At 69.2% G+C, this 97,104-nt stretch carries 93 protein-coding genes and 1 tRNA gene (1 of these 94 cut by a window edge); 50 read left to right on the top strand and 44 right to left on the bottom strand.

Annotation, left to right across the window (positions count from 1 at the left end; translation table 11 throughout):
- From CBQ26_RS09725 to rplL, 8 genes are all read left to right on the top strand, one after another.
- The coding region (locus CBQ26_RS09725; protein WP_244898012.1) for an EF-Tu C-terminal domain-related protein at window positions 1-630 on the top strand (630 nt) is incomplete at its 5' end.
- Window positions 631-1,033: 403 nt separating this feature from the next.
- Window positions 1,034-1,201 carry a 50S ribosomal protein L33 gene (gene rpmG / locus CBQ26_RS09720; protein ID WP_022800165.1) on the top strand — a complete coding sequence of 56 codons (168 nt, stop codon included), beginning with the start codon at window positions 1,034-1,036 and terminating at the stop codon, window positions 1,199-1,201.
- A 66-nt stretch (window positions 1,202-1,267) separates the two neighbouring features.
- Window positions 1,268-1,444 (top strand): preprotein translocase subunit SecE, encoded by a 177-nt coding sequence (gene secE, locus CBQ26_RS09715; RefSeq protein WP_088248417.1) that lies wholly within the window; start codon window positions 1,268-1,270, stop codon window positions 1,442-1,444.
- Window positions 1,444-2,016, top strand: a complete 573-nt coding sequence (gene nusG, locus CBQ26_RS09710) for a transcription termination/antitermination protein NusG (protein ID WP_088248416.1) — start codon at window positions 1,444-1,446, stop codon at window positions 2,014-2,016. Before secE ends, nusG begins: the two co-directional genes overlap by 1 nt.
- Before the next feature lie 160 nt (window positions 2,017-2,176).
- Window positions 2,177-2,611 (top strand): 50S ribosomal protein L11, encoded by a 435-nt coding sequence (gene rplK, locus CBQ26_RS09705; protein ID WP_088248415.1) that lies wholly within the window; start codon window positions 2,177-2,179, stop codon window positions 2,609-2,611.
- Window positions 2,604-3,305: a 50S ribosomal protein L1 gene (gene rplA, locus CBQ26_RS09700; protein ID WP_088248414.1), complete on the top strand. Its 702-nt coding sequence runs from the start codon at window positions 2,604-2,606 to the stop codon at window positions 3,303-3,305. Before rplK ends, rplA begins: the two co-directional genes overlap by 8 nt.
- A gap of 227 nt (window positions 3,306-3,532) precedes the next feature.
- Window positions 3,533-4,027: a 50S ribosomal protein L10 gene (gene rplJ / locus CBQ26_RS09695; protein WP_088248413.1), complete on the top strand. Its 495-nt coding sequence runs from the start codon at window positions 3,533-3,535 to the stop codon at window positions 4,025-4,027.
- Window positions 4,028-4,105: 78 nt separating this feature from the next.
- Window positions 4,106-4,468, top strand: a complete 363-nt coding sequence (gene rplL, locus CBQ26_RS09690) for a 50S ribosomal protein L7/L12 (RefSeq protein WP_088248412.1) — start codon at window positions 4,106-4,108, stop codon at window positions 4,466-4,468.
- Between the two features lie 46 nt (window positions 4,469-4,514).
- Here the strand turns inward: rplL and CBQ26_RS09685 are convergent, their stop codons facing one another.
- From CBQ26_RS09685 to CBQ26_RS09670, 4 genes are read right to left on the bottom strand one after another with little or no spacing between them, the layout of a single operon-like run.
- Window positions 4,515-5,081, bottom strand: coding sequence for a DUF2239 family protein (locus CBQ26_RS09685; protein WP_088248411.1), 567 nt, complete (start codon window positions 5,079-5,081; stop codon window positions 4,515-4,517).
- A gap of 60 nt (window positions 5,082-5,141) precedes the next feature.
- Entirely contained in the window at window positions 5,142-5,564 is a 423-nt protein-coding gene (locus CBQ26_RS09680; protein WP_088248410.1) for a hypothetical protein, read from the bottom strand.
- A gap of 17 nt (window positions 5,565-5,581) precedes the next feature.
- Window positions 5,582-6,091 (bottom strand): hypothetical protein, encoded by a 510-nt coding sequence (locus tag CBQ26_RS09675; protein ID WP_088248409.1) that lies wholly within the window; start codon window positions 6,089-6,091, stop codon window positions 5,582-5,584.
- Entirely contained in the window at window positions 6,088-6,879 is a 792-nt protein-coding gene (locus CBQ26_RS09670; RefSeq protein ID WP_088248408.1) for a hypothetical protein, read from the bottom strand. Before CBQ26_RS09670 ends, CBQ26_RS09675 begins: the two co-directional genes overlap by 4 nt.
- A 412-nt stretch (window positions 6,880-7,291) precedes the next feature.
- Here CBQ26_RS09670 and rpoB point away from each other — a divergent pair, with 412 nt between their 5' ends.
- The gene (gene rpoB / locus CBQ26_RS09665) at window positions 7,292-10,747 is read left to right on the top strand and encodes a DNA-directed RNA polymerase subunit beta (RefSeq protein WP_088248452.1); all 3,456 of its coding nucleotides are present in this window, start codon (window positions 7,292-7,294) and stop codon (window positions 10,745-10,747) included.
- A 105-nt stretch (window positions 10,748-10,852) separates the two neighbouring features.
- Window positions 10,853-15,487, top strand: a complete 4,635-nt coding sequence (locus CBQ26_RS09660; protein ID WP_088248407.1) for a DNA-directed RNA polymerase subunit beta' — start codon at window positions 10,853-10,855, stop codon at window positions 15,485-15,487.
- A gap of 70 nt (window positions 15,488-15,557) precedes the next feature.
- Here CBQ26_RS09660 and CBQ26_RS09655 read toward each other — a convergent pair whose 3' ends face one another.
- Window positions 15,558-15,842 (bottom strand): DUF1905 domain-containing protein, encoded by a 285-nt coding sequence (locus CBQ26_RS09655; protein ID WP_088248406.1) that lies wholly within the window; start codon window positions 15,840-15,842, stop codon window positions 15,558-15,560.
- A gap of 21 nt (window positions 15,843-15,863) precedes the next feature.
- Window positions 15,864-16,400, bottom strand: coding sequence for a DUF2721 domain-containing protein (locus tag CBQ26_RS09650; RefSeq protein ID WP_088248405.1), 537 nt, complete (start codon window positions 16,398-16,400; stop codon window positions 15,864-15,866).
- 154 nt (window positions 16,401-16,554) lie between these two features.
- On the opposite strand from CBQ26_RS09650, the gene CBQ26_RS09645 reads away from it, so the two are divergent.
- Window positions 16,555-16,956, top strand: coding sequence for a hypothetical protein (locus CBQ26_RS09645; protein WP_088248404.1), 402 nt, complete (start codon window positions 16,555-16,557; stop codon window positions 16,954-16,956).
- A 143-nt stretch (window positions 16,957-17,099) separates the two neighbouring features.
- Window positions 17,100-18,251 carry an aminotransferase class I/II-fold pyridoxal phosphate-dependent enzyme gene (locus tag CBQ26_RS09640; RefSeq protein ID WP_088248403.1) on the top strand — a complete coding sequence of 384 codons (1,152 nt, stop codon included), beginning with the start codon at window positions 17,100-17,102 and terminating at the stop codon, window positions 18,249-18,251.
- Between the two features lie 271 nt (window positions 18,252-18,522).
- Here the strand turns inward: CBQ26_RS09640 and CBQ26_RS09635 are convergent, their stop codons facing one another.
- Window positions 18,523-18,831: a hypothetical protein gene (locus CBQ26_RS09635; protein ID WP_088248402.1), complete on the bottom strand. Its 309-nt coding sequence runs from the start codon at window positions 18,829-18,831 to the stop codon at window positions 18,523-18,525.
- Between the two features lie 100 nt (window positions 18,832-18,931).
- On the opposite strand from CBQ26_RS09635, the gene CBQ26_RS09630 reads away from it, so the two are divergent.
- The 5 genes from CBQ26_RS09630 to CBQ26_RS09605 all read left to right on the top strand — a co-directional run bounded on the left by CBQ26_RS09630 (window position 18,932) and on the right by CBQ26_RS09605 (window position 30,040).
- Complete coding sequence (locus CBQ26_RS09630; RefSeq protein ID WP_088248401.1) at window positions 18,932-19,765, top strand: exodeoxyribonuclease III; 834 nt, start codon at window positions 18,932-18,934, stop codon at window positions 19,763-19,765.
- A 240-nt stretch (window positions 19,766-20,005) separates the two neighbouring features.
- Window positions 20,006-24,343, top strand: a complete 4,338-nt coding sequence (gene rnr / locus CBQ26_RS09620; protein WP_244898011.1) for a ribonuclease R — start codon at window positions 20,006-20,008, stop codon at window positions 24,341-24,343.
- Window positions 24,344-24,542: 199 nt separating this feature from the next.
- The gene (treZ, locus tag CBQ26_RS09615; protein WP_088248399.1) at window positions 24,543-26,363 is read left to right on the top strand and encodes a malto-oligosyltrehalose trehalohydrolase; all 1,821 of its coding nucleotides are present in this window, start codon (window positions 24,543-24,545) and stop codon (window positions 26,361-26,363) included.
- Window positions 26,364-26,404: 41 nt separating this feature from the next.
- On the top strand, window positions 26,405-29,248 hold the full coding sequence (gene treY, locus CBQ26_RS09610; protein ID WP_088248450.1) for a malto-oligosyltrehalose synthase: 2,844 nt from the start codon (window positions 26,405-26,407) through the stop codon (window positions 29,246-29,248).
- Window positions 29,249-29,344: 96 nt separating this feature from the next.
- Entirely contained in the window at window positions 29,345-30,040 is a 696-nt protein-coding gene (locus tag CBQ26_RS09605; protein WP_088248398.1) for a Bax inhibitor-1/YccA family protein, read from the top strand.
- Between the two features lie 60 nt (window positions 30,041-30,100).
- Here the strand turns inward: CBQ26_RS09605 and CBQ26_RS09600 are convergent, their stop codons facing one another.
- Both CBQ26_RS09600 and CBQ26_RS09595 read right to left on the bottom strand, forming a co-directional pair.
- The gene (locus CBQ26_RS09600) at window positions 30,101-31,177 is read right to left on the bottom strand and encodes a hypothetical protein (RefSeq protein WP_229844330.1); all 1,077 of its coding nucleotides are present in this window, start codon (window positions 31,175-31,177) and stop codon (window positions 30,101-30,103) included.
- Between the two features lie 17 nt (window positions 31,178-31,194).
- On the bottom strand, window positions 31,195-31,950 hold the full coding sequence (locus CBQ26_RS09595; protein WP_088248397.1) for a metallophosphoesterase family protein: 756 nt from the start codon (window positions 31,948-31,950) through the stop codon (window positions 31,195-31,197).
- A gap of 96 nt (window positions 31,951-32,046) precedes the next feature.
- Between CBQ26_RS09595 and CBQ26_RS09590 the strand changes: the two genes are divergently transcribed.
- The 4 genes from CBQ26_RS09590 (at window position 32,047) to CBQ26_RS09575 (ending at window position 34,871) form a co-directional block, all read left to right on the top strand.
- Window positions 32,047-32,268: a hypothetical protein gene (locus CBQ26_RS09590; RefSeq protein WP_088248396.1), complete on the top strand. Its 222-nt coding sequence runs from the start codon at window positions 32,047-32,049 to the stop codon at window positions 32,266-32,268.
- Between the two features lie 70 nt (window positions 32,269-32,338).
- A complete protein-coding gene (locus tag CBQ26_RS09585; protein WP_229844331.1) occupies window positions 32,339-32,782 on the top strand; it encodes a DoxX family protein in 444 nt (147 codons plus the stop codon).
- Window positions 32,783-32,910: 128 nt separating this feature from the next.
- On the top strand, window positions 32,911-33,549 hold the full coding sequence (locus tag CBQ26_RS09580) for a TRAP transporter small permease subunit (RefSeq protein WP_088248395.1): 639 nt from the start codon (window positions 32,911-32,913) through the stop codon (window positions 33,547-33,549).
- A complete protein-coding gene (locus CBQ26_RS09575) occupies window positions 33,549-34,871 on the top strand; it encodes a TRAP transporter large permease (protein WP_088248394.1) in 1,323 nt (440 codons plus the stop codon). Before CBQ26_RS09580 ends, CBQ26_RS09575 begins: the two co-directional genes overlap by 1 nt.
- A gap of 134 nt (window positions 34,872-35,005) precedes the next feature.
- Here the strand turns inward: CBQ26_RS09575 and CBQ26_RS09570 are convergent, their stop codons facing one another.
- The 5 genes from CBQ26_RS09570 to CBQ26_RS09550 form a co-directional block, all read right to left on the bottom strand.
- The gene (locus CBQ26_RS09570) at window positions 35,006-36,082 is read right to left on the bottom strand and encodes a TRAP transporter substrate-binding protein (protein WP_088248393.1); all 1,077 of its coding nucleotides are present in this window, start codon (window positions 36,080-36,082) and stop codon (window positions 35,006-35,008) included.
- Between the two features lie 179 nt (window positions 36,083-36,261).
- Window positions 36,262-36,489, bottom strand: a complete 228-nt coding sequence (locus tag CBQ26_RS09565) for a helix-turn-helix domain-containing protein (RefSeq protein ID WP_088248392.1) — start codon at window positions 36,487-36,489, stop codon at window positions 36,262-36,264.
- Between the two features lies 1 nt (window position 36,490).
- The gene (locus CBQ26_RS09560) at window positions 36,491-36,922 is read right to left on the bottom strand and encodes a hypothetical protein (protein WP_088248391.1); all 432 of its coding nucleotides are present in this window, start codon (window positions 36,920-36,922) and stop codon (window positions 36,491-36,493) included.
- A complete protein-coding gene (locus tag CBQ26_RS09555; protein ID WP_088248390.1) occupies window positions 36,919-37,416 on the bottom strand; it encodes a hypothetical protein in 498 nt (165 codons plus the stop codon). The genes CBQ26_RS09560 and CBQ26_RS09555 overlap by 4 nt, the downstream gene beginning before the upstream one ends.
- Window positions 37,413-38,051 (bottom strand): DUF2975 domain-containing protein, encoded by a 639-nt coding sequence (locus CBQ26_RS09550; protein ID WP_088248389.1) that lies wholly within the window; start codon window positions 38,049-38,051, stop codon window positions 37,413-37,415. The genes CBQ26_RS09555 and CBQ26_RS09550 overlap by 4 nt, the downstream gene beginning before the upstream one ends.
- 142 nt (window positions 38,052-38,193) lie before the next feature.
- Between CBQ26_RS09550 and CBQ26_RS09545 the strand changes: the two genes are divergently transcribed.
- The 5 genes from CBQ26_RS09545 (at window position 38,194) to CBQ26_RS09525 (ending at window position 42,665) form a co-directional block, all read left to right on the top strand.
- The gene (locus CBQ26_RS09545; RefSeq protein ID WP_088248388.1) at window positions 38,194-39,366 is read left to right on the top strand and encodes an acetyl-CoA C-acetyltransferase; all 1,173 of its coding nucleotides are present in this window, start codon (window positions 38,194-38,196) and stop codon (window positions 39,364-39,366) included.
- A 99-nt stretch (window positions 39,367-39,465) separates the two neighbouring features.
- Window positions 39,466-39,912, top strand: coding sequence for a hypothetical protein (locus CBQ26_RS09540; protein WP_088248387.1), 447 nt, complete (start codon window positions 39,466-39,468; stop codon window positions 39,910-39,912).
- 51 nt (window positions 39,913-39,963) lie between these two features.
- Window positions 39,964-41,391, top strand: a complete 1,428-nt coding sequence (locus CBQ26_RS09535; RefSeq protein ID WP_143342042.1) for a serine hydrolase domain-containing protein — start codon at window positions 39,964-39,966, stop codon at window positions 41,389-41,391.
- Window positions 41,388-42,074, top strand: coding sequence for an ankyrin repeat domain-containing protein (locus CBQ26_RS09530; protein ID WP_172418009.1), 687 nt, complete (start codon window positions 41,388-41,390; stop codon window positions 42,072-42,074). The genes CBQ26_RS09535 and CBQ26_RS09530 overlap by 4 nt, the downstream gene beginning before the upstream one ends.
- Window positions 42,075-42,152: 78 nt before the next feature.
- On the top strand, window positions 42,153-42,665 hold the full coding sequence (locus tag CBQ26_RS09525; protein WP_088248385.1) for a hypothetical protein: 513 nt from the start codon (window positions 42,153-42,155) through the stop codon (window positions 42,663-42,665).
- Between the two features lie 214 nt (window positions 42,666-42,879).
- Here CBQ26_RS09525 and CBQ26_RS09520 read toward each other — a convergent pair whose 3' ends face one another.
- The 4 genes from CBQ26_RS09520 to CBQ26_RS09505 are packed head-to-tail and all read right to left on the bottom strand — an operon-like array spanning window position 42,880 to window position 45,906.
- A complete protein-coding gene (locus CBQ26_RS09520) occupies window positions 42,880-43,191 on the bottom strand; it encodes a non-heme iron oxygenase ferredoxin subunit (protein WP_088248446.1) in 312 nt (103 codons plus the stop codon).
- A 42-nt stretch (window positions 43,192-43,233) separates the two neighbouring features.
- On the bottom strand, window positions 43,234-44,088 hold the full coding sequence (locus CBQ26_RS09515) for a hypothetical protein (RefSeq protein WP_088248384.1): 855 nt from the start codon (window positions 44,086-44,088) through the stop codon (window positions 43,234-43,236).
- A 16-nt stretch (window positions 44,089-44,104) separates the two neighbouring features.
- Complete coding sequence (locus CBQ26_RS09510) at window positions 44,105-44,962, bottom strand: VOC family protein (protein WP_088248383.1); 858 nt, start codon at window positions 44,960-44,962, stop codon at window positions 44,105-44,107.
- Between the two features lie 53 nt (window positions 44,963-45,015).
- The gene (locus CBQ26_RS09505; RefSeq protein WP_088248382.1) at window positions 45,016-45,906 is read right to left on the bottom strand and encodes a fructosamine kinase family protein; all 891 of its coding nucleotides are present in this window, start codon (window positions 45,904-45,906) and stop codon (window positions 45,016-45,018) included.
- A gap of 120 nt (window positions 45,907-46,026) precedes the next feature.
- Between CBQ26_RS09505 and CBQ26_RS09500 the strand changes: the two genes are divergently transcribed.
- The gene (locus CBQ26_RS09500; RefSeq protein ID WP_088248381.1) at window positions 46,027-47,517 is read left to right on the top strand and encodes a hypothetical protein; all 1,491 of its coding nucleotides are present in this window, start codon (window positions 46,027-46,029) and stop codon (window positions 47,515-47,517) included.
- Between the two features lie 61 nt (window positions 47,518-47,578).
- Here the strand turns inward: CBQ26_RS09500 and CBQ26_RS09495 are convergent, their stop codons facing one another.
- On the bottom strand, window positions 47,579-48,574 hold the full coding sequence (locus tag CBQ26_RS09495) for a ribose-phosphate diphosphokinase (RefSeq protein WP_088248380.1): 996 nt from the start codon (window positions 48,572-48,574) through the stop codon (window positions 47,579-47,581).
- Window positions 48,575-48,808: 234 nt separating this feature from the next.
- Between CBQ26_RS09495 and CBQ26_RS09490 the strand changes: the two genes are divergently transcribed.
- Window positions 48,809-50,269, top strand: a complete 1,461-nt coding sequence (locus CBQ26_RS09490) for a phytoene desaturase family protein (RefSeq protein ID WP_088248379.1) — start codon at window positions 48,809-48,811, stop codon at window positions 50,267-50,269.
- A gap of 52 nt (window positions 50,270-50,321) precedes the next feature.
- Here CBQ26_RS09490 and dnaJ read toward each other — a convergent pair whose 3' ends face one another.
- On the bottom strand, window positions 50,322-51,446 hold the full coding sequence (dnaJ, locus tag CBQ26_RS09485; protein ID WP_088248378.1) for a molecular chaperone DnaJ: 1,125 nt from the start codon (window positions 51,444-51,446) through the stop codon (window positions 50,322-50,324).
- Between the two features lie 173 nt (window positions 51,447-51,619).
- On the bottom strand, window positions 51,620-52,651 hold the full coding sequence (gene trpS, locus CBQ26_RS09480; RefSeq protein ID WP_088248377.1) for a tryptophan--tRNA ligase: 1,032 nt from the start codon (window positions 52,649-52,651) through the stop codon (window positions 51,620-51,622).
- A gap of 250 nt (window positions 52,652-52,901) precedes the next feature.
- Here trpS and CBQ26_RS09475 point away from each other — a divergent pair, with 250 nt between their 5' ends.
- On the top strand, window positions 52,902-53,240 hold the full coding sequence (locus CBQ26_RS09475) for a hypothetical protein (RefSeq protein WP_088248376.1): 339 nt from the start codon (window positions 52,902-52,904) through the stop codon (window positions 53,238-53,240).
- A 24-nt stretch (window positions 53,241-53,264) separates the two neighbouring features.
- On the opposite strand, the gene tdh is transcribed toward CBQ26_RS09475, so the two are convergent.
- Window positions 53,265-54,290, bottom strand: a complete 1,026-nt coding sequence (gene tdh / locus CBQ26_RS09470; protein WP_088248445.1) for an L-threonine 3-dehydrogenase — start codon at window positions 54,288-54,290, stop codon at window positions 53,265-53,267.
- Between the two features lie 173 nt (window positions 54,291-54,463).
- On the opposite strand from tdh, the gene CBQ26_RS21855 reads away from it, so the two are divergent.
- Both CBQ26_RS21855 and CBQ26_RS09465 read left to right on the top strand, forming a co-directional pair.
- Complete coding sequence (locus CBQ26_RS21855; RefSeq protein WP_168174551.1) at window positions 54,464-54,601, top strand: hypothetical protein; 138 nt, start codon at window positions 54,464-54,466, stop codon at window positions 54,599-54,601.
- A 64-nt stretch (window positions 54,602-54,665) separates the two neighbouring features.
- On the top strand, window positions 54,666-55,091 hold the full coding sequence (locus tag CBQ26_RS09465) for a uracil-DNA glycosylase (protein WP_088248375.1): 426 nt from the start codon (window positions 54,666-54,668) through the stop codon (window positions 55,089-55,091).
- Window positions 55,092-55,148: 57 nt separating this feature from the next.
- Here the strand turns inward: CBQ26_RS09465 and mqnB are convergent, their stop codons facing one another.
- A complete protein-coding gene (mqnB, locus tag CBQ26_RS09460; RefSeq protein WP_088248374.1) occupies window positions 55,149-55,898 on the bottom strand; it encodes a futalosine hydrolase in 750 nt (249 codons plus the stop codon).
- A gap of 59 nt (window positions 55,899-55,957) precedes the next feature.
- On the opposite strand from mqnB, the gene CBQ26_RS09455 reads away from it, so the two are divergent.
- From CBQ26_RS09455 to glmU, 5 genes are all read left to right on the top strand, one after another.
- Window positions 55,958-56,686: an SDR family oxidoreductase gene (locus CBQ26_RS09455; RefSeq protein WP_088248373.1), complete on the top strand. Its 729-nt coding sequence runs from the start codon at window positions 55,958-55,960 to the stop codon at window positions 56,684-56,686.
- A 219-nt stretch (window positions 56,687-56,905) separates the two neighbouring features.
- Window positions 56,906-57,136 carry a twin-arginine translocase TatA/TatE family subunit gene (locus CBQ26_RS09450; protein WP_088248372.1) on the top strand — a complete coding sequence of 77 codons (231 nt, stop codon included), beginning with the start codon at window positions 56,906-56,908 and terminating at the stop codon, window positions 57,134-57,136.
- Between the two features lie 10 nt (window positions 57,137-57,146).
- Window positions 57,147-57,935, top strand: a complete 789-nt coding sequence (tatC, locus tag CBQ26_RS09445; protein WP_088248371.1) for a twin-arginine translocase subunit TatC — start codon at window positions 57,147-57,149, stop codon at window positions 57,933-57,935.
- Between the two features lie 139 nt (window positions 57,936-58,074).
- Entirely contained in the window at window positions 58,075-59,001 is a 927-nt protein-coding gene (locus CBQ26_RS09440) for a prolipoprotein diacylglyceryl transferase (RefSeq protein WP_088248370.1), read from the top strand.
- Window positions 59,002-59,127: 126 nt separating this feature from the next.
- Complete coding sequence (glmU, locus tag CBQ26_RS09435; protein ID WP_088248369.1) at window positions 59,128-60,576, top strand: bifunctional UDP-N-acetylglucosamine diphosphorylase/glucosamine-1-phosphate N-acetyltransferase GlmU; 1,449 nt, start codon at window positions 59,128-59,130, stop codon at window positions 60,574-60,576.
- A gap of 192 nt (window positions 60,577-60,768) precedes the next feature.
- On the opposite strand, the gene CBQ26_RS09430 is transcribed toward glmU, so the two are convergent.
- Entirely contained in the window at window positions 60,769-62,151 is a 1,383-nt protein-coding gene (locus tag CBQ26_RS09430) for an MFS transporter (protein WP_088248368.1), read from the bottom strand.
- An 86-nt stretch (window positions 62,152-62,237) separates the two neighbouring features.
- On the opposite strand from CBQ26_RS09430, the gene CBQ26_RS09425 reads away from it, so the two are divergent.
- The gene (locus CBQ26_RS09425; RefSeq protein WP_088248367.1) at window positions 62,238-62,642 is read left to right on the top strand and encodes a GNAT family N-acetyltransferase; all 405 of its coding nucleotides are present in this window, start codon (window positions 62,238-62,240) and stop codon (window positions 62,640-62,642) included.
- A gap of 1 nt (window position 62,643) precedes the next feature.
- On the opposite strand, the gene rnhA is transcribed toward CBQ26_RS09425, so the two are convergent.
- The gene (gene rnhA, locus CBQ26_RS09420; protein ID WP_088248366.1) at window positions 62,644-63,192 is read right to left on the bottom strand and encodes a ribonuclease HI; all 549 of its coding nucleotides are present in this window, start codon (window positions 63,190-63,192) and stop codon (window positions 62,644-62,646) included.
- A gap of 39 nt (window positions 63,193-63,231) precedes the next feature.
- On the opposite strand from rnhA, the gene CBQ26_RS09415 reads away from it, so the two are divergent.
- From CBQ26_RS09415 to CBQ26_RS09405, 3 genes are all read left to right on the top strand, one after another.
- The gene (locus CBQ26_RS09415; protein WP_088248365.1) at window positions 63,232-63,693 is read left to right on the top strand and encodes a DUF4870 domain-containing protein; all 462 of its coding nucleotides are present in this window, start codon (window positions 63,232-63,234) and stop codon (window positions 63,691-63,693) included.
- Window positions 63,694-63,812: 119 nt separating this feature from the next.
- Window positions 63,813-64,568 carry a PIG-L deacetylase family protein gene (locus tag CBQ26_RS09410; protein WP_088248364.1) on the top strand — a complete coding sequence of 252 codons (756 nt, stop codon included), beginning with the start codon at window positions 63,813-63,815 and terminating at the stop codon, window positions 64,566-64,568.
- A 95-nt stretch (window positions 64,569-64,663) separates the two neighbouring features.
- Window positions 64,664-65,215 carry an SRPBCC family protein gene (locus CBQ26_RS09405; protein ID WP_088248363.1) on the top strand — a complete coding sequence of 184 codons (552 nt, stop codon included), beginning with the start codon at window positions 64,664-64,666 and terminating at the stop codon, window positions 65,213-65,215.
- A gap of 61 nt (window positions 65,216-65,276) precedes the next feature.
- Here CBQ26_RS09405 and CBQ26_RS09400 read toward each other — a convergent pair whose 3' ends face one another.
- The 3 genes from CBQ26_RS09400 to topA are packed head-to-tail and all read right to left on the bottom strand — an operon-like array spanning window position 65,277 to window position 68,987.
- Window positions 65,277-65,714, bottom strand: a complete 438-nt coding sequence (locus tag CBQ26_RS09400; RefSeq protein WP_088248362.1) for an acyl-CoA thioesterase — start codon at window positions 65,712-65,714, stop codon at window positions 65,277-65,279.
- A complete protein-coding gene (locus CBQ26_RS09395) occupies window positions 65,711-66,025 on the bottom strand; it encodes a hypothetical protein (protein WP_088248361.1) in 315 nt (104 codons plus the stop codon). Before CBQ26_RS09395 ends, CBQ26_RS09400 begins: the two co-directional genes overlap by 4 nt.
- A 1-nt stretch (window position 66,026) precedes the next feature.
- A complete protein-coding gene (gene topA, locus CBQ26_RS09390; RefSeq protein WP_088248360.1) occupies window positions 66,027-68,987 on the bottom strand; it encodes a type I DNA topoisomerase in 2,961 nt (986 codons plus the stop codon).
- A gap of 217 nt (window positions 68,988-69,204) precedes the next feature.
- Here topA and CBQ26_RS09385 point away from each other — a divergent pair, with 217 nt between their 5' ends.
- A complete protein-coding gene (locus tag CBQ26_RS09385) occupies window positions 69,205-69,777 on the top strand; it encodes a YdcF family protein (RefSeq protein ID WP_088248359.1) in 573 nt (190 codons plus the stop codon).
- A gap of 72 nt (window positions 69,778-69,849) precedes the next feature.
- Here the strand turns inward: CBQ26_RS09385 and murJ are convergent, their stop codons facing one another.
- The 3 genes from murJ to pgm form a co-directional block, all read right to left on the bottom strand.
- Window positions 69,850-71,418, bottom strand: a complete 1,569-nt coding sequence (gene murJ / locus CBQ26_RS09380; protein WP_088248444.1) for a murein biosynthesis integral membrane protein MurJ — start codon at window positions 71,416-71,418, stop codon at window positions 69,850-69,852.
- Between the two features lie 92 nt (window positions 71,419-71,510).
- Window positions 71,511-72,035 (bottom strand): hypothetical protein, encoded by a 525-nt coding sequence (locus CBQ26_RS09375; RefSeq protein ID WP_229844335.1) that lies wholly within the window; start codon window positions 72,033-72,035, stop codon window positions 71,511-71,513.
- Window positions 72,036-72,037: 2 nt separating this feature from the next.
- Window positions 72,038-73,672, bottom strand: a complete 1,635-nt coding sequence (gene pgm / locus CBQ26_RS09370) for a phosphoglucomutase (alpha-D-glucose-1,6-bisphosphate-dependent) (protein WP_088248358.1) — start codon at window positions 73,670-73,672, stop codon at window positions 72,038-72,040.
- Between the two features lie 416 nt (window positions 73,673-74,088).
- On the opposite strand from pgm, the gene glpX reads away from it, so the two are divergent.
- Window positions 74,089-75,126, top strand: coding sequence for a class II fructose-bisphosphatase (gene glpX / locus CBQ26_RS09365; RefSeq protein ID WP_244898010.1), 1,038 nt, complete (start codon window positions 74,089-74,091; stop codon window positions 75,124-75,126).
- 279 nt (window positions 75,127-75,405) lie between these two features.
- Entirely contained in the window at window positions 75,406-76,014 is a 609-nt protein-coding gene (gene wrbA, locus CBQ26_RS09360; RefSeq protein WP_088248357.1) for an NAD(P)H:quinone oxidoreductase, read from the top strand.
- A gap of 63 nt (window positions 76,015-76,077) precedes the next feature.
- Here the strand turns inward: wrbA and treS are convergent, their stop codons facing one another.
- Window positions 76,078-77,733 (bottom strand): maltose alpha-D-glucosyltransferase, encoded by a 1,656-nt coding sequence (gene treS, locus CBQ26_RS09355; RefSeq protein WP_088248356.1) that lies wholly within the window; start codon window positions 77,731-77,733, stop codon window positions 76,078-76,080.
- Window positions 77,734-77,888: 155 nt separating this feature from the next.
- A tRNA-Gln gene (locus tag CBQ26_RS09350) sits at window positions 77,889-77,962 on the bottom strand.
- A gap of 314 nt (window positions 77,963-78,276) precedes the next feature.
- On the opposite strand from CBQ26_RS09350, the gene CBQ26_RS09345 reads away from it, so the two are divergent.
- Window positions 78,277-79,995 (top strand): 30S ribosomal protein S1, encoded by a 1,719-nt coding sequence (locus tag CBQ26_RS09345; protein WP_088248355.1) that lies wholly within the window; start codon window positions 78,277-78,279, stop codon window positions 79,993-79,995.
- Window positions 79,996-80,162: 167 nt separating this feature from the next.
- Here the strand turns inward: CBQ26_RS09345 and ppk1 are convergent, their stop codons facing one another.
- The 11 genes from ppk1 to CBQ26_RS09290 all read right to left on the bottom strand — a co-directional run bounded on the left by ppk1 (window position 80,163) and on the right by CBQ26_RS09290 (window position 92,898).
- Window positions 80,163-82,283, bottom strand: a complete 2,121-nt coding sequence (gene ppk1, locus CBQ26_RS09340; protein ID WP_088248354.1) for a polyphosphate kinase 1 — start codon at window positions 82,281-82,283, stop codon at window positions 80,163-80,165.
- Between the two features lie 93 nt (window positions 82,284-82,376).
- Entirely contained in the window at window positions 82,377-82,895 is a 519-nt protein-coding gene (locus CBQ26_RS09335; protein ID WP_088248353.1) for a hypothetical protein, read from the bottom strand.
- 47 nt (window positions 82,896-82,942) lie between these two features.
- Window positions 82,943-83,980, bottom strand: coding sequence for a hypothetical protein (locus CBQ26_RS09330; protein WP_088248352.1), 1,038 nt, complete (start codon window positions 83,978-83,980; stop codon window positions 82,943-82,945).
- Window positions 83,980-86,412, bottom strand: a complete 2,433-nt coding sequence (locus tag CBQ26_RS09325) for a hypothetical protein (protein ID WP_143342041.1) — start codon at window positions 86,410-86,412, stop codon at window positions 83,980-83,982. The genes CBQ26_RS09330 and CBQ26_RS09325 overlap by 1 nt, the downstream gene beginning before the upstream one ends.
- Window positions 86,413-86,849: 437 nt before the next feature.
- Entirely contained in the window at window positions 86,850-88,079 is a 1,230-nt protein-coding gene (gene fabF / locus CBQ26_RS09320; protein WP_373297124.1) for a beta-ketoacyl-ACP synthase II, read from the bottom strand.
- Between the two features lie 202 nt (window positions 88,080-88,281).
- Complete coding sequence (gene acpP / locus CBQ26_RS09315; protein WP_088248349.1) at window positions 88,282-88,512, bottom strand: acyl carrier protein; 231 nt, start codon at window positions 88,510-88,512, stop codon at window positions 88,282-88,284.
- Window positions 88,513-88,623: 111 nt separating this feature from the next.
- Window positions 88,624-89,373: a 3-oxoacyl-[acyl-carrier-protein] reductase gene (gene fabG, locus CBQ26_RS09310; RefSeq protein ID WP_088248348.1), complete on the bottom strand. Its 750-nt coding sequence runs from the start codon at window positions 89,371-89,373 to the stop codon at window positions 88,624-88,626.
- Complete coding sequence (locus CBQ26_RS09305; protein WP_172418008.1) at window positions 89,370-89,906, bottom strand: DinB family protein; 537 nt, start codon at window positions 89,904-89,906, stop codon at window positions 89,370-89,372. The genes fabG and CBQ26_RS09305 overlap by 4 nt, the downstream gene beginning before the upstream one ends.
- Window positions 89,903-90,808 carry an ACP S-malonyltransferase gene (fabD, locus tag CBQ26_RS09300; RefSeq protein ID WP_088248441.1) on the bottom strand — a complete coding sequence of 302 codons (906 nt, stop codon included), beginning with the start codon at window positions 90,806-90,808 and terminating at the stop codon, window positions 89,903-89,905. The genes CBQ26_RS09305 and fabD overlap by 4 nt, the downstream gene beginning before the upstream one ends.
- Complete coding sequence (locus CBQ26_RS09295; RefSeq protein ID WP_088248346.1) at window positions 90,805-91,842, bottom strand: beta-ketoacyl-ACP synthase III; 1,038 nt, start codon at window positions 91,840-91,842, stop codon at window positions 90,805-90,807. The genes fabD and CBQ26_RS09295 overlap by 4 nt, the downstream gene beginning before the upstream one ends.
- Before the next feature lie 348 nt (window positions 91,843-92,190).
- Window positions 92,191-92,898, bottom strand: coding sequence for a LexA family transcriptional regulator (locus CBQ26_RS09290; RefSeq protein ID WP_172418007.1), 708 nt, complete (start codon window positions 92,896-92,898; stop codon window positions 92,191-92,193).
- Between the two features lie 70 nt (window positions 92,899-92,968).
- Between CBQ26_RS09290 and CBQ26_RS23140 the strand changes: the two genes are divergently transcribed.
- The 6 genes from CBQ26_RS23140 to CBQ26_RS09260 form a co-directional block, all read left to right on the top strand.
- On the top strand, window positions 92,969-93,241 hold the full coding sequence (locus CBQ26_RS23140; protein WP_088248345.1) for a helix-turn-helix domain-containing protein: 273 nt from the start codon (window positions 92,969-92,971) through the stop codon (window positions 93,239-93,241).
- A 383-nt stretch (window positions 93,242-93,624) separates the two neighbouring features.
- Window positions 93,625-95,388, top strand: a complete 1,764-nt coding sequence (locus tag CBQ26_RS09280; RefSeq protein ID WP_172418006.1) for a DDE-type integrase/transposase/recombinase — start codon at window positions 93,625-93,627, stop codon at window positions 95,386-95,388.
- Window positions 95,385-96,173, top strand: a complete 789-nt coding sequence (locus CBQ26_RS09275; protein ID WP_088248343.1) for an AAA family ATPase — start codon at window positions 95,385-95,387, stop codon at window positions 96,171-96,173. Before CBQ26_RS09280 ends, CBQ26_RS09275 begins: the two co-directional genes overlap by 4 nt.
- On the top strand, window positions 96,170-96,601 hold the full coding sequence (locus tag CBQ26_RS09270; protein WP_172418005.1) for a hypothetical protein: 432 nt from the start codon (window positions 96,170-96,172) through the stop codon (window positions 96,599-96,601). The genes CBQ26_RS09275 and CBQ26_RS09270 overlap by 4 nt, the downstream gene beginning before the upstream one ends.
- A gap of 25 nt (window positions 96,602-96,626) precedes the next feature.
- The gene (locus tag CBQ26_RS09265) at window positions 96,627-96,974 is read left to right on the top strand and encodes a hypothetical protein (protein WP_088248342.1); all 348 of its coding nucleotides are present in this window, start codon (window positions 96,627-96,629) and stop codon (window positions 96,972-96,974) included.
- Window positions 96,958-97,104, top strand: partial view of a hypothetical protein gene (locus CBQ26_RS09260; RefSeq protein ID WP_172418004.1) — the 5' portion only. It continues 270 nt past the right edge of the window; 147 of the gene's 417 nt are visible here — the first part of the coding sequence; its start codon is at window positions 96,958-96,960; its stop codon lies beyond the right edge, outside the window. Before CBQ26_RS09265 ends, CBQ26_RS09260 begins: the two co-directional genes overlap by 17 nt.

Raw genomic sequence — 97,104 nt, 5'->3', positions numbered from 1 at the left:
GTTGACCGCATCTGGGAACTGCTGGACGCCGTCGACAGCTACATCCCCACCCCCGAGCGCGCCACCGACAAGACCTTCCTGATGCCCGTCGAAGACGTGTTCACGATCACCGGTCGTGGCACCGTGGCGACCGGCCGCGTGGAGCGTGGCGTCGTGAAGGTCCAGGACGAAGTGGAAATCATCGGTCTGCGCGACACGAAGAAAACCACCGTGACCGGCATCGAAATGCACCGCAAGCTGCTGGACAGCGGCATGGCGGGCGACAACGTAGGCGTGCTGCTGCGCGGCGTGGCGCGTGACGACGTGGAACGTGGCCAGGTGCTGGCGAAGCCCGGCAGCATCAAGCCGCACACGAAGTTCGAAGCCAGCGTGTACGTGCTGAGCAAGGACGAAGGCGGCCGTCACAGCGCGTTCTTCGGCGGGTACCGCCCCCAGTTCTACTTCCGCACGACGGACGTGACGGGCGTGGTGGAACTGCCCGAAGGCGTGGAGATGGTCATGCCCGGCGATAACATCACGTTCGTGGTGGAACTGATCAAGCCGATCGCGATGGAAGAAGGCCTGCGCTTCGCCATCCGCGAAGGTGGCCGCACCGTCGGCGCCGGCGTCGTCGCCAAAGTCATCGAGTAATCCAGTTTCCATGAGGGGGAGGCCTGCGGGTCTCCCCTTTTTTGCCGTGCCCCTCGCCGATGCGGGGTGCGGCGTTTATCAAGGCCGGACGCGCAGCAGGTGTTCATCCTCGACCGCTTCTGGACTTCGCGGGGAACCGTGACGACCTGCACGCCTGGGCCGCCCGGCCGCCACACGAGGAGCCGAGCGCCTGCCGGCAGCGGAAAAACCCGCGCAGCATCGGCAGTTTTCCGACCTGCCTGCCCGGCGCAGTGGACACCTGACCCTGGACTCTCTATAATTGGAATGTTGCCCGCCAGAAGGCGGGCTTTTACCAGCGGGTCCGGACGCCCAGTGCGGCAGAACGGCCACCATCAGGAACGCTGGGAGCAGACCCCACCGGGGACTGCGAAGGAGCAACATCATGGCGAAAGACGGCCCCCGCATCATCGTGAAAATGGAAAGCAGCGCCGGCACCGGCTTCTACTACACGACCACCAAGAACCGCCGCAACACGCAGGCCAAGATGGAACTGCGCAAGTACGACCCCGTCGCCAAGAAGCACGTGGTCTTCAAAGAGAAGAAGGTCTGATCTTTCCCAGCCGGGCATGACGCCCGCCGCTCCGGGCAGACCTTTTCTCTCTTTGCAGGTGAACGCATGAACTTGATTCAGTACTTCCGTGACTCGCGCGCGGAACTGTCGCGCGTCTCGTGGCCAACCCGCCAGCAGGTGCTGGAAGGCACCCAGGCCGTGTTGATCTTCGTGACCGCCCTGACCCTCATCGTGTACGCGCTTGACCTGCTGTTCAGCAGCCTGATCCGGGCGGTGCTGTGATGGGCATCGAGTGGTACGCCGTTCACACGTACGTCGGTCAGGAAGACCGCGTGGAATCGCAGCTGATGGACCGCGCCAGCAAACTCGGCATGCGCGGCACCAAGATCTTCCAGGTGCTGCAACCCACCGAGGAAGCCGTGGAACTCCGCGACGGCGGCAAGAAGGAAACCGTGAAACGCAAGCTGTTCCCCGGTTACGTCTTCGTGCAGATGGACGTCGAGGACGACGACGCGCCGGGTGAACTGGGCGAGTCGTGGGAAGTCGTGCGCGGCACGAACGGCGTGACCGGCTTCGTCGGAACCGCCACGCGTCCCGTGCCCCTCTCCCCCGAGGAAGTGCAGCGTCTGCTGGCCTCGGTCGGCGTGGCAGCGCAGCCCGTCATCGAGGAAGCGCCGCGCGTCAAGGTGGACTTCAAGGCGGGCGACATGGTGCGCGTCACTGGCGGTCCCTTCGCGGACTTCAGCGGCGTCATCAGCGAGGTCAACGTGCCGCAGGCCAAGGTCAAGGTGCTGGTCAGCATCTTCGGCCGTGAAACCCCGGTCGAACTCGACTTCGGTCAGGTCGCCAAGTAACAGCGCGCCGCCCCCGACGGCCCACCTTGGCAAACAGGGGCGGCGTGAAGTAAAATCGAAAAGTTGCTGTCAATCCACCCCAGGGTGGACGCGCAGAACTTAGCGTCAGCACCCCGGCCCGCGCCCCAGCGGCCGGCCTGGGGGAGCTAAGGAGGAATGCATGAAAAAAGTCGCAGGTTTAGTCAAACTGCAACTCCCGGCGGGTAAGGCCACTCCGGCCCCCCCCGTGGGTCCCGCGCTCGGTCAGTACGGCGCGAACATCATGGAGTTCACGAAGGCGTTCAACGCGCAGACGGCCGACAAGGGTGACGCGATCATCCCCGTCGAGATCACCATCTACGCCGACCGCTCCTTCACCTTCATCACCAAGACCCCCCCCATGAGCTACCTGATCCGCAAGGCCGCCGGCCTGCAGAAAGGCAGCGCGACCCCCAACAAGGCCAAGGTCGGCAAGCTCAACTGGGACCAGGTCCTGGAAATCGCCAAGACCAAGATGCCCGACCTGAACGCCGGCAGCGTCGAAGCCGCCGCGAACACCGTCGCCGGCACCGCCCGCTCCATGGGCGTGACCATCGAGGGGGCCCCCAATGCCTAAGCACGGTAAGCGTTACGAGGCCCTGGTCGCCAAGGTGGACCGCAACAAGCAGTACACCATCGACGAGGCCGCCGCACTGGTCAAGGACATCGCCACCGCGAAGTTCGACGAAACCGTCGAAGTGCACTTCCGTCTGGGCATCGACCCCCGCAAGAGCGACCAGAACGTGCGTGGCACGGTCGCCCTGCCGCACGGCACCGGCCGCAGCGTGCGCGTCGCCGTGATCACCAAGGGTGACAACGTGCAGGCCGCCGAAGCCGCCGGCGCCGACGTGGTCGGCAGCGACGAGCTGATCGAGCGCATCGCCGGTGGGTTCATGGAGTTCGACGCTGTCGTCGCCACCCCCGACATGATGGCCCAGGTCGGTCAGAAGCTCGCGCGTCTGCTCGGGCCGCGCGGCCTGCTCCCCAACCCCAAGAGCGGCACCGTCGGCCCCGACGTCGCCGGCATGGTCAAGAGCCTGAAGGCCGGTCGCATCGAGTTCCGTAACGACAAGACCGGCGTCGTGCACGCGCCCATCGGCAAGGCCAGCTTCGAGCCCGGCAGCCTCAGCGAGAACTACGCCTCGCTGATCAGCGCCCTGGAAGCCGCCAAGCCCGGCAGCGCCAAAGGCGTCTTCCTGCGCAGCGCCTTCCTGACCACCACCATGGGCCCCAGCATCCAGCTGACTCTGAGCGGCGGCAGCAACGCCTGAGCAGGACCGTTGATGGGGAAAGGTTGATGGTTGACAGAACCATCCATCGACCATCAACCCTCGCCCATCGACTTACTTCGGCACCCCGGTGCAATCCTCGCACCTTTCCAATCCGTTTCTTTTCAGGCATCCATGACAGCGGGGACCCTTGCCAGGTTTAAACATCCCGCCGAGTTGTCAGGTGACGAGCACTGCACCTGGACTTGTTCCCACCTAGGAGGTACTGCGTGGCGAACGACAAGAACCAGCAGACCCTCAGCAGCCTCAAGGGCAGCCTTACGGGCGTCGACACGTTCTACGTGGTCGACTACCAGGGCCTGACCGCCGGCCAGCTGGGCAAACTGCGTAAAGACATCCGCGAGAAGGGCGGGCAGCTGATTGTTGCCAAGAACACCCTGATCAACCTCGCCCTTCAGGACGGCGGCCGTGACTTTGCGGACGCTCTGAAAGGCCCCAGCGCCATCGTTGTCGCCCAGGAAGACCCCGCCGGGGTCGCCAAGGCCCTCAGCGACGCCGCCAAAGGCAACGACAAGGGCATCCCCGCCGTCAAGGCAGGCTTTGTCGAAGGCAACCGCGTCGACGTGAAAGTCGTCGAGCGTCTGGCCAGCCTGGGCAGCAAGCAGAGCCTTCAGGGCGAGCTGGTGGGCGTGCTCAGCGCGCACCTCAGCAACTTCGTGGGCATCCTCGAAGCGTACAAGACCAAACTCGAAGAACAGGCCTGAACGCCTGAGCGTTCCCCACCGGAACGCCCTTCTTTCCCACTCTCAGCACCACCCACTTCAATTTCGGAGGAACACATCATGGCTTACGACAAACAGGCTCTTATCGACCAGCTCGGCCAGCTCACCATCATGGAACTCGCAGACCTCATCGACGGTCTGAAGGAAACCTGGGGCGTCACCGCCGCCGTCGCTGCCGGCCCCGCCGCTGGCCCCGCCGCCGCCGTTGAAGAGAAGACCGAATTCGACGTCATCCTCGTCGACGCCGGCGCCAGCAAGATCAACGTCATTAAGGAAATCCGCGCCATCACCGGCCTGGGCCTGAAAGAAGCCAAGGACATGAGCGAGAAGGGCGGCGCGCTGAAGGAAGGCGTCAGCAAGGACGAAGCCGAGAAGATCAAGGCCCAGCTGGAAGCTGCTGGCGCCCGCGTCGAACTCAAGTAAGTCCCCCCTACCGGGAGTGCAGCCCCCAGCTTCGGCTGGGGGTTTTTCATTCCGTGGCTAGGTGCTTCACGTCCAGCGCAGGCGCGGCGAGGTGCAGCGCGTGCGTGCGGATGTCCGGCGGCCACGTGGCCAGCGCGTCCTCGAAAGCGGCGCGCTGGCCGGCATACAGGGCGCGTGTGGCGGCCTCGAAGCCCGGCAGGTCGCCGCCCACGGCGCCCAGGAAGCGGTCGGCGGCCGCCTGGGCCTGCGCGCGGCGTTCGCCGTCCGGGTCGGCCTTGCGGGCCTCGTCGATCAGGCGGCGCAGCGCGGCGGACGCCCCGCCCCGCTGGCGTTCCAGCCACTCCCAGTGCCGGGGCAGCAGCGAGACTTCCCGAGACACGACGCCCAGTTTCGGGCGGCCGGGGCCGGTGCGGGGCGTTTCGGGTGCGTGGCGGGCCAGGACCTCGTCCAGGGTGCCGCTCAGGTCGAAGTCCACGCTGCGCCCGGTGAGGTCGTCGAAGGTCAGCAGACCCGCACGCGGCGCGGCGTGCAGCAGGCTGAGGGTGTCCGCGAGGGGCGCGGTCAGGCGGCGGATAGGTCCCTCGAAGGTGGTGAAGGTGGGTTCGGCATCCATGACTGGATATTACCCGGATGAATTACAGCAAGGCAATATCATCCGGGTAATAAAGATGGCCTATTCACGTGCCTGCTGTCGGGCCGCCCATACCAGTCGCCGGGCGGTATGACGAATCTGCTGCGTCCCACCTGTGTGCACGAGGGCCTCCAGCTCAGGTAGAAACGCCTCAGCACGCCCCTCCCGCTCCAGCCAGTCCAGCGCCGCCTGTTGCCAGAACTCTGTAGGCCAGGTCAGGCCCAGCCGGATACTCGAATCAACCGGGAAGGTGTCCGCCAGGGACGGGGTGAGGCCCACCGCGACCAGACGCTCCTGCAGATCGGAGTGAAATGCGGCCCCATGCTGCAACGCCGTGACCAGAAAAACCGGGGACGAGTGTGTCAACGACGACCACCCGCCTTCCCGCGCGAGGTACACCCACTCCCCCGCACCGGTCACGCCGACGGGTATACGGGACGCGCTCAGCTCGGTCACCACGACCACGGCCTGCTCTGGTCCCGTCAGGGTGTCTCTCCGAACCGCTTGGTCCAGAGGCCGCAGCCGTCGCGGGCACTCAGGCGCAGGGTCTCTCTCATCCAGCGCAGGCCCAGCACGTCGAAGCCGCCGCAGTCCGGGCGGGCGCTGAGCTGGCCGGTCACGGCGTGCGGCCCGGTGGCCCGCACGACAGTCGCCTGGAAGGTGAACACGTCCAGGGCATCGAAGGAGCGGGAGCGGTCGGTGACGAGCACCACCGCGTCGGTCTGCGCGGTCCAGAGTTCGCCCGGCCAGCTGTTCAGTCGCTCGCCGGTCTCCGGGTTCAGCTGCCACGTCTCGCACGCGGACGCCGCGATGACGCCTCCCGTGGGACACAGGCTGATCCACAGGCCCCCCAGGCCCAGCTGCGCGGACTGCCGGGATAGTTCGGCGGGAATGGGTATCGTCCAGATCGTCTGGCTGCCTTCTACCCGCCGGATCTGGGTAGGCCGCGGCGGGCTGGGCGGGTCGTACAGGTAGACCGGCGCGGTGATCACTTCAGCTCTTTGCGCAGTCCGGCGGCCATCTGGAACCATTCGCGTTCCTGGCGGCGGTAGAGGCCGCTGGCCTTCTGCTCGGTTTTGGCCAGGGCGTCCAGCAGGGCGCGGGCGTCGGCGGCGCGGCCCTGACGGATCAGGTACGCGGCGTGACGGGCGCGGGGTTCCTCGGTGGTGGCGCCGGTGGTGGCGTCGCGGTAGGTCTGGTCGGCTTCGGGTTTGCCCTGGGCGTCCTGCGCCTGGGCGAGCAGCGTCAGGGTGCGGGTGCGGGTGGCGGCGCTGGTGCGCAGGTCCACGCGGTTGAGTTTCGTTTCGGCGTCGGCCGGGTTGTGGCGGGCGAGGTCCAGTTCGGCGCTGGTGAGCAGCACGACCGGGTCGTCGGCGTAGATGCCGCTCAGGAGGGGGGCCAGGGTGGCCTGCGCGTCGTCGGGGCGGCCGGCGCGGGCCTGCAGGGCGGCCAGGTCGGCGCGGTTCTGGAGGGTGTCGCTTTCCTGCAACTGCTCCTGGGCCTCGCGGATGCGGGTGTCGAGGGGTTTGAGGGCCTCGACGCCGCGTGCCACGGCCTGCCCGGCGGCGCGGCTGCTTCCGCGTGCGGCGGGGATCAGGACCATGAAGGTGTACACGGCGGCGAAGGCCAGTCCGAACAGGCCGCCGAACAGCGCGCCGAACAGCAGCATGACGATCCAGTACACCTGCTGCCGCGTGACGACCGCGTGGATCAGGCCGATGATGGCCAGCAGGCGCAGGAGGTTCAGCAGGAAGGGCAGGTAGGGTTGCAGGGCGTCCACGTGCTCATGGTACGGAAGGCGGGGTGGGTCTGACCGTCAGCGCGGCTGGAATGGTCGGGTGCGGCCGGTTGTCATCAGGTCAGGTGAAGGGGCGGGTGGGGTGGTGGGGCGCGCAGACCGGATTGATTCGGGAGGGAAGCTGGGGCATACTGCCCGGCATCTGATCCGCCGCGCGGCGCCCCGGTGTCCTACGGGCCGGGCGTTCTGCGCGCCCATTGACCTGTCTACCCGGCCGGGCCTATACTGTCCTGTGCTGACCATGATGGGTCGGGCAGGAGCTAGTTGCGGCGAACGGGTCTGCAAAACTAAGCCTTAATTCAGGGACCGCGACCGGAGGGGTTGCGTGTTCCGCCTGCGCCTTTTCCAGCCCCGGAAGGCCCAGCGTGAGACCCAGGGTGCGTGCGAGGTGGACATGAGTTTGACCGGTAAAGGACCCCGCATCGAGCGTTTCGGTGACATCGCGGAAGTGATTCCGCTTCCCAACCTGACAGAAATCCAGGTGAACTCCTTCAGGGCGTTCCTGCAGTCCGACAAGGCTCCGGAGGACCGCGAGAACGTCGGCCTTCAGAGCGCCTTCAAGGAAGTCTTCCCCATTGACGAGACCGAGAAGGGCCGCTCGACCGGCCTGGTCCTCGACTACCTCGAGTACCGTCTGGGCGAGCCGCCCTACACGCCCGAGGAATGCCGCGAGAAGGACGTCACGTACCAGGCGCCCATGTACGCCAAGCTGCAGCTGATCCACAAGGACAGCGGCCTGATCAAGGAAGACCAGGTGTTCCTGGGCGACCTGCCCCTGATGACCGAGGACGGGTCTTTCGTCATCAACGGCGCGGACCGCGTGATCATCTCGCAGATCCACCGCAGCCCCGGCGTGTACTTCACCAGCTCCTACAAGGGCATCAAGAAGATGTACACCGGCGCGATCATCCCCATGCCCAAGCGCGGCCCCTGGATCGAACTGGAGTTCGCGGGCGGCATCCTGGAAATGAAGGTGAACAAGCGCAAGTTCCCCGTGGCGATGCTGCTGCGCGTCCTCGGCTACGACGACGCCAGCCTCAAGGCGCTGTTCACGGAGTTCGAGCCGGACATGGAACTCCCCGAGGACAAGAGCGCGGGCATGGGCGCCGACGAGGCCCTGCTGCGCCTGTTCACGGTGCTGCGCCCCGGCGACCCGCCCAAGCGTGACAAGGCGGTGCAGTACCTGTACGGGCTGCTGGCCGACCCGCGCCGCTACGACCTGGGCGAACCCGGCCGGTTCAAGATGAACACCAAGCTGGGCGTGCAGCGTGAAGAGCGCACCCTGCTGAACTTCCAGGACGGCAAGTTTACGGACGCCGGTCTGGTGGACACCATCCGTTACCTGATGGCGCTCCAGTACGGCCGCGAGACGGTCGGCATGGCCGACGCGGACGGCGTGCTGCACGACGTGCCGGTCAGCGAGGACGACATCGACCACCTCGGCAACCGCCGCGTGCGCACCGTGGGCGAACTGCTCGCCGACCAGCTGCGCGTGGGCATGGGCCGCATGGCGCGTGGCGTGCGCGAGCGCATGCTGCTCGGCAACCCCGACGCCGCGACCCCCACGAAACTCGTGAACAACCGCCCCATCGTGGCGGCCATGCGCGAATTCTTCGGCCGCAGCCAGCTCAGCCAGTTCAAGGACCAGACCAACCCCCTGTCGGACCTGCGCCACAAGCGCCGTATCTCCGCGCTGGGGCCGGGCGGTCTGACCCGCGAACGCGCCGGCTTCGACGTGCGTGACGTGCACCGTACCCACTACGGCCGCATCTGCCCGATCGAGACGCCGGAAGGCGCGAACATCGGCCTGATCTCCTCGCTGGCCTCCTACGCGAAGGTGAACGACCTGGGCTTCATCGAGGCTCCGTACCGCCGCGTCGAGAACGGACTGGTCACCAACGACGTCGTCTACATGACGGCCGACATCGAGGACCGTTACACCGTCGCGCAGGCGAACAGCCCGCTGAACGAGGACGGCACCTTCAGCGACGAGCGCGTCCTGGCCCGCCGCAAGGGCGATCCGCTGTGGTACACGCCCGAAGAAGTGGACTTCATGGACGTGTCCCCGAAACAGATCGTTTCGATCAACACCAGCCTGATTCCCTTCCTGGAGCACGACGACGCCAACCGCGCCTTGATGGGTTCCAACATGCAGTCGCAGGCCGTGCCGCTCGTGCGCGCCGACAGCCCCGCCGTGGGCACCGGCGTCGAGCGCCGCGTGGTGACCGACAGCGGCACCAGCGTCGTCAGTGACGTGACCGGCCGCGTGAGCTACGTGGACGCCCGCGTCATTCAGATCACCCTGACCGAGGACGCCCCCGCGCTGGGCCTGAACGTCGGGAACGTCCGGACCTTCGAGACCGTGCGCTTCACGCGCAGCAACCAGGGCACCAACCTCGACCAGCATCCCATCGTGGATACCGGCGACATGGTCACGGCCGGGCAGGTCATCGCCGACGGTCCCGCCAGCGACCTGGGCCGCCTCGCGCTCGGTCAGAACATCACGATCGCGATCATGCCCTTCGACGGCTTCAACTTCGAAGACGCCATCTGCATCAGCGAGGGTCTGGTCCGCAAGGACTTCTACACCAGCGTCCACATCGAAAAAGACGAGATCGAGGCGCGCGACACCAAGCTCGGGCCCGAGAAGATCACCCGCGACATCCCCGGCCTGTCTGAGGCTGCGCTGCGCGACCTCGACGAGGACGGCATCGTGCGCGTGGGCGCGGAAGTCAAACCCGGCGACATCCTCGTCGGCAAGACCTCCTTCAAGGGCGAGTCCGAACCCACCCCGGAAGAGCGCCTGCTGCGTTCGATCTTCGGTGAGAAGGCCCGCGAAGTGAAGGACACCAGTCTGCGCGTGCAGTCCGGCCAGGGCGGCATCGTCGTCAAGACCGTCCGCTTCCGCCGTGGCGACGAGGGCGTGGACCTCAAGCCCGGCGTGCGCGAAATGGTCCGCGTGTACGTGGCCCAGAAACGTCAGCTGCAGGTGGGCGACAAGGTCGCCAACCGCCACGGGAACAAGGGCGTCGTCTCCAAGATCATGGCCCCCGAGGACATGCCCTACCTGGAAGACGGCACCCCCGTCGACCTCGTGTTCAACCCGCTGGGCGTGCCCAGCCGCATGAACCTCGGGCAGATCCTCGAAACCCACCTGGGTGAAGTGGCCCGCCTGACCGGCCAGAAGTTCGAGACGCCCGTGTTCGACTCGGTGACCGAGGCGACCATCAAGGAAATGCTGGAAGTCGCCGCCGCCGAACGCCTCCAGAAACGCAAGGACGACGGCTTCGAACTCGACAAGCGCGAGCAGGAAGTCCTCGACCGCGCCGGCAAGGTCGGCGTCGTGGACGCCCCCAACGGCGACTACGAACGCGCCCAGATGCAGCTGGCCCGCACCGGCAAGAGCGTCCTGTACGACGGCCGCAGCGGCGAACCCATCAGCGGCCCCGTCGTGGTCGGCACCATGTACGTCATGAAGCTGTACCACATGGTGGAAGACAAGCTGCACGCCCGCTCCACCGGCCCGTACAGCCTCATCACCCAGCAGCCGCTCGGTGGTAAGGCCCAGTTCGGCGGCCAGCGCTTCGGGGAAATGGAAGTGTGGGCACTCGAAGCGTACGGCGCCGCGCACGTCCTGCAGGAAATGCTGACCATCAAGTCCGACGACATCGACGGCCGCGACGCCGCGTACCAGAGCATCGTCAAGGGCGAGGAAGTCTCGGGCAGCACCATCCCCGAATCGTTCAAGGTGCTCGTCAAGGAACTCCACTCGCTGGGCCTGGACGTCGAAGTGCTCGACAACGGCGACAAGTCCGTCGACATCTTCGAAGGCATGATGCCCAAGCGCTAAAGGCGCTGCGCGCCTGTTGATAGTTGATGGTTGACAGAACAACCACAGACGCGTCAATCCATCAACTATCTTCCATCCTCCGTCAACAACTCCGAAGGAGTTCGAATGAAAGATTTCAACAAAGTTCGTATCGCCATCGCCAGCCCGGAGAAGATCCGCGAGTGGTCGTTCGGTGAGGTCGAGAAACCCGAAACCATCAACTACCGCACCCTGAAACCCGAGCGTGAGGGTCTGTTCGACGAGCGCATCTTCGGGCCGCAGAAGGACTACGAGTGCGCCTGCGGGAAGTACAAGCGTCAGCGTTACGAGGGTAAGGTCTGCGAGCGCTGCGGCGTCGAGGTGACCAGCAGCAAGGTGCGCCGCTACCGCATGGGTCACATCGACCTCGCGACGCCCGCCGCGCACATCTGGTACGTCAAGGACACGCCCAGCAAGATCGGCACGCTGCTGGACCTGTCGGCCGGTCAGCTGGAGAAGGTGCTGTACTTCAGCTCCTTCCTGGTCACCACGCCCCGCAACGCCCAGAAGGACGGCCGCCCGCTCAAGCGCGGCGAGCTGCTCAGCGACGACGAGTACCGCGAACTGCGCTTCGGTCGCCAGGAGACGTACGCCCTGACCGGCGGCGTGGAAGCCGAGGTCCGTGACGGCGAGTACGTCACGCGCGGCCAGATCCTGGGCGGCAACGTGGTCAGCAAGATGGACGGCCTGGCGCAGTACCGCTTCCCGCGCCGCGCGGTCATCGCGTACGCCGAGGAAGTCCAGGCGAGCCTGCCGCTGCCCGCCGAGGCGCTCGTCGAGCAGGACACCTTCCGCGCCGGCGAGATCCTGGCCGAACTGGAAAGCGACGTGCAGATCACCGCTCCGGTGGACGGCACGGTGTTCCTGCACGAGATGGGCGAGGACAGCGTGATGGTCGAGATCCGCGAGACGGTCGCCGCCGCTGACGACGAGGAGACGGCCGCGCCCATGGGCGAGGTCCTGAGCCGCGTGTACGTCCCGCACGGCATGAACGTGCAGGTCGTGGACGGCGAGATCATCGAGGCGGGCGCCGTCCTGGCTGACGCCGCGAGCGGCACGCGCCTGCGCGTCAGCCGTGACAGCCGCCTGTCGGCCGTCACCTTCCCCAAGAAGAAGGGCGACGTGCAGGTCACGGCCCACTGGACGCGCCGCGCCGAGTACGGCATCCAGCCGCAGATGCACGTCCTGGTCGGGGACGGCAGCGATGTCCGCCGTGGTCAGAAGATCATCGGGGCCATCGACAAGGAAGAGGAAGTCATCGCGGAAGCCGACGGCGTCATCACCCTGCACAACCCCGCCAGCATCATCGTCAGCAAGGCCAAGGTCTACACCTACGAGGACGAGCCCCTCGTCGTGAACGGTGACCGCGTCGAGCCCGGCGACGAACTCGCCGACGGCGGCAACCTCCAGAGCGACATCAGCGGCCGCATTGAGATCGACCTGGTGCGCAAGCAGGTCCGCGTGATCGAGTCGTACGACTTCGAGGCGAAGATGGGTGCCGAGGCCGTCAAGGAACTCCTGGACGACCTGAACCTCGACGAGCTGGAAGTCGAACTGAACGAGATGATGAAGGACTCCAGCCGCCACAAGCGCGCCAAGGCCCGCAAGCGCCTGGAAGTGACCCGTGCGTTCAAGCGCAGCGGCAACCACCCCAGCTGGATGATCCTGAACACCGTGCCCGTCATGCCCCCGGACCTGCGTCCGATGGTGCAGGTGGACGGCGGCCGTTTCGCGACCAGCGACCTGAACGACCTGTACCGCCGCCTGATCAACCGTAACAACCGCCTGAAGAAGCTGATGAGTCAGGGCGCGCCGGACATGATCATCCGCAACGAGAAGCGCATGCTTCAGGAAGCGGTGGACGCCCTGATCGACAACGGGCGCCGCGGCAGCCCCGTCACGAACCCCGGTTCCGACCGCAGCCTGCGTTCCCTGACCGACCTGCTCGGCGGGAAACAGGGCCGTTTCCGTCAGAACCTGCTGGGTAAGCGCGTGGACTACTCCGGCCGAAGCGTGATCGTGGTCGGCCCGCAGCTGAAGCTGCACCAGTGCGGTGTTCCCAAGCGCATGGCGCTCGAACTCTTCAAGCCGTTCCTGTTCAAGGTCCTGGAAGAGAAGGGCGAGGTCACGAACATCAAGCAGGCCCGCAAGATGCTCGAACGCTACCGCGACACCCGCGACAGCGTCTGGGACGCCCTGGAAGAGGTCATCGAGGACAAGGTCGTGCTGCTCAACCGCGCGCCCACCCTGCACCGACTGGGCATCCAGGCCTTCGAGCCGGTGCTGGTCGAAGGTCAGTCCATCCAGCTGCACCCGCTGGTCTGTGAAGCCTTCAACGCCGACTTCGACGGCGACCAGATGGCCATCCACGTCCCGCTGAGCGCCCAGGCGCAGGCCGAGGCGCGCATCCAGATGCTCAGCGCCCACAACCTGCTGTCCCCCGCGAACGGCGAGCCGAACGTCAAGCCCAGCCGCGACATCATCCTGGGGATCTTCACGCTGACCCAGCTGCGCACCGACAACCTCGGCGCTGGCAGCGAGTTCAGCAGCGAGCAGGAAGCCCTGGACGCCCTGGACGCCGGCAAGATCGCGCTGAACAGCGCCGTCAGGGTCGCCGGTCAGGACACCAGTGCCGGGCGCCTGAAGTACGTCTTCGCCAACCCGGACGAGGCGATCATGGCCGTGAACCGCGGCACCATCGACTACCAAGATCACGTCCGCATCCGCCTGAACGGCGTCACGTACGACACCAGCGCGGGCCGCGTGATGTTCCGCCGGATCGTGCAGGAGGCGCTGGGCAACCAGGCCGCCCTGGTCGACACCCTCGTGAACCTGGAAACGGCGTACGAGAAAGACCACCTGAAAGACATGATCATGGCGTGCTTCAAGCACCTGGGCCTCGAGGCGACCGCCGGACTGCTCGACGGCCTGAAGGACGCGGGCTTCAAGCTCTCCACGACCTCCGGCATCACCATCGGCATCGACGACATCGTCATCCCGCCCGCCAAGACCGAGATCCTGGCCGAGGCGGACGCCAAGGTCGCCGAGATCGAGCAGAACTTCGAGTTCGGCTTCATGACCGAAGAAGAGCGTTACAAGCAGGTCGTGCAGCTCTGGAACGACACGAAGGACGAAGTCAAGAACGCCATGTTCGACAACTTCGGCAAGAACTACCCCTTCAACCCCCTGTGGATCATGAGCCTGTCGGGCGCCCGTGGTAACGCGCAGCAGATCACGCAGCTCGCCGGGATGCGCGGCCTGATGGCCCGCCCCGACGGCAGCACCATCGAAGTGCCGATCCGCGCCTCCTTCCGCGAGGGTCTGTCGGTGCTGGAATACTTCATCTCGACCCACGGCGCCCGTAAGGGTGGTGCGGACACCGCGCTGCGTACCGCCGACTCCGGCTACCTGACCCGTAAGCTGGTCGACGTGGCCCACGAAGTCGTCGTGCGTGACGTGGACTGCGGCACCACCGACTACACCGCCATCCCGCTCGGCGCCATTGACGAGCGCACCGGCGAGTGGCGCAGCCGCAAGGCCAGCGAGATCGAGACCAGCATCTACGGCCGCACCCTGACCGACAGCGTCGAACTCGACGGCCGCACCATCGAAGCCGGCGAGATGCTGTCCCTGGAAGACGTCAAGGCGATCACGAAGAGCGCCAAGACCCTCCAGAGCGTGTTCGTCCGCACGCCCCTGAACTGCCGCGTCAAGAGCGGCGTGTGCCAGAAGTGCTACGGCTACGACCTGTCGCAGGCCAAGCCCGTCTCCATGGGCGAGGCGGTCGGCGTGGTCGCCGCCGAGTCCATCGGCGAGCCCGGCACGCAGCTCACCATGCGCACCTTCCACACCGGTGGGGTCGCCGGGAGCGGCGGCGGGGACATCACCATGGGTCTGCCCCGCGTGATCGAACTGTTCGAGGCCCGCAAGCCCAAGACCAGCGCGGCCGTGGCCGACCGTGACGGCACCGTGCGCATCGAGGAAGAGGAAGAGCGTTACCTCGTGCGCATCGAGGCCGATGACGACCAGTACTCCAGCAAGACCGCCACCAAGATCGGCAAGAGCCTGCGCATGATCGTCAAGGACGGCGACCGCGTCGAGGCCGGCCAGCCCCTGACGCGCGGCGCCATCAACCCGCATGACCTGCTGCTGTACAAGGACACCGACGCCGCCCAGCGCTACCTGGTGGAAGAAGTGCAGCGCGTGTACCGCAGCCAGGGCGTGAAGGTCCACGACAAGCACATCGAAGTGATCGTCCGCCAGATGCTCCGCTGGGTCGAGATCACCGACGGTGGCGACACTGAACTGCTCGAAGGGCAGACCGTGGAACGCTGGGAAGTCGATCAGGCCAACGACCTGCTCGAGGAAGGCCAGACGCCCAGCTCCTGGAAGCCCGTCCTGCTGGGCATCACCAAGAGCAGCCTGACCACCAAGAGCTGGCTGTCCGCCGCGAGCTTCCAGCACACCACCCACGTGCTGACCGAGGCCAGCATGAAGGGTCAGGTCGACGACCTGATCGGCCTGAAGGAGAACGTCATCCTCGGGAAGCTGATTCCCGCCGGAACCGGCCTCCAGACCGTGCGCGACATGCAGGTCGCCGACGACCGCACCCTCGAGAAGTACGGCGAGAACAACACCAGCAGCGACTCCGTCACCGGGGACCGCTCCTACGACGACACCCGTCCGGGCGTCGTGAACGACAACGTCACGTACACCAACTGACATTGACGAACGTCCAGCAACGGACCCCCACCTGGAAACGGGTGGGGGTCCTTGCGTGACGCACTGGGCTTCAGCCGGGCGTGACGGTCACCGTCACCTCCCGGCCTTCCTCCAGCGACTCGGCGCGGCGCACGGCCACCCTGACCGGCAGCAGGTACCCGCCGTCCTTCGGGAAGATCGCCGTGCGGAAGGTCGTCTCCCCCACCCGCGCGAGGCAGGGAATCATGCCCCAGCCGTACGTGACCAGCCGCGCCGCGTCCCGCAGGTCCGGGACCAGTTCATCCGGCACACGCAGAAAGTAATGCGGGGCCGGGCCGCGCCACTCGAACAGGGTCGCCGTGAACGTCAGGGACATGCCAGTAGCGTACCCGGACGGTCAGGCGCGCAGGTTCTCCTCGACCTCACGCAGCAGCTGTTCGTCGTACAGCCCGGCGTAGTGTTCGCCGAGGGACACGAGGAACTTCATCTCCTCGCGGGTGGTGCTGGCGCTCAGGCGCGTCTCGAAACTCAGGAGCAGCGCGCCGTACGCCAGACTGCCGGCTCCGGCGATGGCAATGACGACCGGCAGCAGGCCCGCGTCCTGGCCCAGCAGGGCGCTGCCGCCGATCAGGATGCTGGTCAGGACCAGCAGCGCCACGGCGAGGTACAGGGCCGTCATGGCGCGCACGATGATGCAGCTGCGCCGCGCCAGGCGAGGGAGCTGCTGGACGATCAGGCGTTTCTCCTCGCGGGCCAGTCCTTCCTGACGGCCGTCCTCGGTCACCAGGACCTTGAAGCGGGCCGTGAGTTGCCGCACGCGGTCGGTCACGCGGCCCAGGCGGCTGCTGGTGCTCATGAGCAGGGTGCCGGCGCCGCTGATCAGCACGGCGGGCGTGATCATGGCCGTGAGCACCTGAAGACTGGGGTCCGCCATGCCTTCAGGGTACTGCCGGACGCCGCGCGGCGCGCGGAGGCGTCTTCGATAAATCTGCACATGGTCTGCACGGCCCCTGCACGGGGCGGGCGCATTCTCTGTCTCAAGACGGGAGGCAGCCACGAGGCGCACCCGCCACCCAAGGAGACCCACCATGAAAAAGACCCTGATGACCGTGACCGCTGCCCTCGCCCTGACCTTCGCCACCGGGAACGCCCTGGCCGCCTCGAGCATCGCCTACGCCACCGACGGCAACGGCCTGCAGTACAACGCCCTGTACACCGAGTCGAGCTGGCTGGCCATCGAGATTCCCCTGGCTGACCTGGGTGGCACGCTGCCCGACGATCTGACCCTCGAGACGGCGGGTCTGAGCGCGGGCACGAGCATCACCCTGGACAGCACGACCCGTCAGGGCGGCTACGCGCTGCTGTACGTGACGGTCGAACGGACCGATACGAGCGTCAACGTGAACGACATGGCGCAGATTACCGTCAAGTCGGGGGACAAGGCACTCACGACCGTCAGCATTCCCGTATACGGCGGCGTCGATCAGTAATCCAGGCAGGGAACGCAGGGTTGGGGGGTCCGCTTCTTCGGAGGTGGGCCCCCTGACCCTATGGTTTCTGTTGTGGTCGCACCGTGTCGCGTGTCCTGGGCCGCGTGTCATGGCCCGGTGGGCGGCTGGGCTACCCTGGGGGCATGTGGCTGTCAGGACGGGCGGGGGCGGTGCCGGGAAGCGTGTTCGCGTTGATGGACGCGGCGAAGGGTGAGGCGCGGGCGGCGGGTCTGACCGTGACGGACCTGAGTATCGGGAGCAGTGACCTGCCGCCGCCGGACGCGGTGCTGGACGTGCTGCGCGACGCGACGCGGGACGCGGCGACGTACCGTTACCCGCTGTTCAGCGACACGGCGCCGCTGCGTGAGGCGGCGGCCGGGTACCTGGGCCGCCGGTTCGGGGTGCGGGTGGACGCGCAGAGCGAGGTGCTGCCGCTGATCGGCGCGCAGGAGGGACTGGCGCACCTGCTGCTGGCCGTGACGGACCCCGGCGATACGCTGCTATTGCCGGACCCGTGCTACCCGCCTTACCTGGGCGCGGCGGCCGTGGCGGGCCTGAACGTCCTGACGCTGCCGCTGCGGCCCGAGCGGGGGTTCCTGCCGGACCTGGGCAGCGTGCCGGACGGCGTGCGCCCGCGGGCGCTGCTGCTGAACTACCCCAACAATCCCACGTCGGCGGTGGCGGACGCGGCGTTCTTCCGGGAGGTGGCCGCGTGGTGCCGGGCGCAGGGCACGCTGCTGATTCACGATCACCCGTACGCGGAGCTGACGTTCGGGGAGTACCGAGCGCCGAGTGCGCTGGAGGCCGGCCTGGACGGCGTGATCGAGCTGCATTCGCTGAGCAAGACGCACCACATGGGCGGGTTCCGGGTGGGGTTCGCGGCCGGGGACGCCGGGGCGGTCGCGGCGCTGGCGCGCGTGAAGGGCGCCGTGGATTTCCACCCGTACCTGGGCATCCAGCGGGCGGCGGCGCATGCGCTGGGCCTGCCGGAAGCGGTGGGCCGCGCCGGGGCAGCCGTGTTCGAGGCGCGGCGGGACGCGCTGGTCCCGGCGCTGCGGGCGCTGGGCTGGGAGGTGGCGACGCCGCAGGCGAGCATGTACGCCTGGGCGCGAGTGCCGGGGCTGGGCAGCAGCGTGGCGTTCGCGGTGCGGGCCGCGCGGCAGACGGGGGTGGCCGTCAGTCCCGGCGCGGCGTTCGGAGCGGGCGGCGAGGGCTTCGTGCGCTTCGCACTGGTGCAGCCGCCCGAGGTGCTGCGCGAGGCGGCGCGGGCGCTGGGGTCCGTGCCGGTCGCGTGAACGCAGGCGGGGCGCGGGACGCCCTGATCGCGTCCTGCGCCCCGCCGCCTGCTTCCCCCGTGCGGGTTCCGTCTCGTTTCGCTCGGATTGAACGGTCTCTGGCCAGCAGTCTTACACGGACTGCCGTTTGTTTCGCCAACAATCCGGAACTTCACCGCCCCTGCCGGCTCCACGTCCGGCAGCCCGCCCCTCTCCCACTCTGCGGAGGGACTCTCCAAGTCGCTTCGCCCGGACCCAGCGGGCTTTGCAGCCCATTCAACCGGAGTCCGTACTACTTGTCGAACTTGCCGTACCCGGCGGCGCTGCGGCGCTGCGCTCCACGGGCGTAGTCCATCTGCATCTCGACGGTTTCGTGTTTGCCTTCGGTAAAGGTGGTGTCGTGAATCCAGTAGTTCAGGCGGTCGTCGCCGAGCTGCACCCAGAACTTGTGTTCGTCCTCGGGGTCGCGCCAGAAGGCGACGTGTTCGAAGGCGTTCTTCTCGGCCCAGGCGCGGATGTCCGTGAGGACGCGGGCGGCCCTGGGGTGGGTCATCTCGAATTCCTTGCCGTCTGCCTCGTTGCGGAACTTGATCTCGACCATGGTGGGTGTAGCGTAACAGACTGACCGCGCGCCGGGGACTCGGGCGGCGCTGAGCGTCCCTTGAGGCGGGTGCGGGTGGGGAGCGGTATGCTCCGGCGCGATGACGGATGGCGTGATGACGGACGTGGCGGTGGGCCGGGAAGGCGGGTTGAAGGTCACGACCCTGAACGTGAACGGGCTGCGCAGCGCGCTTCGCAAGGGACTGGTGGACTGGGCCGTGCGGGAGCGGCCGGACGTGCTGCTGCTTCAGGAGGTGCGGGCCGATCCGATGCCGGACGCGCTGGCGCACCTGGGGTACCAGGGGGCGTGGTTCCCGGCGCAGAAGGCCGGGTACAGCGGCGTGGCGGTCCTGGCCCGGCACCCGCTGGAGGACGTGCGGACCGGCATGGCGCACGCCGAGATGGACGCCGAGGGCCGCGTGGTGAGCGCAGTGGTGCGGGGCGTGCGGTTCGTGAGCGTGTACCTGCCGAGCGGCAGCAGCGGCCCGGAACGGCAGGGCTTCAAGGACCGGGTGCTGGGTGATTTTCAGGCCTGGACGGACGCGCTGCTGGCCGAGGGCCGCCCGGTAGTGATCGGCGGGGACTACAACGTCGCACACCGCGAGGTGGACCTGAAGAACTGGCGCGGCAACCAGAAGAACAGCGGGTTCCTGCCGCACGAGCGGGAGTGGATGACCCGTCACCTCGCCTCGGGCCTGACCGACACGCACCGCGCGTGGCTGGGCGATCAGCCCGAGTACACGTGGTGGAGTAACCGCGCGAACGCCTACGCGAACAACGTGGGGTGGCGCATCGATTACCTGCTGGCGTCGGGCGTGGAGACGCGGGACGTGCGGGTGGACCGTGAGGCGCGCCTGAGCGATCACGCGCCGCTCAGCGCGTCCGTCCTGAGCGGCGCGTGGGCAGGGGCGGCGGGTGAAGGTCCGGTCAGGTGAGAGCGGCGCGGCGCGTGTTATGCTGACCGTGCTGCCGGGTTCAGGACAGCGCCCCCACCACGCCCGCTTTTCGGGCAACAGCCAGTCCGGGCGGTGGGTTCACGGCGCAACCCGAGGAAGCGAAAACCAGTTCCCGTGGGCGGGTTGCGCGCGTGTTCCGCGTGCCAGATGCAGGCAGACTGACCGCGTCCCAAACGAGTTCACCCCCACGGGCGCGTCCTGAGTGACCAGGTACGTTCCATGCCGAAACCGAAGAAAACGGACACGCCGCCGGCGCCCCAGGGTGCCGACGCCGGAGCCAACAAGACAGCGCAGCGCAAGCAGAAGCAGCGGCCGGACGTGACCGCGACCCACCCCGAGGCGGACGCCACGATCCCCACGACCACCCAGCCGGACGCGCCCGCCGCGACCGGCCAGTCCAGAGCGGCCCGGAAGCCTGCGGGCGCACGTCGCCGCGACTCCAGCGGCGCTCCATCCCGCCCGGAGGCGAGTGAATTGGCAGACACCCCCAGAAAGACGGCCCGCAAGGCCACCCCCACCCGCAAGGCCGCCGAACCTGCGGCCCCCACCTCGCCGGTCACCACGACGGCCGGAAAGGCCGCGCCGACCGAACGGAAATCCGCGCCCCGCAAGGCCACCGCTCAGCAGACGGCTGATCCGGTCGCTGTCGACCTGCCCGCCGAGGCCGCTCCGGCCGAAACTCCGGTCAAACGGGGTCGTGGCAGGCGCGCTGCCCCCCAGGAGCCGACCCCCGAGGCACCAGCCCCCGAGGCCGTGAGCGCCGACGTTCCGGCCGCGCAGGAACCGGCAGAGCTGGAAGCCAGCACTCCCGCGAAAACGGAGGGTCGCCGGACCCCAGCCCGCAGGGGCGCGACCCTCCCGGTTGAACCTGCCCCGGTTGAACCTGCCCCGGCCGAATCTGCCCCGACCGAATCTGCCCTGGCCGACCAGTCCACGCCGGACGCGCCCGCGAAACCGCGCCGGGGCCGCAAGCCGCGCGCCGGGACGGCTGCACCGGAAGTGGCCCTGCCAGAGTCGGCCGCACCGGACGCGACCGTGCCGGAAGTGCCCGTGCCGGATGCGCAGCCGGTTGTGGAGGCACCCGCCCCCCGCCGGGGCCGTGGCCGCCGCGCCGCGACCGCCGACGTGCCAGCCGCCGCGCCCGAGGCCGTCACCGCGGAAGAGAGGGCCGAAGTGCCCGCAGCTGCCGAAATGCCTGTCCCTACTGAAGTGCCTGCGCCTGCCGAAGTGACCGCGCCTGCCGAGGCACCCGCCCCGGCCCGGCGTGGCCGCAAACCCCGCGCGAAGGCTGACGCGGCGGCGGATACGGACGCGGCGGTCCTCTCGCCCACCCCGGACCCTGTGCCACTGGACCCTGCGGCCGATCCCGTGATCCTGGAGGTTCCGAAGAAGCGGGGCGGCCGTGGTCGCCGCGCGCCGCTGGCGGCAGATCAGGCGCTGCCGGACGTGCTGTCGGGCGTGGAAGCCATTCCCGCTCAGGCAGACTCCGGAGCCGCACAGCCGACCGGGGCGGAATCCGTGAGTACACCAGAGAAGCCCACGCGGCGTGGCCGCAAGCCGCGCGCCCAGGCCACGGCCGACGCGGTGGAAGCCCAGCCGCCCGTGGCGGATGAACCCGGCGACCGCGAGCAGGACGAACTGGACGCCGGAGAGCAGGATGCCGGCAGCCAGGACAGCGACGACAGCTCGCCGCTGGACGCGAACCCGGCGCGGGACATCGTGGTGGCGCAGCTGCGCAAGCTGGGTCGCCCGGTGCATGTCAAGGATCTGGAGCGGACCTTCACGCGGCAGACCATCCGCCGCCTGGGGAACTGGCGGGACCTGACGGACCTGCTCGAATCGCTGGTCGAGCAGGGGCAGGTCATCCGGACGCGCAAGAAGACGTACGGGCTGCCCGAGGCGATGAGCCTGATCCGCGGGCGGTTCCAGGCGTCGGCGGCGGGCTTCGGTTTCGTGATTCCGGACAGCGGCGGCGACGACTACTACGTTCCGGCCGAGCAGACGCTGGAAGCCTGGAACGGCGACATCGTGCTGGTCCGCATGGAGGGCCGCGGCGACACGGGCCGGGGCGGCGGGCCGCGCCGTGGGCAGAAGGGTGACGGGAACCCGCGTGCCAGCGTGGTGCGGATCGTGCAGCGCGCGTACAGGCAGCTGGTGGGCACGCTGGAATTCCATCACGGGCACCCGATCCTGAAGCCTGACGATCACCGGGCGCGGCACCGCATTCTGGTGCTGCCCGACGGTCTGGACGAACTGGAGGCGGGCGCGCGGGTCGTGACCGAGCTGTTCTGGCCGGAGAACACCGGCGAGGACGAGGTGTTCGGTCAGGTGACGCGGGTGCTGGGCGCCGAGGACGATCCCGTGACCGAGACGGAAGCGGTGATCGTGAAGTTCGGGCTGCGCGGCGAGTTCCCGCCCGAGGTCGAGGAGCAGGCGAACGCCATTCCGTCGCAGATTCCCGAGGAGGCCCTGAAGGGCCGCCTGGACCTGCGGGAGTTCAACATCTTCACGGTGGACGGCCGGGACGCGAAGGATTTCGACGACGCGATCCACATCCAGCCCACGCCGGAGGGGACGTTCGTGGTCGGCATTCATATCGCGGATGTCAGCCATTATGTGCAGGAGGGCACGCCGCTGGACGACGAGGCGTATGCCCGCGCGACCAGCGTGTACCTGCCGGGGCGCGTGCTGCCGATGCTGCCCGAGCATCTGAGTAACGGCGTGTGCTCCCTGGTGCCGTACGAGGACCGCCTGACCATGACGGCGCTGGTGGAACTGAGTGCCGAGGGAGAGATCCTGAAGGTGCAGATCGCGCCCAGCGTGATCAACTCCAAGGCGCGCCTGACGTACGACGAGGTGCAGGCGTACAGCGAGGCGACCGCCACGCTGCCCGAGCAGGCCCGTCAGCTGGAAGGGGACCTGCACCTGCTGCTGAAGATCACGACCAAGCTGCGCCAGAAGCGTCTGCGCGAGGGGTCGCTGGACTTCAAGCTGCGCGAGGTGAAGGTGGACGTGGGCGCCGACGGCCGCATGGAACTCATCCCGATCCGTGAGGAGACGGCGCGCGGCATGATCGAGGACCTGATGCTGCTGGCGAACAAGGTCGTGGCGCACGAGCTGCTGCAACGCGAGATTCCGGCGCTGTTCCGCATTCACGAGGAACCGACCCTGCAACGCTTCCAGGAGGTGACGAACGCCATCGGACGGCTGGGCTTCTCGTTCCCTGGCGGGGAGCCGACGCCGCAGGCGTACCAGGCGGTCCTGAAGCAGGTGCGGGGCACGCCGCGCGAGAGCGTGGTGAACACGCTGCTGCTGCGGTCCATGCAGCAGGCGAAGTACGCCGGGGAGAACCTGGGGCACTTCGGGCTGGCGTTCGACGAGTACCTGCACTTCACCTCTCCGATCCGCCGGTACCCGGACCTGCTGGTTCACCGCGTGCTCAAGGGCATGCTGAGCGGCGACCTGAAGGCCGGGAACCGCGAGGTCGCCAAGCTTCAGGGCCGCCTGCCGGGCATGGGGGACCACACCAGCGACCGCGAGCGCGCCGCCACCGAGGCCGAGCGTGACCTGACGAAGTACTACCAGGCGAAGTGGGCGCAGGAGCACCTGGGCGAGAGCTTCAACGGGAACGTGTCGGGCGTGGTGGCCAGCGGCCTGTTCGTGGCGCTGGAGAACGGCGTGGAAGGTAAACTGCACATCAGCAACCTGGACGACGACTACTACGCGTTCATCGAGGACGCGCAGATGCTGCGTGGCCGCAGCCGGGGCCGCTCGTACCGCCTGGGCGACCCGGTGCACGTGACCATCAATACCGTGAACCCGCTGGCCCGCCAGACGGATTTCACGCTGGCCGATCCGACCAGCCCGGAGTACCGTCCGGGCGACATTCATCAGGAGAACGACATGGATTCACCCGTTAAACCGCGCGCCCGCCGCCGCGAAGACCGCGAGCAGGAAAAGCGTGAGAAGTTGCAGAGCGTGCCCGTGAGCGCCCCCCGGAAGTTCACGCTGGAGGACCCCTCGCAGCAGCCGGCGCTGTCGGCCGCGCCGGACCGTGGCGGTCGCCGTGGCCGGGAGGGCGGCCGTGACGGTGGCCGTGAGGGCCGCGGGCCGGGCCGCACCTTCGGGGGGGTCAGCATGGGCGGCCGTTCCCGCCGGGTGATCACGCTGGAGCGTCCCCGCAACGAGCACCTGCGTCCGGTGAACATCACGGTGCAGCGCATGTACTTCGGGGACTGGACGCTGGAGAACATGCCGCCCGAGGACGGGCAGGGGGGCCGCAGCGGGGGCCGCCCGCCGGGCCGTGGTGAGCGTGCAGGCGAGCGTGGCGCCGGCGGTGGCCGCAGCTTCACGCGCGGCGGCAGCGACCGGGGCGCGGTGCAGCGCGTGAACGGCCGCCAGGGACCGCATGGCGGGCGCGGCGCGCAGGGTGCCCAGCGCGAGTCCGTGACGGCGCAGGTGCCGGAGACGGCCGCGACCGGCAGCGCGGACGACGCCAAGCGCCGCCGCCGTCGCCGGGGCCGGCGCGGGAACGGCAGCGGTACCGCGCAGGGCTGAAGATCAACCGGGCGGCGCGGCCGGGAGGGGACTGTCCTCTCCCGGCCGCGCCCTGTTGTAGGCCGGACGGTGACGCGCCAGAGGGTTGTGTGCCGGGTATGGAGGTGAGGTTGAGGGTGTTCTCATGGCGGCGGTGGAGGGGGCCACTAGCCTGAGTCCATTGCCACGCCGGTCAGGGTGGCGTGGGGGGAGGGCAATCATGAGTGACGACTACGCGGCCCGGCAGGACAGTCCGCAGGATCAGGTGAGGTCGAGGCTGGGAGCGCACCTGCTGCCCGGCGGTCAGGAGACCCGGTTCCGGGTGTGGAGCACCCGCGCACAGCAGGTGGCGGTGCGGGTGAATGGCGAGCGGCACCTGATGGAAGCGCTTCCCGGTGCGTACTTCGAGCTGGTCCTGCCGGTCGGGGCGGGCAGCCGGTACCTGTTCGAACTCGACGGCCAGCCCACGCCGGACCCCTACGCGCGGTTCCTGCCGGACGGCGTGCACGCCGAGGCCGAGGTGGTGGACCTGGGTGCGTACCGCTGGCAGCACACCGACTGGACTGGCCGGCCGCTACCGGAGTGCGTGTTCTACGAGTTGCACGTGGGCACCTTCACGCCGGAAGGCACGCTGCGGGCCGCGCAGGAGCGGCTGCCGTACCTGCGGGATCTGGGCGTGACGGCCGTGCAGCTGATGCCGCTGGCCGCCTTCCCCGGTGGGCGCGGCTGGGGGTACGACGGCGTGGCGATGTACGCGCCGTTCGCGCCGTACGGCCGTCCCGAGGACCTGATGGCGTTCGTGGACGCCGCGCACGGGCTGGGGCTGGCGGTGTTCCTGGACGTCGTGTACAACCATTTCGGGCCGGACGGCAACTACCTGCTGTCGTACAGCCCGTCGTACTTCACGGACCGCTTCCATACCGCGTGGGGACAGGGCCTGGACTACGCCGAGGAGCACATGCGGCGGTACATCACGGGGAACGCCCGGATGTGGTTGCAGGACTACCGGCTCGACGGGCTGCGGCTGGACGCGACGGCCGCCATGCAGGACGACAGCGAGGTGCACATCCTGCGGGAGCTGGCGCGCGAGGTCCATGCGCTGGGCGGGCATCACGTCCTGCTGGCCGAGGATCACCGCAACGAGCCGTCCCTGGTGACCGGGGACGGCCTGGACGGCATCTGGGTGGATGACTTTCATCATGAGGTCCGCGTGACCCTGACGGACGAGCAGGAAGGGTACTACGGCGGGTTCCGGGGCGGCGCGGCCGAACTGGCGCAGGTCATCAACCGCGGCTGGAAGTACGAGGGGCAGTTCTGGAACGTGACGGGTGAGGAGCATCACCGGGGACAGCCGGCCGACGCGCTGGAAGCGCCGAGTTTCGTGTACTGCATCCAGAACCACGACCAGATCGGGAACCGCGCGCTGGGTGACCGGCTGCATCAGGCGGACGGCGTGACGCTCGCCGAGTACCGGGGGGCCGGCACGCTGCTGCTGACGCTGCCCATGACGCCGCTGCTCTTCCAGGGGCAGGAGTGGGCGGCCGGGACGCCCTTCCCGTTCTTCAGCGACCATCACGGCGAGCTGGGGCAACTGGTCAGCGAGGGCCGCCGCCGCGAGTTCGCGTACTTCTCCAGTTTCAGCGGTGAGAACATCCCGGACCCGCAGGCGGAGGAAACGTTCCGGAGCGCGAAACTCGACTGGTCCGAACTGGAACGCGGTGAGCACGCGCGCACGCTGGCGCTGTACCGCCGGCTGCTTCACCTGCGGCGGCACGACCCGGTGCTGTGCGAGCGGTCCCGGCGGTTCCTGTCGGCCGGCAGCCGCGAGGACGGGCAGGTGCTGTGGGTGCAGTGGCGGACGCCGCAGGGCCAGCGGACGCTGCTGTGGAACCTGGGTTCGCAGCCGCTGGACAGCCTGAGCGGACTGCCGGTCACGCCCGGCGCGCCGGTCCTGCTCCGCTCGGAGGACCCCGACGGGGCTCCCCTGAGTGCGCGGCCGCTGGTGCCGGGCGAGGCGCTGCTGCTGGGAGACCCGGCGTGAGCGGCGCGACGGTGAAGGACGGGGCGGTGAAGGACGGGGGCGTGAGGAACGGGGCCGCCCCGGACGGATTCACGCCGCACCTGCCGGCCGCCACGTACCGCCTGCAACTGCACCGCGACTTCGATTTCGCGGCGGCGCGGCGCACCCTGCCGTACCTGAAACGGCTGGGCGTGACCGACGTGTACCTGTCGCCCATCTGGACCAGCACGCCCGGCAGTACCCACGGGTACGACGTGACCGACCACGCGCAGATCAACCCGGAACTGGGCGGCCTGCCGGGGCTGCGCCGCCTGTCCGCGCGGGCGCGGGAGCTGGGCCTGGGCCTGATCGTGGATTTCGTGCCGAACCACATGGGCATCCAGGGCGGGCACAATCCCTACTGGGAGGACGTGCTGCGCCACGGGCAGGCCAGCCGCTACGCGCACTTCTTCGACATCTCGTGGCAGCCGCTGAAACGCGCGCTGGAGGGCCGGGTGCTGCTGCCGGTGCTGGGCGACCAGTACGGCCGGGTGCTGGAGCGCGGCGAACTGCAACTGGAACGGGTGGGCGGCGTGTTCACCCTGCGGTACTGGGAGCGGGCGCTGCCGATGTCGCCGCGCTCCGTGGCGCACGTGCTGGCGTGGGTGCAGGAGGCGCTGCCGTCCGGGACGGACACGGCGACCCGCGCGGAACTGGCGAGTATCCGCCGCAGCGTGGATAACCTGCCGCGCAGCACGTCCGGCGACCTGACCGACACGGACCGCGTGATCCGCGCGCAGGAGGTCGAGGTCATGACCCGGCGCGTGCAGGCGCTGGCCGAGGCGTCGGGTGCGGTGCGCGCCGCGCTGGACGCGACCGTCAGGGCCGTGAATGCCGACCACGCCCGCCTGGACGCGCTGGTGAGCGAGCAGAACTACCGGCTGGCGTTCTGGAAGGTCGCGGCCGAGGAGATCAACTACCGCCGGTTCTTCGACATCAACGACCTCGCGGCGCTGCGCATGGAGGACCCGCGCGTGTTCGCCTGGGCGCACGCCACGCTGTTCGAACTGCTGCGCGAGGGACTGGTGCAGGGCGTGCGGCTCGACCATACTGACGGCCTGTTCGACCCGGCCGGGTACTTCCAGTCGTTGCAGGCCGGCGCCGCGAACGCGCTGGGCCTGGACCCGGTCGCGGCGCTGCGGGACGGACCGCTGCCGCTGTACGTGGTCGCCGAGAAGATCCTGGAACCCGGTGAGGTCCTGCCGGACGCCTGGGCGATTCACGGCACGACCGGGTACGACTTCCTGGCGCAGCTGAACGGCGTGTTCGTGGACGGCGCGAACGAGGAGGAGATCAGCGCCGTGTACCGCCGCTTCACCGGGGACCGCTCCTCGTACGGGGAGCACCTGTACCGGGGCAAGCACCTGATCCAGCGGGTCAGCCTGCCGGGCGAGGTGAACGTGCTGGCCGAGCACCTGGAGCGGCTGGCCGAGGCGGACCTGCACGCGCGGGACTTCACGCTGAGCACGCTGCGCGCCGCGATCCGCGAGGTGATCGCGTCGTTCCCGGTGTACCGCACGTACATCCGCGCGGACGGGGCGCGGGAACCCGGTGACGACGCGAAGATCGCGCACGCCATCCGCGACGCCAAAACCCAGAACCGCCGCGCCGGGGCGCCGCTGGACCCCAGCGTGTTCGACTACCTGCACGCGGTCCTGACCCTGAAGGCCCCGGATGCGGGCACGCAGGAGGCGTACGCGGACTTCACCCTGAAATTCCAGCAGCTGACCGGCCCCGTGACCGCCAAGGGCGCCGAGGACACGGCCTTCTACCGCTACGCCCGGCTGCTGTCCCTGAACGAGGTGGGGGGCGACCCGGCGCTGTTCGGCACGCCGCTGCGGACCTTCCACGCGGCCGCTGCGGCGCGGGCAGCGCACTGGCCGCAGGCGATGCTGGCCGGCAGCACGCACGACACCAAACGCGGCGAGGACACCCGCGCGCGCATCAGTGTCCTGTCCGAGATCCCGCAGACCTGGGCGGCATACCTGAGCCGCTGGTCGCCGCTGATCCGGTCCCTGGAAACCGAACTGGACCTGGGCCGCGCGCCCACCACCGCCGACGCCTTCGTGCTGCTGCAGAACGCCCTGGGCGCGTACCCGCTCGACGGCCGCACGGAGGACTTCGCCGACCGACTGAGCGCGTACATGCTCAAGGCGGCGCGCGAGGCGAAACTGCGGACCAGCTGGGCCGCGCCGGACAGCGACTACGAGGAGGCGCTGGACGCCCTGGTGCGCGGCCTGATCGGCAACGACACCTTCATGGACTCGCTGCGGGAACTGCACGGCCGGATCAGTCCGTACGGCGCGCAGAACGGCCTGAGCGCCGCGCTGGTGCGCCTGAGCGCGCCGGGCGTGCCGGACACATACCAGGGCAGCGAGGGCTGGAACCAGAGTCTGGTGGACCCCGACAACCGCCGCCCCGTGGACTACGGCGCGCTGAACCGCACGCTGGGCCGCCTGGAACGCGGCGCAGGCCCCGCGCTGGCCGGGCGGCTACTGGACACTTTCGGGGACGGCAGCGTGAAAGTCCTGGTCACCTGGGCGGCGCTGAAGGCCCGCGCCGACCACCCGGAGCTGTTCCGGCACGGCTCGTACCACGCCCTGGAGGCCGGGCGGCACGTCGTGGCGTTCCGCCGCGAGCACGCCGGGCAGCTGGCCGTGACGGTCGCGCCGCGCCTGACCCTGACCCTCACGCGCGAGCAGCGCCCCTGGGCGACCGCCGAGGCGTGGGGGAACCGCCAGATTACCCTGCCGGCCGGGACGTACACGAACGCCCTGACCGGCGAGACGCTGCGCGTCCGGGCGGCCCGCACGCCACTGGCGAAGGTGCTGGAGAACTTCCCGCTGGCGCTGCTGATCCGCCAGTAGGCCAGGAGGGTGGCGGCGGGGCTGGATCAACGCATCCTCAAGAACGCGGCCGGCGCGGCGGGAACTCCCGTCAGGCCGGGCGCGTATTCTTGGTGTATGCAGACCTACCCCTCCACCCAGTCGAGAACCACGGACATCGTCCGGACGTTCATGGCCCGCACGTACTCGTGGATGGCTGCCGGTCTGGCCCTCACGGCCGGTATCGCGTGGCTGACCGCCAGCAACGAAGTCCTCGCCCTGCAGGTCCTGAACCTGCGCATGCCGCTGATCATCGCGCAGCTGGCCCTGGTGTTCGTCCTGAGCCTGGGCGCCCAGCGACTCCCGAGCGCGCTGGCCGGCGTGCTGTTCATCGTGTACGCCGCCCTGACCGGCCTGACCTTCTCCTCGATCCTGCTGGCCTACGACATGAGCGCCGTGACGGCCGCGTTCGCCACAACCGCCGGCACCTTCGGCCTGATGAGCGTGGCGGGCTTCGTGATCAAGAAGGACCTGAGCGCCATGGGCCGCTTCTTCATGTTCGCGGTGCTGGGCCTGTTCGTCGCGATGATCGTGAACCTGTTCGTGGCGAGCGGCCCCCTGACCCTGATCATCAGCGTGGTCGGCGTGCTGCTGTTCGCGGGCCTGACCGCCTACGACACCCAGATGCTGCGCAACCTCGCCCTGAGCGGCATTCAGGGTGAGCAGGCCGAGCGGGCCGCCATCAACGGCGCGCTGGCGCTGTACCTGGACTTCATCAACATGTTCCTGTTCATCCTGCGTCTGTTCGGGATCGGTGGCGGCAGCCGCGACTGACAGCTCAACCCGGAAAGCGCCCCCGCCAGTGGCTCGGCGGGGGCGCTTTTCCTGTTCAGGTCAGTTCGGGTACAGCGTCTTCACGAGCGGGCTGTTCAGGTTCGCGTCGCCGCGCAGGGTGGCGTACGGCAGCGTGACGGTCTCGGCGCACACGCCCACGACGTGCGGCAGGTCGCTGGGGGTCAGGTTCACACCCGTGGCGCTCAGGTGGGCGGTGAAGTCTCCGGCACTGTCCCGCAGGACGTTCAGGCAGTCGGTGTCCACCTGCGCTTTCACGCCCGACAGGTACAGCGTCTTCTGGCGCGCGGCACTCAGTTTGGGGAACAGGGTGGTCAGCGGGACGGCGCGGCCCGTGACGCGGTCCAAGATGACGCCCTCGGTCCAGTACGAGGGGTGTGCGCCGCCGCAGTAGTAGTCCACGTCTTCGCGCAGGCTGAGCAGACGGGCGTTCGACAGCGTGATCCCGGCACTCAGGTTGTAGCCCTCCTGCGGGTCCTTCTGGGCCGATTCGGGCAGCGTGGCCCGGCAGTCCAGGGCGTCCGCCGCGTGGCGCAGCTGCCGGTCCTGCAGCGCGGCGTTCAGCGCGCCGCTCGCGCCGGGCACGCGCGGGTACGTCACGCCGGACAGCGGTTCACGCACCGCGCGCCCACCGGGCAGGGTGACCCAGGGGCGGTTCAGTTTCAGGAACGCCAGGGGGTCGTCACGGCGCAGCGCACTCAGGCCCGGCGACAGGGGGAGACGCATCGGCAGGCTGGCCGTGTCCAGCGGCGTCAGGTTCACCTCCAGCGCCCTGGCCGCGCCGGGGGCCTGCCACGTTCCCTTCAGGCCGCCAGGAGCGGGCATCAGGGTGAAACAGCCGGTCAGCACGCGCTCACCGAAGTCCCGGCGGACGCTTTCCTCCAGCACCAGCGCGTTCCCGCTGCGGCGGGCCTCCAGGAACAGGTCGAGGCTGCGGCCCTCGTAGAAGTACCGCGACTCGCCCCTGGGGTCGAAGCTCAGTGCGACCGGCAGCGCGCCGAGGGTTCCCCGGAACGCCCCGGCGCGCGCCCAGTCGGGCTGCCCCTCGGTGCCGCCACACCCGGCAGCCTGGGCGCCCGTACCGAGGACGAGCGCAGCGGTGAACATCCATCGCAACATGCGTGCAGCGTACACCGTCAGGGCTGCGGCCCTTCCCACACGCCGTCGCCGCGCACGTCCATCGTGCCGGTGCGCAGCAGGCTGGTCTCGCCGTTCCCGAAGGGCGTGTGGGTGGCGGCCCAGGCGACGGCCGCCTCGATGTCGTACTCCGTGACGTGGAAGGTGACGGCCCAGCGGCCATTCACGCGGTCCAGTTGCGTCCAGCGGGCGCGGGGGTCGCCGTCCACCTGATCGCTGACCGCCCCGGCGTTCACGACCAGCGTGTCGCCCACGCGGGTCGCGCCGGGCCGGTGGGTGTGACCGCACACGACCACGCCGGCGTTCAGGGAGTCCACCCGGGCGCGCAGGCTCCGGGGGTCGCGGGCGCGGTAGAACCCGGCCGGGTCCCAGGCCCACAGCAGGCTGTCCCAGGCGCTGTCCGGGGTGCCGTGAAAGGCCAGCAGGTCCCCGGCCCGTGCGGTCAGCGGCAGGGCGGCCACGCGCGCCAGCAGCGCCGGGTCGGTGTGCGCCTCCAGCCACGCCCCGTACGCCCGCGAGAGCGCCGAGCGGCGGCCGCCCGGCCAGAGTTTCTCCTCGTTGTTGCCGCGTACCTCCAGCGCGCCCGCCCGCGCCAGCTGCGCCTGGGCGATCAGGGCGCGGGCGGGGTCGGCGCTGCCCTCGACCTGATCGCCCAGGTTCACGGTCAGGTCCGGCGCGGCGGCCCGGACCTCGCGCAGCACGGCTTCCAGCGCGAAGGCGTTCCCGTGGACGTCACTGATCACCGCGACCCTCATGCGACGCAGGATAGCGACTTGAGGCTCACTTCATCTCTGAAGTGCCGTTCACGCGCGCCACAAGGACGCCCGGCAGCGACCTGTCAGGGTAGGGGTATGCCTGACAAAGACGACAAGAACAAGGGCCACACCAGCCAGCCCCAGGATTACGACCGCAACAAGAAGGAAGTGCATGAGATCGAGCACGACAACCAGCCGTCGGTCAAGAGCGCCAACGACCGCGAGGCCCAGGCGCCCCGCAACAACAACGACGGCCTGAGCGACAAGGAACTGAAGGACCGCGAGGAAGCCCGCAGCGTGCCCGCCAGCAACGGCTGAACCCCGCTGCCCTGACCACCGGAGCCTGCGGGCTCCTTTTCTTTTGCCCTGAAATGCGCGAGGCTGCGCCATGTCCCGCCGCCCCGCCCATGACCACCACACCCGTGAAGCGCCCCGGCCCACGCCCGGCGTGCTGCTCCTGAGCGCCCTGTTCGTCGGGGCGGGCGCGCTGCATTTCATCACGCCGCGCCCCTTCGACAGCATCGTGCCCAGCTGGGTGCCGTTCCCGGCGCGGACCGCCACGCTCCTGAGCGGCGCGGCCGAGGTGCTGGGCGGCCTGGGCCTGCTGCACCCCGCCACGCGCCCCGCCGCCCGCTGGGGCCTGCTGGCGCTGCTGCTGGCGGTGTTCCCGGCGAACGTGGCCATGGCGCAGTCCCCGGAACGCTTCGGGCTGCCCGGCTGGGCCTTGTGGGCGCGGCTGCCGCTGCAACCGCTGCTGATGTGGGCCGTGTGGCGCGCCGGTCGGCGCGGACCGTCCCCGGCGCCGCGCCGGGCCGCCGCGCGGGCAGACTGAGCCGCAAATGTGACACCCACCCCGTATACTCGTGCGCAAGTACAAATTTATGGCCGGGGGCGTCACCGTTCGCCTGGACGGGTGAGACGTGACGCGGTCCGGGAAGGGTGGCGAATGTGTCGGCATTGATGGGCCTCGCACGGGGCATTGACCGTTTCTCGCATGGGCTGGGGGTCCTGACGGGCCTGCTCACGCTCCTGATGATCGGGGTGGGGCTGTTCAACGTCCTGGGCCGGTTCGTGGACCGGTACGCCGGGACGGCGCTGTCCAGCAACTCGCTGCTGGAAGCGCAGTGGTACCTGTTCAGCGCGGTGTTCCTGATCGGCGGCGCGTACGTGCTGAGCCGCGACGAGCACGTCCGCGTGGACCTGCTGTACTCCCGCCTGACGCAGCGCGCCCGCGCGTGGATCAACCTGCTGGGCACGCTGCTGTTCCTGCTGCCGTTCTGCGTGCTGATGCTGAACGTGTCCTGGCCGTGGTTCCTGCTGAGCTACCGGGGCAACGAGGGCAGCCCGGACCCCGGCGGACTGCTGCGCTGGCCGGTGAAACTGCTGGTGCCGCTGGGCTTCGTGCTGCTGCTGATCGCGGGCGTCGGCATGGGCCTGCGGGCGCTGGGCGTCCTGAGCGGTCACCACCGCTACGAGGACCATGACGAGGTGCAGGCCGCGCTGGCCGACGTGGAACTCAGCGACGAGGAACGCCGCGCGCTGGACGAACTGGAACTCGCGCGGGCCGAGGCGCAGCGCCGCGACGCCGGAGGCAACTGATGGACGCCCTCGGACTGTGGATGTTCCTGGGCGCCTTCGCGCTGATCTTCACCGGGTACCCGGTTGCGTTCGCGCTGGCCGGAACCGCCATCATCTTCGGCCTGATCGGACTGGCGACCGGGCAGTTCGACGCGCTGCTGCTGCGCGCCCTGCCGGACCGCATCTTCGGGAACATGAGCAACTTCACGCTGCTCGCCATTCCGTACTTCGTGTTCATGGGCGGCATCCTGGGCAAGAGCGGACTGGCCGAGGACCTGCTGCGCACGGCGGGCCTGCTGTTCGGACGGCTGCGCGGCGGGATCGCGGTGGCCGTGGTGCTGGTGGGCATGCTGCTGGCCGCCACGACCGGCGTGGTCGCCGCGACCGTCGTGACCATGGGCCTGATCAGCCTGCCGATCATGCTGAAGTACGGGTACGACAAGGGCCTCGCCAGCGGCGTGATCGTCGCGTCCGGCACGCTGGGGCAGATCATTCCGCCCAGCGTGGTGCTGGTGGTGCTGGGCAGCGAACTGGGCGTGTCGGTCGGGGACCTGTTCCTGGGGTCGCTGGTGCCGGGGCTGATGCTGGGCGGCCTGTACATCGCGTACGTGCTGATCCGCGCCCGCCTGAACCCGGCCCTGGCGCCCGCCATGCCCGCCGAGGAACTGAACATCAGCCGGGGCGCGCTGCTGAAGCAGGTGGTGCGCGCCATGGTGCCGCCCCTGATCCTGATCTTCGTGGTGCTCGGCTCGATCTTCTACGGCGTGGCGACCGCCACCGAGGCCGGCGCGGTCGGCGCACTCGGCGCGGTGCTGCTGGCCCTGGCCAACCGCCGCCTGACCCGCGCGGCCCTGTGGGACGTGACGCTCTCCAGCGCCCGCCTGACGGCCTTCGTGATGTTCATCCTGATCGGCTCGACGGCGTTCTCACTGGTGTTCCGCGCGCTGGACGGCGACCTGTTCATGCAGAACCTGCTGACCACCCTGCCCGGCGGCGTGATCGGGTTCCTGATCCTGACGAACCTCGTGATCTTCATCCTGGGCTGCTTCCTGGACTTCTTCGAGATCGCGTTCATCGTGCTGCCGCTGTTCGCGCCGGTCGCGCGGGAACTGGGCATCGACATGATCTGGTTCGGCATCCTGATCGGCATCAACCTGCAGACCAGCTTCCTGACCCCCCCGTTCGGCTTCAGTCTGTTCTACCTGCGCGGCATCGCCGGGCGCGCCCTGGCGACCGCCGACATCTACCGGGGCGTGGTGCCGTTCATCGCCATCCAGCTGCTCGTGCTGGTGCTGTGCATCGTGTTCCCCGGCCTGACGGGCCTGCGCGCCGCCGGTCCCTGAACGCACCCGCTCCCGCGCCCCTGGCCACTCGCTCCCCGGCCAGGGGCGCTTTCTTTCATGCCGCTACCGCGCCGGGACGGCACAGAAGACGTGCGCTCCCACCCTGAGGCAGGAGCGCACGCCGGGACCGCCGTTCAGCTCTTGAAGTCCATCATGGCCTTCTCGTTCACCTGATGCCAGTTCCGCACGTTGTTCCGGAACCCGTTCCACTGCGTGTAGACCTTCTTGTACCCCGCGTTCTTGGCGGAGTTCTCGGCGTGCAGTTCCTGCGTGGCCTTGTTCGCGGCGGTCAGGATGTCGTTCGAGAAGCGGCGCAGCTGCGTGCCGCCCCGCTGCAGGCGCACCAGCGCCGCCTGGTTCTTCGCGTCGTACTCGGCCATCATGGTCACGTTCGCCTCGGCGCAGGCGGTCGCCAGGATCTCGCGGTACGCCTTGGGCAGCGCGTTGTACTGCTTCTGGTTCACGATGAAATCCACGTTCGGGCCGGGTTCCCACCAGCCGGGGTAGTAGTAGAACTTCGCGGCCTTCTGCAACCCGAGTTTCTCGTCGTCGTACGGCCCGACCCACTCGGCCGCGTCGATGGCGCCACGGTCCAGCGCCAGGTAGATCTCGCCGCCGGGGATGACCTGCACGTTCGCGCCCAGTTTCGCCATGACCTGCCCGCCCAGCCCCGGAATGCGGACCTTCTTCCCGCGAAGCTGCGCGGCCGTCTTGACCTCCTGCTTCCACCAGCCGCCCATCTGCGCGCCGGTGTTCCCGGCCGGGAAGTTGATCACGCCGAACTGCCCGTACACCTCACGCAGCAGCGCCATGCCGCCCCCGTGGTACATCCAGGCGTTCTGCTCGGTCACGCTCAGGCCGAACGGCACGCTGGTCGCGAAGCCCAGGGTGGGGTCCTTGCCCACGAAGTAGTACCCGCAGGTGTGACCGCACTCGACGGTGCCCTGCTGCACGGCGTCCAGCACCTGCAGGCCCGGCACGAGTTCCCCGGCCTCGTAGGCGCGGATCTGGAACTTCCCGTCGGTCATGGCCGCCACCCGCTCGGCGACCGTGCTGGCCCCGCCGAAAATGGTGTCCAGGCTCTTGGGGAAGCTCGAAGCGCAGCGCCAGCGCACGTTGCCGCTCTGCGCGAAGCTGTGCGGCGAGAAGACGGTGCTGGCCGCAGCGGTGGCGGCGGCGCCCTTCAGGAACTTACGACGGTTGATTCCCATGTGGACCTCCCGATCCGGGCGAGGCCCCGGTGGCCTCTGCACTTCCCCGGTTCGTCCTGTGATTGTGTGGTGCCTGCCAGTATAGCGGCGCGGCGACACGATGCCGTCACACCCTGTGGTCCGTACCTTCTGAACCGGCGGACCAGGCTTTCAGGCGTCCGCACCCACATCCAGAAAGATCAGAGGTCGTCGAACTCCGGGGGGCCGTCCTCCCAGCGCAGCAGGTCGCCGGGCTGACAATCCAGCGCGCGGCACAGGGCGTCCAGGGTGCTGAATCGTACCGCGCGGGCTTTCCCGGTCTTCAGGATGCTGAGGTTCGCCAGGGTGATCCCCACCCGCGAAGAGAGTTCCGAGAGGGTCATGCCCCGCTGCGCCAGCAGGTCGTCGAGATGCACGCGGATGGGCATGTCAGACCGTCAGTTCCTCGTCGCGCAGCACTTGGAACGTGACGTTCAGCACCGCCGCGAACGCCAGCAGACCCAGGCCGGGCAGGCTTGAAAACACGAGCAGTCCAGCGCTGCTGGCGAGCAGCAGCGGATCGGCGGTGACCAGCGGCAGCAGGGCAGGAACGACCTGCCCGGCCAGCAGCGCCACGCCCGCCAGCGCGACCTCTCGCGGGATGACGCTCAGGTTGCCCTGCCGGCTGGCCCGGGCGGCCCGCCACAGGAACAGCAGGGCCAGCGCGCCCGGGAGACTCCCCAGGAGCATCTGGGGCAACGCGGACCAGCCCCGCTGGGCCAGTCCGTAGATCAGCGCGGCCGTGCCGAGCAACAGGCCCAACTGGCACAGGCGTTCGAGGCGCGTCAGGGCGCGGGTGCGCAGCAGCAGAGTCAGGGTCATATGGTCGTCCTCTGGCGGTCCAGGCTGGCGCGCCCCTCGTCCAGCCAGCCGGAGAGCGCCATGAGCAGCAGCGGCAGCGCCACGGACACCAGAGTACCGAGCAGCAGCTCAGGGCTGAGCAGGACGCCCAGCAGCGCGCCAGTCGAGCGGTCCGTCAGCCCGAGGTCGGGCGCCATGCGCCACACGGCAGCCAGCGAGAGTGGGGTGCCCAGCAGGGCGCTCCAGAAGAGGCGCTGCCCGGCGCGAAACAGGTGTTCGCTGACCTCACCGTGCAGGGGGCCGTTCCGGCGGGTCAGCCCGATGGCGCGGTTCAGGTGCCAGTACCCGGCGAAACTGACCCCCGCCCACAGGCCCAGCGCCGCGCTGAGGCGCAGGTCATGCGGAATGAACGTCAGGGCCGCGAGGATCAGCAGGCCCAGCCCGACCAGACTGAGGACCGTGGGAACCGTCAGGAGCAGCAGCAGGACATTCAGGGTGTGCCGGTGTGGGGTCATACGGTCAGCTCCTGTTCGGCGCGCAGCTGGCGTTCCTGCTCGCGGATGTGTGCCGCCTGGGTGAGGGCGGCGGCGAACAGCACGCAGACCGCAGCGATCAAGAGGGGCGTAAGATCCACACCGAACAGATTGAAGAGCGGTTGCATGGCGTTGCCTTGGTGAACAATGGCGTCTTCCGGGAGCTGGCGGCGCAACGCCTCAAGCGGATGGCTGCGTGCAGTCACCCAACCGTTCAGGGTTGGTTGCACGACGGCCAGAACCTGCCAAATCAGAGCCAGTCGCGCAGACACCGTCAGATCGCGGACATTATGTGGATGGAACGGGTCACTCAGCAGGCGGCGCGTGAACTGCCGGGCGCCCCACAGCAGAGCGATCAGGCACGCGATGAATAGGGTAAAGCCAGCGAGCCAGACATTTCTGGCCCATTCCGGCAAGTCACTGAGCGGCAGATGGAAGTTCGAGAGGTCGTACCGGCCGCCCGGAAGGCTGAGCGTGATGTCGAGGGGAACAGTCAGGCTATACGTCGCTGGCGAACGCATGTTCAACAGAAAAAAGCACAGCCCCAGAGCCGTCAGTACGGCCATAAGGGTCAGTGTAAAGGTCAGGATGGTCTGGGCGCGGGCGGGGGTCAGCATGGGGCCTCCAGGGATTTATCGATCTTCGATATTATCGTTTTTCAATATGATCGCTGGGCCGTGAAGCGTCAAGCAGAATTGCACGCCCCCGTTCCCGCTCCGGTGACCGGCGCGGCCCCCTAACGCCCGTTAGACTCCGGGCATGAGCAAACTGGTGATCGTGGCGGCGAAGCGCACGCCGATCGGAAGCTTCATGGGCAGCCTCAAGGACGTCTCGGCGGCCGATCTGGGCGTCACGGCGGCGAAAGCCGTGCTGAACGGAGTGAACGGCGCGGATGTCGCGGACGTGATCGTGGGGAACGTCCTTCAGGCCGGGAGCGGCATGAACGTGGGCCGTCAGGTCGGGATCGGCGCGGGCCTCCCGCAGGACGTCCCTGGACTGACCGTGAACCGCGTGTGCGGCAGCGGCCTCCAGGCGGTCATCAGCGCCGCGCAGGGCATCCGCGCCGGGGACGGGCAGCTGTACCTCGCGGGCGGCACCGAGAGCATGAGCCGCGCCCCGTACCTCCTCCCCCGCGCCCGTGAAGGGTACCGGCTGGGGCACGCGCAGGCGCTGGACTCCATCCTCTCGGACGGCCTGACCGACGTGTTCGGGAACTACCACATGGGCATCACCGCCGAGAACATCGCAGCCCAGTGGAGCCTGACCCGCGAGGAACAGGACGCCTTCGCGCTGGAAAGCCAGACCCGCGCCGCCGCCGCGCTGGAAGGCAACCACTTCGCGGAGGAACTCGTCAGCGTCGAGGTGCCGGGCCGCAAGGGCCCCACCACCTTCAGCGCCGACGAGTACCCGCGCGCCACCACCGCCGAGGCCCTCACCAAACTGAAACCCGCGTTCAGGAAGGACGGCACCGTCACCGCCGGGAACGCCAGCGGCATCAACGACGGCGCCGCCATGCTGCTCGTCGCCAGCGAGGAATACGCCCAGGCGCACGGTCTGCCCATCCTGGCCGAGATCGCCAGTTACGCCGCCATCGGCGTGGACCCCGCCATCATGGGCATCGGCCCCGCCAGGGCCGTCCCCGTCGCCCTGACCCGCGCCGGAATGAGCGTCGCCGACGTGGACCTGTTCGAACTGAACGAGGCCTTCGCCGCGCAGTCCCTGGCCGTCGTGCGCGACCTGAACGCCGACCCCGACCGCGTGAACGTCACGGGTGGCGCCGTCGCTCTCGGGCACCCCATCGGCGCTTCCGGGGCGCGCGTGCTCGTCACGCTGATCCACCAGCTGCGCCGCCTGGGTAAGGAAACCGGCGTCGCCAGCCTCTGCATCGGCGGCGGCATGGGCATCGCCGTCGTCGTGCGCGCGCGGGCGTAACGCCGCAGCCATCAGAGGGCGGGAAGCCACAGGAAGGCTCCCGCCCCTTTTTGCGCAGATGAGCACAACCGCAGATCACGCACGTCGTAAGGTGCCGGTATGCCGCGCCCCGCACTGCTACCCCTGCTGGGCGTTCTGATCTGGAGTCTGCCGACCTCCAGCGCCGCCCCGGCACCCGACTGCTACGCCTTCGCGGACTGGCTTCAGTCCTCCCTGCACGCGCCGCTGGACGTGACGACCTTGCGGAAAACCGGCAGTCAGGGACAACCCAGAATCTACGTGTACACCCAGGAATTCAGGAACGCCTGCGTCACTGCACCGGCCAGCAACTTCGGATTCGTCAACATCCTCGTCGGCCCGGACCGTGCCGTGCAGCGCATCCTGCTCTCCGGGGATGCTGGGCCGCTGCGGGCGCTCGCCACGTCCCTCAACCCGCGTCACCTGGGGACCGTGCCGCTCGGCAGCCTGCGGTTCACGTTCGAGGCAGTGGCCGGGCAGATTACCCTGACGCCAAAGCAGCCGCTGGCTATCGTGGATCACCGGTAGGTGCGCCACCTGGCGGATGCCGCCGCAGTGGCACGCCCCACGCTACGGGACGTGCCTCTTTCTATGGTTCAGGTGTTGCCGGAGTCTCAGGGTCTGCCGTCCGGGGCGGTGCTGGCGTGGCTGGACGCCCTGGCGGCGGACGGGCTGGAGCTGCATGGATTCACGTTGCGGCGGGCGGATCGGGTGGTGGCCGGGGGTCACTGGTTCCCGTACGGGCCGGAGCGGGTGCATCACGTGTACTCGCTGAGCAAGGCGTTCGCGGCGGCGGGTGTGGGGCTGCTGGTGCAGGAGGGTCGCCTGGGTGTGGAGGACCGGGTGGTGGACCTCTTCCCGGACGCCCTGCCGCCGGTGGTGGGTGAGCACCTGCGGGCCATGCGGGTCGAGGACCTGCTGACCATGCGGACGGGGCACGCGGCGGACGTGACGGACGCGCTGGTGGCGACGGGGGACGGAGACTGGGCGGCGGCGTTCCTGGCGCAGCCGGTGGCGTTCAGGCCGGGGACGCACTTCGTGTACAACAGTGGCGCGTCGTTCCTGCTGTCGGCGCTGGTGCAGCGCGTGACCGGCGAGACGCTGCTGGACTTCCTGACGCCGCGCCTGCTGGAGCCGCTGGGGGTCCGGGGGGCGCGCTGGGTGAGCAACGCGGAGGGCGTGAATCTGGGCGGGTGGGGGCTGCACCTGCGGACGGAGGACGTGGCGAGGTTCGGGCAGCTGCTGCTAAACCGGGGAGCGTGGCAGGGTCAGGAAGTGCTGGCCCCGGCGTGGGTGGACGCGATGAGGGCCGCGCACGTCCCGCCCGGCACGAACCCCGGCGATGAGATCAGCGACTGGGCGCAGGGGTACGGGTACCAGTTGTGGCGCTGCCGTCACGGAGCGTACCGCGCCGACGGGGCGTTCGGGCAGTTCTGCGTGGTCCTGCCGGAGCAGGACATGGTGCTGGCCGTCACGGCGGGCGTGGGCGATATGCAGGGCGTGCTGGATCACACCTGGACGCACCTGCTGGGGAACGCGCAGTCCTCTCCCCTGCCACTCGGCGCCGACACGGAGGCGCTGCGGCTGCGCTGCGCGGGCCTCACGCTGGACATGCCGGAGATCCTCAATCCGCCCCCGTTGCGGGGCGCACAGGCGCATTTCACGTTCGACCCGAACGACGAGGGCTGGGAGGCCGCGACCCTGACCGTCACGGGTGAAGGCGGCACGCTGGTCCTCGACGGGCGGACGCCGAACACGGTCCGGTTCACGCTGAATGCCTGGGAGGAGCAGACCCTGGACACCTGGGGCACCACCGTCGCCCTGACCGTCCGGGCGGGCTGGCAGGCAGACGGGACGCTGGCCCTGACGCTGCTGCTGATCGAGGACGGCGCTCGCTGGGAGGTGCGCTGGCCCGCGCCGGACGCGCCCCTGACGGTGGGGTTGTGCGCTCCGCACTACGGCGAGGGCCACACGCTGAGTGCCCGAGCCTCTACCCTGGGCGCATGACTGACGGAGCAACGGTGGGGGACCGCGAGGCGGCGTTCTTCCTGGCGATCAAGACGCGGGACGAGGCGCTGCTGCGCGCCATGGTGGACGGGGACGCGGGGCTGCTGGGCCTGCCCAGTCCGATGGGCGTGAGTCCGGTGCTGTTCGCGGTGTACTACGGCCGGGCGGACATGGCGCGCGTGCTGGTGGACCTGGGCGCGCCGCTGGACGTGTTCGAGGCGGCGGCGCTGGGGGACGAGGCGGCCCTGACGCGCGAACTGGACGCCGAACCGGCGCTGGTGCATGGCGTGAGTGGGGACGGGTTCAGTCCGCTGGGCCTCGCGGCGTTCTTCGGGCACGCGGGGGTCGCGGAGGTGCTGCTGTCGCGCGGCGCGGACGTGAACGCGGTCAGCCGCAACGCGATGGGGGTGCAGCCGCTGCACTCGGCGGTGGCGGGCGGGCACGGGGGGCTGGCGCGGGCGCTGGTGATGGCGGGCGCGGACGTGAACGCCACGCAGCAGGGCGGGTTCACGCCGCTGATGGCCGCCGCGCAGAACGGCGACGCGGGACTGGTGCTGTTCCTGCGGCAGCGCGGAGCGGATGCGGACGCCGTGACCGCCGACGGTCGCCGCGCCGCCGACTTTGCGCGCGAGGAGGGGCACGCGGTGCTGGCCGACTCGCTGGAGGGGTCCCTCCCGGCGTAAGTGTTCCTGAACGGTTCCGTTCGGGCGTCTGAAGAAAGCCGGAAGGCAGCTGCGGAACGTGCGGTTCAGACTGGCAGCATGACCAATCACGATGACCGCAACCCGCCCGTGACGGGCGAGCACGGCGCGCAGACGGGCTTCGACACGCCCGACCGCAAGGACGACCATCAGGCGGCGTACACGACGACGCCCGCCGGGGACCGGGTGGGCAGCGCCGATCACGGCAGGTACGAGCCGGTCGAGGTGGACAGCGCCCGCGAGGTGACCGCGCAGTTCGATCACCTCGCCACGCGCGACGTGGTGGCCATGGAGCACACTCCCCAGGACGCCGAGTTCGCCGGGGCGCAGACGGTGGCCGGACTGGGCGGCGAGCACCTGGATACCATTGTGCCGTCGGCTGGCGTGGGCATCAATGCGTCCACGTTGACGGCGCTGGAGACGCGTCAGGCGGCGGTGGATCCCAATCCGGGCTACACGCCGCCCAGCGAACAGGGGCCGCCGCACGTCAGTCAGCGCCCCGGTGACCTGCCGCAGGGCGAGCCGAGTGAGCTGGAGCATCAGGTGCGCGGCGACACGGAACGCGGCTTCTGATACGGATTCCGTTTGTTTCGCCAACAATCCGGAACTTCACCGGATTGCCGGCTCCACGTCCGGAACCCTCTTCTCTCCCACTCGCATCCGCTCGGATTGAATAGGCTTTGCAGCCCATTCAATCGGAGTCCGTATGAATTGAAGAGCGAAAGGGGACGCCGTGACGGTCACGGTGTCCCCTGCTCTGTTGTGTAGTTACAGCTCTGTTGTGTAGTTACAGCTCGGAGACGTACAGCTGGCCTTCCTCGACCTGCGTGCGGTACAGCTTCACGGGTTTCACGGCGGGCAGCGTCCTGGCCTTGCCGGTCGCGAGTTCGAATTTCGCGCCGTGTTTCTCGCAGGTGACGCGGCCCATGCTGACGTCGCCGCCCAGCAGCGGGAAGTCCTTGTGGGTGCAGTTGTTGCGCAGGGCGTAGAACTGCCCGTCATGGTGCACGACGAGGACACTGACCCCGGCGACATCCACGGCGGTCTGCTGACCTTCCGGGAGGGAATCGGCGGGGCCGACGAGGGTGCGGGCGGGCATGTCGGTCATCAGGCGCGAGTGTAGCGCCTGCCCGCGCGAGCTTTACACGCCGCAGCCACTTTCCAGCGGCGTGGCCTTCAGTCCGGCGGGCGTCCACTGCTGCACGCTGAAGCCCGAGCCTTCGTAGTACGCGCCGTACAGGACGAGTTCCATGCGGCCGTCGCCGTTCAGGTCGGCCACGCCTGCCACCCGGTGCAGGGTCGCCATGGGCATGGGGTCGCTGCTGCCGGGGTCCCAGGGTTTCAGCGGTGCGATGTGCTCGCCCAGGACGGTGGTCACGACCTTGCCGTTCACCACGGCGCGCAGTAGCAGGAGGCTGTAGTCGCCGGGCTGCCCGACGGGCGGGGGGAAGTCGTCGCGGCCGTTCTGGAAGTGGCGGGCCTCGATGATGACTTCCTGTGTGCCGTTGCCGTCCAGGTCGGCGCGGATGACGCGGGTGAGGGTCACCTGTGGGTTCGGCAGGCCCTGCCGCTTCAGTTCGTCCCGGACAGCGGCCTCGTAGGTGGCGTTGCTGGTGGGCAGCGCGGTGACGGGGCGCGGCTGGGCGTTCAGCCGGGACGAGGCGAGGACGGCCAGTCCCTCGCGGGCGGGCGTGACCTTGACCTCGAAGGTGACCTCGCACGGTTCGCCCAGCGAGGCGGGGCGGCCTCCCTGCACGCGCGTGGGGGCCGCCCCGGGGGCGAGGCGGGTGTAGGTTGCCCCGGACGTCATGCGGGGGCGGGTCTGGGCGTCGGAGAGCCAGCGGCCGTCCTGCCAGCCGCCCAGCAGGTACGTGCCGCCACTGCCGGGCAGCGTGGCCAGGACGGGGTGCAGTCCGGCGGGCGCGGCGGCCTGCGCCGTGCCGGGGATCAGGGTCAGCAGGCCAGCCAGGAGCGGCGTTCGCAGAGAGGCGCGCATGCCCCAGCGTACAGAATCAGCGCTGGGCGACGGTCACGCGGTTGCCCCACGGGTCGCTCAGGGTCAGGTGGTCGCCCGCGTCCTGCACGTCCGCGCGGCCCGCGAGGTGCGTGCGCAGGGTGCCCAGGTCGGGGGTGTGGAAGGTCACGCCGCCCAGTCCGGCGGCGGGGGTGCTCGGCGCGGGCTGTCCGGCGCTGTGCCATTCGTTCAGGCCGACGTGGTGGTGGTACCCGCCCCACGAGAGGAACGCGGCGCTGCCCAGGTCCGCGACGACATCCAGGCCGAGGGTGTCGGCGTACCAGCGGGCGGCCTGCGCGGCGCTACCGACCTTCAGGTGCACGTGCCCGACGGTCGTGCCCTGCGGCGCGGTGAAGGCCACCGCGCCGTCCAGCGTGGCGGGGTCGATTCCGGCGGCCATTAGGACGGCGGCGGCGTCCACGGCTTTCGTATCCATCTGCACCTGTCCGTCCCGCCACGTCCAGGTGTCGCGCGGGCGGTCGGCGTAGACCTCGATGCCGTTTCCTTCGGGGTCGCTCAGGTAGAAGGCCTCGCTGACGAGGTGGTCGCCGCTGCCGATGCGCAGGCCCAGCTGCGCGGCGTGTGCCAGCCAGCGGCCCAGGTCGGCGCGGGTGGGGAGCAGGAAGGCGGTGTGGTACAGGCCGGGGCGGGAGGGGGCGGGGGCGGGCAGTTCGGGCGCGGCGTGCAGGTGCAGGAGCGGCGTGCCGTGGGCGGCCAGGGTGACGCTGTCGGTCCGGGTGGTGGCGCTGAGGCCCAGCAGGGTGGCGTAGAACGCGGCGGTGCCGTTCAGGTCGCGGACGTTCAGGTGCACGGCGCCGACGTGGGTGCTGGCAGGCAGGACGGGAGTGGTGGTCATGCCTGTAGTGTGCCTCTTGTGCTTTGATAAATCAATCGATTTGTAAAACCTACTTAACGGGGACTGAGGGCTGCGTGCAGCGCCTCCCGCGTGCGGCCCAGGTATCCCTCGCCGAACAGCAGCAGGTGCGCCAGCAGCGGGTACAGGTTCCACAGCGCCACGCGGGCCTCCCAGCCGTCCGCCAGCGGGAACGCCTCGTGGTACGCCTGGAACACCCGCCGGGGCACGCCGCCGAACAGCCGCAGGGCCGCCACGTCCACCTCGCGGTGGCTGTACCCCACCGCCGGGTCGATCAGGGCCGGGCCGCGCGGCGTGTAACGCACGTTCCCGTGCCACAGGTCCCCGTGCACCAGCGCGGGCGGTTCGGGTGGGATCAGGTCCGGCAGGCGCCCCCGCAGCGTGTCGAAGCCCGCGCGGTCGCGGGGCGTCAGGTGCAGCCGCTCACGGGTCAGCAGCGGCTCCAGCCGCGCGGTCCAGAAGAACTCGGCCGCGCTGCCAGCAGGCGGGTTGCGCTGCGGCAGGGACGCGAAATAATTGTCCGGCAGGCCCCCGAACCCCGGCACGGGACGGGCGTGCAGCGCCGCCAGCCCCCGCCCCAGGGCGTCCTGCGTGGCGAGCGTGTCGTCGCCGGGCGGCAGCCAGGACAGCAGCAGGTACGGTTGCCCGGCGGGACCGCTGCCATGCGCGATGATTTCCGGGGTGACCAGCGGCGCGGAACGCAGCAGGCTCAGGCCGTGCGCCTCGGCGGCGTAGAACCCGTCCGGCAGGCGGCCACCTGCCTTCTGCGGCGAGGTCTTCAGCACGAAGGGGCCGCGCGTGGTGTCCAGCCGGAACGTGTCGCTGATGTCCCCACCGTGAAGCCGCTGCGCCGAGCGGATACCGGCACCCAGGTGCATCTCCAGCAGGGGGGCCAGCGGCCGGACAGGCAGGTCGAGGAGCGTCATGCTCCATCGTGCCGCGCCCGGCCCGCTGCAACCAAAGAGGGACGCTTCACGAAGAGCGTGAGTGATGTACTCCAGGGAGCAACATCCACCACAACCTCTCCCCCATCCCCCGGAGGCCCCATGGTTCAGACCGCCCTGACCGCCCTGCTCGGCGCGCTGCGCGCCCTGCTTGACCTCGCCCTGCCCGCTGCGCTGGTGCTGGCCGCGCTGGCGCTGGCCCTCGCGGGCCTCGCCCTGATCGACCGGGAACGCGCCCGCCGCACGCTGCACGGGCTGGGCACCCACGCGCCGCAGCTCGGCGGGTGGGCGCTGGCCGCGCTGCTGCTGGGTGCGGCGCTGCTCGTGCTGAACGTGTCGCGCCGCGCCGTGGACGCCCGCATCGCCGCGCAGCAGAGCGCCCGCTACGCCAACGCCGCCGACCCCGACGGCGGCCAGACCGTGCAGACCGCCCCCCGCGCCAGCCTCGTCGAGAACCGCACGTACACCCGCAGCCTCCTCCTGCCCAGCGACGTCGCCACCCGCGTCAGCGTCAACAACAGCCTGGACGGTCTGCTGCCGTACCTGGGAAGCCCCGGCGACACCGTACAGGATCTCCGCGAGAACTTCACCCGCACCCCGGCAGGCCTGCGCTACACGCGCACCGTTCTCATGCAGTCCGAACGGCCGCTGGACTTCGACCGCAGCGTCGTCCGCGCCGACCTGCGCTTCGTGGACCCCGCCGGGGGGCGCGGCACGTACTACAACGCCGCCTTCCAGGCCAGCTACCGCTTCCGCAACCCGCTGAGCACGCCCGCCACGCTGCGCTTCGCGTTCCCGCTGCCCGGCGGGAGCGGCACCCTCAGCGGCTTCACCCTGACCGTGAACGGGCAGGCCCTCAGCGCCAGCGACCTCCTCGGCGGTAGTGTCTGGGAAGGGCAGGTGCCCGCCGGGGGCCGCGTGGACGTGCAGGTCGCGTACGCGCACCAGGGCTCACGCGCCTGGAGTTACCAGCTCAGCCGCCGCGAGGCCATCCGGGATCTGGACGTGACCGTCACCGCCGACCGCCCCGCCAAGTTCCAGCGGTACTCGCTGTTCCCCACCAGCCAGACCCGCCCCGCCCTGGGCAGTTCCGGGCTGGGCGGCCCCGCCACGTTGCGCTGGCAGCTGAAGAACGCCGTGACCGCGCAGGACGTCGCCGTGGTCTTCACGCAGGGCAGCGTCCGCGAGACCCTCACCAAGGTGCACCTCACGCAGGGCCTCGCGGTGGTCCTTGCCGCGCTGCTGATCCCGCTGTGGGCCGTCACGCGCCGCACGCCCCTCTCGCCCCTCACGCTCGGCGGCGCGCTGCTGGGCCTCGCGCTGGGCTTCACCCTCGGCGGCGTGCTGACCGCGTACCTCCCCCTCCTGATCGCCGAGATTCTCGGCAGCCTGCTCGGCGCGGCGCTCGCCTGGGTGATCCTCGGCGGTCCCAGACAGGCCCGCACGCCCCTCCTGCCCCTGCTCGCCTGCGCCGCGCTGCCCCTGGCGTTCCTGACTGGCGGTCACGCGGGCCTGATCCTCACCGTCCTGGCCGCCACGCTGCTGCTCCTGCTGCTGCCCCGCGCCCGCTGGCTCGCCCCGGCCAGCCCGTAAACAGCAAGGAAGGCGGGAAGGTGACCGCGTGATCGCCTTCCCGCCTTCCCCGCCGCTGTGATCAGGTGAACAGGGTGCTGACGCTCGCGCCGGTGTGGATGTTCGTGATGGCGTCCGCGAACAGCGGGGCCACGTCCAGCACGGCCAGCTTGCCGTTGGCTGCCTCGACCTTCGAGTCGGGCACCAGGACGGTGTTCGTGCTGGCGACCTGCGTGACGTCCAGGCCCGCGATGCGCTGGATGGCCGGGCCGGTGTACACGCCGTGCGTGACGGCCACGTACACGTCCTTGGCGCCCATGCTGCGGGCGATGTTCACGGTCTCCACCAGCGACCCGGCGGTGCTGATCTCGTCGTCCACGATGAACACGGTCTTGCCTTCCACGTCACCGATCAGGGCGCGGGGGCGGACCTCGGTGTCCGAGATGCGTTCCTTGTCGATCATGGCCAGTCCGCTGTCGAGGCGACGGGCGATCTGGGAGGCGCGCTTGATGCTGCCCGCGTCGGGGGCGAGGACCACGCCGTTGTGCGCGTCGGGCACGCAGCTCTTGAAGTGCTGGCTGAGGACCAGATCGGCGGACAGGTGATCGACCGGCACCTTGAAGAAGCCGTGGACCTGCGGGGCGTGCAGGGTCATGGTCAGGATGCGGTCCGCGCCAGCCTCCTGAAGCAGGTCCGCGACGAGGCGCCCGGCGATGGAGATGCGGGGGCTGTCCTTCTTGTCGCTGCGCGCGTACGAGTAGTACGGGATGACGGCCGTGACGCGCCCGGCGCTGGCGCTCTTGGCGGCGTCGATCATCAGCATCAGTTCCATGATGGCGTCGCTGACGGGCGTGCTGAAGGTCTGCACGATGAACACGTCGCCTTCTCGCAGGGACTCCTCGTAGTGCACGATGATGTTGTCGTTCGTGAACTTCTCGGTCTTGCTGCGCCCCAGCGGCACCCCCAGGTGGTCGCAGATGGACTGGGCCAGGGCGCGGTTGCTCTGGCCGGAGAACACCAGCAGGGGGGAACGACGACTGTTCAGCAGTTCGGACGGGGCGCGGTTGGAAACGGACAAGGGGTGATCCTCCGGAAGGAAAGGGGGGCGGTGGGGCGGCACGCAACGCGGTTCCCGTGAACGCCGGCAGGAAGGGGGGGGGCCTGCGGCGCGGAACCGGCCGCCAAGCAGCATACCTGTCCGCCCCCACGGGTGTCATGGAGCGCAGGCGTGCCCGCGCCGGGGACACGGGCCGCCCCGCTCATGAACGTCTGTTCAACAGGGACGGCCCGCGCCGGGCGGTAGGCTGCCCGCATGACCGCCCCCCCCGCAGGACCGCCCCCCCCGCTGGACGCCGTCGTGGTCGGGGCCGGACCGAACGGCCTGTCGGCCGCCGTGACGCTGGCCCGCGCGGGGCTGCGCGTGCAGGTGATCGAGGCGCACGGCCGGGTCGGGGGCGGCCTGAGCAGCGCGACCCTGACCCTGCCCGGCTTCGTGCATGACTTCGGGTCCGCGATTCACCCGCTGGCCGCCGCGAGCCCCGCGTTCCGGCAGTGGCCGCTGCACGCCTTCGGGCTGGACTGGATTCACCCGGACGCGCCCGTGGCGCACCCGCTGCCCGGCGGGCGCAGCGTGACGCTGGAACGCGACCTGCACGCCACCGCCGACGCGCTGGGCCGCGACGGTCCCGCCTGGGTGCGCCTGATGGCCCCGCTGCTGGACGACTGGGAGGGCCTGCTGGACGACATCCTGCGCCCGCTGCCGCGCGTGCCCTCGCACCCCGTGACCCTGGCGCGCTTCGGCGTGCGGGGCCTGCCGCCCGCCGCGCTGCTGGGCCAGACCCTGTTCCGCACGCCCGAGGCCCGCGCCCTGTGGGCCGGACTGGCCGCGCACAGCTGCCTGCCGCTGGGCACGCCCGGCACGTCCGCCATGACGCTGGTGCTGGCGCTGCTGGGCCACGCGGTCGGCTGGCCGTTCCCGCGTGGGGGCGCGCAGGCGCTGGCCGACGCGCTGCGCGCCTACCTGGAGTACCTGGGCGGCACGGTCGTGACCGGCGTGACCGTCACGGACGCCCGCGACCTGCCGCCCGCCCGCGTGACCCTGGTGGACAGCAGCCCCGCCGCGCTTCTGGGCATCCTGGGCGACCGCGCCCCCGCCCGCTACCGCGCCGCGCTGGAAGGCTACCGCTACGGCCCCGGCATCCAGAAGTTCGATTACGCCCTGTCTGCCCCCATGCCCTGGCAGGACCCGCGCGTGGCCCGCGCCGCGACCGTCCACCTGGGCGGCCTCGCGCCGGAGATCGCCACCTCGGAACGCGAGGCGGGGCGGCAGGTGCCCGCCCGCCCGTACGTGCTGGGCGCGCAGCACACCCTGTTCGACCCGGGCCGCGCCCCCGCCGGGGGGCACACCTTCTGGGCCTACGCGCACGTCCCGAACGGCAGCGACCAGGACGCCCAGGCACAGATCGAAGGGCAGATCGACCGCTTCGCGCCCGGCTGGCAGGAGCTGATCCTGGCCCGCACCTGCACGACCGCCACGCAACTCCAGGCGTTCAGCCCGGTCTTTCATGGCGGCGACGTGAACGGCGGGCGCGGCGACCTGCCCGGCCTGCTGGCCCGCCCGGTGCCCACGCCCACCCCGTACCGCACGCCCGTGAGGGGGGTGTACCTGTGCTCCAGCGCCACGCCCCCTGGCGGCGGCATTCACGGCATGGCCGGGCACCACGCGGCCCTGACCGCCCTGAAAGACGAGTTCAGGTTGCAGGTTGAAAGTTGATGGTTGATGGGGTCTGACTCCATCAACCATCAACTTTCAACCATCTACTCCCTTACTCGCCCCGGAAGATCTTCCCGACCTTGCCGAGCAGGCTCTCGTGCTTCTCGTTCACCTCGTCGCCGACGGCGCGGGCGTAGGCGTGCAGGGCCTCGCGCGCCTCGGGGGTCAGCTGGCCGGGTTTGGGCACGATGACGTCGTACTCGACGATCAGGTCGCCCGTGCCGGACCCCTGGAGGCGCGGCATGCCCTGGCCGCGCAGGCGGTGCAGTTCGCCGTGCTGCGTGCCGGCCTTCACCTCGACCACCTGCGGGCCGTCCAGGGTGGGGACCGTGACCTGCCCGCCCAGCGCGGCCTTCGCGAAGCCGATCTTCGCCGTGTGGATCAGGTGCTCCTGCTCGCGGCGCAACTCCGGGTGTTTCTCCATCTCGATGTGCACGTACAGGTCGCCGTTCCCGCCCGGACCCTCGTTGCCCATGCCGCTCACGCGGATGCGGTAACCCTCGTCGATCCCTCTGGGGAGTTTCACGCTGACCTGCTCGGTCTTCAGAGTGCGGCCCCGGCCCTTACAGACCGTGCAGGGGTCCTGAACGGTCTGACCCTCGCCCCGGCAGGTGGGGCAGGCCTGCTGCGTCTCGACCACGCCGAAGATCGTGCGCGCCTGCGCCCGCACCGCGCCCGCGCCGCCGCAGGTGGGGCAGGTTTTCGGGGGTTTCCCGCCCGGCTCGGTTTTCGTGCCGTGGCAGTGATCGCAGGCGGTCAGGCGGTCCACGCTGACCTGAATCTCCTCGCCCGCGCGGGCCTGCGCCAGCGTGACGTGCGCCTCGGTTTCCAGGTCGTCGCCGCGCGCCGGACCCCGGCGGCCACCCCGGCCGCCCACCGCGCCGCCGAACAGCTGCTCGAAGATGTCCATCGGGTCGAAGCCCGCGCCGCCCATCCCGCCGAACGGGTCGCCGCCCGGCATCCCGGCGCCCGGCGCGCTGCCGTACCGGTCGAAGTGCGCGCGTTTCTCGGCGTCACTGAGGACCGCGTAGGCCTCGTTGATCTGCGTGAACTTCTCGGCCGCGCCCTCTTCCTTGTTGCGGTCCGGGTGGTACTTCAACGCCAGTTTGCGGTAAGCGGATTTGATTTCATCGGCACTCGCCGTACGGGCCACGCCCAGCAGTTCGTAGTAGTCCATGAGTCGTTTATCGCCTCGGCACCCACCAGACTCCCACGGCGGCCGTCACGCCGCCAGGACCGGGTGCCGGGCCTCCAGCAAGCAGGTTAACACGACCACACTCAGGAAAAGTGGGCAGAGGGGCTGTGGGTTGCGGGCGCGGTGGGGAGTGGCCCCCACCCACTCCCCCCTTGCTACAGCCGGGCTGCCTCCTCCCCCAGGTGCAGCGCGGCCCGCACCTGCGCCAGCGTGTGCGCGGCGACCTCGCGGCCCCGCTGCGTGCCGCTCCGCAGGAGGTCCATGACGGCCTGCGGGTCCTGTGCGTACGTGGCGCGGCGTTCGCGGATGGGGGTCAGTTCGGCGTCCAGCACGTCCAGCAGGTGCCGTTTGACGGTCACGTCGCCCAGGCCCCCGGCGCGGTAGTGGTCCTTCAGGGCCTGCACGCGCGCCGGGTCCGGGTCGAAGGCGTCCAGGTACGCGAACACCGGGTTGCCCTCGACCTGTCCGGGGTCGCTGGCGCGCAGGTGGGCGGGGTCGGTGAACATGCCCATCACCTTGTCCCGCAGTTCGTCCGGCGGGTCGCTCAGGTACGCGGCGTTGCCGAGGCTCTTGCCCATCTTCGCCTGCCCATCCAGGCCCGGCAGGCGCGGCGACGCGGACAGGAGCGCCTGCGGCTCCACCAGCACGTCCGTGCCGTCGGCGGCTGGCCCGTACAGCCCGTTGAAGCGCCGCACCACCTCGCGCGTCAGCTCCAGCATGGGCAGCTGGTCCTCTCCGACCGGGACGACCTGCGCGCCGAACGCCGTGACGTCCGCCACCTGCGCCGCCGGGTAGATGAAGAACCCCGCCGGGACCGAATCGCCGAAACCCTTCTGCGCAATTTCCGTCTTCACGGTGGGGTTCTGCCGCAGCTTCGACACGGTCACGAGGTTCAGCAGGTACACGGTCAGCTCGGTCAGTTCCGGCACGCCCGACTGGCGCACGAACGTCACCCGCGCCGGGTCCAGGCCCGCGCCCAGGTAGTCCAGCATCACCTCCGGAATGTTCCGGCGCAGCACGTCCGGCCGCTCGAAATGATCGGTCAGGCCCTGCACATCCGCGACCAGCACGAACACCTCGTGCGAGTCCTGCAACGCCACCCGCGACCGCAACGACCCCGCCAGATGCCCCAGGTGCAACCGGCCCGTCGGGCGGTCCCCGGTCAGCACGCGCGGCCGCCCCTCCATCCTCTCCCCCATTCCATTACCTGTATTCGACATGATCCACTCCTCCGCGAGAGACACAAAAAAGCCGCGCCCGGACACTGAATCCGGGCGCGGCGCGACGATGAACGTCAGCAGGCGAGGGCACCCGGATCACCGGGCCACCACACCTGCACGAGAACGCTCATGCGACGCAGCATGCCGCAGGGAAGCGCGGCGGGGCATCCGCCAGATGGCGAGGGGGAAACGGCGCGCGGCTCCTACACTGGGTACAATGACCACGACTCCCGCCTGGAGGCAAGATCAGGACATCTGGCACTGCGACCTCGCTCACGGGGTCGTCCTGCGGCTGCGTGGACTGCGGCTCACCCTGGAACCGGTCATGGAATCGGCGCGGCTGTTCTGGTCCGACCCGACCGGACCCGAATTCGAGATCGGGTTCGATCCACAGGTGAATGATGACGGCGAGGTCGGCATCGATGCCGAGGCGTTCCTGATCGGACCGCTGGCTGCCGGGGAGGCCGTGTGGTTGAGGTTGCTTCAGGTGCCACCCGGCGTCAGCGGACGCTGGTGCGTGCCGCCCTTTCCAGCCGAATTGATGGGGGGCGCCTGAACCGCGCCCCGCCTCCCGCGCCCGTCACTCCCAGTTCAGGATGACCTTGCCGCTCTGGCCACCGAGCATGGCGTCGAAGCCCTTCTGGTACTCGCTGATGGGGTAGTGGTGGGTGATGATGGGGCTCAGGTCCAGGCCGGACTGGATCAGGGCGGCCATCTTGTACCAAGTTTCGAACATCTCGCGGCCGTAGATGCCCTTGATGGTCAGCATCTTGAAAATCACGCCGTTCCAGTCGATGTCCACGCGGCCGGCGGGGATGCCGAGGAGGGCGATCTTGCCGCCGTTGTTCATGACGTCCACCATCTGCGCGAAGGCGGGGCCGGAGCCGCTCATTTCCAGGCCGACGTCGAAGCCCTCGGTCATGCCGAGTTCCTGCATGACGGCGCGGAGGTCCTCGTGGGCGACGTTCACGGCGCGGGTGACGCCCATCTGGCGGGCGAGGTCCAGGCGGTAGTCGTTGATGTCGGTGATGACGACGTTGCGCGCGCCGACGTGTTTGGCAACGGCGGCGGCCATCACGCCGATGGGGCCGGCGCCAGTGATCAGGACGTCCTCGCCGACCAGATCGAAGCTCAGGGCGGTGTGCACGGCGTTCCCGAACGGGTCGAAGATCGCGGCGATGTCGTCGGGAATGTCGTCCGGGAGTTTGAAGGCGTTGAAGGCGGGCAGCACGAGGTACTCGGCGAAGGAGCCGGGGCGGTTCACGCCGACGCCCAGGGTGTTGCGGCACAGGTGGCGGCGCCCGGCGCGGCAGTTGCGGCAGTGGCCGCAGGTGACGTGACCCTCGCCGCTGACGCGGTCCCCGATCTGGAAGCCGCGCACCTCGCTGCCGATCGCGGCGACCGTGCCCACGTACTCGTGCCCGACGATCATGGGCACGGGGATGGTCTTCTGCGCCCAGGTGTCCCACTTGTAGATGTGGACGTCGGTGCCGCAGATACTGCCCTTGCGGACCCTGATCAGCAGGTCGTTCGGGCCGGGGGTGGGGACCGGCGCCTCGGTCATCCAGATGCCCTCCTGGGCGTGTTGTTTGCTCAGGGCGCGCATGGTGGCGGGGGCGTCGGTGGGGGTGGTCACGGGCGCAGTTCTACCCCCCGGCGCGGGGCGGGCGCAACGGGCAGGCTCACAGGGGGGTCGCCTGGGCCGGACAGCCGGGCGGGGTGCGGGAGTCGCAAGTGTGACTTAAGGCCCGGCCCGGCGGGGTGCCGTAGGCTGGGGGCATGATCAAGTACCGTCGTCAGAACCCGCTGGAGCCCGAGAAAGATGCCGAGATCAGCGTGAACCTCACTCCGCTGCTGTTCTTCGTGGTGGGGTTCCTGGCGGTGCGGGCCGTGATCCGCACGGCGCAGCGCGGCTGAGGGTCCGGCACGCCGCCCGTCGGGTGGGCGGCAGGAACGGGAGCCGCGCGCTACTCTGTCAGGCATGACTGATCCCGCTCCGCAGCAGTTCAAGAGTGCCCAGAGTGGCCGCCTGGTGGTTCCCGGCTGGATGAACCTCGTGCCGAACCGTGCGGACGCCGTCGAGATTCAGCTGGACGTGGCCAGCGCCGACCTGAACCGCGTGCAGGCGAGCCTGCTGATCGAGTACTGGGCGACGCCGGACGACCTGACGCTCCAGAGCGTCCTGCCGGTCCGGGCCTTCACGGCCGCGCCGGAAAGCTGGTGTGCGTTCGTGCCGGCGCAGGGGCGGGTGCTGGTGCGCGCCATCGACCCGCAGCCGAACCCGCCGGTCCTGGCGAGCCACTGGATCAACGTGGACCCCGCCACGCCCGCCGGGACGACCGTGAACGTGACCGTCACCTTCCCGGCGCAGGTGACGCCGGTGCAGTCGCTCCTGAACCCCAACTAACCTGACCCGCCGCAGCGCGCCGTCCCCTTCATGCGGGGCGGCGCGCTTGTAGTGCGTTCAGTCGTCCAGCAGGGTCAGCAGCGCGGCCTCCACGCCCCGGCGGGTCGCGGCGAGCGCCTGCGGGATGCGCCACGCGGCGCGGTCGCGGGGGCCGACGGGGTTGCTCACGCCACGCACCTCCAGGCTGGGCACACCTGCCAGCAGCGCGGCGTGCGCCACCCCGGCCCCCTCCATGCCCTCGGTGAGGGCGCCGGGGTGCCGGGCCTGAAGGTGCCGCGCCGCCGCGTGGTCGCCCGTGACGCTGCCCAGCGTCAGCAGCGGCCCCAGCCGCGCCCCGGCGCGCGCCGCGACCTGCGCGGCCCGGTCCCAGGCGGGAAAGTCCCCGGCGGTCACGGCCGGGTCTGCGGGCGGCACGGCTCCCTCGGGTGCGGGGGGCAGGACGGACAGGCCCAGCGCCGTGAAGTTCAGGAACTGCCCGTCGTCCCAGGCGCCCAGGTCCGCCTGGACGATGCGGCTGGACACCGCCAGTTCGCCCGGTTGCAGGCCCGAGGCGGGGTAAGCGCCGCCGATCCCGGCGCTGATCGCCAGGGCGTACGGGGCGGCCAGCAGGGCACGCTGAGTGGCGAGGGCCGCCGCGACCGGCCCCACGCCGCTGACCGTGACCTGCACGCGCAGCCGCTCCCGGAACTCGCCGGGCAGGGCGCTCAGGTGCGCGGCCTCGCCGGGCGTGGCGACCACGATCAGGACGGCCAGCCGGGCCGGGTCAGGATGGGCACGGTCAGGGTGGGCAGGGTCGGGGTGGGTCATGGCGGGCAGGGTAACGTCTGCCCGGCGGGCGCGTGGGGGGCGGGTGTACCCTGGTGGGCATGACGCTGTTTCGACTGGACGGCAGGCGCGCGCTGGTGACGGGTGGCAGTAAGGGCATCGGGCTGGCGGCGGCGCACGACCTGATCCGCATGGGGGCGCACGTGACGGTCGCGGCGCGCGGCGAGGACGCCCTGAAACGCGCCGCCGACGCCATCGGGGCGCGCTGGGTGGTGGCGGATGTCAGCACCCCGGAGGGCGTGCAGGCGGCCGTGGCGGCGGCCGGTGACGTGGACATCCTGGTCAGCAACGCGGGCGGCCCGGCGGCCGGACTGCCCAGCGGCGTCAGCGAGGACGCCTGGGCGCAGGGCTTCCAGACGACATTCATGAGCACCGTGCGGCTGGCGAACGCGACCGTGCCCGGCATGCGCGCGCGCGGCTGGGGGCGGGTGATCGCCGTCACGAGCCTGACGGTGGGCCGGCCCTCCCCCACCCTGCCAGTCAGCAACGCGCTGCGGGCCGGCGTGACGAACTACCTGCGGACGCTGGCGCTGGAGGTCGCGGCCGACGGCGTGACCTGCAACACGGTCGCGCCCGGCTACACCGCCACCGAGCGCCTGCGGCAGCTGCACGCCGACCCGCAGGACGCGCAGAAGCTCGCGGCGCGCATCCCGGCCCGGCGCTTCGGCGAGCCGAACGAGGTCGCGGCGGCCGTGGCGTTCCTGGCCTCCAGGGAAGCCGCGTATATAACGGGACAGGAACTGCTCGTGGACGGCGGCTGGAGCATCTGACGGCAGCCGTCCAGGCGCCGCCCGGCGTGCCTTTCACGCTCCGCTGACCGGCCCCCATTAAGGTTTGATAGGTGAGCTGCGTCTGATCCGATTCCGGCGCCATCGCATACCTTCATGTCAGAAGCGTTCCCGCCCGACTGGAACCCGGACCTCCCTCCCGCCCCCCGACCTCATTCACCCCGTGGCCGCGCAGCAGCCCGGCCCGCAAGGAGCCACATCATGGGACCCCTCGAAATCATCCTGATCGTTGTCGTCATCGCCCTGATCTTCGGCGCCCGCAAACTCCCGGAGCTCGGCAAGGGCCTGGGGCAGGGCATCAAGGAATTCAAGAAGGAGACGCAGGAGCCGGTCGCGCCCGTCACGGACGTCGCCTCGCGTCAACTGGACCCCGTGACCGGCACCCCGATCGTCACTGAGAAGGCCGCGCCCGTCACCGAACGGCGCAACTGAGGACCGGGCCATGACCGCCGATCCGAACGCCAACCTGAAAAGCGCGCCGCTGTTCGACCACCTGGACGAACTGCGTAAACGCATCGTGATCAGCGTGATCTTCCTGGCGGTGGGACTGGTCGTGGCCTTCCAGTACCGCGTGCAGCTGATTGACCTGACCAAGGTGCCGCTGAACGCCAGCGAGCAGTACCGTGCCGGGGATGTGGCGGTGGTCACGCAGGGCCTGACCGATCAGTTCGTACTGTCGCTGAACATCTCGTTCTGGGCGGGGTTCGCGCTGGCGTTGCCGTTCATCCTGTCGCAGGTGTGGGCATTCATCGCGCCGGGCCTGTACGACCACGAGCGGCGCTGGGCGCTTCCGTTCATCATCGGGGCGGGGTTCTCGTTCATGGGCGGCGCGGTGTTCGGGTACTACCTGGTCCTGCCGACCATGGTGGGGTTCCTGCTGGACTTCCTGGCCGGGTCGGTCACGCCGCTGCTGAACCTGCGCGACTACATCGGGACGGTCACGACGTTCCTGATCGCGTTCGGGCTGTCGTTCGAACTGCCGATCCTGTCGGTGATCCTGACCCGCATCGGGATTGTGAACCACACCATGCTGCGCAAGGGCTGGCGCGTCGCGCTGATCGTGATCATGATCTTCGCGGCTGTCATCACGCCCACCCCGGACCCCACCAGCATGCTGATGGTCGCCGTGCCGCTGTACGTGCTGTACGAACTGGGCGTGATCCTGTCGCGCGCGTTCCGCCTGCCGCCCATCGAGGACAGCGCCGACGAGACGCCCGCCCTGGGCCTGTAACCCCCCACCGCTCCCCTTCCACCTTTCCCTGGCGCGTTCAGGCTCGCAGCAGCCGGACGCGCCTCCTTTCTGCCGGAATGCGGCCGGCCGCGTCGGCCCGGACCCCGGCGGGCAGAAAGCCCTAGACTGCGAGGCACGTATGGATCCTGTATTTCTTCAGATAGGCAGTTTCACGATTGCCTGGTATGGCGTGCTCATCACGCTCGGCATCGTGGCAGGCGTGTGGGTCGGCACGAAAATGGCGCGCGAACGCGGCCTGGACGTGGACCTCTTCAACGACATGATTCTCTGGATGATCATCTGGGGACTGGTGGGCGCGCGGATCGTGTTCGTGGCGACCTCCTGGAACCAGTTCGAGAACACGCCGTTCCCGCGCGTGCTGCTGGACATCGTGAACCTCCGGCAGGGCGGCATCAGCATTCACGGCGGCCTGATCGGCGGGATTCTGGTCATGCTGTACTACGCGCGGCGCAAGGGCATGGACTTCTACCGCTACGCGGACCTGTGCGTGCCTGGCGTGGCGTTCGGGATCATCGGCGGGCGCATCGGGAACATCATGAACGGCACGGACACCGTGGGCCGCGTGACCGGCTGGCCGGTCGGCTACCGCTGGCCCGACAGCGCCCGCGCCTTCCATGACGGCATGTGCGTGCGCAACCCCAACCCGGACCTGGACCTGTCGCAGTACTGCCAGCAGATCGGCGGGCAGATGGTCATGACCGCGCCCGTCCACTTCGCGCAGCTGTACGGCGTGATCATCGGCGTGATCCTGTCGGTCGCGGCCTACTTCTGGCTGCGCAGCCGCATTCCCGGCTGGGCGTTCTGGCAGTTCTGGCTGTGGTACTCGGTGCTGCGCGCCGGCTGGGAGGAAACCTTCCGCCTGAACCCCCTGTCGCCCAGGGCGTACCTGAACCAGGGTCTGGACGCCCCCGGCATCGGCCTGTTCACGGACACGCACGTGATCAGCATTCCGCTGATCCTGGTCAGCATCTGGATGCTGGTGCGCCTGCGCCGCCGGGGCGCGCCCGCCGCTGCGCCGGCCGACACGACCCTCAAGCCTTCCTGATCCGTACGCACGCAGGGGCCGTCACGCAGGAACGTGGCGGCCCCTGCCGCTGTCACGGGCGGCGCGGGGTGGGCGGCACGGATTCGTGCGGCGGATTTCGGGTGCGCTGGTACACTGCTGGGCGGTATGACTGATACGAACCGTCCGCTGGACGTGGTGATCCTGGCCGCCGGCCAGGGCACCCGCATGAAATCCTCGCTGCCGAAGGTGCTGCACCCGGTCGCGGGCCGCCCGATGGTCGCGTGGGCCGTGAAGGCCGCGCGGGAACTGGGCGCGCGGAACGTGGTCGTCGTGACCGGACACGGGGCCGAGGCGGTCGAGGCGGCCCTGGCCGGCAGCGGCGTGGTGTTCGCACGCCAGGAGCAGCAGCTGGGCACCGGCCACGCGTTCCTGGCGGGCATGGACGCCCTGGACGACCACCGGGAGGCGGACGTGCTGGTGCTGTACGGCGACACGCCGCTGCTGCGCACCGAGACGCTGCGCGACCTGCTGGCCGACCACCGCGAGCGCAGCGGGGCGTTCACGGTCCTGACCGGCGTGCTGCCGGACGCCACCGGGTACGGCCGGATCATCCGGGACGCGCAGGGGAACGTGGAACGCATCGTGGAGCAGAAGGACGCCACGCCCGAGGAACGCGCCGTGGGTGAATTCAACTCGGGCGTATACCTGATGGACGCCCGCGCGAACGAACTGGCCCACCGCATCACGAACGAGAACGCCAGCGGCGAGTACTACCTGACGGACCTGCTGGGCCTGTACCGCGCCGAGGGGGCCGAGGCGCACGCCTTCCGCCTGAACGACCCGGACGAGGTGATGGGCGCCAACGACCGCACCGGGCTGGCCGAGGCGGAGAACATCATCCGGGCGCGCATCACGCAGGCGCACATGCGGGCCGGGGTGACCATCCACATGCCGGAGACGGTGTACATCGAGGACACGGTCGTGCTGGGCCGCGACGTGACGCTGGAACCCGGCGTGATCCTGCGCGGCGACACGCGCGTGGCGGACGGCGCCCAGATCGGCGCGTACTCGGTCGTCACGGACAGCGTGCTGGCTGAGGGCGTGGTCGTGAAGCCGCACAGCGTGCTGGAAGGCGCGCAGGTGGGCGCGCGCAGCGACGTGGGGCCGTTCGCGCGCCTGCGCCCCGGCACCGTGCTGGGCGAGGCGGTCCACATCGGGAACTTCGTGGAGACCAAGAACGCCCAGCTGGCGCAGGGCGTGAAGGCCGGGCACCTCGCGTACCTGGGCGACGTGAGCATCGGCGACGAGACGAACGTGGGGGCCGGGACCATCATCGCGAACTTCGACGGCGTGAACAAACACCCCAGCCGCATCGGCGCGGGCGTGTTCATCGGCAGTAACTCCACCATCGTCGCGCCCCGCGTGATCGGGGACGCCGCCTTCATCGCGGGCGGCAGCACCGTCCACGACGACGTGCCCGAGGGCGCCCTGGCCGTCGCGCGCGGCAAGCAGCGCAACCTCGAAGGCTGGTCCCACCGCTACTGGAGCGGCCTGCGGGACAAGGTGCAGACGAAACTGCCGTGGCTGGCCGGTTGGCTCGACCGGCAGGGCTGAAGCACGGAATATGAAGGGGGGACGCCGACCGATGGCGTCCCCCCACTGCTGCCGGATTCATACGGATTCCGTCTGTTTCGTTAACAACCCGGAACAACACCGGGTTGCCAACTCCACGCCCGGAACCCGTTTCTCTCCTGCTCGCTCCGCTCGGATTGAACGGCTTTATGAGCCATTCAATCGGAGTCCGTATCACGCCGTCAGCGGCGGCGCTTCGGGCAGGGGGTCCTCCACGCGGCGCAGGTGCGGGTTCAGGAGTTGCGCGCTCGCCAGGACGGCCATGAGTGCTCCGGACCACAGCAGGATCGACCCGGCCCCGCCGTGCGCGGCGAGCAGTCCGGCCAGCGCGGTACTGAGGGGCGCGGTGAACTGTGCGATCAGTCGGCGCACGCTGAACACCCGGCCCTGCAGTTCCGGCGCGACCTGCGCCTGCCAGATGCTCTGCGAGTGCGCGTTCATGACCGGCGTCATCACCCCGAAGGCCAGCACGCACGCGGCCGTCAGGGGCAGGCTGCCCGCCACGCCGCTCAGGGCGTGCGCGGTCCCGGCGGCGATCATGGGCAGCAGCACGCCCAGCACCCGCCGCCGCTTCAGGCCGCCCGTCACGCTGACCAGCAGGCCGCCCAGCAGCCCACCGGCACTCAGGGCCGTCCAGAGGGTCGCCAGGGCCGCGCCGGTCCCGTCGACCGGGGTGCCCAGCGTGAAGCGCACCAGCAGGGGGTGCAGGACGCCCACGCCGCTGGTCAGCAGGTTCACGCCCGCGAAGGTCAGCAGCAGGTGCAGCAGCGCAGGCCGCCGCCCGATGAACGACCACCCGAAACGCATGTCCTGCGCCAGCGAGGGCCGGCCACGCCCCCCGTCCTGACGGGGCGGTTGCGGCCAGTGCAGGCGCGACACCACCAGCGCCGCCAGCAGGAACGACGCCGCGTCAATGCCCAGCGCCAGCGCCACACCGTCCGGCAGACCCGCCAGTGCCCCCGCCAGCAGGGGCACCTCTCCCTGCCGCGCCAGGGCCGGCAGGCCGATCAGCAGCGCCGCCAGCGCCGGACTCAGCAGCCCCGACAGGCTCCAGAGGGTCTGCATCAGGCCGTTGGCGCGCGGCAGGCGGTCCCGCGTCACCAGCGACGAGTAACTCGTGTCGAATGCCGACCCGTGAAACGTACCCACCAGACCCAGCGCGGCCGTGAACAGCGTCAGCAGCCACACGGGCGGCGTGCCCAGCGTGACCATCAGCACGCCCAGCACCAGCAGCAGCGCCCCCAGCAGGTCACAGGTGATCATCATGCGCCGCCGGTTCCAGCGGTCCGCCAGCGCCCCCGCCAGCGGAGCCCCCAGAATCGCCGCCGCGCCCCACCCCAGCCCGGTCAGGGCCAGCGCCGCCGCCAGCTCCGGCTTCTGCGCCTCCAGCGGAAAACGCGACTGCGTCAGGTAGATGTTCATGGCAAACGCACTCAGGCCGCCCCCCAGCACACTCAGCGCCTGCGACCCCCACAGCCACAGGAACGTCCGCCAGCGCGCCGCGTCCGACAGGGCGGGCGGGTCGGGCAGGGAGTCAGCAGGCGGCAGCAGGGTCATACGCCCAGCCTAGGCCAGCGCCCACCGCCGCGAATCCGCACACTGGCCGATGCACCCCCGCACACCGCCCCTCTACCCTGCCGGGCATGCTGCGCCTCCACACTCCGCCCACCCCGGACACTGACGCGCTACTGAACCGCTCCATGTACCCGGACCCGGCCCGCCTTCAGACCACTCTGCGCCGCTACCGCACCGACCCGGACTGGCAACTGCACACCTGGGAGGTCAGCGGCATGCCCGTCAGCGCGGCGGGCCTGACCGTCAGCGGGCACGCAGGCACCGTGCAGCACCTCGGCACGCACCCCGATCACGCCCGGCAGGGCCACACCCGCGCCCTCCTGCACAGCCTGATGACCGCCCTGAACCTGGACACCCTGAACGCCGACACCGACGAGGACGCCGCCGACTTCTACCGCCGCAGCGGCTTCCGCATTCAGGAACTCCCCAGCCAGTGGGAGCGCCGCCGATACCGCTGCACCCTGGCGCGCTGAGTTACTTCTGCCGCAGTTTCTTGCGTTCCTGCACGGCGAGTTCGTCGACGCGTTCGTTCTCGCCGTGCCCGGCGTGGCCCTTGACCCACACGAAGGTCAGGGCGTGCGTTCTGGCCTGCGTGATCAGTTCTTCCCAGAGGTCCTGGTTTTTCACGGGGTCCTTGGCGGCGGTTTTCCAGCCGTTGCGTTGCCAGTTCAGGATCCAGCCGTCCGTGAAGGCCTTGCGGAGGTACTGGCTGTCGGTGACGACCGTGACGTGGCAGGGGCGTTTGAGGACTTTCAGGCCCTCGAGCAGGCCGCGCAGTTCCATGCGGTTGTTGGTGGTGCCTTCCTCGTTTCCGCTGAGGACGAGTTCGCGGCCCTTGCAGTTGAGGATGGTGGCCCAGCCGCCGTGTCCGGCCTGGGTGTCGCAGGCGCCGTCGCTGTACAGTTCGACGTGGTCGCCCACCACGGGTTGCGCGGGCTGGATGCCGGCCGGGAGGGGCTGGCGGTCACGCGCGGCGGCCTGCGCTTTCTGCGCAGCGGTCTGGGGGCGGTGCGGGCGCGACATTCTGGGAACTGTAGGGAGGCGCGGGGCGTACTGTCAAGCATGAGCCGTTCCCTGCCTGTCATTCCCGAACCCGACCGTACTCCGGCGATCATCACGCACCTGTCGCCGCTGGCGGGGCTGCTGTTGCCGACGCTGGGGAACGTGCTGGGGCCGCTGGTGGCGTGGCTGGCGTTCCGGGACCGCAGCGGCGCGCTGGACGAGCAGGGCAAGGAGGCCCTGAATTTCCAGCTGAGTTTCTGGCTGTACGGGCTGGTGGTGGGGGTGCTGGCGTTCATGCTGTTCAGCGCGGGCCTGATCGGCGGGGCGGTGGGGGCGGCGGCGGGCACGCCGGACCTGGGGGCGCTGGCGTTCCTGGGGACGTTCGGGGCGTTTTTCCTGTTCTTCCTGCCGGTCATGGCGGTGCTGGGGTTGGTGCCGTTCGTGTTCATGATCGTGGCGGTCGTGCGGGTCAGTGCGGGGCAGCCGTACCGGTACCCGCTGAGTATCCGCTTCCTGCGCTGATACGGACTCCGATTGAATGGCTTTGTAAGCCATTTAATCCGAGCGGATGCGACTCGTAGAGCTGCCCCGCAAAGAAGGAGCAAAACGGGTTCCGGACGTGGGCGCGTATGCTGGGGCGCATGCGAATCATGGCTGTGTTTGCGCACCCGGACGACGAGATCGGGTGCATGGGGACCCTGGCGAAGCACGCGGCGCGTGGCGACGAGGTCATGCTGGTCTGGACGACGCTGGGTGAACTGGCCAGTCAGTTCGGGGACGCGCCTCACGAGGAGGTTACGCGGGTGCGCCGTGAGCATGGCGCGTGGGTGGCGGCGCAGATCGGGGCGCAGCATCACTTCTTCGACATGGGGGACAGCCGCATGACGGGCGGGCGCGGCGAGGCGCTGCAACTGGCGCGGCTGTACGCGCGGTTCCGGCCGAACGCCGTGATCACCTGGAGTGACGATCACCCGCACCCGGATCACCGGATGACCGCGAAGATCGCTTTCGACGCGATCACGCTGGCCCGCATTCCGAAGATCGTGAACGAGGTGGGCGGCGGGGCTGCCATGCCGCCCGCCCCGGACCTGAGTGGCGACCACGCCGTGGAGAGTGGTGAGGACGTGCGCCGCCTGGACGCGTGGCGCGAGCCGGTGCGCTTCTACCAGTACCACGCGCCGGCCAGTCCGTACCCGGAGGTCAGTGTGGACATCACGGACACCATCGACGTGGCGGGCCGCGTGATGGAGTACTACCACGACTTCTACCGCTGGCAGTGGACGAAAGAGCAGTTCCTGGAGGGCCGCGCGGGCGTGGGGCGGCTGGCGGGCGTGCGGTACGCCGAGCGGTTCAACCTGCGCGTGTCGCAGCTGCCGGCGCGGGCCTACCTGGACTGATCCGGATCAAGGGGTGCTGCACCCGCCTTCAGCCCGGATGGAGAGGACTGTCCCGGTGCGGGTGCGGGCCGCTTCGCGCTACAGTGACGGTTACTATGTCCGAGTCCATCAGCATCAAGCAGACCATCGTGGTCAGGGCCCGCCCGGACGTGCTGTACCGGCTGGCGCTGGAACCCAGGCGGCGCGTCAAGTGGGACCCCAACCTCGCGAAAGCCGACTACGAGGGCGAGAACGCCCGGCTGGCGAACAACGCGCTGGTGCGGTTCAAGTTCACGCGCCGCCTGCTGGGCCTGAGTTTCACCGCGAAGTACGGGCAGTTGCAGGCGCCGCAGCGGGGCGGCTGGGAGAGCGTCCGGCACGTGGGGCCGCTGGAGAAGCTCACGCAGGGCTGGGTGTTCAAACCGATGCCCGGCGGGACCGAGGTGACGTTCAGCCTGAACGCCCGTGTTCGCTACGGCTGGGTGCGCACACCGGTCGAACGGGTGCTGAACAACATGGTCGCCACGACCCTGCTGGAGTTGCAGCGCACCGTGGACGCCCAGGGCGCGCAGCTGATGGAGGACATGGGCCGCGAGATGCAGGAGCGCCGCAAGGCCGAGCAGAAGGCGGCCAAGGAGGCGGCGAAGGCCGCGAAGAAGAAACGCTGAACCCGTAGATGGCAGGCGCCCGGCCGTTGCGTTGCCGGGCGCCTGCCTTCCGTGCGGGCCGTCAGCCGGGTTGCAGGGCGTCCAGCGCGGCGCGTAGCGCGGGCGGCAGCGGGGCGGGACGGCGGGTATCGCGGTCCACGTACACGTGGACGAAATGCCCCTGCGCGCAGGCCGCGTCGTCCCCTTCGCGGAACACGGCCAGTTCGTAGCGGACGCTGCTACTGCCCAGGCGGCCCACGCGCAGGCCCACGCTGAGCGTGTCCGGGAACGCGGCGGGCGCGAAGTACGCGCAGCCGCTCTCGACGACCAGCCCGATCACCGCGCCCGCGTGAATGTCCAGCGCGCCGCGCGCCGCGAGGTACGCGTTCACGGCCGTGTCGAAGTACGCGTAGTACGTCACGTTGTTCACGTGCCCGTACACGTCGTTGTCCGCCCAGCGGGTCGGGGTGGGGTGATGGTACGGGTACTCGGCGCGGGTGTGCGGGACGGGGCGGGTCATACAGACTCCGCGGCGCTCAGGAGCAGCGTGGTGCCGTCACGGGTCCCGAAGGCCGTCCAGGGCTGCTCCGGGGTCACGTGATAGCCCTCGCCGGGGCGCAGGCGCACGAAGTTGTTCAGGGGCAGGTCCACGACCGCCTCGCCGGTCAGGCACACCAGCCAGCCGGGCGTGGCCGGGCCGGTCAGCGTGCCGCTCAGGGTCACGACCTGCACGTTCCCGCCCGGCAGTCGCACCCACTCGCCGGGCGTGCCCTGCGCCAGCCGGGGCAGGTGCAGGGCCTGGGGGGTGTCGGGGCGGGCGCGGGTGGGCACGTTACTCTCCGCGCGCCGCCTGGTTCAGTTTCTTGCTGGCCTGCAACGCCATGCCCTTGGCCTTCTTGACGTCCAGGCCCAGTTCGGGGGCCACTTCCTCGACCTTGCGGCCCTGTTCGCGGGTGGCGGTCACGAGTTGCTGTTCCTGGGCACTCAGGACGCCCAGGTGGGCCTTGAGTTGCGCCCAGGTGAAGGTGGCCTTGGCGGGCGCGGCAGCTTTCTTGACAGCGGTCTTGGTCGCCGGTTTCTTGGGAGCCGCCTTCCCTGTACCCGTCTTGCCGGTGCTGCTCTTGGCAGTGCTGGCCTTGGCGGTGCTGGCCTTGCTGGCGGCGGGTTTCTTCGCGCCTGCCCTGGCCGGGGCTTTGGCGGCCGCTTTCTTGGGGCTGGCCTTGCCGGGTTTCTTCTTGGGTTCCTTGCCGCGTTCCTCCAGGATTTCCAGGGCGCGTTCGGCGCTCAGGGTGCCCTCGTCCTCGCCCTTGCGCAGGGTGGCGTTGCGTTCCCCGTCGGTCAGGTACGGGCCGAAGCGGCCGGATTTCAGCAGGATGGGCGCGCGGCCCTCCAGTTCGAAGGTCTGAAGGGGCGGGGCGGCCACGCGGCCCTTCCCGAAGCGGGGTTGCAGGAACAGCGCCTCGGCCTCCTGGATGCCGACCTCGAACAGCTGCTCGTGGCTGGTCAGGCTGCGGCTGTCGGTGCCGCGCTTGAGGTACGGGCCGTACTTGCCGTTCAGCGCCCAGACTTCCTCGCCGCCGCTCGTGCCGACCAGTCGGGGCAGGCTCAGGAGTTTCAGGGCGCGGTCCAGGCTCAGGGTGTTCAGGTCGTCGGTGGGGAACAGGCTGGCGCTGCGCACCGGGGGGTTGGTGTCGCCCAGCGTCACGTACGGGCCGTAGCGTCCGGCGCGGGCCACGACGGGGTGCCCGGTGTCGGGGTCCACGCCCAGCGGGCGCTCGCCGCTGGGGCGGGCCATGATCTCCTCGGCCTTCTCGGCGGTCAGTTCGTCGGGGGCCATGTCCTCGGGCAGGTTGGCTTTCTGCTCGCCGCGTTCCATGTACGGCCCGTAGCGGCCCACGCGGACCTCAATGCCGGTGCCTTCCAGGCGGGGCACGCTGATGGTGGCGATGCTGCGCGCGTCGATCTCGCCCATCTGCCGGTCGATCAGGGGCCGCAGGGCCATGCCCTCGCCGTCGTCGCCCAGGTAGAAGCGGCGCAGGTACGGCACCCGCTGGGCGCGGCCGCCCGCGATGTCGTCCAGGTCCTCCTCCATCCGGGCGGTGAAGTCGTAGTCCACCAGCGAACTGAAGTGGTGTTCCAGCAGCGCACTGGTCGCGAACGCCGTCCAGGACGGCACCAGCGCCTGCCCCTTCTTGATGGCGTAGCCACGGTCCTGGATGGTGCCCAGGATGCTGGCGTACGTGCTGGGGCGCCCGATGCCCGCGCCTTCCAGCGCCTGCACCAGCGACGCCTCGGTGTAGCGGGCGGGGGGTTGCGTGTCGTGGCCCTCGGGTTTGACGCTGTCGGCGGTGACGCGCTCGCCTTCCTTCAGGGGCGGCAGGGGCGTCTCGCGGTCTTCCAGCGCGGCGCCGGGGTCGTCGCTGCCCTCCACGTAGGCGCGCAGGAAGCCGGGGAAGTCGATGGTGCGGCCCGAGGCGCTCAGGGCGACCGCCTCGCCCGCCTTTGTCTGGCCGCCCAGGCGGACGCGCAGGCTGCGGCCACGCGCGTCGGCCATCTGGCAGGCGACGGTGCGTTTCCAGATCAGGTCGTACAGGCGCCACTCGTCGCCGCTCAGTTCGGCGCGCAGGCTCTCGGGCGTGCGGAAGGCGCTGCCGGCCGGGCGGATCGCCTCGTGGGCCTCCTGGGCGTTCTTGGCTTTCTTGGCGTACACGCGCGGCTGCGGCGACAGGTAACTGGGGCCGTACATCTGCGTGACCTGCGTGCGGGCGGCCGTGACCGCCTCGGTGCTCAGGTTGGTGCTGTCGGTGCGCATGTACGTGATGTAGCCCTGCTCGTACAGGCGCTGCGCGGCGCGCATGGTGCGCGTGGCCGCGAAGCCCAGCTTGCGGCTCCCCTCCTGCTGCAACGTGGACGTGATGAACGGCGGGTACGGGCGCTGCGTGAAGGGTTTCTCCTCGGCGCTCGTGACCGTCAGGGGCTGCCCGGTCAGGCCGTCGGCCAGGGCGCGGGCCTCGGCCTCGGTCAGCAGGCGGGCATTCACGCCGCTCTTCAGCCGCCCGGTCAGCGGGTCGAAGTCGCGGCCCAGCGCCAGCTTCTGCATCGTCTTATCCGGGCCGGCCACTTCGGTCAGGCGCGCCGGGAAGGTCTGCGCGTCCGCCGTCCTCCCGGTGACCAGCAGGTCCCACCACGACGCACTGACAAAGCGCATGCGTTCGCGTTCGCGTTCCACCAGCATGCGGGTCGCCACGCTCTGCACGCGGCCCGCCGAGAGTTTCGGCTTGACCTTCTTCCACAGGACCGGGCTGACCTCGTAGCCGTACAGGCGGTCCAGGGCGCGGCGGGCCTCCTGCGCCTCCACAAGGTTCGTGTCGATCTGGCGCGGCGCGGCAATCGCCGCCTGGATGGCCTCCCGCGTGATCTCGTGGAACACCATCCGCTTGACCGGCACCCTGGGCTTCAGTTCCTGAAACAGGTGCCACGCGATGCTCTCGCCCTCGCGGTCGTCGTCGGTCGCCAGGATGATCTCGTCGGCCTCGGAGGCCAGCTTGCGCAGTTTCGCCACGTGCGCCTTCTTCTCGGGCGACACGACGTACAGCGGCTGGAAGTCATGTTCGACGTCCAGGCCCAGGCGGGCCCAGGCCTTGCCCTTGTATTTCTCCGGGATGTCCGCCGCACTTTTCGGCAGGTCGCGGATATGCCCGATGGAAGACTCCACCGCGTACCCCTTTCCGAGGTACTTCTCGATGGTGCGGGCTTTGGCGGGCGACTCGACAATGACAAGGGTTCTGGGCATAAGTTAAGGTCTCTCCCCCGTAGGCAGGGGCCCCCGTAGGCAGGGGCCACGTCGGCAGGGGTACGGGCCGAGCGTAGCACGCGTTCCCGTTCCGACTCTGGCCGAGGTTCCATACTGTACGCCCCCACCCGCGCGGCCACCTCAGCCGGACGGCGCCGCGCGGGAGGAGTGCGCAACCCGTCAGGCTTATCATTTTCTTCATGCTAGGCTGCCGCTGATGCGTTCACGGGGCGCCACCCTCACCCTGCTGCCACTGGCCGTGGCGGCCCTGCTCGTCGCGGGATTCGTCCTGACGCCCAACCTGCGCGTCCAGAACGCCGCCACGCCCCACCCCACCCTGGTCGTGCTGGGCGCCGCGCAGTACGCCGGGAAACCCAGCCCCGCCTTCCAGCGCCGCCTGGACCACGCCCTGACCCTCTACCGCACCGGAGACGTGGAACAGATCGTCGTCACGGGCGGCCGCCGCGCCGGCGACCCCTACACCGAAGGCGGCGTGGGCACCACGTACCTCGCCCACCAGGGCGTGCCGCAAGGCGACCTGATCGCGGAGGAACGCAGCCGCACCACCGTGCAGAACCTCCAGAACGCCCGCGCCGCCCTGAGCCCGGACACGCCCATCACGCTCGTCACCGACGAGGCCCACGCCCCCCGTGCCCTGGCCCTGGCCCGCGCCATCGGCCTGAACGCCAACGTCAGCGCCAGCCCCCTCAGCGCGCGGGTCAACCGCTCGTACCTGCTGCGCGAGAAGGTTGCCCTGGCCGCCTACGCCCTGATCGGCATCCGACTGTAGACGGGGTGTAGGAGGTGGGGTGCGGGTGGTAGGAGGTTGCTCCCACGACCCACACCCCACGTCCCCCACGGATCAGCGTTTCAGTCGGCGCGTCACCGCCGCCACTTCCGGCAGTTTCAGGGCGAGTGCGCCGCCCAGGTACACGGCGAGGCCCACGCCGCCCGCCAGGGCCAGCACGGGAATGCTGGTCAGGATGAAGCCCGGCTCGATCGGCACGGCCCGCGCAATCAGCCACGCCGCGCCGCCCGAGACGGCAGCCAGTGGCACGACGCGCAGCAGGTGACCCGTCACCTCGCGGGCCGGGAAACCCACGGCGCGGCGGTACAGCACGATCAGCGCGGCCGTCATCAGCAGGCCGCTGATGGTGGTGCTCAGGCCGAAGCCGATCAATCCCAGGCCCGGCACCAGCAGGCGGTACAGACCGACCTCCAGCACGAAGCCGATGGCGCTGATCGTCACGGCCTCACGGGTGCGTTCACGGGCGTAGAAGGTGCGCAGCAGGACCGTCACCAGCGCCCACGGCACGAGGGCCAGGGACCAGCCGAGCAGGATGCCGGTGCCCGCCGTGAACTTGTTCAGGTCGTCCTTCCCGACCGGGGCTTCCAGATTGATGAGGCTCATCGCGAACGGGGCCAGGGCCAGCAACAGCGCGCTCATAGGGGCAGCCAGAAACGTGGTCGTGCGGATGGTGCTGGCGGTCAGCGCGCGGAACTGCGGCCAGTCCTTCTCGGCAGCGGCCTGCGAGAAGCGGGGGAAGACGGCCAGGACGGGCGACACCACGAACAGGCCGTTGACCATCGTGAACAGCGCCTCGGCGTTGCTGTACCCCGTCTGCGTTCCTGTGGGGAACTGCTTCGCGTTCGATAACAGGCTGATCACGTACACGTTCAGGAACTGCCGCGCCCCGGCGGTCAGCGTGAACGGCGCCATCTGCTTCAGCACACGGCCCACTGCCGGGTGTCCCTTCAGGTTGGGGGTGGGCAACAGTCCGAAGCGGTTCAGGGCAGGTAACTGCACGACCAGTTGCGCCACGCCGCCGATGAGCCAGCCGAAGGCCAGCCACGTGGCCGTGTTCGGGAGGATCAGGAGCGCGGCGATGCTGGCGATGTTGAAGGCCACGGGCGCGAAACTGCTTTCGCGAAAGTGCTCGTCGGCGTTCAACAGGCCCATGGCAATGGCGGACAGGCTGATCAGCATCAGGAACGGCATGAGCATGCGCGTCATGAACAGGGTCAGTTCCCGGTCCACGTTCGGGTCGCTGCCCAGCAGCAGGTCCACGATCCACGGCGCGGCGAAGATCCCGGCAGCCATCAGCAGGAGGTTGACGGCAATCAGCAGGCCACTGAACGCCTGCGCCAGTTCCCGCCGTCCCTGAGCGTCCAGGGTCTTGTACACCGGGATGAATGAATTGACGAGCGCACCCTCGGCCAGCAGTTCGCGCAGCAGGTTGGGCACCCTCACAGCAACGAGGAACGCATCGGTCAGGGCGGGGGCGAAGGTATTGATGATCTGCTGCCGGATGATGCCGCTCAGGCGTGAGCCGAGCGTGCCGAGCATGACGATGAGGGTGTTGGCCCGCAGGGATTTTTTCGGCCCGGCGGGTGGGGGCGCGGCGGGCGGGCCGGCGTCCTCGAAGGTCATGTTCAGTTCGGGTGGGGCAGGGGGCGGGCCGGACGGCGGGAGACTCACGGGGGTCACTGTACTGCCCGTCCCGCCCGGCCTTCATGCGGCGTTCAGGTGGGGTGGGGGCCTGCCTCGTCTGGGGTGAGCTCGTGGGCGCGGCCGTCCGGGCCGATGAACAGGTGCGGCGCGCCGAAGCTGACGTTCAGGCGCAGGGTGTTCAGGTACGCCTGGAGGTGGGGGGGCATGTCGCTGACGGTGAAGGGGGTACGGGGGGCGGCCACGAGACGGTACACGCCCGCCCGGCCGGGAATGCGGTCGTACACGAACGCGCCGCGCCGCTGGGCGGGCGTCAGGTGCTCGTCGAAGCCTCCGGCGGGGGCGTTGGGGTCCTCGGTTTCGGGGCGCAGGTCGATCCAGACGTGCGTGCGTTCCAGCAAGCCCTCGCTCTGCAGAGCGGCGTGCGGGACGGTGTCGTCCCCGGCGGCCAGGAACTGCGCGACGTGCCCGCGCGTGTCGGTGGCGAACCAGTCGAATTCCACGTCGCGGATCTCCTCGCGGGTGATGACGACCTGCAACAGTTCCTCCTCGGTGAGGGGGGTGCCAGTGCTGTCCGGGTCGGTGAGGGCGTGGCTCATGGTCACTGGCCTCCCAGCGCGGCGGCGACCACATCGCGGGCCTCGTTCATGACCTGTTTCAGGTGCTCCGGGCCGCGGAAGCTCTCGGCGTAGATCTTGTACACGTCCTCGGTGCCGCTGGGGCGCGCGGCGAACCAGGCCTCGTCGGTGGTGACTTTCAGGCCGCCGATAGGTTCGTCGTTGCCGGGCGCGCGGGTGAGTTTCGCGGTGATGGGGTCGCCGCCCAGGGTGGTAGCGGTGACCTGTTCGGGCGAGAGGCTGCCCAGGATGCGTTTCTGGTCGGGCGTGGCGGGGGCGTCCTGGCGGTCGTAGGCGGTCGCGCCGAGGCGGGCGCTCAGGTCCGCGAAGCGCCCGCTGGGGGTCTGGCCGGTGCGGGCGGTGATCTCGGCGGCGAGGAGGCCGGGGATCAGGCCGTCCTTGTCGGTACTCCAGGCGCGGCCGTCGCGGCGCAGGAAGCTGGCGCCCGCGCTCTCCTCGCCGCCGAAGCCGAAGGAGCCGTCCTGCAGGCCCGCCACAAAGTACTTGAAGCCCACCGGGACTTCCACGACGCGACGGCCGATGCTGGCGCCCACCCGGTCGATCAGGGCGCTGCTGACCAGTGTCTTGCCGATGGCGGCGTCCGCGCGCCAGCCGGGGCGGTTCTGGAACAGGTACTCGATCATCACGGCGAGGTAGTGATTGGGGTTCATCAGGCCGTCGGCGGTGACGATGCCGTGCCGGTCGGCGTCCGGGTCGTTCCCGATGGCCACGTCGAAATCGCCTTTCAGGGCCAGCAGGCCCGCCATGGCGTGGGGGCTGGAGCAGTCCATGCGGATCTTGCCGTCGCGGTCCACGCTCATGAACGCGAAGCTGGGGTCGATCACGTCGTTCACGATGGTCAGGTTCAGGTCGTGCGCCGCCCGGATGGCCTGCCAGACCGGGAGGCTGCTGCCGCCCAGCGGGTCCACGCCGATCCGCACGCCGCTGGCGCGGATGACGTCCAGGTCGATCACTTCGGGCAGTTGCGTGACGTAGGGCGTGATGAAGTCGAATTCCTCCAGGGCGCCCATGGCGTCTTCGAGGGACACGCGCCGCACGTCGCGCAGTTCGTCTTCCAGGATCTGGTTGGCGCGGGCCTGCACGACCTTCGTGACGTCGGTGTCGGCGGGGCCGCCGCTGGGCGGGTTGTACTTGAAGCCGCCGTCCTGCGGGGGGTTGTGACTGGGCGTGATCACGATCCCGTCGGCCACGCCGTCCGTTCCGGCGCGGTTGTGTTCCAGGATGGCGTGGCTGACCAGCGGGGTGGGCGTGAACATGCCGGGCTGCACGCGCACGCGCACGCCGTTGGCGATCAGGACTTCCAGCGCGGTCATCCAGGCGGGTTCGGACAGGGCGTGGGTGTCCAGGCCCATGTACAGCGGCCCGGTGATGCCGGCCTGCGCGCGGTACTCGGCGACGGCCTGGGAGGTGGCCAGGATGTGCGCCTCGTTGAACGTCCCGGCGAGGCTGTTGCCGCGGTGGCCGCTGGTGCCGAAGGCCACGCGTTGCAGCGGGTCGCTGGGCAGCGGGCGGGTCTCGTAGTAGTGCGCCACCAGGCGGGGGATGTTCGTCAGCAGGCTCCGGGGAGCGCGTTTACCGGCCAGTTCGCTGATGGTCATGCCGCCCAGTGTAAGGAGTGCGGCGTCCGCGCGGGCACCTGCGGTAAGACAGCGTGAAGGGCTGGTCCGGGGCGCCGCCCGGTGACGGGTGACCCGGAAGTGACGGCGGGCGGCTGCTACGCTGGGCGGCATGAAGGAGTTCCTGAACGACTGGTGGCGGCTGCTGAAGCTGATCGTGGGGTCGCTGGCGATTCCGGTGGTGCTGTGGGGGCTGCTGGTGTGGGCGGGCGTCCTGAGGTGATACGGACTCCGGGCGTGGAGTGGGCAGATCGGTGGTGTTCCGATCTGTCAACGGGACAGACGGAATCCGGATAACGGGGCGGCGGGGGCCGTTCCCCCGGCGGGTGACACGCGGCGCGTGGGGATGGAATCGTTCCCAGCGCCGCGCCTCATGTGGGCCGTGTTACGTTCGGTGCATGACGGTCAAACGGCAGAAGGGCGCGGACAGGAGTTCCGAGCAGAGCGCGGAGACGCGCGCGGGCACCAATCACTTCGAGCACGCGCTGGTGCTGGAAACGGCCCGCGTGACCGAGGGTGCGGCGCTGGCCGCCAGTCGCTTCATGGGCATGGGCGACAAGAACGCCGTGGACGGCGCCGGTACCGAGGCCATGCGGGAACTGCTGAACTCGCTGGACATCCGGGGCACGGTCGTGATCGGCGAGGGCGAGATGGACGAGGCGCCCATGCTGTACATCGGCGAGCAGGTCGGCAGCGGGCAGTACGAGGTGGATATCGCCGTGGACCCGGTCGAGGGCACGGTCGTGACCGCCAAGGGCCTCCCGAACGGGCTGGCCGTGATCGCCCTGTCCGAACGGGGCGGCCTGATGCACGCGCCGGACTGCTACATGGACAAGCTGGTCGTGCCGCCCCCCGCCGCCGGGAAGGTCAACCTGGACTGGCCGGTCGAGGCGAACCTGAACGTGCTGGCCCAGAGCCTGGAACGCGACGTGGACGACCTGATGATCACCATCCTGGACCGCGAGCGGCACGCGGACCTGATCCGGCAGGTGCGGGCCACGGGCGCCCGCGTGAAACTGATCGGTGACGGCGACGTGGTCGCCAGCCTGCAGGTCGGGGTGCGCGGCACCGGCGTCCACGCGCTGATGGGGTCGGGCGGCGCGCCGGAAGGGGTGCTGTCGGCGGCGGCCATGAAGTGCCTGGGCGCGGAGATTCAGGGGCGCTTCATCGCCGAGGACGACGCCATGCGTGAGCGCTTCGCCTCGATGGGCGTGGACGAGAAACGCGTGTACCGGACGAACGATCTGGCGCCGGGGTCGCAGATGGTGTTCAGCGCGACCGGCATCACGTACGGCGAGCTGCTGAGCGGCGTGCGCCGCTTCGGTGGCGGCGCCAGGACGCACACGCTGGTCATGGGGTACGCCACGCGGGTGGTCCGGTTCATCGACTCGGTCCACCTTGAGGACGACGGGGCGCGGGTGACGGTCCGGATCTGATCCGGAGCCCGTGCGGGCCTCCGCGCGGTCGTTCCGGGTGGGTTGATTCCCTCACTCTGCTCCCTCTCTCCCCTGTTCACGGGACGGCCCTGTGCCTTCCGTGACGGGGGAGGGTTCGTTGTGGCTGCCGATAGCCGGATTCCGATGGGGTGGCTGTTCGGGCTGTTCGCCCCGAGCAGAGCCGGGTGGGAGGGGCGCAGGCGCCGGGTGAGAAAAGAGTAAACCAATGTTAAATGCCTTGATGTTGAACTATTTTCCGGGCCTGCATACACTGCCCTCATGACGAACCCCACCCCGGTGAAGCTGGCCATCGTGTACTACTCCACCTACGGCACCAATCACGCCATGGCCCAGGTGGCTGCCGAAGCTGCCCGCGCCGCCGGGGCCGAGGTGCGCCTGCTGAAGGTGCCGGAAACGGCCCCCCAGGCCGTGATCGACACCCAGGACGCCTGGAAGGCCCAGCAGGAACGCAGCGCCGACGTCCAGACCGCCACGCCCGCCGACTTGGAATGGGCCGACGCCTACCTGTTCAGCAGCCCCACCCGCTTCGGCGGCGCGGCCAGCCAGGTGCGCGCCTTCATCGACACGCTCGGCGGACTGTGGGGCACCGGCAAACTGGCGAACAAGACCTTCAGCGCCATGACCAGCGCCCAGAACCCCAACGGCGGCCAGGAAACCACCCTGATGACCCTGTACACCACCGCCATGCACTGGGGCGCCATTCTGGTGCCGCCCGGCTACACCGACCCGGTCATCTTCGCGTCCGGCGGGAACCCCTACGGCGCCAGCGTCACGGCCGGCGGCCAACCCCTGAGCGACGAGGACCGCGCCACCATCGCCCATCAGGCCCGCCGCCTCGTCGAGGTCACGGCTCGCCTGAACGGCTGACCCAGCAGGCACCAGAGAAGGCCCGCCGCGTTCAGCGCGGCGGGCCTTCTGTGCGCGGTGGGTTCAGTTCAGGCGCAGCCAGTAGTAGTCGTACTTGCCCAGGATCATGGGGTACGCCGCCTCGGTCACGGGCGGGAAGTGGCTGCCGCCGGCCAGCGTGACGGGCGTGCGGCCCACGTGCTCGCCCAGGTTCAGGTGGACGGCCTGGGCGTTCCCGGCGAAGTTGCTGACGATCAGCAGCGTCTCGTCGGCGGTGCGGCGCGTGAAGGCCAGCACGGCGGGGTTGTCGGTGTCGATGAACTGCAACTCGCCCGTGGCGAAGGCCGGGTGGCGGCGGCGCAGTTCGAGTTGCCGGGCGGTCCATTTCAGCAGGCTGCTGGGGTCCTGTTCCTGGCTCTGCACGTTCACGCGGGCGTAGCCGTACACGGCGTCACTGATGGGCGGGAAGAAGCACTGGTCGGGCGTGGCGGTCGAGAAGCCGCCGCTCATGCCGGCGTTCCACTGCATGGGCGTGCGCACGCCGTTGCGGTCGGACTGCGACAGGTCGTCGCCCATGCCGATCTCGTCGCCGTAGTACAGGATTGGGCTGCCGGGCAGGGCCAGCAGGACGGTGTTCAGCAGTTCGATGCGGCGGCGGTCGTTGTCCAGCAGCGGCGCCAGACGCCGGCGGATGCCCACGTTGATCTTCATGCGGGTGTCCGGCGCGTACGCGGCGTACATGAAGGCGCGTTCGTCGTCGCTGACCATCTCCAGCGTCAGTTCGTCGTGGTTGCGCAGGAACGTCGCCCACTGCCCGAAGCTGGGAATGGCGGGCAGGCGGTCCATGATCTCGCGGATGGAGGTGGTGTCCTCCTTTTTCAGGCTCATGTACAGCCGGGGCATGACCGGGAAGTTGAAGCACATGTGGAATTCCGGGTCCTGCTCGGTCCCGAAGTACTCGGCGACCTCCTCGGGCCACTGGTTCGCCTCGGCCAGCAGCAGGCGGCCGGGGTACTCCTGATCGACCAGCCGGCGCATCTGTTTCAGGATGTCGTGCGTTTCGGGCAGGTTCTCGCAGTTGGTGCCCTCGCGCTCGATCAGGTACGGCACGGCGTCCACCCGGAAGCCGTCCACGCCCAGGTCCAGCCAGAAGCGCGCGGCCGACAGCAGTTCCTCGACCACGCGGGGGTTGTCGAAGTTCAGGTCCGGCTGGCTGGAGAAGAACCGGTGCCAGTAGTACCGGCCGGTCTGTTCGTCCAGCGTCCAGTTGCTCGTCTCGGTGTCCGTGAAGATGATCCGCGCTCCCGCGTACTCGGTACCAGTGTCGCTCCAGACGTAGTAGTCGTGGTACTCGTTGGGGCTGCCGTCGGGCAGGGTCGGGCCGCGCCGGGCCGCCTGGAACCAGGGGTGGTCGCTGCTGGTGTGGTTGGTGACCAGGTCCCCGATCACACGCAGGCCGCGGGCGTGGGCCTCGCGCAGGAACACCTTGAAGTCCTCCAGGGTGCCCAGGTCCGGGTGAATATCGGTGTAGTCGGCCACGTCGTAGCCGTCGTCGCGCAGGGGGCTGGGGTAGAAAGGAAGCAGCCACAGGCAGTCCACGCCGAGGTTCTTCAGGTAGTCGAGTTTGCCGGTCAGGCCGGGAAAGTCGCCCTTGCCGTCGCCGTTGCCGTCCGCGAAGGTCCGGACCGAGAGTTCGTAGAAGACGGCACTCTTGTACCACTCGGGCATGGTCTGGGTCATGCCCCGCAGTGTAATTCAGCTCGCCGCTGGAAGCGCTGCCACGGGGGGCGGGCGTGAACCGGTCCTCAAGATGGCATGTGAAGGCGAGGGCACCCGCCGCCACACCGGGCGGGAAAACAGGAAAAAACCCCGTCCGGAGACAGGGTTCTTTCGGTTGGCTGGGGCACTAGGACTCGAACCTAGATCGACAGTGTCAGAGACTGGTGTCCTGCCATTAGACGATGCCCCAACGGGGTGGAATCCCGACCGGTGTCGCTTCCGGCCGTCTTCCCTTGGGGGGAAGCGTGAGGGAGTATAGCCACAGGTCTGCCGGCCCGTCAAGCCTCCCCCCCTGCGGCGCGCCGGAGTCCCGCCAGGGCGAACGCGGGCCAGGACTCGCTGGACCGCGTACAGACCGCAGTTGCCGCAAGTCCTTTGACTCTGGTACACTGAGGTGTTGCCGCGCCGTATGCACCCCTGGCCCCAGGGCCGGGCTCGCACGGAAGACAGGTATCAGGCTGGCGCGTCGTCCGCAGTGAGACGCGCCCAGGAGGACAGGAGTTCATGGAAGACAACACCCAGACCCCCGCCCAGCAAGGCGGGACTCAGCCCGCGACGGGCACCACCCAGACCAGCGTTCCCACCCCCGTGGAGGAGCGCGAGTACCCCGCCATGACCATGGAGGACATCCTCGCCAGTGAGGCGCAGGAGCCCCAGAGCGTCACGCGTGGCGACATCGTGGACGGCACCATCGTGTTCATCGGCCAGGAAGGCATTGCCGTGGACATCGGTGCGAAGGTCGAGGGCATCATCCCCCTCAACCAGCTCGGCGACGAGCCCGTCACGCTGGAACAGGCCCAGGAGATGTACAAGTCCGGTGAGCAGATCGAAGCGTACGTCGTGCGCGTCGACCTGCCCAACAGCCAGATCGTGCTGAGCAAGAAGCGCGCCGATCAGGACAAGGGCTGGCGCGTCCTGGAGAAGATGCAGGAGGCCGACGAGGCCTTCGAAGTCGAGGTGCTCGAGAAGGTGCGCGGCGGTCTGGTCGCGCAGGTCGAAGGCATCCGCGCCTTCCTCCCCGCGTCCCAGGTCGACACGCGCCGCGTGAACGACCTCGACCCCTACGTCGGCAAGCCCCTGATGGTCAAGCTCATCGAGCTGAACCGCAAGCGCAACCGCGTGATCATCAGCCACCGCGCCATCCTCGAAGCCCAGAAAGCCAAGGCCCGCGAAGAAACCGTCGGCCAGCTCGAAGCCGGCGCGCAGTTCGAGGGTGAAGTCGTGGAAATCACCGACTTCGGCGTGTTCGTGAACCTGGGCGGCATCGACGGCCTCGTTCACCGCAGCGAACTGACCTACGGCCGCTTCAACCACCCCCGCGACGTGGTCAAGGTGGGCGACAAGGTGCAGGTGCAGGTCATGGACGTCGACGGCGGCCGCGAGCGCATCAACCTGAGCATGAAGGCCCTCACCCAGGACCCCTGGGAAGGCGCCACCGACCGTTACAGCATCGGCCAGAAGGTCAGCGGCAAGGTCACGAACCTCACCAACTTCGGCGCCTTCATCGAACTGGAATCCGGCCTGGAAGGCCTGGTTCACGTCAGCGAGATGAGCTGGACCAAGCGCGTGCGTCACCCCAACGAAGTCATGAAGGAAGGCGACGAAGTCGAGGCCGTCATCCTGCGGATCGACCCGAAGGACCGCCGCATCTCCCTGGGTATCCGTCAGACCACCGACGATCCCTGGAGCGCCCTGCCTGACCGCTACCCGCCCGGCACCCCCGTCAAGGGCAAGATCACCGGCATGACCGACTTCGGCGTGTTCATGGAGATCGAAGAAGGCATCGAGGGCCTGATCCACATCAGCGAACTCGACGTGCAGCGCGTCAACAACCCCGCCGACCTGTTCAAGAAGGGCGACGAGATCGAAGCCGTCATCCTGAACATCGACCCCGTCGAGCAGCGCGCCAGCCTCAGCCGTCGTCGCTTCCTGGGCGGCGGCCCCGTCCCCACCCAGCGCGACTACGTCAGCCAGGGTGGCGGCGCCCGCAGCGACCGCTACAGCGGCGGCCAGGGCGGCGCACCCCGCGCCGGTGGCCGTGGCGGACGCCGTGGCGACGCGGACTACGCGTACAACGCCAAGGACGCCAGCCAGGGCGGCAAGATCAGCACCAAGCTGGGCGACGTGTACGCCGACCTGTTCGCGCAGTTCGGTCTGGGCGGCGACAAGAAGGCCGACGCCCCCGAGGCGCAGGCCGACACCACCGAAGACAACCAGGGCTAAGCGGGACGCTCGGGCCAGCGCGCCTGAGCCCCCACCCTGAACGGGAACTCCCGGCCGGACCCTCGTGGTCTGGCCGGGAGTTCCCGTTTGCTGCGCGCAGCGAGGGCAGAGGGGGCGGCTGAATCTCGGCTGCCCCCCTCTGCCCCGCCACCGCCTCTGGCCTGTTATCAGGCGGGGTGACGGGAGGCCGCGAAGGCCTGCTGGGCGCTGAAGTCGCCCGGCAGTTTCTCGTACTCCCCGGACGGGTTCAGTTCCCAGGAGCCGCGCGTGTCGGCCCACTCGGTGTCCAGGATGCTCAGGAAGGTGTCGCGGTGGCGGTCGTCGAGAACGGGGGCGATCACCTCGACCCGGCGGTCCAGGTTGCGGCTCATCCAGTCGGCGCTGCCGAAGTACACCTCGGGACTTCCGGCGTTCCCGAACGCGAAGACCCGCGCGTGCTCCAGGTAGCGGCCCAGCAGGCTGCGCACGCGGACGCTTTCCGACAGGCCGCTCACGCCGGGACGCAGGCAGCACACGCCACGGATGATCAGTTCGATCCGCACGCCTGCCCCGGCCGCGCGGTACAGCGCGTCGATCATGCCGGGGTCGGTCAGCTGGTTGACCTTAACGCGCACCCAGGCGTCCAGTCCGGCGCGGGCGTGCGTGGCCTCGCGTTCCAGCAGCGCCTCCAGCCCCGGCCGGGCGGTATCCGGCGCGACGAGCAGGTGCGTGTACTCGGCCGTGGCGTACCCGGTCAGGTGGTTGAACAGTTCCGCGACGTCCGCCCCCAGGTCCGGGTGCGCCGAGAGCAGGCTCAGGTCCGTGTAGAGGCGCGCGGTCTTGGCGTTGTAGTTCCCGGTCCCGATGTGCACGTAACGGCGCAGTCCGCCCGCCTCGCGCCGCACGACCATCGCGACCTTCGCGTGCGTCTTCAGGCCCGGCACGCCGTACACGACGTGCGCCCCGGCCCGTTCCAGTTTCCTGGCCCACGAGATGTTGCGCTGCTCGTCGAACCGGGCCTTCAGTTCGATCAGGGCGACGACCTGCTTGCCGTTCTCGGCGGCGGTACGCAGCGCGCCCAGCAGGCGCGGGTCGTCCCCGGTGCGGTACAGCGTCTGCTTGATCGCCAGGACCTGCGGGTCACGGCTGGCTTCCTCCAGGAAATCCAGGATGTTCGTGAAACCGTCGTACGGGTGGTGCAGTACGACGTCCCCGGCGCGCAGCGTCTCGAAGATGCCGCTGTCCTCGTCGCCATCCAGGTCCGGCACGGCCGGCACGTACGCCGGGTACGACAGGTCCGGGCGGTTCACGGGCAGGCCCATCAGGTCGGCGGTGCCCAGCGGTCCCTCAAGCAGGTAGATGTCCTCGGGCGCCAGCCGCAGCCGCAGCTGCAGGAACTCGATGATCTCCGGGCGGGTGTCGCGCATGACTTCCATCCGCACGGCCGAACCGAAGCGGCGGCGGCGCAGGCCGTCCTCGATGGTGGCGAGCAGGTCCTCGGCCTCCTCTTCCTCGAACTCGTAGTCGGTGTTACGGGTCACGCGGAAGGCGTGCGCGGCCAGCACGCGCCGCCCCTTGAACAGCTCCGAGATGTGCGCGGCGATCACGTCCTCGAGCAGCAGCAGCGCCTCGCCGATCACCACGATGCGCGGCAGCACGCCCACCGGCACCTTCACCCGCGCGAAATCCGGTTCCTCGCCGTCACCGGCGTCCAGCAGCACCGCGAGGTTCAGGCTGAGGTTACTGAGGTACGGGAACGGGTGGCTGGGATCCACGACCAGCGGCGTCAGGACCGGCTGGATCTCCGCGAGGTAATGTTCACGCAGCTGCGCCCGCGCCCGCTTGCCCAGGTCATGCACCCGCGTGAGCCGCACGCCCTGCGCGTGCAGGTCCCGCAGCACCCGCCGGGTCGTCCGTTCGATCTCGCGCAGCATCACCTGCGTCCGCTCGCGCACCAGCGCCAGCGTCTCGCGCGGTTGCAGGCCGTCCGGACCGGGCACGTTCACGCCCGCCGCGATCTGCCGGTGAATGCCCGCCACGCGCACCATGAAGAACTCGTCGAGGTTGCTGCCGCAGATCGCCGTGTACTTCAGGCGTTCCAGCAGCGGGTTGCGTTCATCCCGCGCCTCGGCCAGCACCCGCTCGTTGAACGCCAGCCACGACAGCTCCCGGTTCAGGAACGGGCTCTGGGCATTGGCGACGGCGCGGTGCGTCCGCACTTCTCCCGCAGCGCCCTCCTCCTTGCGCCGGGGGCGACCACGAGAGGAAACGGAACGGGCGGGCGGGGACTTTTCAGCAGGCACAGTCATGACTCCTTGAGCAGTAAACGGGGTGAAGGTCAGCGGGGCGTCACCGCATTACAGCACGGCCCGCCTCGCTGCGCCCGCGTGCCGCCGACAGGCTCAGGCCACCGGTTCGGGCCGCGCCTCCGGGGCGTCCTCAATCACTTCCGCGTCCCCCGCCTCCTGCGCGGCGAGCATCACGTCCCGGAAGGCCCGCACCGCCTCCTGCACGAACGACAGGTACCTCGGCAGGGCCGCCACGAACTCCTGCGGCTGCGCGTGCAGGGCCTCCACGCCCGCCCACACGTCGCCGTCCACGGTGTGCAGCTTCACCAGCTTCGCCTCGCGGTTCACGGCGTCACATGCGAACAGCGCCTGCCCGTACTCCTCGTCGGACTCCAGCGGCCAGAAGTTCGGGAACAGCAGGTGATAGAACCCCGCGTCGTCCCCCTGCGCGGGCACGTAGTACTGCCCGCCCTCGAACATGAACGCCAGCCCGGACTCCGCGTCAGCCTGCACCACGAACCCCAGCTCCCCCAGCGCGTCCCGCACCGCCGCCAGTCCCTCCGGCAGGGGGGCCGCCGACCGGGGTGGGGGGGCGACCTTCACGACCTTCTTCTTCACCGTCTGCGCAGCCATGTCATTCCTCCGGTATGCACCCGCCCACGCCGGGGCGGATGGACTTCTTAGTTAGGTCGGTTCGCCTCGTCCGAGTACAGCTCCTCCGGGAATTCCTCCGCGAGGAACGTCATGTACCGCATGTTCAGCAGGTGCCGGGTCGCCACCCGCTCGAACGCCGCGCCGTTCTCCTCGGTCTTCGCGTTCCCGAACCCGTACTCGCCCACCACGAACGTCCCGTCCGGCTGGAAGTACGCGATGGCCGACCCGGCCGGGTCACGGAAGTTCCAGCCGCTGTCCGCCGCGTTCCCCGGCTCCCGCACCGACTGCGCGAGCCGCTCCTGAATCCGCACGTACTGCCCGTCATCCATCACGGCGTGCCGGAAACCGCGCGTGGCCGTCTCGACCATGTACCCGAAGCGCCACCCGAAGAACCGCACGTCGAAGCGCAGCGGCCCCGACGCGAGCAGAATCGACGTCGCGTCCCGACTGAGTTCCTCGGCCTGGTACTTCTTGCGCATGAACACCGCGAACGCATCCGACGCCGTCGGGTACACGTTGAACCCCTCACCGTAATGGAAGCCGCCCAGCCACTGCGACACGCTGGGCCGCACGGCCTCCGTGAACGGCAGCCCCAGGTACGCCCGCGCCGCCATCACGCCCTCCTCCAGCATGAACAGCGCCACGTCGATGAGCGTGTCCGCGCGGAACTGCCGGTCGAAGCCCGCAGACTCCACACCCAGCACCAGCTCGCCGGACACCGGATCGAACTGCGCCCGCACCCCCGCACACGTCGCGCACACGTGATCGATGCAGCGGTACGCGAACGCCTTCTCCGCCACCGACCCCGCCCGCAGAATGTTGCACTCCGGCACGCGGGTCGTCAGCGACAGACCGAGGAGGTTCGCCACAATGGGCATCGTGACCGTCAGATCGCGGTAGGTGAAGGTGGCGGTGTCCTCTCCGATCTGCTGGAACGAGTGAGGCTCACCGCCAGCCGCAGCGAGCGTCGCCACGGTGGTCAGGGCGTTCTCGCGCATCTCCCCCACCTCGACACCCTGACGCAGGTGCGGTTCCGCCTGCTTTTTCTTGAATAGGCCGAACATCAGTCGTCGGCCTTCAGGTTCAGCTGCTTGGCGGTGTCATCCAGAAGTTCATCCGGGTTCAGGCTGGGGAAGACTTCCTTCAGGATGTCCTCGGCGACCTTCAGGAGGCCACTGGCCTCTTCCTCGGTGGCTTTCTTCTTAGGCTTCTCGTCCTTCTCGCCCTTGAGTTCCTTCGCCTTCGCCTTCACGGGCGCGGCGATGGCCGACTCGGCGGCCTTGCTGAGCACCTCGTCCACGGCCTCCGAACCCAGGGTGACCATCGACGCCAGCGGCGTCGTGCTGCGCAGCGCCTGAATCACCTTGTCGTACTTCTCGATCCGCTCGTTGATCGGCACGCGGGCCGGGGTGGTCAGCGCCATGCCCAGCCGCTCGAACGCGCCCTTATCGGCGGCGTTCTTCCCGAAGTATCGCTCCATGGCCTTCTTCGACGCGTTCAGCGCCTCGGTTTTCATGGCGAGTGTCTGCAGGCCCGTGGACGGGTGCCGGGCGACGAACGTCTCGGCCTGCCGGGTCAGCAGGTCGGCCGATTTCTTTACGGCGTCCTCCGCCGCTGCCTGCGCCCGCTGCCGGATGACCGCCGGACTGACCGTGACGCCCGGCGCGCTCGGCTGGGCCAGCAGCGCCGCCTCGGTGTCCTGCGCGACCTTGTCCCGCAGGCGTTTCTCGGCCAGGGCGCGGGCGTGGGCGACTTCCGCCTGGTATGTCAGGGGGGCGCCCTGCTCGGCCAGGGCCTTGAAGTCCGCCTGGACGCTGCCGTGGCGGCCCAGCAGGCGTGAGAGGTCCTTGTTCAGGTCGTGGCTGGCGTCCGTCCAGACCTTGTTCAGGTGCGTGCGGATGGCCGCGCCGCTGGCGCGGAATTCCACGATGGCCTTGGCGACGTGCCCGTCGGGGTTGCGGGCGATCAGGTCGTCGAGGCGCTGGACGGTGATTTCCTTGAGGTGGCGGGCGTGCCGGGCGACGCTGGTCTGGCTGATCTTGCCGCCCAGGCTGGCTTTCCAGGCATCCACACGGTCGGCGGCCTTGACGCGGGCGTTCGTGAGGCGGCGGCTGAGGGTGTTCCCGGCGCCGTCCACGGCGTCCCTCAGTTTCCTGGCGGCTTTCAGGATGGGGCTCTGGCGGACGTGGTTGCGCAGGCCCGTCAGGAGGGTGCGGTCGAGGGTGCGCAGGCCCTGCACGCCCTTGCGGACGGTGCCGGTGATGGCGCCTGCGCCCTTGCTGGCGAGTTTCCGCAGGGTGGGTGTCTGGGCTTTCAGGTACGCGTGGGCCTGCCGGGCGCGGCGGGTGGTCATGACGCGGACCTTGCGGGCGGCGGATCCGGCCTTCGCGGCGGCGTTGCTGACGCCGGTGGTGACGGCGTTCTTGACGTTCGTGGCGGCGCGGCCCACGGGTTGCGTGAGGTACTTCTGTGCGAGCTCCCCGGCGTTCTTCAGGACCGTTTTCGCACCGGCGGGCAGGACGCGCCCGGCGAGGGTCGCGGCGGCTTTCCCGCTGCCTTTCAGGGCGCCCTGCGCGAGGTGCGCCAGTCCCCGCGCGGCGGGCGTGAGGCCCTTGCCGAGGGCGCGGCCCGCGCCGACCACGGCCTTCCCGGCGAATTTGAATACGGGGCCGCCCACGCTGCCCACGATGGCGTCCACGGCGATGCTCCTGGCGGTGACGCCCTGGAAGGTGGCGCGTTCCTTGAACTTGTAGGCCTTCTCCTTCTGCGCTTTGGCTTTCGCGGCGGCGTTGAAAACCCTGTTCTCCACGACCTGCGCGGCAATGCCGCCCCCGGCGCTGATCCCGGCCGCTAGGGCCAGCGCGGGAGCCGTGAGCGCCCCGCCGGTGGCGACGGTGGCGGCGGCCACAGCGGTCAGGGCGACGCCCTTCCAGAATTTCGCCTTGCCTTCCGGCGTGGCGTACCACTTCCTGAACTGCTCGACTTTCGCCCCGGCGAACTTCCCGGCGGCAGCAATGCCGTTGGCGACGCCCTTCACGGGGTTCTTCACAAAGCCGGCAGCGCCCTTGACGACCTTCTTCGCGCCCTCCAGCAGGCCCGGCAGATTCTTCGCGGCGCTGGCGTGCAGGCCTGTCAGCTGCTTGCGGAAGAACCCCATGACGCCCCCGGCCTCGCGGGGCGGGGCGGCAGCGGTCGGTCTGGCGGGACGGCCCTTGAGCGAGTTGGGGTTCAGGGACGGCCGCTGTGGCGTGGCAGGACGGGGCGTGGGATGCGTGACGGGCGTGCGGCCCGGCCGCGCGGTGGCAGCTTTGGCCGTCCGACTGCCCCCGGTGCCCTTGTTGCCCGACGCCTTGCTGCCCGCCCCTTTGTGGCTGCCCTTGGGGCTGCCTGCGCCCATCCTGGTCTTCGCGGACGAGGCGGGCGTCCGGGCCTGGGTGGGCGCGGCGGCCTGAGCCTTGGGCTTCTTACGGGCGGGAACCTGGGGAGTTTCAAACATCACGTCACCTGAAGAGATGAAAGGCGCACAGACGGCAGCGCAACGGGAGAAGCCGGCAGAAGGCAGTTTGTGAAGAAGTCTAGAGCTGACCGGGCGTCTCGCCAAGCGAAAATGACCAGGGGGGTCGCTCATGAACACCACCTCAACGGATGGGTGACAGCAACGCAGCGGGCCGCCCCTCCGGATGAAGGGCGGCCCGCCAGGGTCAAGACTGATACGGACTTCGTTTGTTTCACCCGGATGGAAGGGGCTGCAACGACCCTTCCATCCGGGTCCGGATCAGACAGACTCGGATTGAATGGCCTTTGCAGCCCATTCAATCCGAGCGGATGCGACTCGTAGAGCTGCCCCGCAGAGCAGGAGAAACACGGGTTCCGGACGTGGAGCTGGCAATCCGGTGAAGTTCCGGATTGTCAGCGAAACAAACGGAATCCGGATCAGACGCGCTTGAACAGCAGTGCGGCGTTCTGGCCGCCGAACGCGAAGGAGTTGCTCAGGGCGTACTCGACCTGCACCTCGCGGGCACCTTCGGGGATGTAGTCGAGGTCGAGTTCCGGGTCGGGGTCGGTCAGGTTGATGGTGGGCGGCAGGATGCCGTCCCGCAGGGCCTGGGCGACGGCGATGGCCTCGATGGCGCCGGCCGCGCCGAGCAGGTGGCCGGTCATGCTCTTGGTGGAGCTGACGGCCAGCGTGTGGGCGTGCTTGCCGAACACGTGCTTGATGCCCTGCGTTTCGTGCAGGTCGTTGAAGTGCGTGCTGGTGCCGTGCGCGTTGATGTACCCGACCTGTTCGGGGTTCACGCCGGCGGTGCGCAGGGCCATGCGCATGGCGACCTGCGCGCCGCGTCCCTCGGGGGCGGGCGTGGTGATGTGGTGCGCGTCGGCGCTGGTGCCGTACCCGACGATCTCGGCGTAGATGGTCGCGCCGCGTGCGACGGCCTTCTCGTACTCCTCGAGGATCACGACGCCGGCGCCCTCGCCGAGCACGAAGCCGTCGCGGGTGGCGCTGAAGGGGCGGCTGGCGCGCTGGGGGTCGTCGTTGCGGGTGGACAGGGCTTTCATGTTCGAGAAGCCGCCGATGGCGATGGGTGTGACGGCGGCCTCGCTGCCCCCGGCGATCATGGTGTCGGCGAGGCCCAGCTGGATGTAGCGCGCGGCGTCGCCGATGGCGCCGGTGCCGGTGGCGCAGGCGGTCACGACGGTGCTGCTGGGGCCGGTCGCGCCGTAGCGCATGGCGACGTGCCCGGTGGCCATGTTGGCGATCATCATGGGAATGAACATGGGGCTGATGCGTCCCGGTCCGCGTGAGTGCAGCACGCCGGCCTGATCCTCGAAGGTCTTCACGCCGCCGATGCCGCTGCCGACGATGGTGCCGGTGCCCTCGCCGCGCAGTTCCTCTTCGGTCAGGCCGCTGTCCTGCACGGCCAGCGCGGCGGCGGCCAGCGCGAGTTGCACGTAGCGGTCGAGTTTGCGGGCCTCGCGGGGGTCCACGAAGGGCGAGAGGTCGTCGTTGACTTCCCCGGCGATCCGGCTGGCGGTGTCGGCCGGATCGAAGTGTGTGATGGTGGCGATGCCGCTCTGTCCGGCGCGTTGCGCCTGCGCGTAGGCCTGCGCGCCCACGCCGATCGGCGTGACCGGCCCGAGGCCCGTGATGACAACCCGTTTCAACCCTGAGACGCTCACTGCATCCCCCCCTTTGGTGTGCCGGAGGTCGGCGCGACGGGGCGCGCCGCGACCTGCTGGCGGTGGTGCTGGTTCGACCTGCGGCGTGGCAGGTGTGCGGTCACGCAACGGATGGGGGCGGGAAGCGGCAATGCACCGCGCCCCGCCCCGTCATCCTGCGCCCCCCATGGTCGGGGGGCGGGCGCGTTTACTGCTTGCTCTCGATGTAATCCACGGCGGCCTGGACCGTGCGGATCGTTTCGGCGTCCTCGTCGCTGATGGTGATGCCGAACTTGTCTTCGAGGCCCATGATCAGTTCCACGGTTTCGAGGCTGTCGGCGCCCAGGTCTTCCACGAAGCGGGCTTCGGGGGTCACCTTGTCGCCGTCCACGCCGAGCTTGTCAACGATCACGTCTTTCACATCATCAAAAGTTGCCATGAGTTCGTACCTCCTGATACTGAAGTCTGCGCCAGTCTACACGCGGCGCCCATGAGAGTCGGCTGATCTGAACGGGGTTCAACTCCCCGGCGCGGCGGGGCGCGGCCCTGTTCAGTGGGGGTTCAGGCCGCCGTCCACGCCGATGGTCTGTCCGGTCACGTACCCGGCGGCGTCACTGGCGAGGAACGCCACGACTGCCGCGACCTCCTGCGGCTGCCCGAAGCGGGCCAGGGGAATGCTGCCCAGGTAGCCCTGTTGCACGTTCTCCGGGAGCTGCGCGGTCATGTCGCTCTCGATGAAGCCGGGCGCCACGGCGTTCACGGTGATGCCGCGCCCGCCGTACTCCTTGGCGAGCGCCTTGCTCAGGCCGATCAGGCCGGCCTTGCTGGCCACGTAGTTCGCCTGTCCGGGGTTGCCCATCAGGCCGACCACGCTGGCGATGTTGATGATCCGGCCCGAGCGGGCGCGCATCATGTGCTTGATCGCGGCGCGGCAGGCGATGAAGGCGCTCGACAGGTTCGTCTGGAGGACGGCGTCCCAGTCCTCGTCCTTCATGCGGATCGCGAGGGTGTCCCGCGTGATCCCGGCGTTGTTCACGAGGACGTCTAGGCGGCCCATGGTTTTGATGACGTCCTCGACGAGCGCGCCGGCGTTCGCGGGGACGGTCAGGTCCGCGCCGAACACCTCGGCGCGGACGCCGTGCGTGGCGGCCTCGTCCGCGACCTTGCGGGCCTCGTCGGCATTCCGGCCGTAGTGGATGGCGACGTCGAAGCCGTCCTGCGCGAGTTTGAGGGCCATGGCGCGGCCCAGGCCACGGCTGCTGCCGGTGATCAGGGCGACTTTACGGGGGGTTTCGGTCATTGGGTCTCCAGTGCTTGAGGATTGAGTGCATTCTGCACGCCGCGTAGGTGGTGCAGATCGTGGTACAGGGTGAAGTGCAGCATCTCGGCCAGTGTGACTTCACCAAGGGCCGGGTGGGGCAGGGTCGCCCTGTGGAGCTCTGCATCGGTGCAGTAAACGGTGAGGTGGTGATCCAGCAGGTCCACCGATTCCCGGTAGGTCTGTACCAGTTCAGCCGGGGTGCCCTGCGGATCAGGCAGGAAGCGCCCTGAGGCTTTCACGCCCCCTCGCAGTGCGGCGAGGTAGGCCGCCTGCACCTCGTCGGCGCTGCGGCTGCCGGGCGGCGTGCGCTGTCCCCAGCCGAACCGGTCGCGCGGCATGGAGAGGGCCAGCGCCAGAAGCTTATGCGAGCGGATCAGGTGATCGAGGTGCTGCGCGGCCGACCAGCGTTCCGGGACGGCGTGCGTGAAGTCCCGTGCGGGTAGGGCCGCGAAGAACGCCGCCACCTCCGCGCCACGGGCGTTCAGCGCGTCCTGGAACGCGGTGAGATTCACCGCGTGAAGTCCTGCACCTGCGCGGCCGTGCCGACGTTGAGGGTGCGGACTTCGGGCAGGATGCGCTTGACGAGGCCGGTCAGGACGGTGCCGGGGCCGAATTCGACGAACACGTCCGCGCCGGCCGCCGCGAGGGCCTGGATGGTCTCGACCCAGCGGACGGCGCCGGTGATCTGTTCAGTCAGCAGGCCCGGCAGGGCGGTGGGATCGGTGTTCGGCTGGGCGGTCACGTTCGCGTACACCGGGAAGGCGGGCGGCGCGAACGCGGTCGTCTGGAGGTCCGGGGCGAGGCCACTGGCGGCCGGGTCCATCAGGGGGCAGTGGAAGGGCGCGCTGACCTTCAGCGGGATGGCTTTCAGGCCGCGTGCCTTCAGGGCGGCGTTCGCGGCCTCCACGCCCTCTTTCGTGCCGCTGATGACGGTCTGGGTGGGCGCGTTGAAATTGGCGGGCTGCACGCCGTCGGTGTCGGCGCAGATGGCAGCGACGACCGCCGGGTCGCCCATGACGGCGCTCATGGCGCCCGCGCCGACTGGCACGGCGGCCTGCATGAGTTCCCCGCGCCGGCGGGTCAGGCGCAGGGCGTCCCCGAGGCTCAGGGCGTCGGCGGCGACCAGCGCGGAGTACTCGCCCAGCGAGTGCCCGGCGGCGAAGGCAGGGGTCAGACCGGTGTGCGCCCGCCATGCGCGGTACGCGGCGACGCTCGCGGCGACCAGCGCGGGCTGCTGGTTGGCGGTCAGGGTCAGGTCGTCGGGCGGCCCCTGTTCGATCACGGCGCGCAGACCCGGCAGGACATGCTCGACCTGCGTGTACACCTCGGCGGCCTCTGGGAACGCGGCGGTCAGGTCGGCGCCCATGCCGACGCTGTGGCTGCCCTGGCCGGGGAACAGTGCGGCGATCTTCATGCGCCCGCCCCGGCGGTCTGGGCGGGCTTCAGGCTGGGCGCGCCGTCCCACCACTTCATGGTGCCCGCCACCCAGCTCAGGCCGCCGCCGAACGCGATCAGCAGCAGCTGCTGTCCGTCCTGCACGCGGCCGTCCTGCACGGCCTCGTCGAGGGCCATGGGGACGGTCGCGGAACTGGTGTTGCCGTAGCGGTCGAGGTTCACGACGGCGCGCTCCATGGGCAGCCCGAAGCGGTCCATGGCGGCCTCGATGATCCGCACGTTCGCCTGATGCGGAATGACCCAGTGGACGTCGGCGCTGGTCAGGCCGCTCTTGGCGAGGACCTGCGCGCCGCTCTCGCCCAGCACGCGCACCGCGAACTTGAAGACCTCACGGCCGTTCATGCCGACCGAGTCGCCCATGTCGAAGCCGCCGGGCAGGGTGGGCGCCACGCAGCGCAGGTACAGGCTGGAGCCGCCGTTCCCGTCGGCGCCCATCACGAATTCCTGGAAGCCGTACCCGGCGGGGACCGGGCCGACCACGGCGGCGCCCGCGCCGTCCCCGAACAGGATGGCGGTGTTGCGGTCGTCCTGGTCCACGATCTTGCTGAGGGCCTCGGCGCCCACGACGAGCACCCGGCGGGCCGCGCCGCTCATGATCAGGCCCTGCGCGACGCTCAGTCCGTACACGAAGCCGCTGCACGCGGTGCTCAGGTCGAAGGCAGCCGCGCCGACCAGGCCGACCTGCATGCCGATCAGGGCGGCGGTGGACGGCATCAGCGCGTCAGGGCTGACGGTGGCGCAGATGATGGCGTCCACCCCCTGGAGGGCCTGCGGGTCGCGTTCCAGCATGTTGCGCACGGCCAGCACGCCCAGGTCCGAGGTGAACTGCTCGGGCGTCGCGAAGCGGCGTTCGCGGATGCCGGTGCGCGATTCGATCCAGTCGGCGTTGGTGTCGATGCGGGCCTCGAATTCCGCGTTGGGCACCACGCGGTCCGGGACATACATGCCCAGCGCGGTGATGCCGAGGCTGGGGCGGGCGGAGGGGTCGCTCATGGCCCGCACGCTAACATTCTTTGAACGCCCGTTCAATGAATTCGGTACAGAGTTCAGGAAGACCGCACAGCCCAGCCCAGCAGAAAAATGTGGTTATCTCTGCTCTCTGTCCATCCCTCAACAGTGCTCTTTGTCAATGGAACAAGTGGAACCACCCGGTACACACCGGAACATCTTCAGGCAGACATCGTGCTGGACGCTCTCCCCTCTCTGATCCATTCCGGTCAACCTCGCTGCTGGTGGAATTGAGTGATTCGGGTTCCTGTCGAGGTCATAAAAAGAATTACGTGTCAACGGAAAGGACCCCCACCTGGTGAGGGTCCTTTCGATTGGCAGTGAGGGTGGCGGTCAGCTCAGCATGTTCCCGATCACTCGGACGACGCGGCCAGTCACGTGATCGACTCGCGCAGGCTCAATGATCGATTGGTGTGGATCGTCGTATTCCGGGTTGGTACTGTCGAGGATGCCGCCGGGGCGCAGGCGCTTGACGACGTATCCGTCGTTGCGCAGGCGGGCCACAACTGGGAAGTTGATTTCGCCGGCGACCTGGCGGTCGACGATGACGATGTCCCCGTTGTAGATGGGGTGACGTCCGCCGGCCATGCTGTCTCCGCGCACGTGGAATGCGACGAGGTCGCGGCCGTCAGCGAACTGCTTTTCAACGTAGACGACTTCGTCTGACTCGTGCAGCTGTTCGGGGCCAGCACCGACGCTGCCGGCGATGTAGACGGGGACTTGCTGGACGCCGATGACGGTGCCTGCGCCGTAGGCTTCAGGGTCGAGGAGGTAGAGGATTTCGTGGGTCGGCTTGTTGAGCGCCTGGGCGAGTTTGGTGAGGCTCTGCCATTTGGGCATGATCAGGACGCCGTTGACGACTCTGCCGTTGAGCATGTCGTACATGACGCTTTCACTGATTCCTGCGTATTCGGCGAAGGCAGTGACGTTTGGGAGATTCAGTTGCTGCATGCGGTTGGCCACTAGCGCGTTGAGTGGGCCTCTCTGACGGCGAATGGCCGTCTTGGTGGTTGGAGTTTGTGACTGCGGCTTCACTGCCATGCCAGAGAGCTTACTTGATTTTCCTCAGTTGCGGAACTAAAATTTCCACATCTGAGGAAAAGGAGGTGGCATGTTAGGACCAAGAATCGAACAGAGGATGCAGGAGCTGGGCATCAGAACCCAGACGGACCTGGCTGAGCGCGCAGGCTTATCCGTGCAGCACATCAACGCTTTAATCCGTGGCAGTCGAGGGCGACGCCTGGGGCATACGACAGTGCAGAAACTGTCGAAGGCGCTCCGGGTGAAGCCTATTTTTTTCGAGATCGATTCCGCCGTTGCGGAGAAAAGTGGAGGTGCTAACGCCGCTGTGGGGCAGGGGGTAGGTCAGGGATGCCCCACATGAGTCAGCGCGGCATGCTGTTGAACCTTACGGAGTTGATGCGGGTCTTCGGGAAATCGAAACCCACCATCGAGCGGCAGCTGGCGAATCTCAGGAAGGCCGGCACGCCCGCGTTCCGTGAGGACGTGATCCAGCGGCATGACACAGGCGCAACCAAGACGGCCTTCTATGACCCCGCCACTCTGGGCTGGGAGCTTCCCCAGGGCACGCTCCATCAATTTGAGGGTGATGGGGCGTGCTCCCACGCTCCATCACCACGCACCATCACGAGGAGCACGCCCCATCAACTCGCGTTAACGTCGTCTGAGCCGGTCTCCGCTGACACATCTGCGCCGGAACCCATAGAGCACGCGCCATCACAGATCGTGATGGAGCGTGAATCGCATATGCACGGGCTGCATATTCAGATGGACCCGGCGCTGGTGTTGCTGGAGTACCCAGCCAATCAGCCGTCCGGGCATTACCGCGTCAGCACCGTGGACGTACTGGACCGGCACCGGGAACTGCTGCCAGTCCTGAGCACACCCGCCGGTTCGAAGACCCGATCGGACGCAATCGATCAGCTGGCACAGGCGCGGGGCGTGAGCACCCGCACCATCCGGCGGGAGGTGGAACGTGTAGAGCGTGGGGGACTGGACGGCCTGAAGCGGCACAGGCGTGCCGATGCGGGCAGCTTCCGCATCCCCCTTGAAACCCTGCAATTGGTCGTATCCGCGCTGGTCAGCAATCCACCCACGACCAGCACGGCGTTCATCCACCGCACCCTGGTCCGGGCTGTCCCGGACGCCATGACCCTGCCTCGGGGGAACGGGCGGGAAATCACGGTGACTGCCGCGACGGTGGGTCGCGTGAAGAAGATGATGCTGGAACACCCCACCCTGCGGCTACTGTTCGCCAACGCCGATGACAGGAAGGAATTCTTGCGCAGCTACACCGGGCAGGTCATCGCCAATCACGCCAACGACATGTGGCAGCTGGACATGACCCGCTGCGACGTGGAGGTCGTGAACCCGGAGACCGGCCGCATCTACCGGCCCCGCGTCCAGGCCGTAATCGACGTGTACAGCGGCTGCATCATGGGCATCGCGTTCAGCGAGAGCGAAGACCAGACGCAGGCGGACTTGGTGCTGATGCGGTCGCTGCTGCGCAAGTCCGGGCCGCTGGCTGCGCAGTACCCGCTGTTCGGACTCCCGCGCCGCCTGTACATCGACAACGGGAAAACCTACAGCAGCGAGCACTTCCACCGGATCGCCGCCGGGCTGGGCATCGATCTGGTGCACAGCATCCCGCGTGTCTCGCACACCCGTGGGGCGATCGAACGATTCTTCGGCACGCTCCACCAGCTGGAACGGGCCATGGTCGGGTACGTCGGTCAGAACGCCGCAGACCGCAGCAGCGAGGAACTGCGGAAGCTGCGTACCGCCACGGAGCGCTGGATCAACGGCGGACGTGACCCCGGCCCGCAGCACCGCCTTCAGACCATTCAGGAGTACCAGCAGAGTGTGCTGGCGTGGCTGATCGTGGAGTACCACCAGAAGCGCGTCGACGGGCTGACCCGGCTGGAGCACTTCCAGCAGAGCGCGCCCGGCAGCACGCTGCTGGAGTTCGACGCGGGGGAACTGCTGCTGCTGTTCGCCCGCCGTACCCGCCGCAAGGTCCGCCCGGACGGCACGGTCAGCGTCGCCAACACGGCCTGGACCATCCCTGGCGGACGCCTCGCCCAGTACCGCGACCTGTACGTCCTAGTGCTGGAAGACCAGTTCGCACTGGGTGACGACCGCCGTGCGATCGCCTGGGAGGACACCCGCACCGGCCGTCTGGAAATGCTGGGCAACGCGATCCCCGCTCCCACCATCGCAGCCAGCGTCGCTGCTGGTGACGAACGCCGCGCGCAGAAGGCCGTCAAACAGGCCGCGCTGCGTGACGCGGACGCCCTGGCTGCCGAGTACTCCGACCCCGCCCTGATGGTCACGGCACAGCTGAGCCGGGAACTGCCGGTGCAGGCCGTCACGCCAGTCCTGCCCGCCGCCCGCGCGGCCATCAACCCGGAGCCCGTCAAGCCGGACCTGGGTGACTTCGGGAAGGCGTTCCTGGCCCCCGTAGACGACCTGGACGCCCTGCTGCAACAGATCAAAGAGGAGAACGAATGACGGACACGACCACCACTGCCGCCCCTAACCCGATCATGACTCAGGTCCTGAGCGAGCCTGCTGTCACCCTGGCTCCGGCCCTCGCGGCGGACCTGCCCGCCACGCCTGCGGTCATGAGCACTCCGGCTGTGCTGCACATCCTGAACCGCATCAACTACGCCGTGAAACGCAAGAGCCCCTTCTGCCTGGTTGCCGGGCAGCAGGGCATCGGGAAGAGCACCAGCTGCAAGCTGTACGGGGCGACCAACCCCCGCGCCGTGCTGCTGGAGGTGCCGCCCGAATTCAACGCCCGCGAGATCGTGGGGCGGCTGTGCGAGGTCCTGAGCATCGATGCGGGTGAGGCGTGGCGCGTGCGCACCAGCGTGCTGATCGCGCACCTGCGTGATCACCCGCGCACCGTGCTGCTGGACGAAGCGCACCGCCTCGACTACAAGGCGCTGGACATGCTGAAGTACATCGCCGATCAGTCCAGCGTGACCTTCGTGCTGTTCGGGCACCCGCACCTGGAACGGGTCATCGACCGGCACAGTGACATCAAGGGCCGCGTGTGGGTCCGCGCCAACCCCCTGCCCATTCCCGCAGCAGACCTGCTGAGCCTGTACAAGCCGCACGGGTACAGCGGCCAGACGCTGCGGGTCGTGCACGATGCGACCGGCGGAATCATGCGCAGCGTCGTAGTCCTGCTGGAACACCTGGACGAGGGCCTGAAGAGCATGCCCGGCTTGACCCGCGCAGACCTCACGCCGGACCACGTGCGCAGAGTTAAGGACGAGGTGCTGGCGTGACCCGGCCCGACAAGCTGACCGCCACCGGGAAGCGCCGCCGCGCCAGCGGGGACGGAGGGAACAGCCAGCGGTTCGCCAAGGTGCGGATGCCGGACGGCCGGGAAGCGAAGATCCCGGCAGCCAAGGACGCCAGCACGTACATCTGCCTGGAAACACCGGAGGGACGCTGGCCGGACAAGGCCGCCATCGTCCTGCTCTACGACGTGACGTGGCTGGTCGAAGACAGCACCTTCGAACTGGAAGAGATGCGCCCCGGTCACGGCATGGGCACCATGCGCACTTACCGCGTCATCCAGACCCGCGCCCGCATCCAGCTGCACGAAGGCTGCTATGGGCAGGTGCAGCGCTGGCTGCTGTGCGAGGAGCTGACCGACCTCGACACCCGCATGGGCATGAGCGCGGACGACCTGCTGGCGGACGGCGCATGAACGCCGCTCTGGACGGGTCCTGACCATGGCGCACTACCGCTACCAGGGAGGTGAGACGCCCGCCGAACGCGGCGCGGCGCTCCTCACCTCCCCTATCGCCACCTACGCCCTGGCGCACGTCCTGACGCACGGCACCGTCACGGCCACAGACCTGCAACGTGAGTACCCCAACGCCGTGCCTGGACGGCTGGCCGTGCTGCTGCGGGACCTGGCCAAGAGCGGCCAACTGGTCGCCCACCAGCAGCACCCGCGCCCCGCCACGCCCCACTACACCCCCGGTGACCTGAGCGTCCTGCGCGCTCTGCACAACGAACTGTCCGCGTTGCTCGCCCTCTCCCCCGCCCTGGAGGTACGTGATGAAACCGACCGCTGATGACCTGCGCCAGCTGCTGGACATTCCCGCCCAGCTCGAAGCCCTGGACCGCACCCACAACGGCCTGAAGAGCGACAAGGCCAAGAGGACCCGCGAGCTGGACGGCATGAAGGCCCGCCACCGCATCCGC

Source organism: Deinococcus indicus (genome assembly GCF_002198095.1).
Taxonomy (GTDB): Bacteria; Deinococcota; Deinococci; order Deinococcales; family Deinococcaceae; genus Deinococcus; species Deinococcus caeni.
The sequence above is the reverse complement of the archived record's forward strand: the minus strand, read 5'-3'. Positions and strand labels throughout refer to the sequence as shown.

Bases quoted from the DNA above. Each gene is read 5' to 3' on its own strand.
- rpmG (WP_022800165.1), top strand. From the start codon at position 1,034: ATGGCGAAAGACGGCCCCCGCATCATCGTGAAAATGGAAAGCAGCGCC.
- secE (WP_088248417.1), top strand. From the start codon at position 1,268: ATGAACTTGATTCAGTACTTCCGTGACTCGCGCGCGGAACTGTCGCGC.
- nusG (WP_088248416.1), top strand. From the start codon at position 1,444: ATGGGCATCGAGTGGTACGCCGTTCACACGTACGTCGGTCAGGAAGAC.
- rplK (WP_088248415.1), top strand. From the start codon at position 2,177: ATGAAAAAAGTCGCAGGTTTAGTCAAACTGCAACTCCCGGCGGGTAAG.
- rplA (WP_088248414.1), top strand. From the start codon at position 2,604: ATGCCTAAGCACGGTAAGCGTTACGAGGCCCTGGTCGCCAAGGTGGAC.
- rplL (WP_088248412.1), top strand. From the start codon at position 4,106: ATGGCTTACGACAAACAGGCTCTTATCGACCAGCTCGGCCAGCTCACC.
- CBQ26_RS09685 (WP_088248411.1), bottom strand. From the start codon at position 5,081: ATGGATGCCGAACCCACCTTCACCACCTTCGAGGGACCTATCCGCCGC.
- rpoB (WP_088248452.1), top strand. From the start codon at position 7,292: ATGAGTTTGACCGGTAAAGGACCCCGCATCGAGCGTTTCGGTGACATC.
- CBQ26_RS09660 (WP_088248407.1), top strand. From the start codon at position 10,853: ATGAAAGATTTCAACAAAGTTCGTATCGCCATCGCCAGCCCGGAGAAG.
- CBQ26_RS09655 (WP_088248406.1), bottom strand. From the start codon at position 15,842: ATGTCCCTGACGTTCACGGCGACCCTGTTCGAGTGGCGCGGCCCGGCC.
- CBQ26_RS09650 (WP_088248405.1), bottom strand. From the start codon at position 16,400: ATGGCGGACCCCAGTCTTCAGGTGCTCACGGCCATGATCACGCCCGCC.
- CBQ26_RS09645 (WP_088248404.1), top strand. From the start codon at position 16,555: ATGAAAAAGACCCTGATGACCGTGACCGCTGCCCTCGCCCTGACCTTC.
- CBQ26_RS09640 (WP_088248403.1), top strand. From the start codon at position 17,100: ATGTGGCTGTCAGGACGGGCGGGGGCGGTGCCGGGAAGCGTGTTCGCG.
- CBQ26_RS09635 (WP_088248402.1), bottom strand. From the start codon at position 18,831: ATGGTCGAGATCAAGTTCCGCAACGAGGCAGACGGCAAGGAATTCGAG.
- CBQ26_RS09630 (WP_088248401.1), top strand. From the start codon at position 18,932: ATGACGGATGGCGTGATGACGGACGTGGCGGTGGGCCGGGAAGGCGGG.
- rnr (WP_244898011.1), top strand. From the start codon at position 20,006: ATGCCGAAACCGAAGAAAACGGACACGCCGCCGGCGCCCCAGGGTGCC.
- treZ (WP_088248399.1), top strand. From the start codon at position 24,543: ATGAGTGACGACTACGCGGCCCGGCAGGACAGTCCGCAGGATCAGGTG.
- CBQ26_RS09605 (WP_088248398.1), top strand. From the start codon at position 29,345: ATGCAGACCTACCCCTCCACCCAGTCGAGAACCACGGACATCGTCCGG.
- CBQ26_RS09600 (WP_229844330.1), bottom strand. From the start codon at position 31,177: ATGTTGCGATGGATGTTCACCGCTGCGCTCGTCCTCGGTACGGGCGCC.
- CBQ26_RS09595 (WP_088248397.1), bottom strand. From the start codon at position 31,950: ATGAGGGTCGCGGTGATCAGTGACGTCCACGGGAACGCCTTCGCGCTG.
- CBQ26_RS09590 (WP_088248396.1), top strand. From the start codon at position 32,047: ATGCCTGACAAAGACGACAAGAACAAGGGCCACACCAGCCAGCCCCAG.
- CBQ26_RS09585 (WP_229844331.1), top strand. From the start codon at position 32,339: ATGTCCCGCCGCCCCGCCCATGACCACCACACCCGTGAAGCGCCCCGG.
- CBQ26_RS09580 (WP_088248395.1), top strand. From the start codon at position 32,911: ATGGGCCTCGCACGGGGCATTGACCGTTTCTCGCATGGGCTGGGGGTC.
- CBQ26_RS09575 (WP_088248394.1), top strand. From the start codon at position 33,549: ATGGACGCCCTCGGACTGTGGATGTTCCTGGGCGCCTTCGCGCTGATC.
- CBQ26_RS09570 (WP_088248393.1), bottom strand. From the start codon at position 36,082: ATGGGAATCAACCGTCGTAAGTTCCTGAAGGGCGCCGCCGCCACCGCT.
- CBQ26_RS09565 (WP_088248392.1), bottom strand. From the start codon at position 36,489: ATGCCCATCCGCGTGCATCTCGACGACCTGCTGGCGCAGCGGGGCATG.
- CBQ26_RS09560 (WP_088248391.1), bottom strand. From the start codon at position 36,922: ATGACCCTGACTCTGCTGCTGCGCACCCGCGCCCTGACGCGCCTCGAA.
- CBQ26_RS09555 (WP_088248390.1), bottom strand. From the start codon at position 37,416: ATGACCCCACACCGGCACACCCTGAATGTCCTGCTGCTGCTCCTGACG.
- CBQ26_RS09550 (WP_088248389.1), bottom strand. From the start codon at position 38,051: ATGCTGACCCCCGCCCGCGCCCAGACCATCCTGACCTTTACACTGACC.
- CBQ26_RS09545 (WP_088248388.1), top strand. From the start codon at position 38,194: ATGAGCAAACTGGTGATCGTGGCGGCGAAGCGCACGCCGATCGGAAGC.
- CBQ26_RS09540 (WP_088248387.1), top strand. From the start codon at position 39,466: ATGCCGCGCCCCGCACTGCTACCCCTGCTGGGCGTTCTGATCTGGAGT.
- CBQ26_RS09530 (WP_172418009.1), top strand. From the start codon at position 41,388: ATGACTGACGGAGCAACGGTGGGGGACCGCGAGGCGGCGTTCTTCCTG.
- CBQ26_RS09525 (WP_088248385.1), top strand. From the start codon at position 42,153: ATGACCAATCACGATGACCGCAACCCGCCCGTGACGGGCGAGCACGGC.
- CBQ26_RS09520 (WP_088248446.1), bottom strand. From the start codon at position 43,191: ATGCCCGCCCGCACCCTCGTCGGCCCCGCCGATTCCCTCCCGGAAGGT.
- CBQ26_RS09515 (WP_088248384.1), bottom strand. From the start codon at position 44,088: ATGCGCGCCTCTCTGCGAACGCCGCTCCTGGCTGGCCTGCTGACCCTG.
- CBQ26_RS09510 (WP_088248383.1), bottom strand. From the start codon at position 44,962: ATGACCACCACTCCCGTCCTGCCTGCCAGCACCCACGTCGGCGCCGTG.
- CBQ26_RS09505 (WP_088248382.1), bottom strand. From the start codon at position 45,906: ATGACGCTCCTCGACCTGCCTGTCCGGCCGCTGGCCCCCCTGCTGGAG.
- CBQ26_RS09500 (WP_088248381.1), top strand. From the start codon at position 46,027: ATGGTTCAGACCGCCCTGACCGCCCTGCTCGGCGCGCTGCGCGCCCTG.
- CBQ26_RS09490 (WP_088248379.1), top strand. From the start codon at position 48,809: ATGACCGCCCCCCCCGCAGGACCGCCCCCCCCGCTGGACGCCGTCGTG.
- dnaJ (WP_088248378.1), bottom strand. From the start codon at position 51,446: ATGGACTACTACGAACTGCTGGGCGTGGCCCGTACGGCGAGTGCCGAT.
- trpS (WP_088248377.1), bottom strand. From the start codon at position 52,651: ATGGAGGGGCGGCCGCGCGTGCTGACCGGGGACCGCCCGACGGGCCGG.
- CBQ26_RS09475 (WP_088248376.1), top strand. From the start codon at position 52,902: ATGACCACGACTCCCGCCTGGAGGCAAGATCAGGACATCTGGCACTGC.
- tdh (WP_088248445.1), bottom strand. From the start codon at position 54,290: ATGCGCGCCCTGAGCAAACAACACGCCCAGGAGGGCATCTGGATGACC.
- CBQ26_RS21855 (WP_168174551.1), top strand. From the start codon at position 54,464: ATGATCAAGTACCGTCGTCAGAACCCGCTGGAGCCCGAGAAAGATGCC.
- CBQ26_RS09465 (WP_088248375.1), top strand. From the start codon at position 54,666: ATGACTGATCCCGCTCCGCAGCAGTTCAAGAGTGCCCAGAGTGGCCGC.
- mqnB (WP_088248374.1), bottom strand. From the start codon at position 55,898: ATGACCCACCCCGACCCTGCCCACCCTGACCGTGCCCATCCTGACCCG.
- CBQ26_RS09455 (WP_088248373.1), top strand. From the start codon at position 55,958: ATGACGCTGTTTCGACTGGACGGCAGGCGCGCGCTGGTGACGGGTGGC.
- CBQ26_RS09450 (WP_088248372.1), top strand. From the start codon at position 56,906: ATGGGACCCCTCGAAATCATCCTGATCGTTGTCGTCATCGCCCTGATC.
- tatC (WP_088248371.1), top strand. From the start codon at position 57,147: ATGACCGCCGATCCGAACGCCAACCTGAAAAGCGCGCCGCTGTTCGAC.
- CBQ26_RS09440 (WP_088248370.1), top strand. From the start codon at position 58,075: ATGGATCCTGTATTTCTTCAGATAGGCAGTTTCACGATTGCCTGGTAT.
- glmU (WP_088248369.1), top strand. From the start codon at position 59,128: ATGACTGATACGAACCGTCCGCTGGACGTGGTGATCCTGGCCGCCGGC.
- CBQ26_RS09430 (WP_088248368.1), bottom strand. From the start codon at position 62,151: ATGACCCTGCTGCCGCCTGCTGACTCCCTGCCCGACCCGCCCGCCCTG.
- CBQ26_RS09425 (WP_088248367.1), top strand. From the start codon at position 62,238: ATGCTGCGCCTCCACACTCCGCCCACCCCGGACACTGACGCGCTACTG.
- rnhA (WP_088248366.1), bottom strand. From the start codon at position 63,192: ATGTCGCGCCCGCACCGCCCCCAGACCGCTGCGCAGAAAGCGCAGGCC.
- CBQ26_RS09415 (WP_088248365.1), top strand. From the start codon at position 63,232: ATGAGCCGTTCCCTGCCTGTCATTCCCGAACCCGACCGTACTCCGGCG.
- CBQ26_RS09410 (WP_088248364.1), top strand. From the start codon at position 63,813: ATGCGAATCATGGCTGTGTTTGCGCACCCGGACGACGAGATCGGGTGC.
- CBQ26_RS09405 (WP_088248363.1), top strand. From the start codon at position 64,664: ATGTCCGAGTCCATCAGCATCAAGCAGACCATCGTGGTCAGGGCCCGC.
- CBQ26_RS09400 (WP_088248362.1), bottom strand. From the start codon at position 65,714: ATGACCCGCCCCGTCCCGCACACCCGCGCCGAGTACCCGTACCATCAC.
- topA (WP_088248360.1), bottom strand. From the start codon at position 68,987: ATGCCCAGAACCCTTGTCATTGTCGAGTCGCCCGCCAAAGCCCGCACC.
- CBQ26_RS09385 (WP_088248359.1), top strand. From the start codon at position 69,205: ATGCGTTCACGGGGCGCCACCCTCACCCTGCTGCCACTGGCCGTGGCG.
- murJ (WP_088248444.1), bottom strand. From the start codon at position 71,418: ATGACCTTCGAGGACGCCGGCCCGCCCGCCGCGCCCCCACCCGCCGGG.
- CBQ26_RS09375 (WP_229844335.1), bottom strand. From the start codon at position 72,035: ATGAGCCACGCCCTCACCGACCCGGACAGCACTGGCACCCCCCTCACC.
- pgm (WP_088248358.1), bottom strand. From the start codon at position 73,672: ATGACCATCAGCGAACTGGCCGGTAAACGCGCTCCCCGGAGCCTGCTG.
- glpX (WP_244898010.1), top strand. From the start codon at position 74,089: ATGACGGTCAAACGGCAGAAGGGCGCGGACAGGAGTTCCGAGCAGAGC.
- wrbA (WP_088248357.1), top strand. From the start codon at position 75,406: ATGACGAACCCCACCCCGGTGAAGCTGGCCATCGTGTACTACTCCACC.
- treS (WP_088248356.1), bottom strand. From the start codon at position 77,733: ATGACCCAGACCATGCCCGAGTGGTACAAGAGTGCCGTCTTCTACGAA.
- CBQ26_RS09345 (WP_088248355.1), top strand. From the start codon at position 78,277: ATGGAAGACAACACCCAGACCCCCGCCCAGCAAGGCGGGACTCAGCCC.
- ppk1 (WP_088248354.1), bottom strand. From the start codon at position 82,283: ATGACTGTGCCTGCTGAAAAGTCCCCGCCCGCCCGTTCCGTTTCCTCT.
- CBQ26_RS09335 (WP_088248353.1), bottom strand. From the start codon at position 82,895: ATGGCTGCGCAGACGGTGAAGAAGAAGGTCGTGAAGGTCGCCCCCCCA.
- CBQ26_RS09330 (WP_088248352.1), bottom strand. From the start codon at position 83,980: ATGTTCGGCCTATTCAAGAAAAAGCAGGCGGAACCGCACCTGCGTCAG.
- CBQ26_RS09325 (WP_143342041.1), bottom strand. From the start codon at position 86,412: ATGTTTGAAACTCCCCAGGTTCCCGCCCGTAAGAAGCCCAAGGCTCAG.
- acpP (WP_088248349.1), bottom strand. From the start codon at position 88,512: ATGGCAACTTTTGATGATGTGAAAGACGTGATCGTTGACAAGCTCGGC.
- fabG (WP_088248348.1), bottom strand. From the start codon at position 89,373: ATGACCGAAACCCCCCGTAAAGTCGCCCTGATCACCGGCAGCAGCCGT.
- fabD (WP_088248441.1), bottom strand. From the start codon at position 90,808: ATGAAGATCGCCGCACTGTTCCCCGGCCAGGGCAGCCACAGCGTCGGC.
- CBQ26_RS09295 (WP_088248346.1), bottom strand. From the start codon at position 91,842: ATGAGCGACCCCTCCGCCCGCCCCAGCCTCGGCATCACCGCGCTGGGC.
- CBQ26_RS09290 (WP_172418007.1), bottom strand. From the start codon at position 92,898: ATGGCAGTGAAGCCGCAGTCACAAACTCCAACCACCAAGACGGCCATT.
- CBQ26_RS23140 (WP_088248345.1), top strand. From the start codon at position 92,969: ATGTTAGGACCAAGAATCGAACAGAGGATGCAGGAGCTGGGCATCAGA.
- CBQ26_RS09280 (WP_172418006.1), top strand. From the start codon at position 93,625: ATGCACGGGCTGCATATTCAGATGGACCCGGCGCTGGTGTTGCTGGAG.
- CBQ26_RS09275 (WP_088248343.1), top strand. From the start codon at position 95,385: ATGACGGACACGACCACCACTGCCGCCCCTAACCCGATCATGACTCAG.
- CBQ26_RS09265 (WP_088248342.1), top strand. From the start codon at position 96,627: ATGGCGCACTACCGCTACCAGGGAGGTGAGACGCCCGCCGAACGCGGC.